The organism is Streptomyces sp. NPDC002845, from assembly GCF_053591955.1.
This window is the reverse complement of sequence record NZ_JBSFUU010000016.1, coordinates 1-115343: the sequence shown is the minus strand read 5'-3', so window position 1 is coordinate 115343 and position 115343 is coordinate 1. Positions and strand designations below refer to the sequence as shown.

70 protein-coding genes and 6 pseudogenes (1 of these 76 running past the window's edge) are annotated in these 115343 nt (G+C 71.8%); 57 read left to right on the top strand and 19 right to left on the bottom strand.

The window, feature by feature from the left end; all coding sequences use genetic code 11:
• Window positions 1–2185, bottom strand: partial view of a right-handed parallel beta-helix repeat-containing protein gene (locus ACWD3C_RS14375; protein ID WP_451143622.1) — the 5' portion only. The gene continues 515 nt to the left of window position 1, outside the view; only the first 2185 of its 2700 coding nucleotides appear in the window; the start codon lies at window positions 2183–2185; its stop codon lies off the left edge, out of view.
• Window positions 2182–13302 carry an actin cross-linking domain-containing toxin gene (locus ACWD3C_RS14370; protein ID WP_451143620.1) on the bottom strand — a complete coding sequence of 3707 codons (11121 nt, stop codon included), beginning with the start codon at window positions 13300–13302 and terminating at the stop codon, window positions 2182–2184. The genes ACWD3C_RS14375 and ACWD3C_RS14370 overlap by 4 nt, the downstream gene beginning before the upstream one ends.
• 398 nt (window positions 13303–13700) lie before the next feature.
• Between ACWD3C_RS14370 and ACWD3C_RS14365 the strand changes: the two genes are divergently transcribed.
• From ACWD3C_RS14365 to ACWD3C_RS14330, 8 genes are all read left to right on the top strand, one after another.
• Entirely contained in the window at window positions 13701–15941 is a 2241-nt protein-coding gene (locus tag ACWD3C_RS14365) for a hypothetical protein (protein WP_451143618.1), read from the top strand.
• A gap of 185 nt (window positions 15942–16126) precedes the next feature.
• Window positions 16127–16426, top strand: a complete 300-nt coding sequence (locus tag ACWD3C_RS14360; protein ID WP_451143616.1) for a hypothetical protein — start codon at window positions 16127–16129, stop codon at window positions 16424–16426.
• Between the two features lie 382 nt (window positions 16427–16808).
• A complete protein-coding gene (locus ACWD3C_RS14355; RefSeq protein WP_451143614.1) occupies window positions 16809–17384 on the top strand; it encodes a sigma-70 family RNA polymerase sigma factor in 576 nt (191 codons plus the stop codon).
• Window positions 17381–19141 carry a hypothetical protein gene (locus ACWD3C_RS14350; protein ID WP_451143612.1) on the top strand — a complete coding sequence of 587 codons (1761 nt, stop codon included), beginning with the start codon at window positions 17381–17383 and terminating at the stop codon, window positions 19139–19141. Before ACWD3C_RS14355 ends, ACWD3C_RS14350 begins: the two co-directional genes overlap by 4 nt.
• 281 nt (window positions 19142–19422) lie before the next feature.
• Window positions 19423–24093 (top strand): FtsK/SpoIIIE domain-containing protein, encoded by a 4671-nt coding sequence (locus tag ACWD3C_RS14345; RefSeq protein ID WP_451143610.1) that lies wholly within the window; start codon window positions 19423–19425, stop codon window positions 24091–24093.
• A 63-nt stretch (window positions 24094–24156) separates the two neighbouring features.
• Complete coding sequence (miaB, locus tag ACWD3C_RS14340; RefSeq protein ID WP_451143608.1) at window positions 24157–25680, top strand: tRNA (N6-isopentenyl adenosine(37)-C2)-methylthiotransferase MiaB; 1524 nt, start codon at window positions 24157–24159, stop codon at window positions 25678–25680.
• Between the two features lie 73 nt (window positions 25681–25753).
• Entirely contained in the window at window positions 25754–26149 is a 396-nt protein-coding gene (locus ACWD3C_RS14335) for a hypothetical protein (RefSeq protein WP_451143606.1), read from the top strand.
• 85 nt (window positions 26150–26234) lie between these two features.
• Entirely contained in the window at window positions 26235–26954 is a 720-nt protein-coding gene (locus ACWD3C_RS14330; RefSeq protein ID WP_451143604.1) for a class III extradiol dioxygenase subunit B-like domain-containing protein, read from the top strand.
• A 120-nt stretch (window positions 26955–27074) separates the two neighbouring features.
• On the opposite strand, the gene ACWD3C_RS14325 is transcribed toward ACWD3C_RS14330, so the two are convergent.
• The gene (locus ACWD3C_RS14325; protein WP_451143602.1) at window positions 27075–27320 is read right to left on the bottom strand and encodes an antitoxin; all 246 of its coding nucleotides are present in this window, start codon (window positions 27318–27320) and stop codon (window positions 27075–27077) included.
• Between the two features lie 24 nt (window positions 27321–27344).
• Window positions 27345–27641 carry a hypothetical protein gene (locus ACWD3C_RS14320; RefSeq protein ID WP_451143600.1) on the bottom strand — a complete coding sequence of 99 codons (297 nt, stop codon included), beginning with the start codon at window positions 27639–27641 and terminating at the stop codon, window positions 27345–27347.
• A 182-nt stretch (window positions 27642–27823) separates the two neighbouring features.
• Here ACWD3C_RS14320 and miaA point away from each other — a divergent pair, with 182 nt between their 5' ends.
• The 6 genes from miaA (at window position 27824) to hflX (ending at window position 36238) form a co-directional block, all read left to right on the top strand.
• Entirely contained in the window at window positions 27824–28762 is a 939-nt protein-coding gene (gene miaA / locus ACWD3C_RS14315) for a tRNA (adenosine(37)-N6)-dimethylallyltransferase MiaA (protein WP_451143598.1), read from the top strand.
• Between the two features lie 108 nt (window positions 28763–28870).
• Entirely contained in the window at window positions 28871–29398 is a 528-nt protein-coding gene (locus ACWD3C_RS14310; RefSeq protein WP_451143686.1) for a hypothetical protein, read from the top strand.
• Window positions 29399–29447: 49 nt separating this feature from the next.
• Window positions 29448–30341 (top strand): diaminopimelate epimerase, encoded by an 894-nt coding sequence (gene dapF / locus ACWD3C_RS14305; protein WP_451143596.1) that lies wholly within the window; start codon window positions 29448–29450, stop codon window positions 30339–30341.
• A gap of 405 nt (window positions 30342–30746) precedes the next feature.
• Window positions 30747–32891 carry a RelA/SpoT family protein gene (locus ACWD3C_RS14300; protein ID WP_451143594.1) on the top strand — a complete coding sequence of 715 codons (2145 nt, stop codon included), beginning with the start codon at window positions 30747–30749 and terminating at the stop codon, window positions 32889–32891.
• Window positions 32892–32990: 99 nt separating this feature from the next.
• Window positions 32991–34511, top strand: coding sequence for a M1 family metallopeptidase (locus ACWD3C_RS14295; protein ID WP_451143592.1), 1521 nt, complete (start codon window positions 32991–32993; stop codon window positions 34509–34511).
• Between the two features lie 230 nt (window positions 34512–34741).
• On the top strand, window positions 34742–36238 hold the full coding sequence (gene hflX, locus ACWD3C_RS14290; RefSeq protein WP_451143590.1) for a GTPase HflX: 1497 nt from the start codon (window positions 34742–34744) through the stop codon (window positions 36236–36238).
• Between the two features lie 72 nt (window positions 36239–36310).
• On the opposite strand, the gene ACWD3C_RS14285 is transcribed toward hflX, so the two are convergent.
• Both ACWD3C_RS14285 and ACWD3C_RS14280 read right to left on the bottom strand, forming a co-directional pair.
• A complete protein-coding gene (locus tag ACWD3C_RS14285) occupies window positions 36311–37537 on the bottom strand; it encodes a trypsin-like serine peptidase (protein ID WP_451143588.1) in 1227 nt (408 codons plus the stop codon).
• A gap of 297 nt (window positions 37538–37834) precedes the next feature.
• Window positions 37835–39046, bottom strand: a complete 1212-nt coding sequence (locus tag ACWD3C_RS14280) for a trypsin-like serine peptidase (RefSeq protein ID WP_451143586.1) — start codon at window positions 39044–39046, stop codon at window positions 37835–37837.
• A 365-nt stretch (window positions 39047–39411) separates the two neighbouring features.
• On the opposite strand from ACWD3C_RS14280, the gene ACWD3C_RS14275 reads away from it, so the two are divergent.
• The 5 genes from ACWD3C_RS14275 to ACWD3C_RS14255 all read left to right on the top strand — a co-directional run bounded on the left by ACWD3C_RS14275 (window position 39412) and on the right by ACWD3C_RS14255 (window position 48356).
• Window positions 39412–40941 (top strand): diaminobutyrate--2-oxoglutarate transaminase family protein, encoded by a 1530-nt coding sequence (locus ACWD3C_RS14275; protein ID WP_451143584.1) that lies wholly within the window; start codon window positions 39412–39414, stop codon window positions 40939–40941.
• Between the two features lie 336 nt (window positions 40942–41277).
• A complete protein-coding gene (locus ACWD3C_RS14270) occupies window positions 41278–43239 on the top strand; it encodes an IucA/IucC family protein (protein WP_451143582.1) in 1962 nt (653 codons plus the stop codon).
• An 84-nt stretch (window positions 43240–43323) separates the two neighbouring features.
• Window positions 43324–44199, top strand: a complete 876-nt coding sequence (locus ACWD3C_RS14265; RefSeq protein ID WP_451143581.1) for a GNAT family N-acetyltransferase — start codon at window positions 43324–43326, stop codon at window positions 44197–44199.
• Window positions 44200–44256: 57 nt separating this feature from the next.
• Window positions 44257–46383 carry an IucA/IucC family protein gene (locus ACWD3C_RS14260; protein ID WP_451143579.1) on the top strand — a complete coding sequence of 709 codons (2127 nt, stop codon included), beginning with the start codon at window positions 44257–44259 and terminating at the stop codon, window positions 46381–46383.
• The gene (locus ACWD3C_RS14255) at window positions 46380–48356 is read left to right on the top strand and encodes an ATP-dependent DNA helicase (protein WP_451143577.1); all 1977 of its coding nucleotides are present in this window, start codon (window positions 46380–46382) and stop codon (window positions 48354–48356) included. The genes ACWD3C_RS14260 and ACWD3C_RS14255 overlap by 4 nt, the downstream gene beginning before the upstream one ends.
• A gap of 128 nt (window positions 48357–48484) precedes the next feature.
• Here ACWD3C_RS14255 and lexA read toward each other — a convergent pair whose 3' ends face one another.
• The gene (gene lexA, locus ACWD3C_RS14250; protein WP_451143575.1) at window positions 48485–49261 is read right to left on the bottom strand and encodes a transcriptional repressor LexA; all 777 of its coding nucleotides are present in this window, start codon (window positions 49259–49261) and stop codon (window positions 48485–48487) included.
• Window positions 49262–49782: 521 nt separating this feature from the next.
• Here lexA and nrdR point away from each other — a divergent pair.
• The gene (nrdR, locus tag ACWD3C_RS14245; RefSeq protein WP_451143573.1) at window positions 49783–50349 is read left to right on the top strand and encodes a transcriptional regulator NrdR; all 567 of its coding nucleotides are present in this window, start codon (window positions 49783–49785) and stop codon (window positions 50347–50349) included.
• Between the two features lie 161 nt (window positions 50350–50510).
• Window positions 50511–53405, top strand: a complete 2895-nt coding sequence (locus tag ACWD3C_RS14240; RefSeq protein ID WP_451143571.1) for a vitamin B12-dependent ribonucleotide reductase — start codon at window positions 50511–50513, stop codon at window positions 53403–53405.
• Window positions 53406–53473: 68 nt separating this feature from the next.
• Here ACWD3C_RS14240 and ACWD3C_RS14235 read toward each other — a convergent pair whose 3' ends face one another.
• Window positions 53474–54007, bottom strand: coding sequence for a TerD family protein (locus ACWD3C_RS14235; protein ID WP_451143569.1), 534 nt, complete (start codon window positions 54005–54007; stop codon window positions 53474–53476).
• A 152-nt stretch (window positions 54008–54159) separates the two neighbouring features.
• Here ACWD3C_RS14235 and ACWD3C_RS14230 point away from each other — a divergent pair, with 152 nt between their 5' ends.
• The 4 genes from ACWD3C_RS14230 to ACWD3C_RS14215 all read left to right on the top strand — a co-directional run bounded on the left by ACWD3C_RS14230 (window position 54160) and on the right by ACWD3C_RS14215 (window position 58405).
• On the top strand, window positions 54160–54765 hold the full coding sequence (locus tag ACWD3C_RS14230; RefSeq protein WP_451143567.1) for a YdbC family protein: 606 nt from the start codon (window positions 54160–54162) through the stop codon (window positions 54763–54765).
• Window positions 54766–54938: 173 nt separating this feature from the next.
• Complete coding sequence (locus tag ACWD3C_RS14225; RefSeq protein ID WP_451143565.1) at window positions 54939–55598, top strand: histidine phosphatase family protein; 660 nt, start codon at window positions 54939–54941, stop codon at window positions 55596–55598.
• Between the two features lie 12 nt (window positions 55599–55610).
• Window positions 55611–56516, top strand: coding sequence for an ADP-ribosylglycohydrolase family protein (locus ACWD3C_RS14220; protein ID WP_451143563.1), 906 nt, complete (start codon window positions 55611–55613; stop codon window positions 56514–56516).
• Between the two features lie 206 nt (window positions 56517–56722).
• The gene (locus tag ACWD3C_RS14215) at window positions 56723–58405 is read left to right on the top strand and encodes a DUF4153 domain-containing protein (RefSeq protein WP_451143561.1); all 1683 of its coding nucleotides are present in this window, start codon (window positions 56723–56725) and stop codon (window positions 58403–58405) included.
• Between the two features lie 466 nt (window positions 58406–58871).
• Here the strand turns inward: ACWD3C_RS14215 and ACWD3C_RS14210 are convergent, their stop codons facing one another.
• Window positions 58872–60419, bottom strand: coding sequence for an MFS transporter (locus tag ACWD3C_RS14210; protein WP_451143559.1), 1548 nt, complete (start codon window positions 60417–60419; stop codon window positions 58872–58874).
• A 173-nt stretch (window positions 60420–60592) separates the two neighbouring features.
• Between ACWD3C_RS14210 and ACWD3C_RS14205 the strand changes: the two genes are divergently transcribed.
• The 3 genes from ACWD3C_RS14205 to ACWD3C_RS14195 all read left to right on the top strand — a co-directional run bounded on the left by ACWD3C_RS14205 (window position 60593) and on the right by ACWD3C_RS14195 (window position 62797).
• On the top strand, window positions 60593–61216 hold the full coding sequence (locus tag ACWD3C_RS14205) for a TetR/AcrR family transcriptional regulator (protein WP_451143684.1): 624 nt from the start codon (window positions 60593–60595) through the stop codon (window positions 61214–61216).
• A gap of 196 nt (window positions 61217–61412) precedes the next feature.
• Window positions 61413–62114: a ribonuclease HII gene (locus tag ACWD3C_RS14200; protein WP_451143557.1), complete on the top strand. Its 702-nt coding sequence runs from the start codon at window positions 61413–61415 to the stop codon at window positions 62112–62114.
• A 68-nt stretch (window positions 62115–62182) separates the two neighbouring features.
• On the top strand, window positions 62183–62797 hold the full coding sequence (locus tag ACWD3C_RS14195; RefSeq protein ID WP_451143555.1) for a hypothetical protein: 615 nt from the start codon (window positions 62183–62185) through the stop codon (window positions 62795–62797).
• Window positions 62798–63181: 384 nt separating this feature from the next.
• Here ACWD3C_RS14195 and ACWD3C_RS14190 read toward each other — a convergent pair whose 3' ends face one another.
• A complete protein-coding gene (locus tag ACWD3C_RS14190; protein ID WP_451143553.1) occupies window positions 63182–63817 on the bottom strand; it encodes a hypothetical protein in 636 nt (211 codons plus the stop codon).
• A 488-nt stretch (window positions 63818–64305) separates the two neighbouring features.
• Here ACWD3C_RS14190 and ACWD3C_RS14185 point away from each other — a divergent pair, with 488 nt between their 5' ends.
• Entirely contained in the window at window positions 64306–66465 is a 2160-nt protein-coding gene (locus ACWD3C_RS14185) for a RecQ family ATP-dependent DNA helicase (protein WP_451143551.1), read from the top strand.
• 599 nt (window positions 66466–67064) lie between these two features.
• Here ACWD3C_RS14185 and ACWD3C_RS14180 read toward each other — a convergent pair.
• Window positions 67065–67649, bottom strand: coding sequence for a TetR/AcrR family transcriptional regulator (locus tag ACWD3C_RS14180; RefSeq protein WP_451143549.1), 585 nt, complete (start codon window positions 67647–67649; stop codon window positions 67065–67067).
• Window positions 67650–67801: 152 nt separating this feature from the next.
• Here ACWD3C_RS14180 and ACWD3C_RS14175 point away from each other — a divergent pair, with 152 nt between their 5' ends.
• Window positions 67802–68644: an SDR family NAD(P)-dependent oxidoreductase gene (locus ACWD3C_RS14175; protein ID WP_451143547.1), complete on the top strand. Its 843-nt coding sequence runs from the start codon at window positions 67802–67804 to the stop codon at window positions 68642–68644.
• 49 nt (window positions 68645–68693) lie between these two features.
• On the opposite strand, the gene ACWD3C_RS14170 is transcribed toward ACWD3C_RS14175, so the two are convergent.
• Window positions 68694–69140, bottom strand: coding sequence for an FAD-dependent oxidoreductase (locus ACWD3C_RS14170; RefSeq protein WP_451143545.1), 447 nt, complete (start codon window positions 69138–69140; stop codon window positions 68694–68696).
• On the opposite strand from ACWD3C_RS14170, the gene ACWD3C_RS14165 reads away from it, so the two are divergent.
• Window positions 69105–71147 (top strand): beta-ketoacyl synthase N-terminal-like domain-containing protein, encoded by a 2043-nt coding sequence (locus ACWD3C_RS14165; protein WP_451143543.1) that lies wholly within the window; start codon window positions 69105–69107, stop codon window positions 71145–71147. The genes ACWD3C_RS14170 and ACWD3C_RS14165 overlap by 36 nt on opposite strands.
• Window positions 71042–72787, top strand: a pseudogene (locus tag ACWD3C_RS14160) (acyltransferase domain-containing protein); the annotation flags it as partial. The gene ACWD3C_RS14165 and the pseudogene ACWD3C_RS14160, both read left to right, overlap by 106 nt.
• A gap of 180 nt (window positions 72788–72967) precedes the next feature.
• Here ACWD3C_RS14160 and ACWD3C_RS14155 read toward each other — a convergent pair.
• Both ACWD3C_RS14155 and ACWD3C_RS14150 read right to left on the bottom strand, forming a co-directional pair.
• Window positions 72968–77584 (bottom strand): annotated as a pseudogene (locus ACWD3C_RS14155) (type I polyketide synthase); the annotation flags it as partial.
• An 80-nt stretch (window positions 77585–77664) separates the two neighbouring features.
• Entirely contained in the window at window positions 77665–78984 is a 1320-nt protein-coding gene (locus ACWD3C_RS14150; protein ID WP_451143541.1) for a phenylacetate--CoA ligase family protein, read from the bottom strand.
• Between the two features lie 1085 nt (window positions 78985–80069).
• On the opposite strand from ACWD3C_RS14150, the gene ACWD3C_RS14145 reads away from it, so the two are divergent.
• The 16 genes and pseudogenes from ACWD3C_RS14145 to ACWD3C_RS14070 all read left to right on the top strand — a co-directional run bounded on the left by ACWD3C_RS14145 (window position 80070) and on the right by ACWD3C_RS14070 (window position 100610).
• The gene (locus ACWD3C_RS14145; protein WP_451143539.1) at window positions 80070–80633 is read left to right on the top strand and encodes a 3-oxoacyl-[acyl-carrier-protein] synthase III C-terminal domain-containing protein; all 564 of its coding nucleotides are present in this window, start codon (window positions 80070–80072) and stop codon (window positions 80631–80633) included.
• A 14-nt stretch (window positions 80634–80647) separates the two neighbouring features.
• Window positions 80648–82261 (top strand): (2,3-dihydroxybenzoyl)adenylate synthase, encoded by a 1614-nt coding sequence (locus tag ACWD3C_RS14140; RefSeq protein WP_451143537.1) that lies wholly within the window; start codon window positions 80648–80650, stop codon window positions 82259–82261.
• A gap of 1 nt (window position 82262) precedes the next feature.
• A complete protein-coding gene (locus ACWD3C_RS14135; RefSeq protein ID WP_451143535.1) occupies window positions 82263–82532 on the top strand; it encodes a phosphopantetheine-binding protein in 270 nt (89 codons plus the stop codon).
• Window positions 82532–83032 (top strand): annotated as a pseudogene (locus ACWD3C_RS14130) (amidohydrolase family protein); the annotation flags it as partial. The gene ACWD3C_RS14135 and the pseudogene ACWD3C_RS14130, both read left to right, overlap by 1 nt.
• A gap of 190 nt (window positions 83033–83222) precedes the next feature.
• A complete protein-coding gene (locus tag ACWD3C_RS14125; protein WP_451143533.1) occupies window positions 83223–84017 on the top strand; it encodes an amidohydrolase family protein in 795 nt (264 codons plus the stop codon).
• Window positions 84014–84820 (top strand): 2,3-dihydro-2,3-dihydroxybenzoate dehydrogenase, encoded by an 807-nt coding sequence (locus tag ACWD3C_RS14120; RefSeq protein ID WP_451143682.1) that lies wholly within the window; start codon window positions 84014–84016, stop codon window positions 84818–84820. The genes ACWD3C_RS14125 and ACWD3C_RS14120 overlap by 4 nt, the downstream gene beginning before the upstream one ends.
• A 434-nt stretch (window positions 84821–85254) precedes the next feature.
• The gene (locus tag ACWD3C_RS14115; protein WP_451143531.1) at window positions 85255–85923 is read left to right on the top strand and encodes an isochorismatase family protein; all 669 of its coding nucleotides are present in this window, start codon (window positions 85255–85257) and stop codon (window positions 85921–85923) included.
• A 106-nt stretch (window positions 85924–86029) separates the two neighbouring features.
• A complete protein-coding gene (locus tag ACWD3C_RS14110; RefSeq protein WP_451143529.1) occupies window positions 86030–87799 on the top strand; it encodes an anthranilate synthase family protein in 1770 nt (589 codons plus the stop codon).
• Window positions 87796–89173 (top strand): annotated as a pseudogene (locus ACWD3C_RS14105) (3-deoxy-7-phosphoheptulonate synthase class II). Before ACWD3C_RS14110 ends, ACWD3C_RS14105 begins: the two are co-directional and overlap by 4 nt.
• A 436-nt stretch (window positions 89174–89609) precedes the next feature.
• Complete coding sequence (locus tag ACWD3C_RS14100; RefSeq protein ID WP_451143527.1) at window positions 89610–91304, top strand: DUF4192 family protein; 1695 nt, start codon at window positions 89610–89612, stop codon at window positions 91302–91304.
• Window positions 91305–91774: 470 nt separating this feature from the next.
• The gene (locus ACWD3C_RS14095) at window positions 91775–93715 is read left to right on the top strand and encodes a glycogen debranching N-terminal domain-containing protein (RefSeq protein ID WP_451143680.1); all 1941 of its coding nucleotides are present in this window, start codon (window positions 91775–91777) and stop codon (window positions 93713–93715) included.
• A 131-nt stretch (window positions 93716–93846) separates the two neighbouring features.
• Window positions 93847–94605 carry an NUDIX hydrolase gene (locus ACWD3C_RS14090; RefSeq protein WP_451143525.1) on the top strand — a complete coding sequence of 253 codons (759 nt, stop codon included), beginning with the start codon at window positions 93847–93849 and terminating at the stop codon, window positions 94603–94605.
• Window positions 94606–94749: 144 nt separating this feature from the next.
• A complete protein-coding gene (locus tag ACWD3C_RS14085; RefSeq protein WP_451143523.1) occupies window positions 94750–96615 on the top strand; it encodes an ABC transporter ATP-binding protein in 1866 nt (621 codons plus the stop codon).
• Window positions 96616–96787: 172 nt separating this feature from the next.
• Complete coding sequence (locus ACWD3C_RS14080) at window positions 96788–97675, top strand: FadR/GntR family transcriptional regulator (RefSeq protein WP_451143521.1); 888 nt, start codon at window positions 96788–96790, stop codon at window positions 97673–97675.
• Between the two features lie 446 nt (window positions 97676–98121).
• Complete coding sequence (locus ACWD3C_RS14075) at window positions 98122–99660, top strand: RNA polymerase sigma factor (protein ID WP_451143519.1); 1539 nt, start codon at window positions 98122–98124, stop codon at window positions 99658–99660.
• Window positions 99661–99800: 140 nt separating this feature from the next.
• Window positions 99801–100610: a S1 family serine peptidase gene (locus ACWD3C_RS14070; RefSeq protein WP_451143517.1), complete on the top strand. Its 810-nt coding sequence runs from the start codon at window positions 99801–99803 to the stop codon at window positions 100608–100610.
• Window positions 100611–100748: 138 nt separating this feature from the next.
• On the opposite strand, the gene ACWD3C_RS14065 is transcribed toward ACWD3C_RS14070, so the two are convergent.
• Complete coding sequence (locus ACWD3C_RS14065) at window positions 100749–100979, bottom strand: DUF7455 domain-containing protein (protein WP_451143515.1); 231 nt, start codon at window positions 100977–100979, stop codon at window positions 100749–100751.
• Between the two features lie 448 nt (window positions 100980–101427).
• Between ACWD3C_RS14065 and ACWD3C_RS14060 the strand changes: the two genes are divergently transcribed.
• From ACWD3C_RS14060 to ACWD3C_RS14050, 3 genes are all read left to right on the top strand, one after another.
• Window positions 101428–103551 (top strand): DNA gyrase/topoisomerase IV subunit B, encoded by a 2124-nt coding sequence (locus tag ACWD3C_RS14060; RefSeq protein WP_451143513.1) that lies wholly within the window; start codon window positions 101428–101430, stop codon window positions 103549–103551.
• 158 nt (window positions 103552–103709) lie between these two features.
• Window positions 103710–104219, top strand: a complete 510-nt coding sequence (locus tag ACWD3C_RS14055) for a DUF485 domain-containing protein (protein WP_451143511.1) — start codon at window positions 103710–103712, stop codon at window positions 104217–104219.
• Entirely contained in the window at window positions 104216–105808 is a 1593-nt protein-coding gene (locus tag ACWD3C_RS14050; protein WP_451143509.1) for a solute symporter family protein, read from the top strand. The genes ACWD3C_RS14055 and ACWD3C_RS14050 overlap by 4 nt, the downstream gene beginning before the upstream one ends.
• A gap of 17 nt (window positions 105809–105825) precedes the next feature.
• On the opposite strand, the gene ACWD3C_RS14045 is transcribed toward ACWD3C_RS14050, so the two are convergent.
• The 4 genes and pseudogenes from ACWD3C_RS14045 to ACWD3C_RS14030 form a co-directional block, all read right to left on the bottom strand.
• Window positions 105826–106506, bottom strand: coding sequence for a response regulator (locus ACWD3C_RS14045; RefSeq protein WP_451143507.1), 681 nt, complete (start codon window positions 106504–106506; stop codon window positions 105826–105828).
• Window positions 106503–108290: pseudogene (locus ACWD3C_RS14040) on the bottom strand (sensor histidine kinase). The gene ACWD3C_RS14045 and the pseudogene ACWD3C_RS14040 overlap by 4 nt, the downstream one beginning before the upstream one ends.
• A gap of 126 nt (window positions 108291–108416) precedes the next feature.
• Complete coding sequence (locus ACWD3C_RS14035) at window positions 108417–109355, bottom strand: sucrase ferredoxin (RefSeq protein WP_451143505.1); 939 nt, start codon at window positions 109353–109355, stop codon at window positions 108417–108419.
• 206 nt (window positions 109356–109561) lie between these two features.
• Window positions 109562–110803: a citrate synthase gene (locus tag ACWD3C_RS14030; protein WP_451143503.1), complete on the bottom strand. Its 1242-nt coding sequence runs from the start codon at window positions 110801–110803 to the stop codon at window positions 109562–109564.
• Window positions 110804–110901: 98 nt separating this feature from the next.
• Here ACWD3C_RS14030 and ACWD3C_RS14025 point away from each other — a divergent pair.
• From ACWD3C_RS14025 to ACWD3C_RS14000, 6 genes and pseudogenes are all read left to right on the top strand, one after another.
• Window positions 110902–111024: pseudogene (locus ACWD3C_RS14025) on the top strand (citrate synthase/methylcitrate synthase); the annotation flags it as partial.
• Between the two features lie 410 nt (window positions 111025–111434).
• The gene (locus ACWD3C_RS14020) at window positions 111435–112256 is read left to right on the top strand and encodes a hypothetical protein (protein ID WP_451143501.1); all 822 of its coding nucleotides are present in this window, start codon (window positions 111435–111437) and stop codon (window positions 112254–112256) included.
• The gene (locus ACWD3C_RS14015) at window positions 112253–112936 is read left to right on the top strand and encodes a helix-turn-helix domain-containing protein (RefSeq protein ID WP_451143499.1); all 684 of its coding nucleotides are present in this window, start codon (window positions 112253–112255) and stop codon (window positions 112934–112936) included. The genes ACWD3C_RS14020 and ACWD3C_RS14015 overlap by 4 nt, the downstream gene beginning before the upstream one ends.
• Window positions 112918–113496, top strand: a complete 579-nt coding sequence (locus ACWD3C_RS14010; protein WP_451143497.1) for a helix-turn-helix domain-containing protein — start codon at window positions 112918–112920, stop codon at window positions 113494–113496. The genes ACWD3C_RS14015 and ACWD3C_RS14010 overlap by 19 nt, the downstream gene beginning before the upstream one ends.
• Window positions 113497–113677: 181 nt before the next feature.
• A complete protein-coding gene (locus ACWD3C_RS14005; RefSeq protein ID WP_451143495.1) occupies window positions 113678–114394 on the top strand; it encodes a ParA family protein in 717 nt (238 codons plus the stop codon).
• A gap of 527 nt (window positions 114395–114921) precedes the next feature.
• The gene (locus ACWD3C_RS14000; protein ID WP_362660898.1) at window positions 114922–115179 is read left to right on the top strand and encodes a hypothetical protein; all 258 of its coding nucleotides are present in this window, start codon (window positions 114922–114924) and stop codon (window positions 115177–115179) included.
• Window positions 115180–115343 lie beyond the last annotated feature (164 nt).

The window sequence follows — 115343 nt, the reverse complement described above, 5'->3', positions numbered from 1 at the left end:
CGGTGTGGCCGACGTACTCGCCGACCAGCGCCGAGCGGTCGGCCTCCACCAGATGGCCGCGCTCCAGCAGGCCGACGGCGGCCAGGATGCGGCCGTAGAGCCGGGCGACGGTGGTCTTGCCGGTGCCCGGGTTGCCGGCGAAGACCAGGTGGCGGCTGAGCGGGGGAGGGGCGAGGCCCATCTCCTCGCGGCGGCGCACCATCTGCATGAGTTTCACCAGGGACGACACATCGTGCTTGACGCGGTCGAGACCGGCCAGTCCCTGGAGTTCGGCGAGCAGGTCGTCCAGGGTGTCCTCGGGCGGCGCCTCGGTCTCCCGCGCGGTGGTCCCGGTGCCCGCCGTGTCCGGGCCTCCGGCCGCCGACAGCGCCTGCTCGGCGCCGGTCGGCAGGGACGCGTTCTTCACGTCCCGGGACAGACAGTCGTCGAACACCGGCCGGGCGCCCTTCTCCAGGGCCACGTCCTCCTCGGTGTCGCGGACCAGGCAGCCGCGCAGCACGGGCGCGCCGCCGGCCGACACATGCAGCGCCGGGAACGCCGTACCGTCGCTGCCCGCCCCGGCGAAGACGCAGTCCTCGAAGGTGCCGCGGGCCTTCTCCCCGACGAACAGGCTGTTCTTCCCGGTGCGGGCCACCGTGACGGACCTGACCCGGGGCTCGGACTGCGGGCCCACGACCATGCCGGAGCCGGCCGCGTCCCGTACCGTGCAGCCCTCGACACTGGGGGTGGCGCGTTCGCCGATCACCAGGCCCGCCGTGCCGGTGCCGGTGATACGGCAGTCCCGCAGCACCGGCGCCGTCCCGGTCCCGCAGGAGATCCCGGACCGTTCGGCGTCCGCGACGTCGCACTCCTCCAGGACCACCGTCCCGGTCGACTCGGCGATGATCCCGGCCCGTCCGCGCACCACGGACAGACCGCGCATCCGCGCGTCCGCCTCGGTGTCGATCTGCACCCCGGACAGTCCGCAGTCCGTGATCCGGCCGCCCTCGACGGTGAGCCCGGCGCGGTCGGTGGCCCGGATGCCGTGCTCCGGCGTGGACCCGATACGGCACGAGGTGAGCGTCACCCGGGAGTCGTCGCAGGCGTGCACCGCGCTGAACGAGCACGACGTCAGGTCGCTCGTGCCCATGCGCACCTCGGAGCGGTCGCCCGCCAGCAGCCCGTTCGCGCCGCTGCCGGTCACCGACGTGCCCTCGGCGGACAGCCGGGCGGTGCCGCGGGCCACCAGACCCGAGCCGTGCGCCCGGTCCACCTGGCAGTCCACCAGCTCGGCCCGCCCGTCGCCCTCCGCGCTCACCCCGGGCCCCGAGCCGTCCCGCAGCCGGCAGTTCAGCAGCAGCACATCGCCCCCACCGGAGACGGCGACCCCGTCCGTGCCGGTGCGCAGCACCTCGCAGCCCGCGAGCAGCACCCCGCCGTCGGCGGTCTCCCGGCGCCGCGGCGCCCCCTCGGGACGCGGCGAGCTGCCTAGCACCCGTACACCCTCGGCGGCCGTCTCCTCCATCCGGCAGTCCAGCGCGGTCACCGCCGCGTCGTCCTCCACCAGCAGCCCGCTGCGGCCGGGGCCGGAGATCCGGCAGTCCCGCAGCACGGTCCGGGCCCTTCCACGGACGCGGACTCCGGACCCGGTGACCCGGCGCACCGTCAGTTCCGTGGCCTCCACGTCCGCCGAGGAGCCGACGACGACCCCCGTGCCGTCGACGTCCTCGACCACCACCCGCGTCAGCCGCGCCGAGCCCGTGGCGCCCGCGTGCACGGCGGCCAGCTCCGCCCCGGAGACCCGGCAGTCCGTCAGGCCGAGGGACGCGTCGCCGCCCGCCTCGACCCGGCCGCCGGAGACGTCACAGCCGTCCAGCTCCAGGCCGCCCCCGCTCACCAGCACGGCGGGCAGCCCCGGGTCCTGCCCGGTCAGGGCGAGGCCCTCGACCCGCACACCCGGCGCGGTGACCTCCAGTACGGGCCGTCCGGGGGACGCCGCCAGGAGCCGTACGGCATGCCGCGGCCCGTCCGGCCCGTTCCCGGGCAGCAGGCGCACCGTACGGTCGAGGGTGAGCAGCTCGACGTACTCGCCGGGGGCGATGTGGATCTCGTCGCCGTCGCGGGCGGCGCGCACGGCGGCGGCGATGCTGCGGTGGGCGCCGCGGCCCTTGGGGGCGACCCGGTGCACGGTGGCGGTGGGGATCACGGGAACTCCGATCCGTCGGTGAGCGACGAGAGTGACGAGGCGGCCGGGTCGGAAGCAGGCTGCTGCCCTGTTCCCGACTCCGTGGTGGGCGGGGGCGGGAACGAGCGGTTGGGCGTGGACAGGTCGTTGCCGCCCGCCTGGGCGATCCAGTAGTTGGTGTACCTGGCCAGGAAGGACTCGGTCCAGGTCATCCCCAGCTCGCCGAGGCCGCCCTTGTGGAAGACCCGGGCGCCGGTGGTGAGGTGGAAGGCGTTCCTGGCCAGACCGGTGGTGACACCGGAGAAGGCGTAGGAGCCGGCGCCCCACAGGCCGGCCAGGAGTGCGTCGGCGCCCTTGGTCTCGTGGCCGTTGACGCCGAAGACCGCCGCGCTGATGGCGTTGGCGACGAAGCCGTTCAGCGCGCTGGTGCCGATGCCCACGGTGTTGGCGTAGGTGGCGTTGCGCCAGCGGGTGGGCTTCTCCTGGGCGGCCCAGTCGGTGGCCCAGTCGTCGGTGTTGGAGTTCATGGACACCTTCGGGTGCGCGCCCCAGTCCCGCGCGCCCATGCTGTTCTTGAGGAAGCCCAGCGGGGTGCGGTTGTAGAGGACGTTGAGCCCGCCGTTGAAGGTGCCGCTGATCGTGCCGGTGAGCAGCGCCTTGTAGAAGTCCTCCAGCTTGACCTTGCCGTCGTTGGTGGCGGCGGTGACGGCCAGGCTGCTGGTGACGTCGGTGATGAAGCCGGTGCTGAACGTGGTGAGCGCGGCGCGCAGTTCGCGCTGCCACACCGGCATCTCGGCCGACACCCCCTCCCTGACCCCCTGGAACACCCCGTGCCAGGGGTCCTGGACCTCCCGCAGGAGACCCAGCGCCTCGATCTCGGCGCCGCGGAAGTCGGTCTCCCGGCCGATCAGCTTCCAGCCCCGGTCGCCCGCCAGGCCGACCTCGTCGCCCATCCTCGGCAGCGCCCCGGCCAGGTACTCGGGGAGCATCGCCGGACCCGAGGTGCTCCAGCGGCCGAAGGCGTCGGTCTTCCACACCCGCCCGGTGAAGGTGCGCTGCTCGACCAGGTGGCCGTCCTGGAACTCCCGCCACTGGCCCCACTGCTTGTCGACCTCGCGGTACCGGCCGGGGGTGCCGTCCACGGCGACCCGCTCGCGGAACACCTTGCCGAGGTCGTACTCCTTCCAGACCTCCGGGTTCACCCGGACCGTCGTGGGCGGCTCGAACTGGCGGGCCGCCTGGGCGAGCAGGTCGCGCAGGGAGCCGGTGGTGGTCAGGGCGGGGGCCCGCTCGGGGGTGACGATCTCGTAGTCGAACTCGCGGACCCGGCCGCCGCCCCGCTGCCTGACCGTCTGCCCGTCGACGAGGTCCCGCCAGCGCCCGCCCGCGAAGTCGTCGTAGACGCGGGTGCCCTCGGAGTGGACCGTGCCGTCGGCGGCGGTCTTCGTCCACTTCCAGCCGCCGTCGGGCTGCTTCACGGCGTCGACCCAGGAGCCCGCGACGTCGGTGGCGTTGCGTTCCCGGACCGGATTGCCGAGCCCGTCGAGGTCGACGAACGAGTCGTCCCAGGTCTTCGAGTAGAACGAGCCGCGGTTCTGCTTGCGGACGCCCTCGGCGACGACGGTGGCCGGGTCCTCGGTGGAGAAGGCCCGCCAGGTCCAGCTGGTGCGGTACGGGCTGCCGGACGACTCCACGACCTGGCCGCCGATCAGGTCCCGGCGGCCGGTGATGTGCTGCAGGGAGTTCCTGTCGACCCAGACGCCCGCGTTGTCGCGCACGGCCAGGTCCGCGGTGGAGGGAGCCTCGAAGAGGTACTCGCGGGTTCCCCGGCCCTCGCTGCGCAGCCGTACGCGGTCCACGCCCAGCTCGTCGGTGAAGACGTCCTTCCACTGCCCGGTGCCGTCGACGTGCCGGGTACCGGTGGTGCCGCTCGTCGTGTCCCGCCAGGACAGTTCGTACGAGCCGCCCTCCCGGTACTCCGGAAGAGGCGCCCACTGCTTCGGGTCCTCCAGGCTGCGCCCGACTTCGATGACGTTGCCGTTGTCCAGCTTGCGGGTCTCCCGCACGAAACGGCCGTACTGGTCGATGTCGACCCAGTTGGAGCCGGTCGGGTTGAGCCGGACGCCGGTCACCTGGGTGCCGTCGGCGGCGGTCTGGGTCCAGTGGCTGACCCGGTGCAGGGAGTCACCGGCGAACAGGTCGCGGAAGAAGCCGTCGAACGGGCTGCGGCCCGCGGCGCTCTTCCAGAGGAAGGCGGGCGGGCGCATGTCGGCGTACCGCTTGACGAGCAGGCTGCCGCCGTCGGCCAGCGTCTCCAGGCTCTCGATCTGGGCGTTGAACGCGCCGTACCCGGTGTAGGTGCCCGCGTCGGTCCGGCCCCCGGCGGGCGCGTGACCGGGCACCACCGCGTGCTCCTGGTACATCCGGGAGCCGTGCTCGCCGCCGAAGGGCCAGGTCCGGCCACGGCGCTGGGCCACCGTCTCCACGCCGGTGGCCGGGTCGAGGAAGGTGTCCCTGAAGCCGACGTGGTCCCAGCTCCAGTGCCGGGTGCCGGACAGCGACTCGGCGCCCACCTTGTCGAAGCGCTGCCAGGTCCAGTGGCCGTCCGCCCCCTTCTCGGCGCGGACCAGACCGCCGTCGATGCCCTTGGTGTACGTCCTGACGTCGCCGGAGTTGTTGATCGGGCGCCGCCAGGAACCGGTCGGCAGGTCGTGGAAGGTGCGCTGGTCCGGGTCCGCGATCCGCTCGCCGTGCCGGAAGGTGTTGCCGGGGCTGTCGAACTCGGTCCAGCGGGCGTGGCCGAAGCGGTCCCGGGAGAGGTGGAGGACGTTGCCGTTCCTGAACGTCTCGCGTTCGAAGAGGGTCACCTTGCCCGGCTGGGCGCCGGTCAGCCTGAACTGCCCGGTGGGGGACTTCTCCACGGCGGCGGTGTCGAAGCGGCCGGTGAGCGGGGTGCCGGAGACGTCGGTGCGGACGGCCGTGCCGGCGGCGTGGTCGATCTTCCAGTACTCGCCGGTGGGCACGCCGCCCTTGCCGCGGATGGCGACGGTCTCCTCCAGCAGGGTGCCGGACGGGTCGAACACCGTGCGCTCCAGCGGCTGGGCGCCCTTTCCGGTGGGGATCAGGGCGATCCGGCCGTCGTCCAGGAACTCCGTGCGCAGACCCGGGAGCGGATGGCCCGCCGAGTCCAGCACCTGCGGTACGCCGTCGGGGACGCCGGCGTCGAAGCGGAGGACGCCCCGGTCGCCGGGCAGTTGGACGTCCCGGAGGACCTGCACGCCCTCGGGGCCGTAGTGCCGGCTCGTGGTGCCCGCCGCGTCGGTGACGGTGAAGCCGCCGCGCAGTTCGTGCGGTGCGGTCGGGGCCAGGTCGGTGACGGTGAAGGTGCGTGTGCCGCCCACGAAGTCGAGCGAACTCGGCGTCCACGGCCCGCCGTCCACCGCACGGCCGGTCATCCCGAGCTTCAGCCCGTCCAGGTCGCTCGGGCCGCCCCGCAGGAACACCTCCTGGTAGAGCAGCTCGCGGTTCGGGCCGAAGCCCAGGGTCACGTCCGACGGGTTGTGGACGACGGTGTAGCGGCTGCCGCCGGGGCCGCCGTGCGGTGTCGGCGTGACGGTGAAGTCGCCGAGGACACGGCCTGCGCCGCCCTGGCCCACGGACTGGAGGTCGTCGAGGCGGGTCGCCAGCGGCAGGTTGAGGTAGTCGCCGAGGGTGGTGACGGCCTGTTGCCGCAGCGCCAGACGGGTCTCGCCGGTCAGGTTCCGCAGCTGGTCGTTGAGGTGCTCCGGGCGCAGGCCGAACCGGTTCAGGTCTGCGGCCGCGTCGTCGGCGAGCCGATGTACGGCGGGGACGTCCAGCGACTGGACGACGTGGGAGTCGGGCTCCAGGAAGTCCATGGCCCGCCCGATGTCCGACAGGTCGGCCGGCGTGCCCTCGGGGAGGGTGCGGAGGCCCGACGCCTCGTCGAGCGTACGGTCGAAGACGCGCGCCAGATCGATGCTGCCCAGGACGCCGTCCTCGGGGCCGGAGGTGAGGCGTTCGCCCGCCCTGATGCCGTCGTCGAGGTCGTCGAGGTCGTCGAGCCGGATCGGCGGGGTGTCGGGTGCGGCTCCCTCGGTGAAGCGCAGGAATCCGGAGCCGTCCTCGGCCGGCAGGTCGCGGAAGGCGAGGCGGCCGGTGTGGTCGAAGTGGAACCGGGAGCCGGTGACCGTGTCGGTGAGGGTGACGCCGCCGGGCAGCCGCGCGGCGAGGGTGCCGCCGGTCGGGGTGACCGTGATGGAGCGGGCGGCGCCGGCGGGGCCGAGCAGATCGACCGTGCGTCCCGTTCCGTCCGCTCCGGGACCGATCGTCACACGGAGCCGCAGTCCGGCCGGCAGCCCCTCGGCCACGAGGGCGGTCTCGCGCCCGAGGAAGCGGCCCTCCGGGCCGAACGTGAACCGGGTGGTGCCGGTCGGGTCGATGACGGCGAACCTGCCGCTGTCGCCGAGCAGTTCGACCGTGAAGTCCGACGCGCGCACCTGCCCGGCCCCGCCGGGGGTGCGGTCGACCAGTTCCAGCCGGTACGAGCCCTGCGGTGCCGCGTCGGCCGCGGGCAGGCGCGTCAGCCGCACGTCGAAGTCCGCCAGCTCGTCCACACCGGACAAGGGCAGGGGGTTCAGTTCGTCGAGGTGCAGAGGGGGTCCGTCCGGGCCCGGCCCGGTGAGGCCGGTCGGTTCGTCCGCGCGGGAGAGCGACCCGTCCAGTGCAGACAGGGGTTCATCGTCCATCCGTCTGAGGCGGTCGAGGCGTGCCTGGAGGTCCGCCAGGTCGAAGTCCGACGACATGTCGCTGAGTTCCGAGAGCGAGTCGGTGCGCGGCGAGTCCGGACCCATGAGGCGGTCCAGTTCGGCGGGGGACAGGGGCTCTCCCTCCGCGCCCAGCCTGGTCCAGAGTTCGTCGAAGCGCGCCCGGGCGTCCGCCGGACCGACGTCCGGCAGGCTGCCGAGTTCGTCGAGCCGGACCGGCGGGGTGCCGGGCGCGGCTCCCTCGGTGAAGCGGAGGAAACCGGAGCCGTCCGGTGCGGGCAGGTCCCGGACGGCGAGGCGGATGCCCGCGTCGAAGTGGAAGCGGCTGCCGGTGGCCGTGCTGAGGGTGAAACCGTTCGGCAGCCGCCCGGCCAGCGAGCTGTCCACCGAGGTGAGCCGGAAGGATCCGGTGAGGTGCGACGGGCCGGTCAGTTCGACCACCTTGGTCGTGGTCCCGCCCGCGCCCGGGGTGATCGTCACCTTGACGCCCAGGCCGGACGGGCCGTCGAGGCCCGGCAGGGTCAGCGGCAGCTCCTGCTGACGCAGCAGGCCGCCGGGTTCGAACCGCCACACCCCCGTGAGACCGTCCGTGCCCGGCATGGGCACCCGCACGGTCAGCTCGCTCAGCGCGCCGGTCGCGTCCCGGACCGGTGTCACGGAAGCACCCCGGAGGGGAACTCCGTCCCGGCCGACCACCTGCGGCATCGGACTGAGGGCGTCGTCGGTGAAGCGAAGAGCGAAGTCGGTGCCGGAGAGCGGCAGTTCCCGGTACTCCAGGTTCCCCAGGGCATCGAACTGCCAGCGCACACCGCCCTGCGGGCCGGTGGCGGTGAATCCGCCGCCCTCGCGGACGGTGACCGGGGCATCCGGCAGCCGCACGGGGCCGCCCGGGGCGGTGAAGTCCAGCACCTCGACCCGGACCGACGCCGGGGCGGCATCGGTCGCCGGAATCTCCGTGACCCGCAGCCGCAGCCCCGTCAGTTCGTCCAGCCCGGACAGCGGCACCTCCCGGACCGCGGAGACCGGGGAGGCAGGCGAGACCGGCGAGTCGAGGAGCTGCCTGAGGGCGGTGGCGCCGCTCAGGTCCACCATCGGAGCCTGCGTGATCCGCTGCAGAGGAGCCACCGGCACATCCGGGCCGCCGACGAGCGACACCGGCCGCCCCAGCTCGTCGGGCAGCGGCCCCGCGCCGACGTGGGGGGTCACGGGCGGAGCAGAGGAGACGGCGGAGGCGGGCGGCTCGACGAAGACGGGCCTCGCGGTGATCTCCTGCCAGGTCCGCGGGTGGTGCAGGCTGATCCACTCGGACTTGTGACGGGCCGCCGCCGTCCTGAGGATCCAGTCGGCGTCCCTGTTCTGATAAATCCGCGCCGCGTTCGGATCCTTGGGGAACTCCGCGCGGTACCAGTCCGCGAACGCGTCCTTGTTCTCCGGCCCGGAGACAAACTTGTTGATCTTCTGGACCGCGGCCGCCCTGTTGCTCCCCAGCTCCGCCAAGGGGTCACTCACCACGACGACCGGGGCCTTCTCCGTCGGTACGACGCCCTTCAGCTGGTCCGGGACGGACCGGAACTCGAACAGCAGAGCTCTTTCCCCGCCGATGGTGGCGTTGTTGATGCCGCGTCCAGCCACCTCGTTGCCGTTCAGGATGTACTGCTTGACCGCTTTCCAGATGGACTCGTCACCGATGGCGGGGGTCTCGCGGAGGAGCTTCAGCGTCATGGCGCGGTCGCCGGGCGACAGGGAGTCGAGGACCAGGCTCGGCCTGGTCCGGGGCAGCACACCCCACTCGTTCTTCACGACCGGATCGGTCAGCCCGCGGTACGGCGCCGCTCCGGCCCAGTCCTCGATGGCGATGCCGTGCCTGTTCACCAGGTCGGACGTGAAGTCGATGACGGACTTCACATAGGTGTACGCGTTCTCCACCCGCACGGGCGCGTCGAGCGTCTCCCTGGAGAGCGCAGTCCGCAGCGCGTCGTCGTTCCGGAAGGCGGGCTTGTACCAGTGGGCGTTGTCCGCCAGCACCTTCAACTCGTTCGTGACGCTGCTGCCGAAGTCCACGGCCCTGATGCCGATGGTCGCCTGCTGCCCGGTGGGCGGCATGGAGACGGAGGACAGCTCGTCGAGTTGCAGGCCGGTCCCGGCCGCGATGACGTGCCGGTCGTTCGTCACCCGCAACGCGAAGCGCCCGTCAGGGCTGATCATCGACTCGAGCGGCTTGTGATTGTGGACGCCGAGCCGGTCCTTGAAGACGTCGAGCAGGAACTGCGTGGCGTCGTTGCGGGTGCCGATCGCCACCTCGTCGCCCAACCGCGAAGGATAGGTGACCAGTTCCACGGTGTGCGTCTTCCAGTTGCCGCGCTGCGCCATCGTGAGCTGCGCGGGGTTCTGGTACCCACCCTTGCTCATGTCCTTCGTGACCAGGACCAGAGGTTCGTCCGTGCCGACCTTCGACACAAAGGCGAAGGTTCTGTCCGCGCTCTCCGGAAGAGCGACGACGAACCCGCTGAGTTCGCTCTCCGTACCGATGGAGGGAGCCGGGAAGGACGTCTCGAATCCCGGTGCCACGGCCCGCGCGGGCCGTGGCACCGGCGGTACGTCGGGCACGTGCAGCTGGGGAGCGGCGGGAACCGGCGGCGGGGCGACGCGGGGAGGGGCGGGAACGGGCGGCGGGGCGGGAGCCGGCGGCGGAGCGACCCGGGGTGGGGCCGGGACGGTCAGGCCCTCCACGGTCACGCGCTCGCCGGCCGAACCCAGTCCGGTGAGATCCGTGGCGGCGTCGTCCAGGACGGTGTTCCCGGGGACGGCGGTGAGCGGGAGGCGCTCGGACAGGGGGCCGCCGAGGGCGTCGAGGTTCGTCGGCGGGCCCACGGTCGTCTCCGGCGGCGTCCCCCCGGACGTGTCCAGCCGTATCGGCGGCGTCCCGTCCACCGGAAGCTCCACGAACCGGCCGCCCCTGTCGAAGACGAACCGGGCGCCGGTCGCCGTGTCCGTCACCGTGAACCCGCCGGGCAGCCGCTGGGCCAGGCTTCCCTCCAGCCGTCCGACGGAGAAGGCACCGTCGCCCAGCCCCGGCACGGTCAACCGGAACGACGGCAGCACCCCGCCGCCCGGCAGCTGCGTGAACGTCGTGGTCAGCCGCGCCCCGGCCGGCGGACCGTCGGTGAGGCCGGACAGCGCCACGTCCTCCGACAGCCGCGTACCGTCCAGGTCGAACCGGCCGACCCAGGAGCCGTCCGGCGTCTGTATCCGCGCACCGGTGACCACGCCCAGCGCGCCCGTCACCGGCTCGACCACCACCACACGGCCTGACAGCGGCAGCCCGTCCATGCCGACCACCCGGGGCATCGTGCCCGGAGCCGGGTTGGCGTCGAACCGGAGGAAGCTGTCCCCGAGCGGAGTCCGGATGTCGCGGAACTGAAGGACGTCGTCCGCGCTGAACACCAGGCGTACGTCCCCCGCCGGGTCGGCGAACGCGAATCCGCCGCCTTCCAGCGGCGTCCGTTCCCACTCCGTCCGTAGGCTCGGCACCCCGGTGAACTGCTGTGGATCCAGCCGCACCGTATCGATCCGGGGCGCGGGGGCGTCGAAGCGGTTCAGCCGGAGCAGGCCGTCGCCGAGCGCGGGCCTGCCGTCCGCGCCGAACCTGGCGACGACGCCGTCGGGCGCGGTGACGGTGAAGACGCCGTCGACCATCTCCACCTTGACGTCGGGGACGACCCCGGAGTCCGTCCTCAGGACCCAGTTGATGTTCTGCCCGGGCTCCATGGTGATCCACTGACCGGTGGGCCGCCCGAGGTCGTCCAGCAGCCGCAGTTCACCGGTGGGCAGAGTGGCCGCCGGACCGTCCACGCGGGCCGTCATCACCGTGATGTCCCGGCGGACCGTGTCCAGGTTCATCCCGAGCCGGTCGAACTCGATACGGGCCCTGTTGAAGTCCAGCTGCGCGGCGCTCAGGTCCAGCTCGGCCTTGGCACGGCCCAGCGGCGGTACGTCGGTCAGCTCGGTGACCTCGGTGAGCCTGCGGCCGGCGGTGTCCAGCTGGAACTGGGCGGACTGCGTACGGATCCAGGCCTGGAAGCGGTCAGTGGCGAGCTTGCCGGTCGCTCCGCCCGTGATGATGTCCCGCAGGGTCAGGGGGGTGAACGAGGGGTTCGTCGTGACCGGCGCCGCGACGAGGTCCGTCCGGCCCGGACCCAGACCGATCAGTTCGCGTGCGGTGCGCGAGCCGTCGGTGGTGTCGGGGATCAGGCGGGTGAGGTCGTCGAGTCTGATGCCGAGGTCCTCCAGGCGGCCGGGGCCCGTCGTCGAGCTCAGGGTGGGGACCCGGGTGTCGGCCGGGCCGAGGACGTCGACCCTCACCCCGTCCTTCATCTGGACCCGCACGTCCACCGGGTCGGTCTTCCCGACGCGCAGGACCACCCCGTCCGGGGTGACGTTCACCAGGTCGATCTCGCCGTCGAGGACCTGGCGCAGCTGGAACTCGTTCAGGCCTCCGAGCCTGCCGTCGATGCTCAGGTCCGCCAGGTCCGTCAGGTCGTCGAGCGGCTTGAGCAGCCCGGTCGGGGTGCGCTCCAGGCCCGTCAGGGTGTCCAGGTCCCGCAGTTGGTCGACCGCGTTCCGCGGCGGCAGGGTGACGGGCGCCCCGGGGGCGATCGGCGCGCCGAACTCGTCGAACTGGTTGAACGGGTCGAACGTGGTGAGCGTGGTGCGCAGCCGCGAGGACATGAGCTCGTCGCCCAGTCGGCCGTTCACGGTGTTCAGTACGCTGAGCCGCTGTCCGCCGGGGGCTGTGCCGACCGGCAGCCCCACCGTGTCGAGGGGGTCCAGGTTGGTCAGCCTGCTCCCCAGATCGTCGAGACGGCCCGAGAACTGGATGGGCCTCGCGCCGGTCAGGGAGCTGAATCCCCGCGTACCGGGTGCCGTGACCGGCGTCACCGTGATGTCGGCCAGCTCGTCGAGGGTGTTGTTGAACTCCGGAGTCCCGGGAACGGCGAATTTGTCGGCGTCCCTGTCACCCACCGGCCGCAGGTTTCCGCTCGGGTTGCGGCCCTTGCCGGTCAGCCCCGCGAGGTCGCCGCCGAGGGTGCCCGCCCTGGTGACCGTGCTGCCCCGCGAGCCCCAGTGCAGGCCGCGCTCCAGGAAGCCCATGCGGAAGGCACCCCTGTAGCCGAACCGGGCGATCTCCGAGTACCTCATAGGCAGGAGCGCGGACACCGTGAGCCGGCCCATGCTCATGATCGTGAAGACGCCCACACGCAGGGCCATGTTGCCGCCGACGAACGCGGTGGACTGATAGAAGTCGCGGATCAGCGCGGACCGGCCCTGCTGCCAGCTGCTCCGGACGAATCCGCCCATGTACCTCAGGGTGGACGCCACCATCCCGGGTGCCTTGGAGATGACCCGGGGCAGACTCGACAGCCCGCTGACGGTCCGGCTGCCGAACCCCCCGGCGAACCTGACCAGGCCCTGGCCGGTCACGCTGAGGAGTCTGCCGGGCGAGGACAACAGTCTGCCGCCGCTCCGGAGCAGCAGGCGCCCGCTCGCGCCCATGGCGCCCCGCAGGGCCTTCCCTCCCGACGTGAGCAGCCGGGCCAGCCCGCCGACGGTGGTGAGGCCCTTGGTCGACGGGAACAGGATGCCCAGGAAAGCCAGGCCCAGGCTGAGGGCGTTGCCGTTGCCCGAGGCGTAGTCGACCAGGGCCTTGATGAAGAGCACCACGCCCAGTCCGAAGGCCACCAGCCCCAGCGGGCCCGTAAAGACGATCGCGAGGAGGGTGAGCACCAGCGTGACGATCTCCAGGACCTTGAAGAAGGTCGAGACGAACCTCTTCCAGAAGCTCTTCTTCACCTTCTTGATGGGCCGCGACACCAGGCGGGCCGCCTCGTACAGCGTGTCCTCGAGGATCTTCGCCTCGGCTCGGGCGGAGCCGACCTCGGCGTCCACGTCACCCCGCGCTCTGGTCAGCTCCGGATCGTCCGCGGCCAGTGGCTCCCCACCAATCCGCTCCAGTGCAGCGACCGTGTCCGCGGCGTTCTCCGCCCCGTCCTGCGCTTCCCCGAGGGCCCACGCGTACCGGGCCGTGGCCGTGGCCGCCATGTCGAAGGAACGGTTGACATTGGCCATGAACGTCTTGAGTTCGTTCTTGACGTACTTGCGCAGAGCGTCGGCGGTCTGCCCTTCGAAGCCTCCGTCCTCGGCCTTCGCCAGCAGGGAGTCGAGGCCGCGGCTGACCCGGCCGGCCAGATCACTGAGCTCGCGCAGCTCTTTGGCGATGCCGTCGACGACGCCCGGGTTTCCCGTCACCGGATTTCCGGAGTGTCCGACTCTGCTCCACTCGTCGGAGGTGGCCAAGGAATCCTCCACGGGGTCCAGGACTTGAGGTCGCACGGATGTGTCAGCGTCCTGGTGACGTAGTCCGGAGGACCGGCAGTTCACTGGCGTGACGTACGCCACAGTGGGTGCGGCGCGGTGCGGCGCGGTGCGGTGCGGCGGCCCATCCCGGTTTCAGCGCGCGAGAGGGAGTGCCGCGGTACGCAAGGCAGACGTACCGGGACGGACCGAGAGTTCACAAGAGTGACGCACGCCACAGTCTTTGCTGGTCGGTGCGCCGCGGTCGAAAATCTCTTTGAACCATCCGGACCCGCGTCTTCGTCTACAGGGCGACCCGACACCGACGGCCTCGGCGCAGCACAGACCGCTCCGCAACGGCTTCCCGAGGAAACGGCTTCCCGAAGAAAGGGCGGAACAAAATGGTTCGTATTTCCTACGACTACGACCTGATGACCGTCCTCGCGCGCCATCTGTGGCACCTCCGCGATGAGCTGGACGTCACCTCGCAGACGGACAAGACGTTCGCCGCGGGGGACATCGGCCCCCGCCGGGAGACGGCCGAGGCGCTGGAGGACTTCTACGGCGCCTGGCAGAAGTCGTTCCGTGACGCGTGGCAGGTCATGACGGACCTCGGGGATCTCCTCGACCGGGCGGGCAAGGCCTTCTACGACCAGGACGCGTCCCTCGCCGCCGGCGCGGCTCAGCAGATCACCGACTCGGTCCGGGGGGATGCCCGCCGGCAGAACGAGACGTACAACCAGCGGTTGAACGATCTGCGGCGCGGGGAGAAGATCAGGACCCTGGAGGGCCACTACAAGGTCGAGCAGGCACGCCTGAAGAAGGAACGGGACGCACTGCAGGTCAAGCAGCGGAAGATCGACGAACGGCTGGGGGACCAGCAGAAGCGGCAGGAAGCCCTCGACAAGGAGCACGAGGAGCTGAGCAAGAAGCAGGAGCCCCTGCTGAAGGTGCAGGAGGAGCTCCAGCTCAAGCAGCAGCGGCTCCAGCAGGAGGAGAAGGATCTCCTGGCGGAGCGGGAGGCAGAGCTCCAGGCGAAGCGGGCGGAGCTGCAGAAGGAGTACGACGCCCTGCGCGAGGGCGCGGAGCCCCTGGCGAAGGAGCAGGAGGAGATCCTGCGGAAGCAGCAGGAGATCTGGCGGGACGAGAAGGCCCTCCGTGAGGAACTGGACGCGGCCTTCCAGAAGAAGGCCGATGCCCTGGAGCTGGATCAGCAGGCCTACGACACCAAGCAGGGCGCCCTGGATGACAGACAGGATGCCTTGTGGCGGGAGCGGGACGCCCTGCTGAGCAGGGGGAACGTCACCCGGGCGGAGATCGACGCCTGGCAGGGCAGACAGGACGCCCTGCAGAAGGAACGGGACGACCTGTGGGAGACGGAGGGCAAGGGGCTGGAGCAGCGGTGGGACGCCTTGGAGCAGGAACAGAAGGACCAGCAGAAGGCGTTCGATCCGTTCCGTGAGCGGCAGCGGGAGCTGGACGAGGAGCGCAAGGCTCTGGTCGGCAGACAGGAGCCTCTGACCGAGAGACAGGCCGAACTGCTGAAGAAGCAGGAGGACCTGCGGGCCCTGGAACTGTCCACGCAGCAGGAAGTCGAAGACACCGTGCGGAAGGCCCGGGAGGATCTGGACGCGCAACGGGAGGACCTGCAGAAACAGCAGGCTCCCCTGGACAAGGAGTGGAAGGACCTCCGGACCCGGCAGGAGGACCTGTGGCAGGACCAGGTGGAGGCCGAGGAAGACCAGGCAGCGCTGCGCAAAGAGGAGGAGCCCCTGCAGAAGAGGCAGGAGCACCTCCAGAAGTACGTCGGCGAGAAGTACGACGAACTGCGCGACTACAAGTGGGACCCGGAGAGCGGCGAGGGCGACCCGCTGCTGAGAAGGCGCGATGGGCCGGACGATCTGGGAGGTCCGGCCTATGTGCCGAACGGCCACACGATCGAGGACGACAACAGCACCACGACGGTCTCGTACGAGCTCGACGAGAACTATGAGATCAAGCTCGACAAGAACGGCGAGCCCGTCGAGACGACGACCACCGTCACCAACAAGAACACGGGGCTGACCTACTCCGAGACGTACCGTCGGCTGCCGTCGGGCGACGACGACTCCGTGACGACGATCCGGAACTCGGACGGTTCCGTCACCAAGATCTATACGGATGGGCCGGTGCGCTGGGTCACCGACGAGACCGGCAAGGACACCCTCCAGATCTGGGTCCAGCGGGACGGCGAGTGGGTGCTCACCATGGACAAGGAGACCTACTTCAACTCGCCGGCCGGCAAGGAGGATGCCCAGCAGCAGCTGGACAGGCCTCCCGCGTATCTCGCGGTGGAGAACCCGCTCGTCGGCCCGGACGGCCGCCCGGCCGGCTCCTACTCCGAGGGAGAGACGACCCAGTTGCAGGACGGCGTCACCCGGACCAACTACACGGACTCCGACGGTTCCGTCCTGAAGGTCGTCACGATCTATAGCGAGAACGAGTTTGGACGGCGCCTCGTCGTCGGCGCGAACAACGAGATCGAGGAGATCTGGCTCAGGCGCGAGGACGGGACCTGGTACCTGAAGGATTCCACCGCCCAGCACGAGCGCTACAGCAACCTGGGTCCTACTTTTGGGTACCTCCACGAGCCCTGGCGCTGACCCCACGTGGGGCGGCGGCCCGTCCCGCGCCTCCCCACCCCCCAAAGCTCCCTGCGCGCATCTCTTCCGGCGCCGCCGGGTCTGTCGCGTACCGAACCGACCGGTGCGCGGCCAGCAGTACCACCATCACCCTGTGCTCCGGCCGGTCGTGACCGGACGCACGGCAACAGAAAACGAGGTGCACCATGCCCAAGAACGTCATCGACGATGAGGAAATCGAGAGCACTGCCAAGAAGCTCGACTCCGCCGTCAGCGACACGCTGGTCCCCCAGCTGACCTCCCTGCAGGGTGAGGTCGAGAACCTTCTTCAGGGCGGCATGCTGCTGACCGCGACCAGCCCGAAGATGCAGGCGTCCTACGCCAACTTCAACAAGTCGTTGACCGAAGCCGTCAACAACATCACCCAGTTCTCCAAGCAGTTCCGGGACATCGCCAACGCCGTCAACAACCTGGACAGCCAGATCGCCGGCGGCATCCCCAGCTGATCCCGGTCCACCCCGAGCAGGGGCGCCGGCCGGATTCCCCCCTCCGGCCGACCCCTGACCCGCAGGGGCGCCGGCCCATCACTCCCCCCAGGGCCGGCGCCCCTGCCTTGTGCTTTCCCACAAGCCGAGCTGTCGTTCAGCTGTCATTTGTCTCAGAGGACGCTCAGCCGGATCTCGTTCTCATCAGTAACCTCAGGTTCCCCTCAGGAACCCTTGAAACTTCCAGAACCCCTCATAGACTCCCACCTCAAGTGAACCTCCCCTTCCACTCGTGAAGCGTGAGGGCACCTCGGGTACCCGTGCTCAGCCCTGCCCAGCTCACGCCGCATACGCGGCGCCCGACCCGGACCGGCTCAAGTCGCTGCCGGTCCTGGGGGAACCTATGAGAACGACCACGCCAAGCCCCGCTCCGGCCGCGAGCCCTCCCGACGCCGACAGAGCCACGCCCCCCGGCGACGGATCCATCCGCAGGCTCTACGAAGAACATCGCGGTCCGCTGCTGCGCTATGTGTCCGGTCTGCTGCGCGGCGACCGGCAGCGTGCCGAGGACTTCGTCCAGGAGACGCTGGTACGCGCCTGGCTGAGCACGACGGACCAGCCGCCGGACTGGACGCCCTCCCGGGCCTGGCTCATGAGGGTGGCGCACAACCTGGTGATCGACTGGTCCCGGCGCGAGCGGCCACACGCCGAGATCCAGCACGAACACACACTGGAGAAACACGTCGACCCCGTGGACCCGATGCGCCAGGCCGTCCAGCGCCGCTTCCTGGTCCACGCCCTCTCCCGGCTCTCGCACCCCCACCGCGAAGTGCTCTTCTACGTCTACGTCCTCGGCTGCACCGGTTCCGACGCCGCGAGCGCCCTGGGCATACCGCCGGGAACGGTGAAGTCCCGGACCCATCACGCGATACGGGAGCTGCGCCGCCGGCACCCACAGCACGTACGGACGGCGGCATGACCACGACAGCCACGACGGGCCCCGACGGCCCGGCTGCGCCCGACCTGACCGCACCCGACCTCGCGACTCCCGGCACGCCGATGCGGGGCACGACACGCTCCGACCTCGCGCCTCCCGGCACGCCGGGATCGGGTCCGACGGCCTCTGCCTTCGCTGCTCCCGGACTGAACGGCTCAGGCCCCACCACCGCCGACCTGACCGGTCTCGACCTCGCCGCCACCGGCACGACCAGCCCCGCCCCCACGACCCCTGCCACGCCGGGATCGGGCCCGGCGGCCCCCGACTTCGCCCCTCCCGAGCTGAACGGCTCAGGCCCCACCACCGCCGACCTGACCTCTCCCGGCGCTCCCGGCACTCCCGGCGTGATCAGCCCGTACGCGGTGCATGGATCGGCCCTCTCTGTCATCGCGCTGGGGAAGCCCAACGACTCGCTGCTCACGGTCATCATCGTGGCCGTGGTGGTCCTGCTGCTGCTCTTTCTGCTGCTGAGGCATGTGATCCGCAAGCGGGGCGGCTGGCGGCGCTTCCGGCGGCGCGTCGGTCGTGAGCTGACCCTGACCCGGAGGGCGTTCGGCGAGCCGCTGCGGGCCTATCGGCGCCATCGCCGCGGCGTGCGCGCCCTGGCCCGTCAGCTGGCCGCCCCCCGTAACGGCCTGCTCGTCCGACGGCTGCTGGACGCCGCCGGAGGGGCCCTGGCCGACGCACCCGGGGCCGTGCCCTACGCCGTACGGACGGAACCCGGCCGCGCCGCCGTGCAGATCGCCGCACGCCGGCTGCCCGAGCCGCCCGCTCCCTGGGAGACCTCCGACGAGACAGGCCCGCAGCGCTGGGAGCTTCCCTTGGCGGAGGAGGACACGCTGCCGGAGGCCAGGCCCCGGTCCGGTACGCACGCCCGTCCGCTGCCGGTCGCCGTCGGCATGGCGGACCACGCCTGTGTCCACCTCGACCTGGCCGCCGGCCCCCGGCTGATCACCGTCGAGGGTGACCTCGGGGCCCGGACCCGGCTGCTCCAGGCGCTGGCCGCCCAGCTGGACCGGCCCGGCAGCGGAGCCTCGGTCATCGTCGCGGACGGGGTCCATCCGCAGCACCGGGGGCAGCGGCTCGACACGGCGCTGCGGGAGTTGGAGGCGGCCGCCTCGGAACCCGAGGGGATCGCCGAGGCCCGAGAGCCCGGAGAGCCCGGAGAGATCGGGCAGGCCCGAGGAACCGGCGAGAGCGGCGGGATCGGGGAATCCGGCCGCGCCGCCACGACCGTGGTCGTCTGCGCCGCCCCGAGCCCGGAGCAGGCACGGCGGCTGAGTGCCCTCGCCGCCTCGGGTGCCGTCGTCTGCCTGGCCGACGGCCGGGTGGCGGGGCACAGCTGGGCCCTCCGGGTCGACGCACGCGGCCGGGTGGTGGCGCCGGAGCTGGGGCTGGACGCGGACTCCGCGCCGCTGGGCATAGCCGTCGCGGCCGCGGTCCGGGCGGACCGCCGCCGGTTGCGCCGTGAGGCGAGCCCGCGCCGGGGTACGGCGACACCGCGACGGCCGCGCTCTCAGGGACCGGGCTCCCCGGAACGTCGGGCGCGGGAACTCCAGGAGTCCCGGTCGCGCCAGGAAGCCGACGACCTCCAGGAGACCCGCCAGGAACCCACCCCCCGGACCACCGCCACCGCGACGGCCCCGCCCCGGACCACCACCGGCCCCGACCTGCTCGCCGAACCGGACGCCGCCCGAGAACGCACCACCGCGGCCTCCTCCGGCAGGCGCGAGGACTGAGCGACCCCGGGGAAGTCCAGGCACGCCCCCACGCCGCCCGGTGCGTGCTCTCGCCGCACCGAGAGCACGTACCCGCGCTTCCCCGGACCCGCTTGGACGGCGTCACAGCGTCACAGCGTCACGGCGTCACGGCGTCGGAGGGCCGCCCCGCATCCCGCATCTCGAACCCTCGAAGCGCCCGACGGCCCTCCACCACGCACCGCAAGCACCCCCGCACCACAAGCACCGCACAAGCACCGCCCCGAACCACCCACCCCGCCGAACCACCCCCAAGGGGAGAAGTGAAACTCCTCATCACCACCGTCGCCGACGGCGACGCCACCGGCCGCCAGGACGTCCTGCTCAGCGCGTCCGCCGGCACCCCCGTCGAGGACGTCGCCGCGCACCTGGCTCAACTGCGCACCGGCGACACCGACAAGACCGGGGCCCCGCCGCCCACAGCGGGACCGGCCCCGGCCTGCTACCTGGGCGACGAGCCCCTCGCCCCCGGCACCCCGCTGGCCGGCACCGCCCTCATGGACGGCAGCGTCGTCGCCCTCGGCGCCCCGCAGCCACCGGCCGCCACCGCCTACGGCCCCGAGCGCGCCGCCATGCCGCAGCCGCACCGGGTGGACCACTCACCGGTGGTCGAACTCCAGGTGGTGGGCGGCCCGGACGCCGGCCGGGTGCACCCGCTCGGCCTCGGCACCCACGGCATCGGCCCGCTGGAGGACGCTGCCGTACCCCTCGAAGGCCGCGGCATGCCGAGCGAGGGCATCCGGGTCACCGTGCGCCCGGACGGATCAACCATCGTGGAGCTCCCCGAAGGCGGCCCGGCCAAGCTGTCCGTACCGGAGCCGCCGGAGCACCGGGGCAGGCCCAACACTCCGCTGCTGCCCCTCGCGGAGCAGGACGAGGAAGACGCCGAGGCCGACGCGCCGGAGGACGCCGCTGTCGACAGCGCGGAACTCCCCGACGGCTGGGCGCTCTGGTCTGTCGACGCGGAGCTGTCCGTCGGCGCGTACCTGCTGCGGCTGGCCGAACCGACCCCCCGGGACGCGGCGGTGGTGCCGTCCGAGGGCGGGGGCGGCCTGGACTACAACCGGCCGCCGCGCATCCTGCCGCACCTGGCCCCCGAGCGCTTCCGGCTGCCCGGACCGCCCGATCCCCCCGGGCGCAGGCCGATTCCGCTGCTGGTGGCCCTCGCCCCGATGGTGATGGGCGTCGGCATGATGCTCTTCTGGAACTCGTACTTCTACCTGATGTTCATGTTCCTGTCGCCGGTGCTGGTGGCCGCGAACTACATCACCGGGCGACGGCAGGCACGCAAGGACTACGAGGAGAAGTCCCGCGTCTACCGGCAGCGCCGCGCCTCGCTGGAGGAGGACGTCCGGCAGAAGGTCGCCACCGAGCGGCGGCTGCGCACCGAGAGCGCGCCCGACCCGGCGGTGGCCGGACTGTGGGCGGTCGGCCCCGGCCGCCGGCTGTGGGAACGGCGCCGCGGCGACCCCGACCACCTGGCCCTGCGCATCGGCACCGCCCCGCAGCCGTCCCTGCTCGGCATCGACGACACCGCCCGCGAGGACAACCACACCGCCGTGCACTGGACGATCCCGGACGCCCCGGTCAGCGTCGACCTGGTCGACTGCGGTGTGGTCGGCCTGGCCGGTGCGGCGGGACCGGTCCAGGCCCTGGCCCGCTGGATGACGGCCCAGGCCGCGGTCCTGCACACCCCGCGCGACCTGCGGATCGTCGTCCTCACCGACAAGGCCTCGCAGGATTCCTGGCACTGGGCCCGCTGGCTCCCGCACTCCCGGGACGGCCTGCCCGGCACCCGCGTCGGCGCCGTCACCCTGATCGGCAACGACCCGGAGACGGTGGCCAACCGCGTGGCCGAACTGGTCTCCACCCTGCGCACCCGCCAGCGGGCCGCCGAGTCCACCATGAGCAAGGCGCTGCTGAGCGAACCGGACGTGTTGGTGGTGATGGACGGGGCGCGGCGCCTGCGCGACGTACCCGGCGTGGTCCCGATCCTCAAGGAGGGCCCCGCGGTCCGGATCTTCCCGCTCTGCCTGGACCAGGAGGAACGGCTCCTGCCCGAGGAATGCACCGCCGTGGTCCGCCACGAGGACCACCGGCTGATCCTGCGCCGTACCGGACAGCCCGACATCCCCGGCATCCGGCCGGACCTGGTCGAGCCCGACTGGTGCGAACGCGTGGCCCGGGGCGTCGCCCCGATCCGCGACGTCACCCCGGACGCCTCCGAGGGCCTGCCCACCAAGGTGGGACTCCTCGACCTGCTGGGGCTGCCGCAGCCGAGCGCCGAGCTGGTCGCCGCACGCTGGACACAGCGGCCCGCGTCCACCGGCGTCCTGCTGGGCGCCGGCTACGACGGTCCGGCCTCCTTCGACCTCGTGAAGGACGGTCCGCACGGCCTGGTGGCGGGGACCACCGGATCAGGCAAGTCCGAACTGCTGCAGACCTTCGTGGCCGCGCTCGCCGCGGTCAACCGGCCGGACGAACTCACCTTCGTCCTGGTCGACTACAAGGGCGGCAGCGCCTTCAAGGACTGCGTGGACCTGCCGCACACCCTCGGCATGGTCACCGACCTCGACAGCCACCTGGTGCAGCGCGCGCTGACCTCGCTCGGGGCCGAACTGACCCGCCGCGAGCACGTCCTGGCCGAGGCCGGCGCCAAGGACCTGCCCGAGTACCAGGGCATGCGCCGCCGCAACCCCGGGCTGCTGCCCGTGCCCCGGCTGGTGATCGTCATCGACGAGTTCGCCACCCTCTACCGGGAGATCCCGGACTTCATCCCCGGCCTGGTGAGCATCGCCCAGCGCGGCCGTTCCCTGGGCATCCATCTGATCCTGGCCACTCAGCGCCCGGCCGGAGTGGTCAACTCCGACATCCGGGCCAACACCAATCTGCGGATCGCGCTGCGCGTCACCGATGCCTCGGAGAGCCAGGACGTCATCGACAGCAAGGACGCCGTCAGCATCTCCGCGGCCACCCCCGGCCGCGCCCTCGCCCGCCTCGGCCACGGCACGGTCGTCCCCTTCCAGACCGCCTTCGCCGGAACACCCCGGCCCGGCGTGAAGCCGCCCACGGAGGCCCCGGGGGCCGTGGAGGCGAACGCGCCCCAGGAACAGCGGCCCGCCGAGGAACCCCGGATCTGGGGGACCGAACTCCACTGGCAGCGCCTCGGCCGCGCCGTCGGCCCGCCCGGCACGGCCGAGGGGGAGCCGGACGGCGACACGGCCGAGGGCACGGCGGACGACGAGGTTCCCACCGACCTCAACGCGCTGGTGGAGGCGCTGTCCGAGGCGGCGGAACTCGCCGGGTGCGCCCCGCAGCCCAGCCCCTGGCTGCCGGCCCTCGGGCAGAACGTCCTGATCGACGACCTGCCGCAGCCCGAGGAACCCGGCGGCGCCCGCCTGGCCCCCGTCTCCTGGGGCATGTCGGACCTGCCCGAAGCACAGGCACAGCTCCCCGTCCGCCTGGACTTCGCCGAGTTCGGACACCTGTACGTCATCGGCATCCCGCGCTCCGGCCGCTCCCAGGTGCTGCGCACCATGGCCGGAGCACTGGCCCAAGGCCATCCCAGCGCCGATGTCCACCTCTACGGCATCGACTTCGCCGGCGGCGCGCTGTCGGCCCTGGGGGTGCTGCCCAACTGCGGCGCGGTCGTCCCGCGCGGTGACATCGAGCGGCTGGAGCGGCTGCTCGCCCGACTCGACGCGGAGGTGGAACGGCGCCAGGAACTCCTCACGGAGCAGCACGCCAGCAACCTCACCGAGCTGCGCGGGATGGTGGATGCCGGTGCCCGCCCGGCGCACATCATGCTGTTCATCGACGGCTGGGACGCGTTGATCGAGGCCGTCGCCGACCACAACGGCGGCCGCCTGGTGGAGCAGCTCAACCGGCTGCTGAGAGAGGGCGCCGCCATGGGCCTGCATGTCGTCGCCACCTCCGAACGCGCACTGCTGTCCGGACGGGCCACCGCGCTCAACGACAACAAGCTGCTGCTGCGCCTGAACGACCGGACCGACTACCACGTCGTCGGCAAGCGCTCGCGTGACATGCCCGACATCATCCAGCCCGGCCGGGGCTGGACCTCCGACGGCGGCACCGAGATCCAGGTGGCACTTCTCGCCCCCGGCGCCGGCGGCCAGGAGCAGGCCGAGGCCCTGCGCCGGATCGGCGCCGAGGCGACCCGCCGCGACGCCGGACTCCCCGCGGAACGCAGGCCCGCCCGCATCGGCACGCTGCCGGTGAAGGTGACCTTCACCGACGCCTACGAGAAGGTGGCCGACGCATTCCGCCGACCGATGTGGGGCCTGCTGGGCCTCGGCGGCGACGAGGTGTCCCCGGTGGGCGTGGACTTCGGGGACACCTCACCGACCTTCTCGGTCGTCGGCCCTCCCGGCTCCGGCCGGAGCACCACCCTGGCGTCACTGGCGGTCACGCTGCTCGCCTCCGGCACCCGGCTGGTGATCCTCGCCCCCCGGGAGTCGCCGCTGCGTGCCCTCGAAAACCATCCGGGAGTACGGCTGATCACCGCCACGGAGCCCACGGTCGAGGAGTTCACCGAGGCACTGGAGTCCGGCAGCGGCCCCCGGGTGGTCGTCGTGGACGACGCCGATCTGTTCGTCCTGCCGGACATCGACCAGAACCTGCGCTCCCTGGCCCAGTCCGGCAGGGACCGCGGCATCGGCATCGTCATCGCCGCCACCGCCGAGACCATGACGGGGGCCATGGGCTGGCTCAGCGCACTGAAACGGCACCGCAAGGGCGTCCTCCTCGGCCCGCAGAGCGTCCTGGAGGGCGACTTCATCGGCGCCCGCCTGGCCCACGCCCACCTGCGCGGCCGCAAGCCCGGCCGGGCCCTCACCGTCGACCCGCGCTCCGGGGAACTGATCAACGTACAGATCCCGGAGACCGTGCTCGACGCCGTGGACGGCCAGGACTGACGGGCCCCTGCCGCTCCGCACACCGCCGACCGGTGCGGAGCGGCGCTGCCTTAAGCTTTCAGAATGACCAGCAGCAGCGACCGGAGCCAGGCAGTGGGCGTCAAGACATACGAAGTACGCACTTATGGATGTCAGATGAACGTCCACGACTCCGAGCGCTTGTCCGGTCTCCTGGAGGACGCCGGTTATGTACGCGCCCCCGAGGGCACCGGCGAGGGCGAGGCCGACGTCGTCGTCTTCAACACCTGCGCCGTACGCGAGAACGCGGACAACCGGCTCTACGGCAACCTCGGCCGCCTCGCCCCGATGAAGGCCAAGCGGCCCGGCATGCAGATCGCGGTCGGCGGCTGCCTGGCGCAGAAGGACCGCGACACGATCGTCAAGAAGGCCCCCTGGGTCGACGTCGTGTTCGGCACGCACAACATCGGCAAGCTGCCGGTGCTGCTGGAACGCGCGCGCGTGCAGGAAGAGGCGCAGGTGGAGATCGCCGAGTCGCTCGAAGCCTTCCCGTCGACGCTGCCGACCCGGCGCGAGAGCGCGTACGCCGCCTGGGTCTCCATCTCCGTCGGCTGCAACAACACCTGCACCTTCTGCATCGTCCCGGCACTGCGCGGCAAGGAGAAGGACCGCCGCCCCGGCGACATCCTCGCCGAGGTCGAGGCCCTGGTCGCCGAGGGCGTCTGTGAGATCACGCTGCTCGGCCAGAACGTCAACGCCTACGGCAGCGACATCGGCGACCGCGAGGCCTTCAGCAAGCTGCTGCGGGCCTGCGGAAAGATCGACGGCCTGGAGCGCGTGCGCTTCACCTCCCCGCACCCGCGCGACTTCACCGACGACGTCATCGCGGCCATGGCCGAGACGCCGAACGTGATGCCGCAGCTGCACATGCCGCTGCAGTCAGGCTCGGACACGGTCCTGAAGGCGATGCGCCGCTCGTACCGCCAGGAGCGCTACCTCGGGATCATCGAGAAGGTCCGCGCCGCCATCCCGCACGCCGCGATCACCACCGACATCATCGTGGGCTTCCCCGGCGAGACCGAGGAGGACTTCGAGCAGACCCTCCACGTCGTCCGCGAGGCCCGCTTCGCGCAGGCGTTCACCTTCCAGTACTCCAAGCGCCCCGGCACTCCGGCGGCGACCATGGACGGGCAGATCCCCAAGGAGGTCGTCCAGGCGCGGTACGAGCGTCTCGTCGCCCTCCAGGAGGAGATCTCCTGGGAGGAGAACAAGAAGCAGGTCGGCCGCACCCTGGAGCTGATGGTCGCCGAGGGCGAGGGCCGCAAGGACGGCGCCACCCACCGCCTCTCCGGCCGCGCCCCCGACAACCGCCTCGTCCACTTCACCAAGCCGGACGAGGAAGTCCGCCCCGGCGACGTGGTCACGGTCGAGATCACCTACGCCGCCCCGCACCACCTCCTCGCCGAGGGCACCGTCCTCGACGTCCGCCGCACGCGCGCGGGCGACGCCTGGGAGAAGCGGAACGCGGCGCAGACCGCCAAGCCGGCGGGCGTGATGCTGGGCCTCCCGAAGATCGGCGCCCCCGAGCCGCTTCCGGTGGCGGCGGCACCGGGCTGCGGCTGCGACTGAGGCAGCGCTCGGCGGGACCTCGGCAAGGACAGTCGTACGGCAAGGGCAGTCGTACAGCGGGGTGGGGGAAAGCGTGTCCGAAAAGCGCTGGGGGCTGATCGTCGAGGAGACCGACGGGACCGGCGAGCGCAAGGCGTACTCGGCGACGGTCCTGGAGCACCTCACCGGCACCAGGGAACAGGCCGTGGCCCGGCTGGAGAAGCGCGCCCGCTCCTACGGCCCGCAGCATCCGCTGAACCCGATCAGCACCCGCCTCTACCGGACCGCCGAGGGCTTCCTGCTGGTCAACGAGGGCTCGATGCGGTCGTACGGCTGCCGGTTCACGGTCGCCGAGCTGCTGTACGACAGCGAGGAGGAACTCAAACGGGCCGAGGCCGCCCGCGAGGCGCAACGCCGGGCGGAGGCCGAACGCAAGGCCGCCGAGAAGGCAGCCAAGCGCGCCGCACGCCGAGCCCGCTGGGGGCGCTGAGCGGGCTCACCAGCCTGTCCGGACAGGCTGGTGACGCGATTGGCCGGGATGTGGCGACAGAGCCTCGCGGCGTACGCTGCCGATCATGCTCGTAGCCGCCGCAGTCTGCCCCTGCCCGCCCCTCCTCGTGCCCGAGGTCGCCGCGGGTGCCGCGCCCGAGCTGGACGCCGCGCGGGCCGCGTGCACGGATGCGCTGGGGGTGCTCGCCGCCGCCCGTCCGCACCGCCTCGTCGTGGTCGGGCCCGCCGAGAAGAGCGGGCGCGGACCGTACCCGGAGGGCGCGAGGGGCTCGTTCTGCGGCTTCGGCGTGGACCTCGACGTACGGCTCGGCAGCGACAAGGCGGACCCGGCGGCAGCGGACCGTGAGCTTCCGCCGTCGCTCGCGGTCGCCGCGTGGCTGCTGGAGCGGACGGGCTGGTCCGACGCCCCTGTCGAGGGGCTCGGCGTGGGAGAGCCTCTTGAGGCCGAGCGCTGCGTCGAGGCCGGAAGGGACGTCGCCGCGCAGGCCGAGAGGGTGGCCCTGCTGGTCATGGGCGACGGCAGCGCGTGCCGCACGCTCAAGGCGCCCGGGTACCTGGACGAGCGCGCGGCCGGTTTCGACGAGCGGATCGCCCGCGCGCTGGCCTCGGCCGATGTCGCGGCCCTGAAAGCACTGGACACCGGGTTGGCTCACGAGCTCAAGGCCTCCGGCCGCGCCCCCTGGCAGGTCCTCGCGGGCGCTGCCGAGGGCGCGGGCCTGGGAGGCTCCCTGCTGTACGAGGACGCGCCGTACGGGGTGGGGTATCTGGTGGCGGCCTGGTCCTGAGGGCTTCCGACGGCTCTTGAAGCCGCCGCCTCCCGACCGCCCCCGACACGGCGGACGGCCGGGAGCCGGATGTGCTCCGCGGCCGTCCGCCGAGGTGATGCCGCGCCGGTGCGAGGGCGCTCAGGAAACCGGAGGCGGTGGCGTGGTGTCGCCGTCGTCCTTGTGCGCGAGCCGGTCCATGGCGCCCTTGGCCTTGCCCGTACCCGAGTGGATCTTGTCGCTGTACTTGCCCTTGGTCTTCTTGTCGACCGCGTTCGCGGCCTTGTCGAGACCACGCTCGATCTTGCCCCCGTGCTGTTGCGCGAGGTCCGAGACCTTGCCCTTGGCCGGGGCGAGTTTGGACTTCAAATTACCCAGGAGACCCATGGTTCACCTTCCCGCGCGGGTCGGTCACTTCGGACTGGTACGGGCGCCCTCGCCGGCTTCGCTGTCGGCGGCCTTGTCGGCGGTCTGCTGCTTGGGGATCTCCACGTCGTCCGCGGCCCCGGTCTCCTCCGCCACGGTCTCCTCCGCCACGGCCTCGCCCGCCGTGGCCTCGGGCTCCGCCGCGGCGGCCTCGGGCGATCCCTTCGGCTCCTGTGACCCCTCCGCCTCGGTCTCGGCCGCCTGCGTGTCGGCCTCTGCCTCGGCGGTTGACGTCTCCTCCGTGGCCTTGGAACCCCGGAAGAGTCGTGCAAAAACTCCCATATCCACTCCATACGTTACTCGTGCGGGCGAAATCCCGCGTCGCCCGGTGCGTCCGATTGCGTCGCCCGGGTCACCGGCACTCGAAACCGGCGGTCCGAACCTCGCAACAGGCAACGAAGCCGAACCCGTCACGTCACGTAACTCGTTCGAGGAGAGGCCTTGAGGTTTGCGAGACTGGGTCGGTGAGCACCGCACTCCCCGCCCCCCGTGTCATCGCCGTCGTCGGACCGACCGCGGCAGGAAAGTCCGATCTGGGCGTCCATCTCGCCCAGCGCCTCGGCGGTGAGATCGTCAACGCCGACTCGATGCAGCTCTACCGGGGGATGGACATCGGCACCGCCAAGCTGACGCCCGGGGAGCGCGGCGGCATCCCGCACCACCTGCTCGACATCTGGGACGTGACGGTGACCGCGAGCGTCGCCGAGTACCAGCGGCTCGCCCGCGCGCGGATCGACGCCCTGCTCGCCGAGGGCCGCTGGCCCATCCTGGTAGGCGGCTCCGGGCTGTATGTCCGCGGAGCCGTCGACAACCTGGAGTTCCCCGGCACCGACCCCGAGGTCCGGGCCCGCCTGGAGGAGGAACTCACCCTGCGCGGCTCGGGTGCCCTGCACGCCCGCCTGGCCGCCGCCGACCCCGAGGCCGCCCACGCGATCCTGCCCAGCAACGGCCGCCGTATCGTCCGCGCCCTCGAAGTGATCGAGATCACCGGCAAGCCGTTCACCGCCAACCTCCCCGGCCACGACTCGATCTACGACACCGTGCAGATCGGCGTCGACGTCGCCCGCCCCGAGCTCGACGAGCGCATCGCCTGCCGGGTCGACCGCATGTGGGAGGCCGGGCTCGTCGACGAGGTGGGCACGCTGCAGGCGCAGGGGCTGCGCGAGGGGCGCACGGCGTCACGCGCGCTCGGCTACCAGCAGGTCCTGGCCGCGCTCGCCGGGGAGTGCACCGAGGGCGAGGCGCGCGCCGAGACCGTCCGTGCCACCAAGCGCTTCGCGCGCCGCCAGGATTCGTGGTTCAGGCGCGATCCGCGGGTGCATTGGCTCAAGGGAGGTGCGGCGGATCTCACACAACTTCCGCAGCTCGCCCTGTCATTGGTCGAACGACCGGTTACAGCCTGATCACGTCATGGCATCGGGACGCTCCGGCCGTCATCCGGGCGTCCGGCACCATGCCATCATCAAGCTTCGATCGACCAAGTGGAGTCCGAGTTGGGAGGGCGCGTGGCGATGGAGGCCGGCCCTCGTGACACCGCACAGGGCGCGGAGCAGGACACCGCGCAGGCCGGGGACCAGCTGGTCCCCGAGGGGTACCGAGTGGACCCCGACGGGGACCCCTTGAGCTCCGACGGACCCGACGACCAGCCGCCGGGCGGCGTGACCGCCGACGGACCGGAACCGGACGAGATGTCCCCGGGTCCCGAGGTCGAGGTCGAGCTGCGCCCCCAGCGCCGGATGCGGATCTGGCAGCTCGCGCCCATCGTGACCCTGGCCGGGGTCGGCTCCCTGATGTTCGCCTTCCCGCTCGCCTTCGAGTTCGGCGACGGCGGCGCCGTGGTCGCCATGCTCGGCCTGCTGATCTGCTCCTGCGCGGCCGGCTGGGGCATGATGGCCGCCCGGCGCGTCGGCCACACATGGCCCGGTCTGCCCCAGCGCGGCTCCGGCCGCCGCCCCGACTGGCGCGTGGTGCTGATGTACGCCGTGGTGGTCGCCGCGGTCGTCGTGCTCGCCGTGTGGCGCGTGGCCCGGCTGCGCTGACGCCGCCCGCCGGGCCGGGGCTGTCGTACCCACGCCGTACGATCGAGGCATGAGCACGCGGATCGCCTTCCTCAAGGGCCACGGGACCGAGAACGACTTCGTGATCGTCCCCGACCCCGAGAACGCCATCGACCTGCCCCCGGCCGCCGTCGCCGCCCTGTGCGACCGGCGCGCGGGCATCGGCGGGGACGGCCTGCTGCATGTCGTACGGTCCGCAGCGCACCCCGAGGCCGAGGCGATGGCGGCCGAGGCGGAGTGGTTCATGGACTACCGCAACGGCGACGGCTCGATCGCCGAGATGTGCGGCAACGGGGCGCGGGTCTTCGCCCGCTACCTCCAGCGCGCCGGTCACGTGACCGAGGGCGACCTGGCCGTCGCCACGCGCGGGGGAGTGAAGACCGTCCATATCGCCAAGACCGTGTCCGACAGCGGCTCCGCCGCGGGCGACATCACGGTCGGCATGGGCAGGGCACGCCTCCCCGAAGGGGACGTCACCGTGAGCGTCGGCGAGCGCAGCTGGCCCGCGCGGAACGTGAACATGGGCAACCCGCACGCGGTCGCCTTCGTCGACGACCTCGCCCACGCCGGCGACCTGTTCCGGCCACCGCCCTTCAGCCCGGCCGCCGCCTACCCGGACGGTGTGAACGTCGAGTTCGTCGTCGACCGGGGCCCGCGCCATGTTGCCCTGCGGGTGCACGAGCGCGGCGCCGGCGAGACCCGCTCGTGCGGCACGGGCGCGTGTGCCGTGGCCGTGGCGACGGCCCGCCGTGACGGTGCCGACCCGGCGGTGACGGGCGCCCCGGCGACGTACACGGTCGACGTGCCCGGCGGAACGCTGGTGATCACCGAGCGCCCGGACGGCGAGATCGAGATGACCGGGCCCGCGGTCATCGTGGCGGAGGGCGAGATCGACGCGGAGTGGCTGGAAGTCGCGGTGCGCTGAGGCGCCGGGCGGCTCGCCGGCGCGGCTCCGGAGGGCCCCGCGCCTCCGGTGGCCGTGATGATCGTCACCAAGACCGGCTCCGAGTGGCTGGAAAGTGCGGTGTGGCCGGGTGTCCGGCGGCTCGGCTTCGTAGTTCCAGGGGCCTCAGACGCTCGGAACCGCAGCCAGGGAAGCCCGGGGCGGTTCGAATGCACGGACGGCTCCTGTTCCCATGACTCGAAACCATAAACCCCTGAACCTTCGCTCTAATGGGTGATCCGTTTCACGCTCGGCGAGAGGCGGTCGGTCGAGCGTGATGGGCTCGGTAGCATCAAGCACCGGCCCGGACGGGGGAACGACGCGAGCCCCTGAGCCGCCGTACGCCATGGGGCACCCGTCCGCCGGTCCACGCAGCCGGAGGTGCCCATGAGCGCGGAGGCCACGAACCCCGCCGTAACGCCCGCCCCTGCGGCGCCGACAGCGCAGCGCAGGAAGAGCCGCCCCCGCCTCGATCTGCGCCGCCTCGGCCGGGCCGCGCTGCTCGGCACGGCGGCCCGCGACCGGCTGCCCGACGCGATCGGCCACGTCGTCGACGCCCACCGCGCCCACCACCCCGAAGCCGACCTGGAACCGCTGCGCCGGGCGTACGTCCTCGCCGAGTCCTCGCACCGCGGCCAGATGCGCAAGAGCGGCGAGCCGTACATCACACACCCGCTCGCCGTCACCCTGATCCTCGCCGAACTCGGCGCCGAGACAACGACCCTGACGGCCTCTCTGCTCCACGACACCGTCGAGGACACGGACGTGACGCTGGAACAGGTGCGGGCGGAGTTCGGCGAGGAGGTCTGCTATCTCGTCGACGGTGTCACGAAGTTGGAGAAGGTCGACTACGGAGCCGCCGCCGAGCCCGAGACCTTCCGCAAGATGCTCGTCGCCACCGGCAACGACGTCCGCGTGATGTCGATCAAACTCGCCGACCGGCTGCACAACATGCGCACCCTGGGCGTCATGCGCCCCGAGAAACAGGAACGTATCGCCAAGGTGACGAGGGACGTCCTCATCCCCCTCGCCGAACGGCTCGGCGTCCAGGCGCTCAAGACCGAGCTGGAAGACCTCGTGTTCGCGATCCTGCACCCCGAGGAGTACGAGCACACCAGACAGCTCATCGTCGACAACGCGGCCCGTGCCGGCGACCCGCTCGCGGAGACCGCCGAAGACGTGCGCGGAGTGCTGCGCGAGGCCGGCATCCAGGCCGAAGTCCTCATCCGGCCACGGCACTTCGTCTCCGTCCACCGCACCTCACGCAAACGCGGACAGCTGCGCGGCGCCGACTTCGGCCGCCTCCTCGTCCTCGTCAACGAGGACGCCGACTGCTACGCGGTCCTCGGCGAGCTCCACACCTGCATGACGCCCGTGGTCTCGGAGTTCAAGGACTTCATCGCCGTACCGAAGTTCAACCTGTACCAGTCGCTGCACACAGCCGTCGCCCGCGAGGACGGCGAGGTCGCCGAAGTCCTCATCCGCACCCACCAGATGCACAAGGTCGCCGAGGCCGGTGTCGTCGCGCTCGGCAATCCCTACGCTCCTCCTTCGGAAGAGCAGGCCGAACGCGACGGCGAGCGCGCCGACCCCACCCGCCCCGGCTGGCTCTCCCGGCTCCTCGACTGGCAGGAAGCGGCGCCGGACACCGACACGTTCTGGTCCACCCTGCGCGAGGACCTCGCCCAGGACCGCGAGATCACCGTCTTCCGGCCCGACGGCGGCACGTTGGGGCTCCCCGAGGGCGCCAGCTGCGTGGACGCCGCCTACGCGCAGTACGGCGAGGACGCGCACGCCTGCATCGGCGCGCGCCTGAACGGCCGCCTGGCGACGCTGAGTACGGTCCTGAAGGACGGCGACACCGTCCAGCTCCTCATGGGCCAGGACCCGGCCTCGGAGCCCTCCAAGGAGTGGCTGGAGCACGCGCACACGCCCGCCGCGCGGATCGCCATCCAGCGCTGGCTGGCCACGCACCCCGCGCCGGGCGAGGAGCCCGCCGAGGCGACCGCACCCGGTACGTCCGGTGGTCCCGCCGGGCGCCCCGTCCCCGACGGCCCGCCCGCCGCCCGCCCGGCCGCCGCGAACGCCGTCGTCGACCAGCCCGGCGCGACCGTACGCCTCGCCGGCTGCTGTACGCCCGTACCGCCCGACGAGATCACCGGCTTCGCCGTACGCGGGGGAGCGGTCACCGTTCACCGGGTCGAGTGCGCCGGAGCGGAGCGCATGAAGAGCGCGGGGCGCGCGGAGGTCGGCGTGAGCTGGGGCGAGACCGCGGAGTGCCGTGTCACGCTCGTCGCCGAGTCCTTCCAGCGCCCGCACCTCCTCGCCGACCTCACCGAGGCCATCGCCCTGGAGGGCGTCGCCATCGTCTCGGCCACCGTCGAGCCCCCGACCCAGCAGCGCGTCCGCCACACCTACACGCTCCAACTCCCCGACGCCGCCCACCTCCCCGGCCTCATGCGGGCCATGCGGAACGTGGCGGGCGTGTACGACGTGGGGCGCGCACAGCACCAGGCGGCGGCCGCACAGTAAGCCCGGGGAGCCCGAGGGGTCGGGGGAGGACGACCCCGTTCGAGTGGGCCCGTCGCGCGTCGCCGCCGTGGAGCGGACGGGCGCTGGTAGCCGTGGTCCATGCTGCTCACCCCCCGTCAAGGGATCCCCCACCCGAGAACCTCGCGCCCCAGGATCCGGCGCGCCAAGGCCGCGCTGCTCGCCTTCGCCGTCTCCGTCTGCCTGATCGCCGCCGGCGCCCCGGCCACGCCCCTCGGCGTCGGCGACCGGCTCTTCCCGCACCTCGGCAACCCGGGATACGACGTGGAGTCGTACGACCTCGCCTTCACCTATTCCGGCACGAACAACAAGCCGCTGGAGGCCGTCACCACCATCGAGGCGTACGCGACCTCCGCCCTGGACCGCGTCAACCTCGACTTCTCGCACGGCACCGTGCGCTCGGCCGAGGTCAACGGCGCGCCCGCCGACTTCACCAGCGCGGGTGAGGACCTCGTCCTCACCCCAGGGGCACCGCTGGCCGAGGGCAGCCCACTGCGGATCACCGTGCGGCACACCAGTGACCCCGTGTACGGCGAGGGCAAGGAGGGCGGCTGGATCCGGACCGGCGACGGGCTCGCGATGGCCAACCAGGCCGACGCCGCCCACCTGGTGTTCCCGTGCAACGACCACCCCTCCGACAAGGCCATGTTCACCATCCGGGTCACCGCGCCCCAGGGCTACACCGCCGTCGCCAACGGGCTGCCCGCCGGGGAGGACCGCGCCCCCGGGGCCACCACCTGGACGTATCGCACCCAGCACCCCATGGCCACCGAACTGGCCCAGGTCTCCATCGGCCGCTCCACCGTGCTGCGCCGCGGTGGACCGCACGGCCTGCTCGTACGCGACGTCGTCCCCACGAAGGACCGCGAGGCGCTGGAACCGTGGCTCAGGAAGACCCCCGGCCAGATCGCGTGGATGGAGGAGAAGGTCGGCCGGTACCCGCTGGAGGCGTACGGGCTCCTGATCGCCGACGCGCGGACGGGCTTCGAACTGGAGACACAGACACTCTCTCTCTTCGAGAGAGAGCTCTTCACCCGCCCCGAGTACCCGGAGTGGTACGTCGACTCGATCATGGTGCACGAGCTGGCCCACCAGTGGTTCGGCAACAGCGTCAGCCCGCGCACCTGGTCCGACCTGTGGCTCAACGAGGGCCACGCCACCTGGTACGAGGCCCTCTACGCGGAGGAGAAGGCCGGCAAGCCCATGGAGGCCCGCATGAAGGCCGCCTACGGCGCCTCCGACCGCTGGCGGGCCGCCGGAGGACCGCCGGCGGCACCCAAGGCGCCCAAGCCCGGCCAGAAGATCGGCATCTTCAGGGCGAACGTCTACGACGGGGCCGCGCTCTTCCTCTACGCCCTGCGCGAGGAGATCGGCCGCCCCGCCTTCGAGCGGCTGCAGCGGGCCTGGGTGAGCGTCCACCGCGACTCGGTGGCCTCGACGTCCGACTTCCGGGACCTCGCCTCCGCCATCGCCGGGCGCGACCTGGGCGATTTCTTCCACGCCTGGCTGTACGAGGAGAAGACCCCGCCGATGCCCGGTCACCCGGACTGGAAGTCGTCGCAGGCGGCGGACCAGGGCCTGTCCGCCGGACAGCACGCTTAGCCCCGCAATAACCTGGATGACGAGACGGGCCGTGCCGTGCGACCATCGTCGGGTCGACGGCGCGGCTCGGCCCCCGCAGGTGCCCCCTAGGGGGCGGCTCCGGGTTGGCCGGGGCCGGTTCCGGGAATTCCACAGGTGCCCCACACGTTGTCGCAAGTGACGGACCGAGGACCGACCAGGACCGGCGAAGTCCGTCGACCCATCGGTATCCCCATCGACGTAAGGACCCAATGACCTCCTCTTCATTCTCTTCCCAGGCCGCGCAGCACGCGTTCGCGCAGAACAACCCCGAAGGTCTTCGGGCCGATGCCCTGATGGAAGAGGACGTCGCCTGGAGCTTCGAGATCGACGGCGAGCGGGACGGCGACCAGTTCGACCGCTCCGAGCGCGCGGCCCTGCGCCGCGTCGCGGGCCTCTCCACCGAGCTCGAGGACGTCACCGAGGTCGAGTACCGCCAGCTCCGCCTGGAGCGGGTCGTTCTCGTCGGGGTGTGGACCTCGGGGACCGCGCAGGACGCGGACAACTCCCTCGCGGAGCTGGCCGCCCTCGCGGAGACCGCGGGCGCGCTCGTGCTCGACGGCGTCATCCAGCGCCGCGACAAGCCCGACGCGGCCACCTACATCGGCTCCGGCAAGGCGACCGAGCTGCGGGACATCGTCCTGGAGACCGGCGCCGACACCGTCATCTGCGACGGTGAACTCAGCCCGGGCCAGCTGATCCACCTCGAAGACGTCGTCAAGGTCAAGGTCATCGACCGTACGGCCCTGATCCTCGACATCTTCGCCCAGCACGCCAAGTCCCGCGAGGGCAAGGCACAGGTCGCGCTCGCGCAGATGCAGTACATGCTGCCGAGGCTGCGCGGCTGGGGTCAGTCGCTGTCCCGGCAGATGGGCGGCGGCAAGGGCGGCGGCCTCGCCACCCGTGGTCCCGGTGAGACCAAGATCGAGACGGACCGGCGACGGATCCGCGAGAAGATGGCGAAGATGCGCCGGGAGATCGCGGACATGAAGACCGGCCGCGAGATCAAGCGCCAGGAGCGACGGCGCAACAAGGTGCCGTCGGTCGCCATCGTCGGCTACACCAACGCGGGCAAGTCCTCCCTGCTCAACCGCCTCACCGGCGCGGGCGTCCTGGTCGAGAACGCCCTGTTCGCGACCCTCGACCCGACCGTGCGCCGGGCCGAGACCCCGAGCGGGCGGCTGTACACGCTGGCGGACACCGTCGGATTTGTCCGGCACCTGCCGCACCACCTCGTCGAGGCGTTCCGCTCCACGATGGAGGAGGTCGGGGACTCCGACCTGATCGTGCACGTCGTGGACGGTTCGCACCCGGCGCCGGAGGAGCAGCTGGCCGCCGTACGTGAGGTGATCCGGGACGTCGGCGCCACCGGCGTACCCGAGATCGTCGTGATCAACAAGGCCGACGCGGCCGACCCGCTGGTGCTCCAGCGGCTGCTGCGGATCGAGAAACGCTCCATCGCGGTCTCGGCCCGCACCGGCCAGGGTATCGAGGAACTGCTCGGGCTGATCGACAACGAACTGCCCCGCCCCTCGGTCGAGATCGAGGCGCTCGTGCCGTACACGCTCGGCAAGCTCGTCGCCCGCGCCCACACCGAGGGCGAGGTGATCTCCGAGGAGCACACCCCGGAGGGCACGCTGCTCAACGTGCGGGTGCACGAGGAACTGGCGGCGGAGCTGGCGCCGTACGTTCCGGCACCGGCGGTCTGACCTGCCATAGGCACTGCGTACGAACCCCCGCCCCCTCGCGCAGAGGGCGGGGGTTCGTTGTCACCGGGTCCGCTACCGGCCGCCGTACTCCCTGCTCATCGTCCGGTACAGCTGCTCGGCCCCAGCCCCGAGCCGGGGCCCCGCGAGCCAGGTGTTGTCGGCCGGGCCGATCGACGTGTTCGAGACGAGCCGGGTCGCCCCGTCGACGACGCGGAACCAGCCGCCGCCCGAGGAACCGCCGGTCATGGTGCAGCCGATGCGGTACAACGTCGGCAGAGCGGAGCCGAGCGAGAGACGTCCGGGACGGTCCACGCACTTGAACATCCGCAGACCGCTGTACGGCGGCGCCGCCGGGTAGCCCCAGGCGCCCATCGCGTCGACCTCGGAGGCGGACGGCGTGGAGAAGTCCATGTCCAGGGCCGCGCCGACCGTTTCCTCCAGGGACCGGGCCCCGGATTCGGGCCGCACATGCAGGACCGCGTAGTCGTACGCGGCGCCCGCCCCGCCCGTGTCCGCCCCGCCCGCGATCCACTCGTCGGAGGTCGCGGCCCAGTCCGCCCACCACTGGCCGTACGGGGCGATCTCCTGCTCGGTGGCGCCGGCCAGCTCGGACGCGGACTTGCCGAGGTCGTTGTAGGCCGGGACGAAGGCGATGTTGCGGAACCAGCCGCCGCTGCCGCCCGCGTGCACGCAGTGGCCCGCGGTCCACACGAGGTTGGACTCGCCAGGGTGGTTCACGTCCTTGACGACCGTGCCCGAACAGACCATCGCGCCCGCGGGGGAGTCGAAGAACACCTTGCCGACCGGGGCGGCGTACACGTGGTACGGCGTCCGCTCGGGCGTGGCCTCGACCGGGGCCGGAACGGGATCGCTGATGCCCTCGTCGGCGTAGGCGTCCTGCGTCGAGACCGTCTTGTTCGCCTCCTCGGCGGACCGCATCCGCTCCGGGCCCCACAGACCCTCGATGACCGGGTTGACGAAGTCCTCGGCCTCATTGAGCCACTTGTCCCGGTCCCAGTCCTTCCAGCCGCCGTCCGCCCAGTCGTCGACGTCGATGCCGTGCTCCCTGAGCCTGTCGGGGAGGGCGTCGGCGAGGCTGCCGCCGGAATCCGCGTCCGCGTCCATGTCCGTTTTCGTGTCCGTTTTCGTGGTCCGGGCCGGGGTCGGGCCGGCGTCCGGCTTGCCGTTCGCGCCGCTGCCGTCGTCGGTGCAGGCGGTCGCCGCGACCGCCAGGGCCGCGAGGAGTGCGGTGGCGGCGAGAACGCGGTGCCGCGCTCGCCGCCGAGGTGAGGAACACATGATGCTGACCCCCGGAATCTTCCGTACGGCACGCCCCTATTGACGGGGCTCTGGGAGAGACGAAAGGCGGTTGGGCGCGGTGTCTCCACCCCACCCAACCGCCTTTCACCCATGACCGGTTACGGCCCCGGCGTCACAGCCCTCGCCAAGCGGCCTCGGCGAAGTCCGCGGCGGTACCGCGCTCCGTAAGGGGCGCAGGGCTGTATCGATGGCTGGTATCGATATGCGGCTCCGCCGCGTGGGCGCGACCAGCCCCCACCGGCCCGCAGGTTCATCACCCTGCTCCCAGCGGAGCGCTCAGCCGGCGAACTTCTCGCTCACCGCGTTGTACACGCCCTCGGCGTCCTTGCCCAGCCGGGGGCCCGCCAGCCAGCCCGAGGTCACCGGGCCGATCGAGGTGTTGGACACCAGCGTGGGCTGCCCGTCCGAGCCGGCCGCCACCCAGCCGCCGCCGGACGAACCGGCGGTCATGGTGCAGCCGATGCGGTACATCGTCGGGTCCGACTTCGCCAGCGACAGCCGTCCGGGCCTGTCCGTGCACTGGTACATGGTCTCGCCGTCGAACGGAGCCGCCGCCGGGTAGCCGGTCGCGGTGATGCTCTCCACCTGCGGCACGGCCGGCGCGTCGAAGTCCACCGGAAGCGCCGAACCGACCATCTCCTCCAGAGACTTGCCGCCGCTGCCCTCCTCCGGCGTCACATGGATGACCGCGAAGTCGTACGACGCGCCGTCACCGCCCGTCGCACCGCCCTGCTCGATCCACTGGTCCGAGGTCTGCGCCCAGTCACCCCACCAGACGCCGTACGGAGCGACCTCCTCCTTGGTGGCCGACGCCAACTCCTCCGTCGTCATACCGTCGTTGTTGTACGAGGGTACGAAGACGATGTTGCGGTACCAGCCGCCCGACTTGCCGGCGTGCACACAGTGACCCGCGGTCCACACCATGTTCGACTTGCCGGGGTTCGCCGGGTCCTTCACCACGGTCGCCGAGCAGACCATCGTGCCCGCGGGGGAGTCGAAGAACACCTTGCCCGCCTCGGGCACGTTGTCGTGGTACGTCACCGGCACCGCCTCGGCCTCCACCGCCCTCGGGGTCGGGTCGGTGACACCCTGGTCACCGGTGAGGTCGTTCTCGTCGACCTCCTTCTCCGGCTCCTCGGCCTCGCGCATCCGGTCCGGGTCCCACAGGTTCTCGATGATCGGGTTGACGAAGTCCTCGGCCTCGCGCAGCCAGTCGTCCTTGTCCCAGTCCTTCCAGGCGCCGTTCTTCCACCGGTCGAGATCGATCCCGTGATCCTTGAGCTTTTCCTTGAGGTCGTCCGGGATCTGGATCTTGCCGTCGCTGCCCTGGGAGGCGGCGACGTCGGCGGCCGTGTCGTCGCCCGACTTGCACGCGGTGGCGGTCAGCGCGAGCGCGGTGGCGAGGCCGACGGCGGCCAGCACGGGGGAGGTTCTGCGGCGCGCGCCCCTCCCACGATGAGCGGCGAAGGGCGGGCGTATGGGTCGCATGGGCTGAACTCCCCCTGGTATGAGCGAACTCTGTGCTGCCGGAGCGGTCACGCACATCGCCGCGGTCGTGTCGTACGTCGTCGGCCCGGCGTACGACCTTGCCGTACGTCTTCTTCTTCGTACGCGTTCGTCCACGCATGCGGCTTGGTGCGGATCCGCCGAACCGTGTTCTTTCGGAACGGCATCACACACTATGCGGTCGCTGTGGGGGACATCCGATGGAACGGCAACGGTTCCGTCACGGCAAGGATCTTCGACTTACCCGCTTCCCCTCGCGGAGCGCGTCGTTGGTACGGATGGGGAACCCGCCGGTGCTCGGTGCCCCCTTGCCAACTCGCCGGTGAACAGCGGGAGGAACTGTCGTCGTGGCTGCGACCGAGTCTGCGGTGGCGTCTGTGGGGAGCGGGCCCGAGGGGGCGCTCCCGGAGCGTGAGGACGAGGGAGCGCACGCCCGGCGCGAGGCCGGACCGGCGCGCGCGGCGCACGAGGGGATTCTGCGGCGGCAGGCGGCGCGCGAATCGGCGGCACGCACCTATGCGCGCGCCCTGCCGATCGTGCCCGTGCGGGCACGCGGACTGACGATCGAGGGCGCCGACGGGCGCCGTTACCTCGACTGTCTCTCCGGCGCGGGCACCCTGGCCCTCGGCCACAACCACCCTGTGGTGCTGGAGGCGATCCGCAAGGTGCTCGACTCGGGAGCGCCGTTGCACGTCCTCGACTTGGCCACCCCCGCCAAGGACGCCTTCACCACGGAACTGTTCCGCACGCTGCCGCCCGGGCTCGCCGACCGCGCGCGCGTGCAGTTCTGCGGGCCCGCCGGGACGGACGCGGTGGAGGCCGCGTTCAAGCTGGTGCGCGCCGCGACCGGACGCACCGGGCTGCTCGCCTTCACCGGCGCCTACCACGGGATGACCGCGGGAGCGCTCGACGCGTCCGGGGGAGCGCCCGATGTACGGGTCGCACGCCTGCCGTACCCCCAGGAGTACCGTTGCCCCTTCGGTATCGGCGGCGAACGCGGCGCCGAACTCGCCGCCCGCTGGACCGAGTCCGTCCTCGACGACGTCAAGTCCGGCGTTCCGCTGCCCGCCGGGATGATCCTCGAACCGGTCCAGGGCGAGGGCGGTGTCATCCCGGCGCCGGACGACTGGATGCGCCGCATGCGCGAGATCACCGCCGCGCGCTCCATCCCGCTCATCGCCGACGAGGTCCAGACGGGGGTGGGCCGCACGGGCCGCTTCTGGGCGGTCGAGCACAGCGGTGTCGTCCCCGACGTGATGGTCCTCTCCAAGGCCATCGGCGGCAGCCTCCCGCTGGCCGTCGTGGTCTACCGCGACGACCTCGACGCCTGGCAACCCGGCGACCACGCGGGCACGTTCCGCGGCAACCAACTCGCCATGGCCGCAGGCACGGCCACCCTCGCCTATGTACGCGAGCACGGCCTCGCCGACCGCGCCGCCACCCTGGGCGCCCGGATGCTCGCCCAGCTCCGGGGCCTGGAAGCGGAGTTCGCCTGCGTCGGTGACGTACGGGGGCGGGGCCTGATGATCGGTATCGAACTGGTCGACCCGGAAGCAGCCTCGCCGGACCCCACCGGCGGCCCTCGCCCTGCCTCTCCCGAACTCGCCGCCGCTGTACAGCGCGAGTGCCTGCGACGCGGGCTGATCGTCGAACTGGGCGGCCGCCACGCCGGCGTCGTACGCCTCCTCCCACCCCTGACCATCACGGACGAACAGGCCAACGCCGTCCTCGACCGGCTCGCCGACGCGGTGGGCGCCGTGGCCCGGGCGCCACGAGGCACCGGGGAGACCAAACACAGCGGGTGGAGCCCACCGGACGAACCGGCCGCCGATGCCGCCCCCGGTGACCGGTGCCACCCCACCCGGCGGACCGGATAGCCGTACGGCACTGGGCCACCGCCGGGCGCGGCGACCAGCCCCCAGCCGGTGCCCTGAGGGACAGGACCGCCCCCACCGGAACCAGAGCCGAACCCACCGGATCGACTCCTGGACCGACCGAGCAGTCCGATCATCAGTGACCGCCTACCAAAGCCGCCCGCCCCCTCTCCGCCCGGCCCCCCGAACCGAACCCCACGCCCCATCACCTCGACCTGAACCTCCACTCCCGTCGACGACGCACCCCACTGCTCCACCGCACACCAGAGGTCCACCGCACGCCGGCACCGCCCCGGTTCGCCGGCCGCACGAACCTGAACCACCTCACGAGGAACTCTCTTGAACGCGACCCCCGCACCCGACGGCCGCACCCACACCCCCGAGCGAGGAGTCGGCGACGCGCAGGCCCCTCTCCCACCGGGCGCCGAACTGGTCCCCCGGCAGAAGGACGGGGCCCGGGAGGCCGAGCGGCTGCGCGGCGTTCCCGGCGACCTCCTGGAACACCCCGATCCGGCCGCCGCGGCTCAGGCGGCGGCCGTCGAGAACCTGCTGCGCTGCTGGGTACGCGAGAACAACCTCACCGCCCCCACCGACGGCACCCTCCGCATTCCCCTCCCTTCCACCGGTACGGCCCTCCTCGTCCCGGTCCGCTACTGGTCGCCCACGGGCTGGCACCGCTTCGGCCTCCCGTACCCGGCCGACGCCCCGGACTGGGCGCCCCCGGCCGACGCGGTGACCGTGGCAGCCCTGCTGGCCAGGGAAACCACTGCCTCCGGCGCCGAACCGCAGGCACCGCGCAGCCCCGTCGAGGAGGGCACCGACCTGGTCGGCCGGGTCGCCGACTCCGTCCGACGGACAACCGTGTTCATCGGCGAGCGCCGCCAACACCCCGCCGACAAAGCCGACCTGTTCCTCAGCGCCGAACAGGCGCTGCTGCTCGGGCACCCCCTGCATCCCACTCCCAAGAGCCGCGAGGGCCTTTCCGAGGCCGAAGCACCGTTCTACTCACCGGAGTTGTGCGGCTCCTTCCCCTTGCAGTGGCTGGCGGTCGCCCCGACCACGCTGGCCACCGACTCGGCGTGGACGGAACGCGGCCGCCTCGTACCCGCCGCACAGCTGACCGCACGCCTGGCCGGCGTCGGACTGCCGCTGCCCGACGGATACACCGCCCTGCCCGTGCACCCCTGGCAGCTCCGCGAGCTCCGGCACCACCCGGACACCGCGGCCCTGCTGGACGCCGGGTTGCTCCAGGACCTCGGCCCGCACGGCTCCCCGTGGCACCCCACCTCCTCCGTCCGCACCGTCTACCGCTCCGGCGCCCCCGCGATGCTGAAGCTGTCGCTCGGGCTGCGCATCACCAACTCCCGCCGGGAGAACCTCCACAAGGAGCTCCACCGCGGTGTCGAGGTCCACCGCCTCCTCCGCAGCGGCCTGGCCGAGCTGTGGCAGGCCGCCCATCCCGGCTTCGACATCGTGCGCGACCCGGCCTGGCTCGCGGTCACCGACCCGGACGGCGCCCCCGTGCCCGGCCTGGACGTGATGATCCGGCACAACCCGTTCAGCCCGGCGGACGACGTGTCGTGCGTCGCGGGGTTCGTCGCACTCCGCCCGCACGGCACTGCCCACACACACGACACTGCCGACACGCACAGAACTGCCCACACGCAGACGAGCCTCACCATGCGGTCCCGGCTCACGGACGTCGTCACCCGCCTCGCCGGCCGCACCGGCCGCCCCCGCGGCGCCGTCGCCACCGAGTGGTTCCTGCGCTACCTGGAGCAGGTCGTACGTCCGGTGCTGTGGCTGGACAGCGAAGCCGGGATCGCCCTGGAGGCCCACCACCAGAACACCCTGCTTCTGCTGGACCCCGATGGCTGGCCCGCCGGCGGCCGCTACCGCGACAACCAGGGCTACTACTTCCGCGAGTCCCACCGCACGGAACTCGACACCCGGTTGCCCGGCATCGGCGCACACAGCGACACGTTCGTCTCCGACGAGGTCACCGACGAACGGTTCGCCTACTACCTCGCCATCAACAACGTGTTCGGCCTCATCGGCGCCTTCGGTTCCCAACACCTCGCCGACGAACGCCTGTTGCTCGCCGCCTTCCGCCGCTTCCTCACCGACGCGGCCACCGGACCCGCCCGTCTGCGCACACCCATGCCGGCCCACCTGCTCGACTCACCCGTCCTGCGCTGCAAGGCCAACCTGCTGACCCGACTGCACGGCCTCGACGAACTCGTCGGCCCGGTCGACACCCAGTCCGTCTACGTCACCATCGCCAACCCCCTGCACTCCTGACAACCATTCCCGACGTCTGACATCCGTCCCTGACCGACAGCTCTGAGGACATGCCCCACCCCGTCTCCTGAGAGGAGCGTCGCCGTGCCTCCCACCGATGCGAGCACCGACGCCGACGCCGACACCGCCCCAGCCACGGACACCGGCACGACCCGGGCCATCGACTCCACCGAGGCTCCTCCCGACGGCTCCGGAACCGCCCCCGGCGCCGACATCGGCCTGGACGCGGAACCCGGACCCACCCAGGACTGCGAGGACACGCTGGACCTGCGTCTGCCCGACGAGTTCCTCGCGCTCCTGGCCGTCGAGGAAGCCGGAGAAGCGGGAGGAGCCGGGGAAGACAAGGGAGCGGAGTCGTACGGTGAGGGGCATCGCTGGGAGACCGGCGGTGACCTGCTCGACAGCCTGGCCGACTGGGGGCCGAACGCCACCCCCGTGGGCGTTCTGCACCTGGTCCCCGTGCGTATCGAGCGGGACCTCCCGCTCATCACCCGGTGGATGAACGACCCCGCCGTGGCCGCCTTCTGGGAGCTTGCCGGACCCCAGTCCGTGACCGAGGACCATCTGCGTCCCCAACTCGACGGTGACGGACGCAGCGTCCCCTGCCTCGGCATGCTCGACGGCACCCCGATGAGCTACTGGGAGATCTACCGCGCGGATCTCGATCCCCTGGCTCGCCACCACCCCGCCCGCCCGCACGACACCGGAATCCACCTCCTCATCGGCGGTGTCGCCGACCGCGGGAGAGGCCTTGGCTCAGCCCTGCTGCGAGCCGTCGCCGACCTCGTACTCGACAAGCGCCCCTCGTGCGCACGCGTCATCGCGGAACCCGACCTTCGCAACACCCCTTCCATCGCTTCGTTTCTCCGCGCCGGCTTCCGGTTCTCCGCCGAGGTCGACCTGCCCGACAAGCGAGCCGCCCTCATGGTCCGAGACCGGGTCCTGCGCGATCTGCTGTAGCGCGCTCATTCCTGGTACACCGCTCGGCCCGATCCGGTTCCCATCCGAGGAGAATTTGTGCCCAATCCGTCCGCCGCCGCGGCCGCCGGAGCCCCGACCCCGCTGCTGTACGACCCACCTGAGCTGCGAAAAGACCGCTGGAACCGAGCCGGACGCCACCTGCTCGCCAAGATGATCGGCGAGTTCGCACACGAGGAGATCGTCCTGCCGGTGCCGGTGCCGGTGCCGGTGCCGGTGCCGGTCGAGGAGAGATCGGGAGCAGGAGCACCCGGCGGGAAAACGGACGGTTCCTCGGCCGGGGGAGAGGGAGCCATGCCGAGGCCGATCGGAGGAAGGAGCGTCGCGTCGGGGCAGAGCGGGGAACAGGACCCGACGGTCGAGTCGGCCGGAAAAGCAGGAAAAGCAGAGACTCACGCCCATGCGGCGCCCAACGGCATCCACCCCTACACCCTCCGCCTCGACGCCGGAGGCACCCTCACCTTCCGAGCCCGTCGCACCGCGTACGGCAGCTGGCGCGTCGACCCCGACTCGCTCACCCTCACCGAACGCGGTGCGGGCCCGCGCCCCTGCACGGATCCGCTCGGCTTTCTCACGAGGGCCCGCGGCACGCTGGGCCTCGACGGCGCGACGCTCGGCCATGTCATCCGTGAACTGACCACGACGCTCGCGGCGGACGTGCGGCTGGAGCACACGGCGTTGACGGCGGACCAACTCGCCGACCTCGGGTACGCGGAGCTGGAGGGCCACCAGACAGGCCACCCCTGGATCGTGCTGAACAAGGGCCGCCTGGGCTTCTCCGCCACGGACGTCGCCGCGTGGGCGCCCGAGGCCCGCAGAGCGGCGCCCCTGCCCTGGATCGCGGTGCACACCTCGCTCGCCACCTACCGAGGCGTCCCCGGCCTCGACACCGCCGACCAGCTCTATGCCCGCGAACTGGACCCGGCCGTACGGGAGACCTTCACAACGGCACTCCACACGCGCGGGGTGACGTCTGAGTCGTACCTCTTCCTGCCCGTGCACCCTTGGCAGTGGGACGACGTCGTCCTGCCCCTGTTCGCGCCCTCGGTGGCCGCAGAAGCGATTGTTCCGCTGCCCACGGACGGTGATCTGCGCCTGCCTCAGCAGTCGGTCCGTACGTTCCTCAACACCACGCGCCCGGACCGGCACACCGTGAAGCTGCCGCTGTCCGTCCTCAACACCCTGGTGTGGCGGGGCCTGCAGACGGAACGCACGCGCGCGGCACCCGCCGTGACCGCCTGGATGCACGCCCTGCGCGACGCCGACCCCTTCCTCGGCGACACCGGTGTCATCCTGCTCGGCGAGGTCGCCTCGGTGACCGTGGAGCACCCCGTGTACGACACGCTCCCGGAAGTGCCGTACCAGTACAAGGAGTTGCTCGGCGCGATCTGGCGCGAGCCCCTCCCGCACCACCTGGCGCCCGGCGAACGCGCGCGCACCCTGGCCGCGCTCCTGCACACCGACCCGGAGGGCCGTGCCTTCACCGCCGAGTTGGTCGCACGCTCGGGGCTGCCGCCGAGCACCTGGCTGCGTCGCCTCTTCGGCGCGCTGCTGCCGCCGCTGCTCCGGTTCCTCTATCGGTACGGCACGGTGTTCAGCCCTCACGGGGAGAACGTCATCGTTGTTTTCGACAACGATGACGTTCCCGTAAGGCTCGCGGTGAAGGACTTCGTGGATGATGTCAATGGCAGCGCCGAGCCGCTGCCCGAGCAGGCCTCCATGCCGGACGAGGTGCGCGATGTCCTGCTGGCCGAGCCACCCGCGTTCCTCACCCAGTTCATCCATTCCGGGCTGTTCGTCGGCGTGTTCCGCTACCTCGCGCCGCTGTGCGAGGAACAACTGGACGTACCGGAGGACGAGTTCTGGTCCCTTGTACGGGCCGAGATCCTCCGCCACCAGAGGCTGTTCCCGGAGCTCAAGGAGCGTTACGAAACGTTCGACCTGCTCACTCCGCGTATCGAGCACCTGTCTCTCAACCGTAACCGGCTGCACTTGGACGGCTACCGTGACCGCCCCGACCGCCCGCACGCCGCCGTGCACGGCACGGTCCCGAACCCCCCTGAACGCATCGTGATCACCACGGTCGTACGCGTCTTGATCACGTCCCTCGTTCCGGGCTTGATCGCTCCATTGTCGGTGGCGGGCCGTAGGGTGGTCGCGCTATGACAGAGCCCTCACTTCCCGAACTCCTGCATGCTGCCGTCACTGCCGTCGGCGGCACGGAGCGCCCTGGCCAGGTGACCATGGCCGAAGCCGTCGCGGAGGCGGTCGACAACGGCTCCCACCTGCTCGTCCAGGCGGGCACCGGCACCGGAAAGTCGCTGGGCTACCTGGTGCCCGCGCTCGCGCAGGGGGAGCGTGTCGTCGTGGCGACGGCGACCCTGGCGCTGCAGCGACAGCTCGTGGAGCGGGACCTGCCGAGGACGGTCGACGCGCTGCACCCCCTGCTGCGCCGCCGCCCCGAGTTCGCCATGCTCAAGGGCAGGTCGAACTACCTGTGCCTGCACCGCCTGAACGAGGGCGTGCCGCAGGAAGAGGAGGAGGGTCTCTTCGACCAGTTCGAGGCGGCAGCCCCCACCAGCAAGCTCGGCCAGGACCTGCTCCGGCTGCGGGACTGGTCGCAGGAGACCGAGAACGGCGACCGCGACGACCTCACCCCCGGCGTGTCCGACCGAGCCTGGGCCCAGATCTCCGTGTCCTCCCGCGAATGCCTGGGCGCCTCGAAGTGCACGTACGGCGCCGAGTGCTTCGCCGAGATGGCCCGCGAGCGTGCCAAGCTCTCGGAGGTCGTCGTCACCAACCACGCGCTGCTCGCGATCGACGCCATCGAGGGCGCGCCGGTGCTCCCTCAGCACGAAGTGCTGATCGTCGACGAGGCCCATGAACTGGTCTCCAGGGTCACCGGCGTCGCGACCGGCGAACTCACTCCCGGGCAGGTCAACCGCGCCGTACGCCGCGCCGCGAAGCTGGTCAACGAGAAGGCCGCCGACCAGCTCCAGACCGCCGCCGAGGGCTTCGAGCGGCTCATGGAGCTCGCCCTGCCGGGACGCCTGGAGGAGATCCCGGAGGACCTCGGCTATGCCCTGATGGCGCTGCGCGACGCCGCCCGTACGGTGATCTCGGCGCTCGGCAGCACGCGCGACAAGTCCGTCCAGGACGAGGACGCGGTCCGCAAACAGGCGCTGGCGTCCGTGGAGAGCGTGCACGACGTGGCGGAGCGCATCAGCAACGGCTCCGAGTGGGACGTCGTCTGGTACGAGCGGCACGACCGCTTCGGCGCTTCCTTGCGCGTTGCCCCCATGTCCGTGTCGGGCCTCCTCAGGGAGAAGCTGTTCGCGGACCGTTCTGTCGTCCTGACCTCGGCGACGCTCAAGCTGGGCGGCGACTTCAACGGCGTAGGAGCCTCCCTGGGGCTGGCGCCCGAGGGCACGGAGGGCGAGGACCTGCCGCAGTGGAAGGGCGTCGACGTCGGCTCACCGTTCGACTACCCGAAGCAGGGCATCCTGTACGTCGCCAAGCATCTGTCGCGCCCCGCGCGGGACGGCGACCGGAAGGACATGCTGGACGAGCTCACCGAGCTGATCCAGGCGGCGGGCGGCCGGACACTCGGCCTGTTCTCGTCGATGCGGGCCGCCCAGCTGGCGGCGGAGGAGCTGCGCGTCCGGATCCCCGAGTTCCCCATCCTCCTGCAGGGCGAGGAGACCCTCGGAGAGCTGATCAAGAACTTCGCGGCCGACGCGAAGACCTGCCTCTTCGGCACGCTCTCCCTCTGGCAGGGCGTCGACGTTCCGGGTCCCAGCTGCCAGCTGGTCGTCATGGACAAGATCCCGTTCCCGCGCCCCGACGACCCCTTGATGAGCGCCCGCCAGAAGGCCGTGGAGGACGCGGGCGGCAACGGCTTCATGTCCGTCGCCGCTACCCATGCGGCCCTGCTCATGGCCCAGGGTGCCGGCCGCCTCGTAAGGGCGTCGGGGGACCGCGGTGTGGTCGCCGTACTGGACCAGCGGCTGGCCACGGCCCGATACGGGAGCTACCTCAAGGCGTCACTGCCCGACTTCTGGTACACGACGGACCGTAACCAGGTACGGAAGTCGCTGGCGGTGATCGACGCGGCGGCGAAGCAGGCGGAAGCCGAGTAACCCACTGCGTCGGCCCGCAGCCACGGCTGCGGGCCGACGCACTTCCGGACAGCCCAGGGCCCCGGAACCGGCGCAGGGGTCCCGGGGCCCGGATTAGAGGCGGGTGCGGCCCGCCCGTCGTGGGGGCGTCACACCCGGCGGAGAACCGCTACCACCTTGCCGAGGATGGTCGCGTCGTCGCCGGGGATCGGCTCGTACGACGCGTTGTGCGGCAGCAGCCAGACGTGGCCGTTCTCGCGCTTGAAGCGCTTGACCGTGGCCTCGCCCTCCAGCATCGCGGCCACGATGTCGCCGTTCTCGGCGACCGGCTGACGGCGGACCGTGACCCAGTCGCCGTCGCAGATGGCGGCCTCGATCATCGAGTCACCGACGACCTTCAGCACGAACAGCTCGCCGTCACCGACCAGCTGCCGCGGCAGCGGGAACACGTCCTCGACCGACTCCTCGGCGAGGATCGGTCCACCGGCGGCGATCCGGCCGACGAGCGGCACGTACGACGCGGCCGGCTTGCCCGCGGTGTCCGTGGGCTGCGCCGAGGACTGATCGGAGCCCCGGACCTCGTATGCGCGCGGGCGGTGCGGGTCACGCCGCAGGAAGCCCTTTCGCTCCAGGGCCATCAGCTGGTGCGCCACTGAGGACGTGCTGGAGAGGCCGACCGCCTGGCCGATCTCCCGCATCGACGGCGGGTACCCGCGCCGCTGCACTGAGTCCCTGATGACCTCGATCACGCGGCGTTGCCGGTCCGTGAGTCCGGAGCTGTCCGCCCGGATGCCTGGAGGTCGGCCCGGCAGGGACCGCTTGGGTCCCTCGGGATTCGTGGCTTCGTTCATCGCATGCACCGGCTCGAATCGGTCCTGGGAGCGGTCCTGGGCAGTGATGGTGGCACTGTCTGCGGTGGTGGTCACGTCGGCCCCTCTCGATGGTCTCCCGTGCTGGACAACGGTAGTTGCTTTCGAAAGGTTGCGCCAAACACACGTTCGAGTGAAAAATTGTGGATTACCTGACGTGATCAAGCGCCTGGGTGTATGGCTAGCGCCGCGCCGGGCGGACAAATGCAGTCATTGCTGTACTCTTCACCGCCGGGGCGATGGCCTTGTGGGCCGGTCCCGCTTCGTGGCTCAGTCTGCCACTCGGTGTCCCGTCAATCGGGCATCGTTCCTCTTCCGTGCGGCGCCCACGCTATCCCTGTCCGGCCTGTGACGGAACGGTCGCGCGGCACATGCCCATACGTGTGCGACACGCGCGTCGTGGGTGGATTTATGAGCCAAGCACCACATCTAGTGGTTGGATTGCAACAGCAGCCCAGAAGTTGTGGTCCCCCGGGTCTTCGGGGCCTTGGTCATCGCCTATGCTGGGAGCTGCTTCGAGGGGCCCAAGTGGCGTTTCGAGGCTATTGAGTCTGCTGTGAAGGAAGGTTGGGAGTTCCATGCACTGCCCCTTCTGCAGGCACCCCGACAGCCGGGTCGTCGACTCCCGCACGACCGACGACGGTACGTCGATCCGCAGGCGCCGCCAGTGCCCCGACTGCTCCCGCCGTTTCACGACGGTGGAGACGTGTTCGCTGATGGTGGTCAAGCGGTCCGGCGTCACCGAGCCCTTCAGTCGTACCAAGGTCATCAATGGTGTGCGCAAGGCATGCCAGGGGCGGCCCGTCACCGAGGACGCCCTCGCCCAGCTCGGCCAGCGGGTCGAGGAGGCGGTGCGCGCCACCGGAAGCGCCGAACTGACCACCCACGACGTGGGGCTGGCCATACTCGGCCCGTTGCAGGAGCTCGACCTCGTCGCCTACTTGCGGTTCGCGTCCGTGTACCGGGCGTTCGACTCGCCGGAGGACTTCGAGGCGGCGATCGCGGAACTCAGGGAAGAGCAGCGGGAGCGCCCCGGCGGCGACGGAGACGCGGACGACGAGGGCGTCGCCGCGGAGCGCCAGGAGAAGGACCGCGGGTCCGGAGGGACTGGTCAAGTCCCCGTGCCCGCCCACGCCGCCGACTGACCGGCGGACCGCCCGGACGGATCCCCGGACCGGACGATCGGCGGCGACTACGGACCTGTTGCGGACGGCTGCGTCAGCGGTGCCGCGACACAAGACAGAACACCGTGTCACGGGAACAAAGTGGCACTTCAGGGCGTTTTTGCCCGATACAGGGAGGCGGCATGACAGAGACGGCGAGCGGTCCGGCACGGAGTTCCCGGGCGAAGGGGACCAAGGCGAACAAGGGCCTGCGCATCGAGCGGATCCACACGACTCCGGGGGTGCACCCTTACGACGAGGTCGAGTGGGCGAGCCGTGACGTCGTCATGACCAACTGGCGCGACGGCTCGGTCAACTTCGAGCAGCGCGGCGTCGAGTTCCCCGAGTTCTGGTCGGTGAACGCGGTCAACATCGTCACCAGCAAGTACTTCCGCGGTGCCGTCGGCACCGCGCAGCGCGAGGTGAGCCTCAAGCAGCTCATCGACCGCATTGTGAAGACGTATCGGAAGGCCGGTGAGGACCACAAGTACTTCGCCTCGCCCGCCGACGCCGAAATCTTCGAGCACGAACTGGCGTACGCCCTCCTGCACCAGATCTTCAGCTTCAACAGCCCTGTCTGGTTCAACGTCGGCACTCCGCAGCCCCAGCAGGTCTCCGCCTGCTTCATCCTGGCCGTCGACGACTCCATGGAGTCGATCCTCGACTGGTACAAGGAAGAGGGCATGATCTTCAAGGGCGGCTCCGGCGCCGGCCTGAACCTCTCCCGCATCCGCTCCTCCAAGGAGCTCCTCTCCTCCGGCGGCAACGCCTCCGGGCCGGTCTCCTTCATGCGCGGCGCCGACGCCTCCGCAGGAACGATCAAGTCCGGTGGCGCCACCCGCCGCGCCGCCAAGATGGTCATCCTGGACGTCGACCACCCCGACGTCGAGGACTTCATCGAGACCAAGGTCAAGGAGGAGGAGAAGATCCGCGCCCTGCGTGACGCGGGCTTCGACATGGACCTGGGTGGCGACGACATCACCTCCGTCCAGTACCAGAACGCCAACAACTCGGTCCGTGTGAACGACGAGTTCATGAAGTCGGTCGAGGACGGCGGCAAGTTCGGCCTCCGCTCGCGCATGACCGGTGAGGTCATCGAGGAGGTCGACGCCAAGTCCCTCTTCCGCAAGATGGCCGAGGCGGCCTGGGCCTGCGCCGACCCGGGCATCCAGTACGACGATGTCATCAACCACTGGCACACGTGCCCGGAGTCCGGCCGTATCAACGGCTCGAACCCGTGCAGCGAGTACATGCACCTGGACAACACGTCCTGCAACCTCGCCTCGCTGAACCTGATGAAGTTCCTGAAGGACAACAACAAGGGCGACCAGTCCTTCGACGTCGAGCGCTTCTCCAGGGTCGTCGAGCTGGTCATCACCGCGATGGACATCTCCATCTGCTTCGCGGACTTCCCGACCCGGAAGATCGCCGAGAACACCCGCGCCTTCCGTCAGCTCGGCATCGGCTACGCCAACCTCGGCGCCCTGCTGATGGCGACCGGTCACGCGTACGACTCCGACGGCGGCCGTGCCCTCGCCGGCGCCATCACCTCGCTGATGACCGGTACGGCGTACAAGCGCTCCGCCGAACTCGCCGCGGTCGTCGGCCCGTACGACGGCTACGCCCGCAACGAGCAGCCGCACCTGCGCGTCATGAAGCAGCACGCCGACGCCAACGCCAAGGCCGTCCGCATGGACGACCTGGACACCCCGGTCTGGGCCGCCGCCACGGAGGCCTGGCAGGACGTGGTCCGCCTCGGTGCGAAGAACGGCTTCCGCAACTCGCAGGCGTCCGTCCTCGCGCCGACCGGGACCATCGGCCTCGCGATGTCCTGCGACACCACCGGTGTCGAGCCGGACCTGGCGCTGGTCAAGTTCAAGAAGCTGGTCGGCGGCGGCTCGATGCAGATCGTCAACGGCACGGTCCCGCAGGCCCTGCGCCGCCTGGGTTACCAGGAGGAGCAGATCGAGGCGGTCGTCGCCCACATCGCCGACCACGGCAATGTGATCGACGCGCCGGGCCTCAAGCCGGAGCACTACGAGGTCTTCGACTGCGCCATGGGCGAGCGCGCCATCTCCCCGATGGGCCACGTCCGCATGATGGCCGCGATCCAGCCGTGGATCTCCGGCGCCATCTCCAAGACGGTCAACATGCCGGAGTCGGCGACCGTCGAGGAGGTCGAGGAGATCTACTTCGAGGCCTGGAAGCTGGGCGTCAAGGCGCTCGCGATCTACCGCGACAACTGCAAGGTCGGCCAGCCCCTCTCCGCCAAGAAGAAGGAGGAGGAGAAGGCCGAGGTCACCGCGGAGTCCGAGGCGACGATCCGTGAGGCCGTCGAGAAGGTCGTCGAGTACCGTCCGGTCCGCAAGCGCCTCCCCAAGGGCCGCCCCGGCATCACCACGTCCTTCACCGTCGGCGGCGCCGAGGGCTACATGACCGCCAACTCCTACCCGGACGACGGTCTCGGCGAGGTCTTCCTGAAGATGTCCAAGCAGGGTTCGACCCTCGCGGGCATGATGGACGCCTTCTCCATCGCGGTCTCCGTCGGCCTCCAGTACGGCGTGCCCCTGGAGACGTACGTCTCGAAGTTCACGAACATGCGCTTCGAGCCGGCCGGTATGACGGACGACCCGGACGTGCGGATGGCGCAGTCGATCGTCGACTACATCTTCCGCCGCCTGGCGCTCGACTTCCTGCCGTTCGAGACGCGCTCCGCGCTCGGCATCCACTCCGCCGAGGAGCGCCAGCGCCACCTGGAGACCGGCTCGTACGAGCCGTCCGAGGACGAGGTGGACGTCGAGGGCCTGGCCCAGTCCGCGCCCCGCGCACAGGAGTTGAAGGCCGTCGCCACCCCGAGGACCGAGGTCGGCGCCGCCATGCCCGCTCCGCAGCAGGCCCACACCAGCGCCGAGCTGGTGGAGATGCAACTGGGCATCCAGGCGGACGCCCCGCTGTGCTTCTCCTGCGGCACGAAGATGCAGCGGGCCGGCTCCTGCTACATCTGCGAAGGGTGCGGCTCGACCAGCGGGTGCAGCTGACCCTGAAGCACTGAAGGGCGGTACGGCCGTTGACCGTGCCGCCCTTCGGCGTTGTGGAGGTCCTGGGATCAGGACGCGCGGGGGCTGCCCATGACGCGGATGAAGGAGGCCGGGTCCGCGTCGTAGCCGTGGACGCCGGGCTGGAAGGACCACACGCCGGACTCGTCACGCAGGAACTCGGCGACGACCGCGGCCGTCGAGTCCGGTACGCCGCCGAAGTCGTCCTCGGCCAGGTCGGTGTAGCCCTCGCGGATGCGCAGGGCAGGATTGCGGACGTTGGCGAAGGTCTTCTCGCCGGTGCGCTGCTGGATGGCGACACCGACCACCACGCGCGCGTAGCGGCTGTCGAGGCGGTTCAGCTCCAGGATCATGATCTCGTCCCAGCCGAAGCCCTGGCCGGTCGTGCTGTCACGGCTGAGATGGATGGTGCCGTCGGGGGAGCGGCTGTCGTGGTGCACCACGTAGGCGGGCTTTCCGTGTGACTCGGCTGCCAGATAGGGCGCCGCGATGATGTCGAGATCCGTGGGTGGTTGCCCGATGGGTTCGTCGTCCCACTTGATCGCCACTTCGACCTTGCTGATGCCCTTGTTGAGGCCGTTCACCAGATCTCCTCTCCCCGTTCACAGGCTTGCGGCTCGAACTGTCATGGAGCTCAGGCCAGTTGTCCATTCTCCCACGCGCGCTGGGGCGCTCGCCCGGGTGCTGTCCGCCGGAGCGTGACCGGGGCCACGCTCTGTGGCCTTACCATGGCGCGGTGCTGGTCAAGTGGATTCGCTGCACCGTGGTGGACCGCCGCGGTTTCGAGCGGGGGCAGCGAAAGTGGGCGGGGCTTCTGGGGGAGCCGGGGTTCCGTGGGCAGGGTGGGGGCTGGAGCCGGGGCAGGCCCGGTGTGGTCCACATCTTCTCCTTCTGGGAGAGCCGTGCCTTCTACGACTCCTTCATGGCGCGTTCCCACGACCGGCTCGCCGCCTCGCAGTCGGGCACCTTCAAGGACGCACAGGTCAAACTGTTCGACTACCGCTTCGACGTGAAGACCGGCTTCGAGCCGCGTTTCACGGACGCCGACCTGGTGCGGGTGGCGCACTGCCGTGTCCACGAGGAGCGGGCCGAGCACTTCGCGCTGATGCAGGAGAAGGTCTGGAACCCCGCCATGGCCGGCTCGCCCGGCATGGTGCGCGGTCTGTTCGGCGAGGCACCGGGCCACGAGTTCATGATCCTCTCCATGTGGCAGTCGGCCGCCGAGCACGGCAAGTACCGCACCGAGCGTGTCGAGCGGCTCGCTCTGCGTGCCCAGATCGAGGCGGACGTCGCGGCCCTCGCAGGTGACATCGTGGAGCTGGAACCGGCCTGGACGGTGTGAGATCCGGACGGCTCGGCCGGAGATCCGGACGCGCCGAACCGGAGCCCAGGGGTACTCGGTCCAAGAAACGGACGCTCGTATCGTGCGGCGTGGTGTGCGAGACCTGTGTGACCTACGCCGTATGAGGACCGTACGGGTGCTCGACGGGCCGTCACTCGATCTAGGGTTCTGACATGGCACGTCCACGGCGCATCGTCCTTGTCCGGCACGGCGAATCAACGGGCAATGTTGATGACACCGTGTACGAACGCGTGCCCGATCACGCTCTCGCCCTCACCGAGCGGGGCCGGCGGCAGGCAGAGGAGACGGGCAAGCGATTGCGCGAAGTGTTCGGCCAGGAGCGCGTCAGCGTGTACGTCTCCCCGTACCGCCGTACGCACGAGACGTTCCGGGCCTTCCACCTCGACCCCGGGCTGGTGCGCGTACGCGAGGAGCCGCGCCTCCGCGAGCAGGACTGGGGCAACTGGCAGGACTGCGAGGACGTACGCCTCCAGAAGACGTACCGGGACGCGTACGGGCACTTCTTCTACCGCTTCGCCCAGGGGGAGTCCGGCGCCGACGTGTACGACCGGGTCGGCGGCTTCCTGGAGAGCCTGTTCCGCAGCTTCGAGCAGCCCGACCACCCCTCGAACGTCCTCCTGGTCACGCACGGACTGGCCATGCGCCTGTTCTGCATGCGCTGGTTCCACTGGACGGTCGCGGAATTCGAGTCGCTGTCCAATCCCGGGAACGGGGAGATGCGGATGCTCGTTCTCGGAGACGACGGCAAGTACACGCTTGACCGGCCCTTCGAACGCTGGCGTGATCCGGAACCGTACGGAGTCACCGGTTAGAGTGGCAGGGCGATGACCGCTGACTCCTCTCCCCACGGGCGCCTGGACCGCGCCCTGACCAGCCTGCGCGGACTCGCGGTGGGGGACGCGCTGGGCTCGCAGTACTTCGTGCCCGAGAACTATCCGCTGCTCAAGCGCCGCGAGACGCCGTCCGGCCCCTGGCAATGGACCGACGACACGGAAATGGCCTGCTCCGTAGTGGCCGTTCTGGCGGCCCACCACCGGATCGACCAGGACGTGCTGGCGCGCTCCTTCGCCGAGCACCACGACTTCGACCGGGGCTACGGGCCTGCCGTCAACCGGCTGCTGAGGCTGGTCCGGGAGGGCGGCGACTGGCGCGAGCTAGCCGCCGCGCTCTTCAACGGACAGGGGTCGTGGGGCAACGGCGCGGCGATGCGGATCGCCCCCTTGGGGGCCTGGTACGCGAACGACCCGGAGCAGGCGACACATCAGGCGGAGATCTCGGCCTACCCCACGCATCAGCACCGCGAGGCCGTAGTCGGCGCCATGGCCGTCGCCGCGGCCGCCGCCTTGGCAGCCGATCCCGCGGGCCCGCCGAGAGCCGAGGCGCTGCTCGACGGCGTCATCGCACTCGTACCGAAGAGCGCCGTCGGCGCGGGCCTGCGCCGTGCCCGGGACATGCTCGACTACGGGGACGCGGCCACCGTTGCCGCCGTCCTCGGCTGCGGGCGGCGTACGACGGCGCACGACACGGTGCCGTTCGCGCTCTGGTCGGCCGCGCGCGCCCTCGGCAACTACGAGCGGGCCTTCTGGACGACGGCCCAGGTGGGCGGCGACGTGGACACGACCTGCGCCATTGTCGGCGGAGTGGTCGCCTCCGGTAAGGCGGGGACGCCCCCGGAGGCGTGGGTGGAGCAGACGGAGGGACTGCCCGGCTGGGCACCCGTCGCGAAATAGCGGGCCGCCGCGAACACCCGACTGTCACAGGCATGCCACAGTGTGTCCTCATCCCGCTGTGCGTGCTCTCCCGCGTCCTAGCCTGGCTGCTCACGCGCCTGTTGACCATGCCGGGCGTGCGCCGATGAGACACCGGTTCACGGGCGTCTGCCGCAGCGGTGTGCTGCGTACGAGGGGCTGAGCGGGACCGGTCGGGAGGGGGGCCCGTGCCAGAAACAACACCAGCCACGTCCGAGCCGAGCGAACCGACGGCCGGAGAACGGGCACTGCGGGCCGACGAGCCCGAGGACGCCGTACCGGGACCCCGGCCGGCCGCCCCGAAGCCCCAGCCAGCCGCTCCGAAGCCCTGGCCGACCGCTTCGACGCCCTGGGCCGCACCGAAGCCGGTGTCCGAACGGAACACCCCGGCTTTCTGGCCGACCGAACTGCACGCCGCGGAACCCGCGCCGGTACGGACCGCGACGCTGTGGGCCGCCCTGGCCACCGGTGTCCTCAGCATGCTGCTGCTCGGCGACGGGCTGGCCGTCAACCTGCTCATCGTCGTGATCCCGGCCGCGCTCGCCGCGTACTTCGCCGCCCAGGCGGCAGGCCGCCGTCCGCGCGCGTGGACGCTCGTCTGGGGCGTCGGCGGGCCGGTCCTGCTGATCGTCCCCGCGCTGCGCGACGCGGTGTGGCCGTCGTTCCTCGCCGTCGTCGCCGCGCTGGGGGTCGGCTCGCTCGCGCTGCACGGCGGTCGCCGGTGGCCGGCGGTACTGCTCGGCCCGATCGGCGTGTTCAACGCGGTGGTCATCGGCCCGATGTGGGCCTGGCAAGGGGTGCGCGAGCGCTCCGGCGAGGCCCGTGGCCGGGTGACCCCGGTGCTGCGGGCGCTCGCCGCAGCCGCGGTGCTGCTACTGGTGTTCGGGGCGCTGTTCGCCGGGGCGGACGCCGCCTTCGCGGACCTGCTCGGCGCCCTGATCCCGGACGCCTCCGTGTCCGACGGGCCCTGGCGGCTCCTGCTCCTCGCGCTGGGCCTCGTCGGGGCGCTCGCGGCGGCGCGCACGGCCGCCGCGCCCGTCCAGTGGGACCGGGTCGAGGTGCCCGAGGGGCGTGCCCGGGGCCGCGTCGAGTGGGCGCTGCCGCTGATCGTGCTCGTCGTGCTCTTCGCGGCCTTCAACGCCGTCCAGCTCGCCGTGCTGTTCGGCGGGTACGACGCCGTACTGGAGAAGACCGGCCAGACGTACGCCGAGTACGCGCGGCAGGGCTTCTGGCAGCTGCTCCTGGTCACGCTGCTCACCCTGCTCGTCATCGTCCTCGCCCTGCGCTGGGCGCCCCGCACCCGATCGGGTGACAGGAGGCTCGTGCGCGCCGTGCTCGGAACTCTCTGCGCGCTGGCCCTCGTTGTCGTGGCATCCGCTGTGCGACGTATGGACATGTACGTGGAGGCTTATGGACTGACGCGACTGAGGATCTCGGTGCTGGCCGTGGAGCTGTGGCTCGGCCTGGTCATCGTTCTCGTCATGGCGGCCGGTGTGTGGGGCGCGCGCTGGCTGCCGCGTGCCGTCGCGGCCAGTGCGGCCGCCGGGGTGCTGGTGTTCGGGCTCGTGTCCCCGGACGGGCTGGTCGCCGAGCGCAACGTTCAGCGGTACGAGGACACCGGCCGGTTCGACCTCGCCTACGCCCGCGGGCTGTCCGCCGACGCCGTACCGGCTCTCGACCGGCTGGAGGAGCCGATGCGCTCCTGCGCGCTGCGGGCCGTCGCGGCCGACCTGGGCGAGCGGGACCGGCCCTGGTACGCGACGAGTTGGGGAGAGGCGGAGGCACGGCGGATCCTCGACGAGCGGCCGGTGGCAAAGGACCTGAGCGTGCTGAACTGCGCGCGGCTGGGGGACGAGGCCGCGTACCGCTGAGAGAGGTCGCCGTACCGCTGAGGGTGGTTGCCGAGGCGTGCGGGTGCGGACGGCTGGGCGGGGCCAGGCTTCGGTTCGGTACCGGGCGCGTGCCGCAGCTCCGCGGCGCGGGTCGTGCTTCCGGGCAGGGCGCGCTGGGCCGCCGCGCGGGGTGCGTTTCCGTACGGCCCACTGCTGTTTATGTATGGGGCGCGTCTTCGTACGGTCCGCTGCTGTGTTTCTGTGCGGGACACGTCTTCGTACGGTCCGCTGTGGTTCCGTGCGGGACGCGTCGTCGCGCGGGGCGTACCGCGGGTCGTGCTTCGGTTGCAGGGCGCGCTTCCGTACGGGGCGTGCCGTGCCTTCGTGCGTGCCGTGCGTGCCTCCGTACTGGCCCGGCCCGGCTGCTGCGTGCGGTGGGGTTGGGCCGGACCCCGCCCTCGCCGTCGGTCCCCCGGGCGTGGTCCGGCCGTCCTCGGTTCCCTCGTCAGCCTGCGCCGGGTCCCGCCGTGCCGGCGAGGGCGTCGAGGTCGCTCTTGCGGACCCGGATGACCAACGCGGCGGTGGTCAGGGCGATGACGGCCATCGCGACGGCCGGGATGAAGGCCGTGGCGATGCCCTGGGCGAGCACCTCGTGGCCCCAGGGAGCCGGCAACTGCTGGGTCTGGGCGAACTCGGCCTTCTGTTCGGCCGAGCCCTCCGCCATGAACTTCGCCAGCTGCTTCTCGGCCTCGTCCCGGCTGGCCGTGCCGAAGACGGTGGTCAGGATGGAGAGACCGAGCGAACCGCCCACCTGCTGCGTGACGTTGAGCAGTCCGGACGCCGCGCCCGCCTCGTGCTGGGCGACCCCGGAGACTGCGGTCAGGGTCAGCGTCACAAAATTCAGGCCCATGCCGAAGCCGAACAGGAGCATCGGGCCGAGCACCCCGCTGACGTACGAGCTGTCGGGGTTTACGAACGTCTGCCAGCCGAGGCCGAGCACGACGAGCACCGAGCCGACCAGCATGAACGGCTTGGGCCCGAGGACCGGCAGGAACCGCTGCGACAGACCCGCGCCCACGACGATCGCTCCGGTGATGGGCAGGAACGCGAGGCCGGCCTCGATCGGGGAGTACTGCAGCACGTTCTGCACGAAGATCACGATGAAGAAGAACATGCCGAACATCGCGGCGGCCAGGCTGAGCATGATCACGTAGGTGCCCGAGCGGTTGCGGTCGGCGAACATCCTCAGTGGCGTGATCGGCTCCTTGGCCCGCGTCTCGATGAACGCGAAGGCCAGCAGCAGGACCACCGCGGCACCGAAGGAACCGATGGTCAGGCTGTCCCGCCAGCCCTCCTCCGAGGCGCGGATGAAGCCGTACACCAGGGAGGCCATACCGGCCGTCGAGGTGAGCGCGCCCGAGATGTCGAAGCGTCCCGGGTGCCGTTCGGACTCGCTGATGTACATCGGCGTGACCACGGCGATCAGCAGACCGATGGGTACGTTGACGAAGAGCACCCACCGCCAGTCGAGCCACTCCGTGAGCATGCCGCCCGCGAGGAGGCCGACGGCGCCGCCACCGGCCGAGACCGCGGCGAAGACTCCGAGGGCCCGGTTCCGCTCCGGGCCTTCGGGGAAAGTGGTCGTGATCAGCGCCAGCGAGGTGGGCGAGGCGATCGCGCCGCCGACGCCCTGGAGCGCCCGCGCGGCCAGCAGCTGCCAGGGTTCCTGGGCGAGTCCACCCAGCAGTGAGGCGAGCGTGAAGAGCAGGATGCCGGTCATGAAGACCCGCCGCCGGCCGAGGATGTCACCGGCCCGTCCGCCGAGGAGCAGCAGACCGCCGAAGGTCAGGGTGTAGGCGCTGACCACCCATGTCAGGTCGGTGGTGCTGAACCGGAGCGCGTCTTGAATATGCGGGAGCGCGATGTTCACAATCGTCGCATCGAGGACCACCATGAGCTGGCAGGCCGCGATGATGGTGAGCGCGATGCCGGGACGCCCCTCCCGGCGTGCCGCTCCCGGCTTTTGATCCTGAATCAACTGAGAGGTTGTCACTATGGGTCCCCCACGAGAACGTTAGTGAACGCTCGCGTTCACTGTCGCGTCAACGGTAGTGAGTCCCCCTTAGTGAACGCAAGCGTTCACTGAAGTCGCTGCCGTATTGCGCCACATGACCGCTCGCCCCTCCCCGGAATCCCCGCTTGCCCACGCTCAACGGAGACACTCAGATGGCTACTTCGCGTTGGTCGGCCGCCCCCGCTCAGGCGGCATCCCCTCGCCGTCGCGGCGCCGTGCTCGAACGCGCGATCCTCGATGCCGCGCTGGAGCAGCTCAGCACGGTCGGCTGGAACGGCCTCACCATGGAGGGCGTCGCCGCGGGCGCCCAGACCGGCAAGGCCGCGGTCTACCGCCGCTGGCCGTCCAAGGAGGACCTCGTCGCGGACGCGCTCCAGGCCGGACTGCCGCGACTCGACGAGGTGCCCGACACCGGGAACGTGCGCCAGGATCTGCTGGAACTGTGCCGGCGGGCGCGGGAGGCGATGTTCTCGCGCCCCGGCTTCGCGCTGCGTGCGGTGATTCACGAATGCGACACCGCCCAGGCCGATCGCTTCCACGGCGTGATCTTCGAAGGGGTCGTGGAGCCGACCGTCAAGCTGCTCGCCGAAGTGATTCAACGTGGAGTCGAGCGGCGGGACGTGCGGCCCGACGCGGCCAACAGCTATGTCTTCGACGCCATTCCGGCGATGATGATGTACCGCTCCAAGGTGTGCGCGAGCGAATGGAACGAGCGGGAAATCGAGGAAATGGTCGACCAATTGATGCTTCCGCTGCTGCGGCCGACCGGCGCCTGACCGGAGTCGCGGCGGGCACCTGGCCGGAGCCGCAGAAGGCGCCTGACCGAAGCGGCGGCGGGCATTTGACGGAGGCGACGGCAGGTGCCCGAGCCATACCTGTGCGCCCGCTGGGCCTCCGCCCGAGAAGACCGCGAGGCCGCCCGGGGGGACCGGGTGTCGCATGGGGTTCCGGGCGGCATAAGCTGAGGGTGTCATGCCGTACGAACCACCCACCCACGCCGTCGAACGCTCCCTTCGCGCCACGACCGGAGCGAAGATCATTGCCGGTGTCGACGAGGTGGGGCGCGGTGCGTGGGCCGGCCCCGTCACCGTCTGCGCGGCGGTCACCGGACTGCGCCGACCGCCCGAAGGCCTCACCGACTCGAAGCTCCTCGCGGTGAAGAAGCGCGAGGCGCTCGCCCTGGAGCTGGAGAAGTGGGTGACGTCGTACGCCCTCGGTCACGCCTCCCCGGAGGAGATCGACGACCTGGGCATGACGGCCTCGCTGCGGCTCGCCGCCGTACGAGCCCTGGACGCTCTGCCGATACGGCCCGACGCGGTCATTCTCGACGGGAAGCACGACTACCTCGGAGCGCCCTGGCGGGTCCGTACGGTGATCAAGGGCGACCAGTCGTGCGTGGCGGTCGCGGCGGCCTCGGTGATCGCCAAGGTTCAGCGCGACAAAATGATGGCCGAATTGGGTATCGACCATGCAGACTTCGGTTTTGCGGCCAACGCCGGGTATCCGTCACCCGTGCACAAGGCCGCGCTGGAGGAGCGGGGCCCCACCCCGTACCACCGCTTGTCGTGGGCGTATCTTGATGCGCTGCCCCAGTGGCGGCACCTCAAGAAGGTCCGCGGCTGGGCGGACGGAAGCGTTCCGGAGATCGAGGGTCAGCTCGGCTTCGACTTCTGACCGTTCCGTTCGCACTCATGTGCCACCCGCCGAGGCGTGCCGCACCGGCGTTTGATAAACATCAACTCATGCCTCTCATTCCCGAGGAGCCTCAGATTCACGAGAGTGCCCAGGGTCCCCGCGCCACTCCGGCCAGTGGCCGCGTCGCGCCGACCCCCCGCCCCGTACCCGGCCCCCGTCCCGCGGCCCCGCCGCGTCCCGGTCGCCCGGGTCCCCGGCCGACGCCGGCCCAACGCACACCGCACGCTCCGGCCGCGGCCAAGCCCGAGCCGCCCGCTCCGGCTGCCTCCGACGCCCCGCAGATCCAGCTGATCCCCGCCTCGGTGGAGGGCGCGCTCGACGCCGCCGAGGAGGCCGTCGACCTGCTCCTGGAGTCGGGCCGCGCTCCCGGTGAGGTGCTGGTGATCACCACTGGCGATCCTCATCCGTGGGCCGCGCACGAGCTGTCCTTCGGCGAGGACGCGTACTGGGCGCAACACGACGCCGGCGACGACGTGTTCTACGCCGACGCCGAGGTCGCCGGGCGTGCCAAGCCCCGTCCCGTGGTCGTGGTCGCCGTCAACGGCGGTCCCGACTCCGCTGCCGCGCAGGCGCTGCCGCTGGCCCTCGCCCGGGCCGGTGCGCTGCTGATCGTCTGCGGTGACCCACAGAGGATCAACTCGGTGCTGGGCGCGGGCGTCTGAGCGGATCCGGGCTCCGTCCGGGGACGTTCGCGCCGGTCCGGTTCCGGGTTCGGTTGCGGTTCCGGCTTCGGTTTCGGTTGTGGTTTCGCCCGGGGAACGACGTGGTTCGTTCAGCGGGCGAGGGGACGCCGTCGCGGCATCTGCACGGAGGTCATGTCGGCGCGCGGTCGTAGCCGTGCGCCGGTACGGGGCCTTCCGGGGCGGCACGTGGTCGCTGTGCGGTCTGCCGCGCGGCCCGCGTTGCCGTCGCGCGCGGCCGGGGTTCGTCAGCGCCGTAGAGCCGTACGGTCCGCAGGCGGCGTACCGCTGTGGCGACGGCGCCCGCGCGCGTGGGGCGGGCATCCCAGCAGTGCCGTCCCGTACCGGTGGCGGTGGCCCGTCGGCTCAGCGAGCGGCCGCGCGGCGCAGCATGTCGGAGGAAGGACCCCCGGTACGCGGCAGTGGTGGCGGAGCCTCGGCCATGCCGAAGGGTTCCGCGGGTGAGTCCGCGTTGGGACGGCGTCCGCCCCGGCCCTCGCCGAGAACCTGCCAGCCGTCATGCGTCAGGGTGATGTACGCCCCGCAGCGCAGCCCGTGCAGCGTGCAGGCGTCCCGCAGCCCCCACATCCACGCTCCGTCCTCCTCCGTCCAGCGTGCGTCGCCCTCACGGCAGTAGAGCAGCACGGCCGTGCGCACCGGAGTGCGGCGCCGCAGATCGTGCGGGATGACCCGGCGCAGCTGCGCGAGCAGCGCGTTGCGGAACATCCAGCCGTCGGCCGGGGCCGGACGCCGGGTGAACGAGGCGCTCGCCCGCAGCCGTTCGTCCGGATCCAGAACGGCCACCACCGCCGTCGAGGGCCGGGGCCGGTGCCGTGCGTGCAGGCCGCTGACGACCTCCCGGGGATTGCGCAGCAGCGGAATCCCGGCGTCGGCCCACTCCGCGGGTTCGAGCATCCGGGCAAGCGGGGTGGTGGAAGCGGCGGACAGGTCGGTGGACGTCGACATGTTGGCCGCCGAGGACGGAGCGAATCCGAAGGTCACGGTCCTCCCTTCGGCTACGCGCCCACACTGCGGGCGGGGTCGGACTTGGGGGGCGCACACCGCAGCAGAGCCCTACCGAATCACGGGTTGTGGGCCGTGCGGGGAGCGGACCTCAATTCTTCCTGTCGAACTTGGTTGCGGCAACGAGCAATCGGGGCTGCCGACCGTTATCCGATGATGCGTCGGTTATATCCCTGCCCAGTGTGTTCCGCGGCGACGCCCGGGTCCCCTGCAATGCCCGTGGCACCGCGCCGCGGCATCCGCCGGTCACGCCTGTACGGCGAGGACCAGGCAACACCCCCTGCGCGCCGGACCGTCGCAGCAGGCGCGCCGCCACCGCGAGAGTCCAGCCGGTCTCGGTCCAGTCGTCGATGAGCAGGACAGGCCCGCCGGACTCCCTCGGGCCGGTCGCCGCCGCACTGATTGTGAGTTGATTGTCACGTTGGGTGAAGTGGCTGGCGGCCTTCGGAATCGGGTTGCATGGGGGCATGAACAACCTGGAGCTCCGTACCGAAGCCGATGCCGTCCTTGCTGAGCTTGTCGGTGCCCCGGAGGGTTCGGCGCGGTTGCGGGAAGACCAGTGGCAGGCGGTGGCGGCTCTGGTGGAGGAGCGTCGGCGCGCTCTGGTGGTGCAGCGCACCGGCTGGGGCAAGTCGGCGGTGTACTTCGTTGCCACCGCGCTGCTGCGTCGGCGTGGATCGGGCCCCACGGTGATCGTCTCGCCACTGCTGGCATTGATGCGCAACCAGGTCGAGTCGGCGGCGCGGGCCGGTATCCGGGCGCGCACCATCAACTCGGCCAATCCGGAGGAGTGGGACGCCATCCACGAGGAGGTCGAACGCGGCGGGACCGACGTTCTCCTCGTAAGTCCGGAACGCCTCAACTCGGTGGATTTCCGTGAGCAGATGCTGCCCAGGCTCGCGGCCACGACCGGTCTGCTGGTGGTCGACGAGGCGCACTGCATCTCCGACTGGGGACACGACTTCCGCCCCGACTACCGCCGGCTGCGGGCGATGCTTGCCGAGCTGGCCCCCGGCGTTCCGGTGCTGGCCACCACCGCGACCGCCAACGCGCGGGTGACGGCGGATGTGGCCGAGCAGTTGGGCACCGGCGTCGGCGAGGCCCTGGTGCTGCGCGGCGCGCTGGAGAGGGAAAGCCTGCGGCTGGGTGTGGTGCAGCTGCCGGATGCCGCGCACCGCCTGGCCTGGCTCGCCGAGCACCTGGACGAGCTGCCGGGCTCGGGGATCATCTACACGCTGACGGTGGCCGCGGCCGAGGAGGCCACCGCCTTTCTGCGGCAGCGCGGCTTCCGGGTGGCCTCGTACACGGGGCGCACGGAGAACGCCGACCGGCTGCAGGCCGAGGTCGACCTGCTGGAGAACCGGGTCAAGGCGCTGGTCGCGACTTCGGCGCTGGGCATGGGCTTCGACAAGCCGGACCTGGGATTCGTGGCGCATCTCGGCTCGCCGTCCTCGCCGATCGCCTACTACCAGCAGGTGGGGCGTGCGGGGCGCGGGGTGGCCCACGCCGATGTGCTGCTGCTGCCGGGCAAGGAGGACGAGGCCATCTGGCGCTACTTCGCCGACACCGCCTTCCCGCCCGAGGCGCAGGTCCGCCAGACCCTCTCGGCGCTCGCCGATGCGGGACGGCCGCTGTCCGTGCCGGCCCTGGAGGCCCTGGTCGACCTCCGCCGCACCCGTCTGGAGACCATGCTCAAGGTGCTCGACGTGGACGGGGCGGTCAAACGGGTGAAGGGCGGCTGGATCTCCACCGGCGAGCAGTGGGTCTACGACTCCGAGCGGTACGCCTGGGTGGCGCGGCAGCGCGCGGCCGAGCAGCAGGCCATGCGCGATTACGTGAGCACGTCGCAGTGTCGGATGGAGTTCCTGCGCCGGCAGCTGGACGACGAGGGGGCGATTCCGTGCGGCCGTTGCGACAACTGCGCGGGAGCCTGGGCTGATTCCTCTGTTTCGGCGGAGACATTGACGGGGGCGGCGAAGGAACTGGATCGCCCGGGGGTGGAGGTCGAGCCGCGTCGGATGTGGCCGACGGGGATGCCCGCACTGGGCATCGACCTCAAGGGGCGTATCCCGGCCAAAGAGCAGTGCTCCACCGGGCGCGCCCTGGGACGGCTCTCGGACATCGGCTGGGGCAACCGACTGCGCCCGCTGCTGGCCGAGAACGCGCCCGACGGTCCGGTCCCCGAGGACGTCCTGCGGGCCGCGGTGGCGGTCCTCGCCGACTGGGCGCGCTCACCGGGCGGCTGGGCGCCGAACGTGCCGGATGCCGCTGCCCGGCCGGTAGGAGTCGTCGCCGTACCGTCCCTGACCCGCCCGCAACTGGTCGGTTCCCTCGCCCAGGGGATCGCGACCATCGGCCGCCTCCCCTTCCTGGGCACCCTGACGTACACCGGGCCGAGCGGCGCGCACGCGGCACGCCGCAGCAACTCCGCCCAACGCCTCAGGGCACTGTCCGGCGCCTTCACCGTCTCCGAGGAGCTGGCCGGCGCCCTGGCGCGCTCTCCGGGCCCTGTCCTGCTCGTGGACGACCGCACCGACTCCGGGTGGACCCTCGCGGTCGTCGCCCGCCTGCTCCGCAAGGCGGGCAGCGAACAGGTTCTTCCGTTGGTCCTCGCTGCGGCAGGCTGAGAGCCTGTGTCATATCTCCGGCCGGATCAGCGCACGTCGTCATGGGGGTCTCCCCGCTCGAGCGCAGCCGAGAGTGGGGGAGCGTGCGATCGCAAGGCGCCGGAAGGTCCTCGATGGGGGTGTCCCCGCGCGAGCCGAGCGAAGCCGGTTCGAGCGTGGGGGAGGAGCCACGTGGGCGTTTCGGCAACGCGGCTGGGGGTCCCCCCCACGCCCTTAAGGCAGTGGGGGAGTGCGTGCCAGGCGGCGGGCGCCCGGCCGGGGATATGACACAGGCTCTGAGCCGGGCACGTCCGCTTGTCCGCCGGTTCGGCCGGGTGCGGCTGCACGTCTCGCCCTTGGCGACACCGGGCGTCGAACAGCTCGTGCCGCACCATCGGTGCGGACGAGCGGCGGACTCCCGGTCGCGTCGGCGTCGCCCTCATCGCCTGTTCCGCCCATGCGCGCACGGGAGTTGTGCGAGGCGGGCGCCGACCGTGGTGACACTGGGCCAGGGCCTCATGTTCGTGGTGCCGGTTCTTGCGGCGGCGCGGCGGCGCGGCGGCTCCTCCCCGTCCGGCGCCAACAGGTCACGGCGACGGGGTCGGGATTTCACGCTGACGTCAGTCGGTGTCAGGACGCGGGCGCGGGCCCGTGCCCCTGAGTAGCGTTTCGACCACCAGCGCGGCCGGCGCATCCGGGTCCCGTTCGGCGGAGGACATGTCGTGGTGGAGAGCCTCGCCGATGAGGGCGTAGTAGACACGGCGGACCCAGTCGAGGTCGGCCGAGGCGTCGAAGACGCCCTCCTGCTGGGCGCGGGCGAAGAGTTCAAGGCAGCGCGCGTCGATCCCGGACCGGGTCGCCGCCGCGGCCGGCCCCTCCGCCGAGGGGGTGCCGAGCGCATAGCGCCACGCGCTCTTGACCCGCAGCACGTTCGCCGTCGCCCGGTGCAGCGCGACCAGTGGCGGCGCGGTGTCGGGGTGCGCGTCCTCGATCGCCTCGGCGAGCTGTCGCATCGCGGACGCGCCGAGTGCCTCGATGAGCGCGCCCCGGCCGGCGAACCGCCGGTGCACGGTGGTCCGGGCGACACCCGCGGCCTGGGCGATCTGCTCCAGAGACGCCCCGGGATCGGCGGCGAGCACCTGCTCGGCCGCTTCGAGGATCACACGCACACTGCGCTCGGCGTCGGCCCGGAGCGGTCGTCCCATGAGTGCCTCCCGATCCTCCTGATCGCACTGTCCCGCTCAGACGATACGCCTGAGCTGCAGTTCTCCTTTTAATTGCGTCAGTAGTGTTGCAGATAATTAGATAACAGCTACTCTCGTGTTGCGGTTAGTTGTCATGCTGAAGGGGAGCAGACATGAACAAGATCACCACCGTCCCGTCCACCGCCCTTGTCACCGGCGCGTCCTCCGGCCTCGGCGCCGAGTTCGCCACCCAACTCGCCGCCCGCGGGCACGACCTCGTCCTGGTGGCCCGCTCCCGCGACCGTCTGGAGGAGGTCGCGGAGCGGCTGCGCACGGCTCACGGCGTCAAGACGCACGTTCTGGCGCAGGATCTCGCGCAGCCCGACGCGGGCCGCCGCATAGCCCGCGAACTCGCCGACCGCGGTCTGCACATCGACCTGCTGGTGAACAACGCCGGCTTCGGCACTGTCGGCCGCTTCGAGGAGATCGACCCGGAGCGGGACCACGACCAGCTGATGGTGAACGTCGTCGCACTCGTCGACCTCCCCCACGCCCTGCTGCCCGGCATGCTGGAGCGCGGCTCGGGCGCCGTCCTCAACATCGGCTCCACGGCCGGGTACCAGCCCAGCCCGTACTTCACGGTCTACAGCGCCGCCAAGACCTTCGTCCTCAACTTCTCGCTCGCACTGCGCCAGGAGTACCGGGGCCGCGGCATCCGCGTCACCACGCTGTGCCCGGGGCCGGTCGAGACGCGGTTCTTCGAGGTGATCGGCACTCGGAACGCCGCGGTCACCGGCCGGTTCAGCATGCCCGAGCCGGTCGTCCGGGCCGCGCTGAAGGCCCTCGACCGGGACCGGGCGTACGTCACGCCGGGACTCGGCAACGCCCTCATGGCGCACCTGACGCCACGTCGCCCGCGCACGCTGGTCGCCCGGGTCGGCGAGCGGATCTGCCGCAAGGCCCTGGAGCCGGAGGGCGACCGGGCCGTTCCCGCGGCCGAGGGCGCCGCGGCCTGAACGGCCGCCGGAGGAACCGGCCCGCCCTCCACCTCGGGTGAGGCAGACCTCAGTCGAACCGGTCGGGGGAGAGGAAGTCCAGCGGCATCTTCGCCGGCTCGCCCTGTACGAGGTCCGCGAGGGCCTCGCCGATGGCGGACGCGTGGGCGAAGCCGTGCGCGTTGTCGCCGGCCGCGACGACCACGCGGGCGTCGTCCCCGGGGAGTCCGATCACGAACTGCCCGTCCGGGGTACGGGTCCGCATGCCCACCGCGACCCGAGCGGGCAGGGACTCCAGGCCGGGCACCTTGGCGGGCAGCAGGTGGGCCAGGTCCTGCCAGTCGTCGGGCGTCACCGAGCGGTCGCCGTCCTCGGGGTCGACCGGCTTGGCGGCGACCCCGCGGTCCTCCAGCCCGAGCTTGACGTCGTAGCCGCCCTCCCGGCCGCTGCCCCACAGCACCCGGCCGTCGTCCAGTTCGACGTGCCCGCCGATCACTGGGACGTCGCCGAGCACCACGACCCGGACCCCACCGTCCCGGACAAGACATACTCCACACGCGGCGGTTTCATCCCCGACGTGCCCTTCAACCCGCTGGAGTTCGGCCTCCCGCCGAACACCCTCGAAGTCACGGACGTCCTCCAGCTGCTCAGCCTGGTCGTCGCCCGCGACCTGCTGAAGGACGCCGGAGCCGAACAGCCCTGGTACGACAAGTCCCGCACCGGTGTCGTCCTCGGCATCACCGGCGCCAACCAGCTCACGCAGCCGCTCACCGCCCGGCTGCAGAGCGGCGTCCTGAAGGAGGTCGTCCGAAGCTGCGGACTGACCGACCGGGACGCCGAGGAGATCGTCGCCAAGTTCCGCCTGGCGTACGCCCCGTGGGAGGAGAACTCCTTCCCCGGCATGCTCGGCAACGTGGTCGCCGGCCGCATCGCCAACCGGTTCGACCTCGGCGGCATCAACATGACGATCGACGCCGCCTGCGCCAGCTCGCTCGGTGCCGTGCGCACCGCCGCCAGCGAGCTGCTGGAGCGCCGCGCCGACACCATGCTGGTGGGTGGCTGCGACGCCGAGAACACCATCTTCATGTACCTGTGCTTCAGCAAGACGCCCGCGCTGTCCAAGTCCGGCCGAATCCGCCCGTTCGACAAGGACGCCGACGGCACGCTGATCGGCGAGGGCATCGGCATGCTCGCCCTGCGCCGCCTGTCCGACGCCGAGCGCGACGGCAACCGTGTCTACGCGGTCCTGCGCGGCATCGGAACCTCCAGCGACGGCCGCTTCAAGTCCATCTACGCCCCGCGCAAGGAGGGCCAGATGGTCGCCCTGCGCCGCGCGTACGAGGACGCCGACTGCTCGCCCGCGAGCATCGAGCTCTTCGAGGCGCACGGCACCGGCACCGCCGTCGGCGACGCGACCGAGCTCAGCGCCCTGTCCGCGGTGCTCTCCGAGACGGCCGACAGCACCCGGTGCGCGGCCGTCGGCAGCGTCAAGTCGCAGATCGGGCACACCAAGGCGGCGGCGGGCGCGGCCGGCATGATCAAGCTGGCGCTCGCGCTGCACCACAAGGTGCTGCCGCCCACCATCAACGTCGACGAGCCCAACCCCACCATCGACTTCGCCTCGGGCCCGTTCTACGTCAACACCGAGGCCCGGCCCTGGATCCGCACCCCGGAGCGCCCCAAGCGCCGTGCGGCCATCTCCTCGTTCGGCTTCGGCGGCACCAACTTCCACATGGTGCTGGAGGAGCACGGCGATGGCGACGACGTAGGCGTGACGCACCCCGTGGCCACGGTGTACCTCTGGCACGCGCCCGACACCGCCGCGCTGACCGAGGACCTCGCCTCCGGCGCACCCGCGACCGGCGGCCCCGCCCCCGAGGGCCACGCACGCATCGCGTTCGTCGCCCGCACCGACGAGGAGCTGGCCGCCCTGCGCGAGCTCGCGCTCGGCGAGCTGCGCGCCCGGCCCGACGCGGAGGCCTGGTCGCATCCCAAGGGCGTCCACTTCCGCCGCCGCGCCGCCCGACTCGGCAAGGTCGCCGCGCTGTTCGCCGGGCAGGGCAGCCAGTACGTCAACCTCGGCCGGGCCGCCGTCATGGCGCTGCCGCCGCTGCGGGCCGCCTTCGACGCCGCCAACCGGCACTTCCAGGGCGCCGAGCCGTTGTCGCGGGTCGCCTTCCCGCCGCCCGCGTTCAGCGACGCCGCGCGGGCCGAACAGGAGACCGCGCTGCGCGCCACCGCCTACGCCCAGCCCGCCATCGGCGCGCTGTCGGCGGGGCAGTTCCGCTACCTGACCGAACTCGGCTTCACCGCCGAGGGGTTTCTCGGCCACAGCTTCGGCGAGCTGACCGCCCTGTGGGCCGCCGGCGCTCTCGACGACGAGGCGTACTTCGCGCTGGCCCGCGCCGCGGCAGGGCGATGGCCCCGCCGCGCGAGTCCGGGTTCGACGCCGGCGCGATGGCCGCAGTCTTCGCCCCCGAGGAACGCGTGGCCGAACTCCTCGCCGTGGACAAGGACTTGGTGATCTGCAACCGCAACGCCCCCGACCAGATCGTGGTCGGCGGCGCCACCGAGGCGGTCGACTGCCTGGTGGAGCGGGCCACGCAGGCCGGACTGCGGGCGAGTCGGCTGCCCGTGTCGGCCGCGTTCCACACCCCGTACGTCGGCCATGCCGTGGAGGCGTTCCGCGCCGACGTCGAGCGGGTCGAGGTGGGGCGGCCGAACGGCACCGTCTTCGCCAACACCCGCGGCGCGGCCTACGGCGACGACATCGTCGCCAACCGCACCGTCCTCGCCGAACAGCTCATCAACCCGGTGGACTTCGCCACCCGCGTGGAGGAGATGTACGCCGCCGGGTACCGGGTGTTCGTCGAGTTCGGGCCCAAGCCGGTGCTCACCCAGCTCGTCCGCCGCGTCCTCGGCGACCGCGAGCACACGGTCCTCGCCCTGGACGCCGGGCCCGGAAAGGACGCGGACGCCGCCCTGAAGCAGGGCGTCGCCCAGCTCGCCGCCCTGGGCCTTCCGCTCGCCACCGCCGACCGTTACGTCGCCCCGCCGGTCGCGGACGAGCCCACCAAGGGCATGTCGATCCTGCTGAACGGCATCAACTACGTCTCGCCCGAACGACGGGCCGCCTACCGGGACGCGATCGAGAACGGCTATCGGATCGCGGTGCCGACGGCGCCGGGTGCGACGGCCGGGAGTACGGCCGGACACTCGTCCGACGGTACGGCCGGACCCGCGTTCGGCGGCGCGGGCGGGGGAGCCTCCGCGGCCCCGAGCCCGGCCGCGCCGGCCGCCGCGTCCACCGCTCGTCCGTCGGCGAACGGTTCCGGTCCGGTTCCGGCCGTGCGACCGGCGCCGCCGGCCCCCTTCGCTCCGGTCGCCCCGCTCGCTCCGGCCGCCTCCGCCGAGCACGCGCCCGGCGCGGGCGGCACAGCGGTCGCGTCCGTGCCGCCCGCTCCTTCTCCTTCCCCTTCTCCCGCCCCCGTTCCCACCGCCATGGAGACAACTCACGTGGACAGTGACCGCCTGGCCGGTCTGGTGGCCGACCACCTCGCCCTGCACGACGACTACCTGAACAGCCAGCTGCAGATCGCCGAGCGCCTCACCGGTCTGCTGGAGCGCGCCGCCGAGCAGGGCCGAATCGGTCAGGTGCTCGCCGGAGTCAACGCCGTGAAGGAACACGGCCTGGACATCGGGCGCAGCCACCTGCGGGCCAACGAGATCCTGTGCGACCTGGCTGCCCTGGAACTGGGTTCGGCTGCTCCGGCACCGACCCGCTCCACCACCACCGCGACGGTGCCGACCCCACTCCAGCCGACCCCGCAGCCCGCGCTCCCGGCTCCGGCGGCCACCGCCCCGGCGCCTCCGACCCCGGCCGCACTGGCCCCGGCTCCCGCACCGGCCCTCGCCCCCACACCCGCTCCCGCCCCGGTCCTCGCCGCCTCCGCGGTGAGCGTCGCCGACCCGCTTCCCGCCGCTGAGCCGACCGGCCCGGACGCGTCCGGCGTCGAGGCGGTGCTGTTGGAGGTGGTGGGGGAGAAGACGGGTTATCCGGCGGAGATGCTGGATCTGGATCTGGACATTGAGGCGGATCTGGGGATCGATTCGATCAAGCGGGTTGAGGTTATGGGGGTGATGCAGGAGCGGTTCGGTGGTGGTGTTGCGGCGGGTCCGGAGGAGTTGGCGGAGTTGCGTACGTTGCGTCACATCGTCGACTTCATGGCGTCGGCTGCTCCTGCTGCTCCTGTGTCTGCTGCTGTTGTTCCTGCCGTTGATGCGGCGGGAGTGGAGGCGGTGCATCAAGGCGCTGTGCACCGTGCCCGCGGCGTGCACGACGCCCCGCACCGGCGGCAGGTCGAGCGCGTCGAGCGCCGCCCGCACCGTCTCCGCGTCCGTGATGTCGGCGGCCACAGTGCGGACGGTGACCCCGGCCGCCTCCAGGCGCCGCAGCGCCTCGACACGCGGATCGCCGTCGGACCACTGGGCACGCGGCGGCACCGGCGTACGGCCGAGCAGCACGATCCGGCGGGCGCCGCGCGCGGCGAGGTGACCGGCCAGCTCCAGACCGAGCACGCCGAGTCCGCCGGTGACGAGGTACGTGCTGTCCGGACGGCAGGTGAACTGCTCGCCGTCCGGGGCGGCTTCGGCCGGTAAGAGCCGCGGAGCGTGCACCTCGCCGTCGGCCACGGCGAGCACCGGCTCGGCGGGCCGCAGGTGCAGCAGGTGGAACAGCGGTCGCGCGGGCAGCTCCTCCGCCGGCCCCAGGGGCAGGTCGACGACGCCGCCCCAGAACTCGGGGTGCTCGCTCGCCGTGACCCGGCCCATGCCCCACAGCGGGGCCCCGCCGAGGTCCCCGGCCTCCGCCGCGTCGCGCACTCCTCGGGTCAGGCACCACAGCAGCGGCTTGCGGTCCGGCAGCGCGGCGATCTCGGCCACCAGGCGGGCGAACTCCACGGCGACGTCGGCAGGTTCGGCGACGCCGGGCGAGAACAACACGTGGTCGGCGTCGGCGAGCCCGGCCGGGTCGACGCTCACCGTGGCTCCGTGCACGGCGGCCTCCGGTACCAGCGCCCGCGCCAGCTCGGTCGGGCCCAGCACCAGGACGGTACGGCCCACCAGGCCGGCCTGCGCCGCGCCGTCCACCGGGAACGGCCGCCAGGCCACCTCGAACCGGCCGCCGGCGCTCTGCTCCTCACCGGACAGCTCGCCGTCGAGCTCGCCGTAGTGCAGCCCGCGCAGCGTCAACACCGACTCCGTGCCGCCCGTGCTGCCGGTGCCGTCCGTGCCGTCCGTGCCGCCGGTGCTGCCGGTGCTGCCGGTGCTGCCGGTGCTGCCGGTGCTGCCGGTGCTGCCGGTGCTGCCGGTGCCGTCCGTGCTGCCGGTGCTGCCGGTGCTGCCGGTGCCGTCCGTGCTGCCGGTGCTGCCGGTGCTGCCGGTGCTGCCGGTGCCGCCCGTGCCGTCCGAGCCGCCCGTGCCGCCGGTGCCGCCGGTGCTGTCTGTGCCGTCCGAGCCGCCAGTGCCGCCCACGCTGTCCGCCACTCCGCGGACATCGACGTGCACGGTGGTCGGCCGGTCCTCGTCGAGCCGGACCGAGAGGACGGCTCGGCGAGGTGGCGGGCCGCTTCGGGTGACCCGGTCGATGTGCGCAGGCATCCGCAGTACCCCGGGGCCGGGGAAGATCACCGACGCCATGGACAGCGCGGCGTCCAGGATCGCCGCCCAGCTGCGGTCCAGGTCCGCGCTCGCGACGGCCGTCAACGTGCCCTCGCCGCACCGGAGTTCCTCGATCGTCCACGGATACCCCATGTCTGCGACGCCGAGTTCCGCGAGCCGCTCGACGACGTACCCGGGGTCGAGCGCCTCGGACGCGTCCGTGACGACTACCGGGGCGGTGGGCTCGGCGGCCTCCCCGACCGTGGCGAGCGTGTGCGTCGCCCACGCCGCGTCGGGCGCGCCGAGCCGCCGCGAGACCAGGCGCAGCCCGCCCTCGTCGCACACGATCTGCACCTCGCGCGTCTCCTGCTGCGGGACGACCACCGGCTGTCGCAGCTGTACGTCGGTCAGGACATCCGTACGGCCCGCGGTAAGGAAGGTGTTGACGAGGACGGCGGCCGGGACGATCTCGGTGCCGAGAACGGGATGCCGCCTCGGATACGGCCGGGTGCGCAGGTCGAGCGTGGTCTGCCAGACCCGGGTGCGCGAACCGTGCACCGTGGTCTCGGCGCCGAGCAGCGTGTCGGCCGGCGGCTCGGTGCCGCCGCGCGCGTCGACCCAGTGCCGCTCGTGCTGCCAGGCGGTGGTCGGCAGATCGGTGCGGCGGCCGGCGGGCTGCAGGACCGACCAGTCGACCGTCACGCCCCGGCAGTGCAGCGCGGCCAGCGAGGTCAGCAGCGTGGCCTTCTCGGGCCGGTTGCGGCGCAGGCTGGGCACGACCAGCGCGTCCCCGGCTCCGGCCAGGGTCTCGGTGATCGAGTGGCTGACCACCGGGTGCGCGGAGACCTCCAGGAACACCCGGTGCCCGTCCTCGATCGCCGCCTGCACCGCCTGGTGGAAGCGGACGGGGTTGCGCAGGTTGCCGGCCCAGTAGTGCGCGTCCTGCCGTCGGCCGCTGCGCGGGTCGTCGACCGCGGTCAGGTAGAGCGGCACCCGGGCCGGGCGGGGCTCCAGGTCGGCGAGGGCGAGGGCGAGGTCGCCGCTGATCTCGTCCATGTGAGTGCTGTGGAAGGCGACGTCGGAGTCGACCCGGCGGATCGTCCAGCGGATACCGGCCCACCGCTCGGCGGCCTCGTCGACGGCCGCGATGTCGCCCGCGACGACGGTGGAGGAAGGGGCGGCGGCGATGGCCGCGCACAGGTCGTCCCGCGCGACGCCGATGCGGTCGCGCACCTCGTCGAAGGGCCGGTCCACCATGATCATGGCGCCCTTGCCGGCGACCTTGCGCAGCAGGGCGGAGCGGCGGCAGATGAGCCGGGCGCCGTCCTCCTCGGTCAGCACGCCGGCGGTGACCGCCGCGGCGATCTCGCCCACGGAGTGCCCGATGACCGCGCCCGGTGCCAGGCCGTGACGGCGCCACACCTCGGCGAGGCCGATCTGCATGGCGAACAGCATCGACTGGATGACGTCCACCGAATCCAGGTCGTCGCCGGTGAGCACCTCGCGCGGGGTGATGCCGAGTTCCTCGGCGTAGATGGGACCGAGCCGGTCGACGGCCGCGGCGAACACCGGCTCCTCGGCGAGCAGTTCCCGGCCCATGCCCACCCACTGGGCGCCGTGGCCGGAGAACACCCACACCGGGTTCCGCGGCCGGCCCGCGGGCTCGCCGGTCACGACGGCGGGGTCCGGCCGGCCCTCGGCCAACGCGCGCAGCCCCTCGGCGAGTTCGTCCCGGCCGGCGGCGAGGACGACCGCGCGGGCGGCGAGGTGCGCCCTGCGGTGGGCGAGCGTGTGGCCGACATCGGCGAGTTCCTGCGCGTCGAGCGCCCCGGCCAGGCGGGCGGCCTGCGCGGCGAGGCCCGGCACGGTCGCCGACGACACCGGGTACAGGGCGGGCCGGGCAGTCTCCGCGGCCTCGCCGCAGCGGTTCTCCCCGGCCTCGCCGGCGCCGGGCTCCTCGACAGCCCCGACGGGCTCGACGGCCTGTGGGGCCTGCTCCAGGACGGCGTGCGCGATCGTGCCGCCGTATCCGTAGCTGGCCACGCCCGCCAGCCGCGGACGGCCGGTCCCGGGCCACGGCGTCGGCTCGGTGACCAGGCTCAGGCCCGAGGCCGCCCAGGGGATGTCCCGGCGCGGCCCGGCCACGGACAGGGTGGGCGGGATGACGCCGTGCTCCGTGGCGAGCGCCGTCTTGATGAGCCCGGCGATGCCCGCCGCGGCCTCGCAGTGGCCGATGTTGGTCTTCACGGAGCCGATGAGACACGGCCCGCCGCCCTCCGCCCGGGCCCCCACGACCTCGGCGAGCGCGGACGCCTCGATGGGGTCGCCGACCCTGGTGCCGGTGCCGTGCGCCTCCACGTAGTCGACCTCGTGCGGGGCGACGCCGGCCGCCTCGTACTCCTTGCGCATCAGGTGCGCCTGGGCGGTGGCGCTGGGCGTCATGATGCCGTCTGTGCGGCCGTCCTGGTGGACGGCGGTACCGCGGATCAGCGCGATGATCCGGTCGCCGTCGCGGCGGGCGTCGGCGAGGCGCTTGAGTACGACGATGCCGCAGCCCTCGCCGCGGCCATAGCCGTCGGCGGCCTCGTCGATGGCCTTGGAGCGGCCGTCCGGCGAGATGGCGCCCGCGAGGTCGAGCACCGTGGTCAGGCCCGGGCCCGCCATCAGCATGACACCGCCCGCGAGGGCGACCGGTACCTCGCCGCCGCGCAGGCTCGCGCACGCCTGGTGCACGGCCACGAGCGAGGAGGAGCACGCGGTGTCGACGGCGAGGGACGGGCCGCGCAGGTCGAGGGTGTACGAGATGCGGTTGGGCACGCCGCACAGCGAGGAGCCGATGCCGGTCCAGGCCTCCACGCCGGGCAGGTCCTCCAGCAGCCGTCGTCCGTAGTCGTCGGTTCCGACGCCGATGAACACGCCCGCGTCGGTGCCCGCGAGGTCGGAGGCCGGGATGCCCGCGTGCTCCAGTGCCTCCCACGCGACCTCCAGCGCGATCCGCTGCTGCGGGTCGAGCTGGCGGGCCTCGGTGGCCGAGATGCCGAAGAACGACGCGTCGAAGCCGGAGATGTCGTCGAGGAACGCGCCGTTCGCCGTCACGCGGGACAGCACGGCCGCGTTCTCGCGCGACTGCGCCCGCTGCGGCGCCCACCGCTCCTCGGGTATCGGACCGGACGCGTCCACCGCGTCCATCAGCAACTCCCACAGCGCCTGCGGCGAATCGGCGCCACCGGGGAAGCGGCAGCCGATGCCCACGACCGCGATCGGGTCCTCGGGGCTCGACGGGAGGTGGGACAGCTCACTCATGGGGTCACCGCTCACGGTCGGCGTCGTCCGCGGCGGACGACGGGAAGGGGAAGGGAGGTCGAGGGAGTCGGCCGAGGGGCTCATGCGAACGTGACCCCCTTGCTCCACGCGTCCCAGTCCTCGCCCTCCGCGAAGAGGTAGCGGGCCTTGAGGATCTCCCGCCGGGCGGTGAGGGCCTCGAAGGGGACGAGCGTGCCGAGGGGCAGGCCGGTGACGCGGTGCGGGACGCCGAGCTCGCGGTCGATGGCCTCGCCCAGCTCCTTGACGGCCCGGTCGCGGACCGCGTCCGGCGCCTCGAACTCGACGCGCAGCATGTCGTGGTGGGCCATGGCCCGCCAGAACAGCACCCCGTAGTCCGCCGGGAGGCCGAACACCAGCTCCTCCAGGCGTTCCTGGGTGACCGAGGAGGAGCCCACCGGGTACGCCGTGCCCGCACGGCCGAGCACCCGCACCGTCGGCAGCTGCCATCCGCAGGCGCACGGATCACTCGACGCCTCGACCTCGTCGGCGAGGTTGTAGCGCAGCAGCGGCATCGCGTCGCGGTACAGCGGCGTCACCACCATCTGGCCGCGGCCGGAGTCGGACAGCTCGCCCGTGCGGGGGTCGTACACCTCGAAGATCGCGCGGTCCGCCCACAGGTGCAGCGCCCCGTCCGGGCACTGTCCCGCGATCGTGCCGGTCTCGGTCGACCCGTACTCCTCGACGATCGGGATGCCGCCCCACAACTCGCTGAGCCGCTGCCGGCGCGCCGGAGTCAGCGGTTCGGCCGCGGTGAACATCGCCCGCAGGGACGGGAAGTCCTCCGCCGGGCGCAGACCGGCCGCCCTGGCCGCGGCGGCCAGCAGCGCGATCTCGGTCGGATTGCACCAGGTGAGCGTCACGTCGAGGGACTTCAGGACGCGCACCATCCGGGACAGCGGGGTGGCGAGCGACCGCGCGTCCCCCGGTACGACGGTGGCGCCGCACAGCCGCCCGGCGGCCTGCGCGAGATGTCCGGTGATCACCAGACCGTAGGGGGTGCGCACCAGGAACGTGTCGGACGGGTTGATCCCGACCCACTTGCGCGCGTACCGCTCGGCGAGGTCGGTCCAGTCCTCGTCGGTGTAGTACGAGGCGGTCGGCTCGCCCGCCGTACCGCTGGACTCGTGGTAGGTCGCGAGCCGTTCCCGCTCCACCGCGAGCATCCCGAACGGGTACTGGTCGCGCAGGTCCTGTTTGGTGGTCGGCTCGATGCCGGTGAAGTCCTTCGCGGTGCGCGGGACGCTACGGCCCTCGTAGCGGGCCGCGTAGAACGGCGAGCGCAGCGCCTGGGCGAGGACCCTCGGCAGCTGTGCCCGCTGCAGCTCGGCGAGTTCGGCGGCATTCGACCAGTCGCCCGGTTCCGGACGCGACCTCGACATGAGTTCTCCCTCGTGACCTCGTGAGTGCTGGGCCCCAGCAGCACAGCAGCGCGGCCCGCACACCGGCGCGAGTAGTCGGTACTCAAATCGGCCACCGGGCGCGCCGTCCCGGCGCCTGCCGGCGGATCATGCCGACTGCGGGAAGCGGCGGCTGATCAGCGCCGGTGAGCGGGGGCATGGGGGTGCCCCCGCGCGAGCCGGGCGAAGCCGGTTCGAGCGGGGAGAGCGTGCGGCCGCAAGGTGGAGGAGGGCGTCGACGCGACGGCGGTCCTTCCGCTTGAGCGCAGTCGGGAGCGGGGGAGCCGGCAACCGGCGGCAACGCGGCCGGGGGCACCCCCTCCGGGGGAGTGAGTGCCGGCCCCCGCCTCCCCGGCACGGTCCGCCGGACAGGCCCCGGGCCCCGAGCCCGACCTGCGCGATCCACCCCGGCCGGGGGTGAGTGGGCCCGGCCGGTTGAGTACCGCCTACTCATGAGCCCCGCACGCCACCGGTGTTGTGCTTGCGGCCGACGCACCCCCCTTGCTCTCGGCCCGGTCCGGGCGGCAGGGGAGACCCACCGCCCACTTGCGCGATCCGTCCACGAAGGAAACAACCCCACGAAGGAGTCGGCTCGATGAGGACTGCGAACCTGTATCTCGCCGGGATCGGCAGCCACCTGCCGCCCCTGTTCCCGGCCGAGCGCGCGGTCGCGGAAGGCCTGTACGATGAGGGGGCCCGTAAGGCCTCGGGCATGCGGTCGGCGGCAGTCAGCGAGTCGACTCCCGCCCCGCAGCTGGCGATCGACGCGGCGCGGGCCGCGCTGGCCGGCTCCGGGCACGGTCCCGACGACATCGGCATCCTGCTGCACAGCTACACGCACCACCAGGGCCCCGACGGCTGGTCCGCGGTGCACTACATCCTCAACAACACCGTCGACCGCCCGGTTCCGGCCGTCGAGGTCAAGCAGGGCTGCCTCGGCATGCTGGCCTCCGTGGAGATCGCCGCGGGCCGGCTGATCGCGAACCCCACGCGACGCGGCGCTGATCACCACCGGCGACAACTACTCGACGCCCGGTGTCGAGCGCTGGCGTGCCTCAGGGCTGTTCGTGCTCGCCGACGCGGGCTCGGCCGTGGTCCTCTCGCGCCGTTCCGGCTTCGCCGAGCTGCGCGCGGTCGGCTCGCTGTCCGACTCCTCGATGGAGATCCTGCACCGCGCGGGCGAGGAGCTCTTCCCGCCGGGCGTCACCCGCGGCCGGGGCCTGAACTTCGCCGAGCGCGCCGAGAAGGTCCGCGAGCAGTGGGCGGAGGGCCAGGCCCCGCCCATCAAGAACTTCGGCGACCGGGTCGCCGAGATCACCGAACGCACCCTGAAGGAAGCCGATCTGACGTTCGATCAGATCACCCGGGTGTGCCACGTCGGCTTCGGCCGGCCCGCCCTGGAGGCCATGTTCCTGCTGCCGCTGGACGTGCCCGAGGAGAAGACGGTCTGGGAGTACGCCAGCACGATCGGGCACACCGGTGCGGCCGACCTCTTCCTCGGCCTGGAGCACATCTGGCGCACCGGGCAGGTGGGGCCCGGCGACAACGTGCTGCTCATCGGCGCGAGCACCGGCATGGAGGCCGGCGCCGCCGTGGTCCGCATCACCGAAGCCGCCCCGGAAGCCGCATAGGAGCCCGACGATGCTTGACGGATGCACCCCCTGGCCCGAGGACGTCGCCCGCCGATACCGCGAGCAGGGGCATCTGGCGCGGTGACACGCTCGGCACGGTGCTGCGTGACTGCGCGCGGCGCCACGGCGATAAGACCGCCCTCGTACACGGCGAACGCCGTATCGGTTACGCCGAACTCGACCGCTGGGCCGACCGGTTGGCGGCCGGATTCGCCGCGCACGGCGTGCGCCCGGGCGACCGGGTCGTCGTCCAGCTGCCCAACGTGCCGGAGTTCGTGGCGATCGCGTTCGGCCTGATGCGGCTCGGCGCCAAGCTGGTCTTCTCGCTCCCCGCGCACCGCGCCGGCGAGATCACCCACCTCGTCGAGCTGAGCGGAGCGGTCGGGTACGTGGTGCCCGAGACGCACCGCGGCTTCGACCACTGCGAACTGGCCCGGCAGGTCCAGGCCGCGACCGGCACCCTCGAATCCCTGTTCGTGCTGGGCGACAAGGCCGAGGGCTTCGTGTCGGTGGCCGAGCTGGAGGCGGCGGCCGGCGAGGCGCGGCCACGGCCCGAGCCCGACCCCACGGACGTGGCGTTCTTCCTGCTGTCGGGCGGTACGACGGCCCTGCCGAAGCTGATCCCGCGGACCCATGACGACTACGTCCACATGTCCGAGCGCGCCGCCCGGGTGTGCGAGCTGACCGAGGACGACGTCTACCTCGCGGTGCTGCCCATCGAGTTCAACTTCGCCTTCGGCTGTCCCGGCGTGGTCGGCACCTTCCAGACCGGCGGCACCGTGGTCCTCGCCGACACGCCCAACCCGGCGGACTGCTTCCCGCTGATCGAACGGCACCGGGCCACCGTCACCGCGATGGTCCCCTCGATCATGGCGCTGTGGCTGCACGACGCCGAGTGGACCGACGCCGACCTGTCCAGCCTGCGCCTGGTGCAGGTCGGCGGGGCGCGGATGCTCCGCGAGTTCACCGAACGCATCCAGCCCACCCTGGGCGCCCGGCTCCAGCAGGTGTTCGGCATGGCCGAGGGCCTGCTCACCTTCAGCCGGCCGGACGACCCGGCCGAGTCGGTGCTCACCACGCAGGGCAAGCCGGTCTCCGAGGCTGACGAGATCCGCATCGTCGGCGAGATGGGCGGGGAGCTGCCCGTCGGCGAGGTCGGCGAGCTCCTCACCCGCGGCCCGTACACGCTGCGCGGCTACTACCGGGTGCCCGAGTACAACAAACGGGCGTTCACCGAGGACGGCTTCTACCGCACGGGTGACCTCGCCCGGCTCACCACGGACGGTGACCTGGTCATCGAGGGCCGCATCAAGGAGATGATCATCCGCGGCGGTGACAAGGTCTCCGCCGGCGAGGTGGAGGACCTGCTGCTCGCGGACCCGGCCGTCGCGGCGGCGGTGATCGGCATACCCGACGAGTTCCTCGGCGAGCGGATCTGCGCCTACCTCGTCGCCGACGGAGCCGAGGTGCCGCTCGCCGAACTCAAGCGCTCCGTGCACGCGCGGGGCGTCGCCGACTACAAGCTGCCCGACGTGGTGCGGTACCTGCCCGAACTCCCCCTGACCCCCCTCGGCAAAGTCGACAAGAAGGCGCTGGCCGCACACGCCGCGTCCGAGCAGGAAGGCTGACGTGGACACCTCTTCCATACCCACCGAACAGGAGCTGCGCGCGATCCTGGCTCCCGTGCTCGGGGTCACGCCCGGCGCCATCGAGCCGGACGCGAACCTCGTCGTCATGGGCCTGAGTTCGCTGGAGATCATGCGGCTGGTCAGCCGCTGGCGCAAGCAGCGGATCCCGGTCGACTTCGAGGCGCTGGTGGGCGAGCCCACGCTGCCCGGGTGGCTCGCGCACTTCGAGTCCCTCGCCCGGCCCGTACCGACCGAGCCCGGAGTCGCGTGATGAGCGTCCAGCTGATCTCCGGCGGCACCGTCTACACCGCCGACGCCCAGGAGTCCGTGCACGCGCGCGGCGCCGTACTGATCGTGGACGACAGGATCGCCGCGGTCGGTCCCGCCGCCGAGGTCGACGAGGCGGTCGCCGCCCTCGACCCCGCCCGACGGGCCGGGCTGCGCAGTGTCGACGCGCGCCGGATGATGGTCCTGCCCGGCTTCGTGAACGCGCACTGGCACGAGATGTTCGCGATGCGCCTGCCGATGCGCGGCGCGCTCCGGCCCGTCTCGGACCGCGACGACCAGGTCGCGTTCATGGGCGGCGGCGGTGACATGCACCAGATCTCCGCCACGTTCGACCGGTTCGACGACCTGATCGAGGGCATGACGCCGGACGAGGCGCAGGCCATCGCCGAGTACTCGATGTGGACGCAGCTGCGCGGCGGCGTCACCACCCTCGGCGACATGGGCTCGCTCAACCGCCCGGCGTCCATGGTCGCCGCGGCCCGGCGGCTCGGCATCCGCTTCTCGGCCAGCACCTGGGCGAGCGACGCGGTCTGCCCGTCCGGGCAGTCCCGGTTCGTGCGCACCCGGGACGCCGAGCAGGTCCTGGCCGGCTTCGAGGAACTGCTCGGCCTGGTCTCCGCCGACGCCTCGGGCCGCGTCCGGTGCCGGCCGAGCATCGGCGTACGTCACCAACATGACGGACGAACTGGCCCGGGGCATGGCCGAGTTGGTCGCCCGCCACGACCTGCCCTTCGCCACGCACGTGGGCGCGCTGCGCAACGAGGCCCACCTGATGCGCACCTACTACGGCGATACCGGGCTGCGGCGGCTGGCCGAATTCGGCCTGGTGGACGACCGGTTGATGGCGGGCCACGCCGGCTTCCTCGACGAGCACGAGCAGAAGCTGATGCTCACGGCCCGGGCCCACATCAGCCACTCGCCCGGCAAGTACGGCCCGTCCGGCGAGTCCTCGCTGACCGAGACCGGCGTCGTACCGGCACTGCGCCGCGCCGGACTCGACGTGTCGCTGTCCACCGACGGTTCGTCGATGCCCAGCGCCGGCATCGCCGAGACGATGCGCGCCGCCTGGCAGATGTGCAACGAGATGAGTGCCGACCAGACCGACGTGCTGCCCACCGACGCGCTGGCGATGGGCACCCGGATCGCCGCCAAGGGGCTGCGCTGGGACGACGCCGTCGGCAGCCTGGAGCCCGGCAAGCAGGCCGACCTGCTGCTGATCCCGGCCGAGGACTGGCGCTACCTGCTCAACCCGCGGCCGCTGGAGAGCTTCCTGTGGCTGGCCGGGTCCGCGGACGTGGACACGGTGATCGTCGGCGGCCGCACCCTGCTGCGCGGCGGCAAGGGCGTGGAGGTCGACGAGGCGGCGCTGCAGGAGCGCTATCTGGAGGCGCTGCGCGGCTTCACGACGCGCACGCTGCGGATACCCGACGAGGTCGTCGGCCGCGTCCTCGGGCAGGTGACCCGATGACCGCCCCGGATGTACGTACGCCGATGGCGACGCCCCCCGCCGAGCTGTCCGGGGTGGCCGTGGTGACCGGGGCGGCGGGTGGCATCGGCGCCGAGATCGTACGGGCGCTCGCGGCCACCGGCATCCCGGTGGCGCTGCTCGACCGGGACATCACAGCGCTGTGGCAGCTGGCGGCCGCCCTGGAGGAGCGGAGCGATCGCGTACTCGCGGTCGCCGCGGACGTCACGGACAGCGCGGACGTGGACGCCGCGATCGCCAAGGTGGAGGCCGAACTCGGACCCGTGACGCACCTGGTGAACGCGGCGGGCGTGCTGCGCAGCGGACCGGCCAGCGAACTCACCGACGAGGAGTGGGACGTCACGTTCGCCGTCAACGTGGGCGGGGTGTTCCACGTCAGCCGGTCGGTTGCCCGCCGCATGGCACCGCGCGGCCGGGGCTCGATCGTGACGGTCGCGTCGGCGTTCACGCCCCGGGTGTCGATGTCCGCGTACGCCGCGTCCAAGGCGGCCTCCGCCATGTTCACCAAGTGCCTGGGCCTGGAACTGGCCGGCCACGGCATCCGCTGCAACGTGGTCGCCCCCGGTTCCACCCGCACCCCGATGCTGACGGCCCTCCAGGGCGACGCGGCCGAACGCGCCTCCGTCGCGGGGGTCCCGGACGCCTACCGCGTGGGCATCCCCCTCGGCCGTGTCGCCGAGCCCGCGCACATCGCCGACGCGGTTCTGTTCCTGCTGTCGGACCGCGCCGCCCACATCACGATGCACGAACTGACCGTGGACGGCGGAGCGGCGCTGGGGGTCTGAACCGCGGGCCCGGCACGCACCGCCGACGGCACTCGGCCGAACGGCCCGCAACCCCCCTTCCGCCGCACGCCGACCGCCGCCGCCCCCACTGACCGCCGCACGCCGCACGCTGCCCCACCGACCGCTGCCCCACCGGTGGCTGTTCCTGCTCCGCCCCCTACTCCGACCGCTGCCCCACCGGCGGCCGCCCCCACTCGGCCTGTACGTCCCCCGCTGTTCCGTCGGTGGCGCTCCTTGCTCTGCCCCTACTCCGACCGCTGCCCCACCGGTGGCTGTTCCTGCTCCGCCCCCTACTCCGACCGCTGCCCCACCGGCGGCAGTTCCCGCCCCGTCCCTGGGACGGCTCCTCCGACGACCGCCGCCCCACACGGCGACCGTCACCGCCCGCGCCCGCACGGCGCCGACTGTCCCCGACCCGTGAAAGGAATCATGACGTGGCGATCGCACCGATCGACCCGTACCAGATGCCTCACCCCGCCGAGCTGCCGGTGAACACCGCCGCCTGGACCGTCGACCCGCGCCGGGCCGTGCTGCTGGTGCACGACATGCAGCACTACTTCCTGGCCCCGTTCGCCGGGGCCGCCCAGCCGCGTACCGACCTGCTGGGCAACGTCACCGCGCTGCGCGAGCGGTGCGCCGCACTCGGCGTCCCCGTCGTGTACACGGCGCAGCCCGGCGGCATGACACCCGAGCAGCGTGGGCTCCTCAAGGACTTCTGGGGCGCCGGCATGTCCGCGGCCCCGGCGGACCGCGGCATCCCCGAGGCGATCGCGCCCGGCGAGCACGACACCGTCCTGACCAAGTGGCGGGCCAGCGCCTTCCACCGCACCGGCCTGCTCGACCTGCTCCGCGAGCGGGGCCGCGACCAGCTGGTGATCTGCGGGGTCTACGCCCATGTGGGGATCCTGCTCACCGCGTGCGACGCGTTCGCGCACGACGTCCAGCCCTTCGTCGTGGCCGACGCGGTCGCCGACTTCACCCCCGAGTACCACCGGATGGCCCTCCAGTACGCCGCGACTCGGTGCGCCATGACCCCGCCGACCGCCACAGTGCTCCAGGCGCTCTCGGCGGCGGCCCTCGCGCCCGCAGGAGACCCCTCATGACCGGACTGGAGGAACTGGCCGACTCCGGACGCCCGTTCGCGGTGCTCCACCGCCCGAGAGCGGCACCCCCGGCCATGTCGACCTGCTGACCGGCGACTTCACCGAGGTGGCCGGCACCGCCGAGCTACCTGTCCCCGACCTGGGCGAGGCCGGCACCCACGAGGTGCTCGCCCTGTTGCCGTACCGGGTGATCGGCGAGCGCGGCTACGACCACCACGACGACGGGGAGCCCGTCCTCGCCATGTCCGTGCGCGAACAGGCGCTGCTGCCCGTCGACGACGTGCTCGACCTGGTGCTGCGCTGGCCCGTCGAGACCGACGAGGGCGGCTTCGACCTGGACGACGAGGCGTACGGCGACCTCGTGCGCCGGGTCCTCGCCGAGGAGATCGGGCACGGCTCCGGAGCCAACTTCGTCCTCAAGCGCACGTACGTCACCGAGGTCCCCGCCTGGTCGGTGCGCACGGCACTGGCGCTGTGGGGCCGGCTGCTGCGTGGCGAACCCGGGGCGTACTGGACGTTCCTCATCCACACGGGAGAGCGCACCTTCATCGGCGCGAGCCCGGAGCGGCACGTCAGCCTCGACGACGGCATCGCGGTGATGAATCCGATCAGCGGCACCTACCGCTACCCGGCGGACGGCCCGACCCCGTCGAAGGTGCTGGAGTTCCTCGCCGACGGAAAGGAGACCAACGAGCTGTACATGGTGCTCGACGAGGAGCTGAAGATGATGAGCCGCGTGTGCGACGACGCGCACGTGGTCGGGCCGCACCTGAAGGAGATGGCCCACCTCGCCCACACCGAGTACCGCATCGTCGGGCACAGCCACCGCGATGTGCGGGAGATCCTGAGCGAGACGCTGCTCGCCCCCACGGTCACCGGCAGCCCGGTGCAGAGCGCCTGCCGGGTCATCGCCAGGTTCGAGCCTGCGGGCCGCGGTTACTACTCCGGCGTGGCCGCGCTGATCGGCCGCGACGCCATGAACCGCCGGCGCATGGACTCGGCCATCATGATCAGGACGGCGGACGTGGACGCGGCGGGCCGGATGCGGATCGGCGTCGGCGCCACCCTCGTACGCGACTCCGACCCGGAAGGCGAGGCCGCCGAGACGCGGGCGAAGGCGGCCGGGCTGCTCGACGCCTTGCACCGGGTGGCACAGAAACGGCGCCCGGCGGGACTCGACGGGCATCCGCGGATCCGGGCCGCGCTGACCCGGCGCAACGCCCCGCTGTCGGACTTCGGGCTCGCCCCCGCCCCCGTACGGCCGGGAGCGCGCGGCAAGCTGCTGATCGTCGACGCCGAGGACACGTTCACCGCGATGAGCGCGCTGCAACTGCGCAGCCTCGGCTACGACGTGACCGTCCGCCGCTTCGACGAGCCGTACCGGATCAGCGGATACGACCTGGTCGTGCTCGGCCCGGGGCCCGGCGACCCGCGCGACGACGACCACCCCAAGATCGCGCATCTGCGCGCGGTCACGGGCAGCCTGCTCAACCTGCGCATCCCGTTCGTGTCCGTGTGCCTGAGCCACCAGGTCCTCAGCTCGCTGCTCGGCCTTCCGCTGCGCCGACTGGACTTCCCCAACCAGGGCGTGCGGCGGACGATCGACCTGTTCGGCACCCCGGAGCCGGTCTACTCCTACAACACGTTCACCGCCCACTCCGACAGCGCGCTGCTGGCCAGTCCGTTGTGCCCGGGCCTGGTGGAGGTGGCGCACGACCCGGCCACCGGCGAGGTGCACGCGCTGCGCGGCCCCGGCTTCACCTCCGCGCAGTTCCACCCCGAGTCCGTGATGACCCGGCACGGCTCGGCGATCCTCGACGGCCTGGTCACCGGCGCGCTCGCGCCGGTGCTGCACGGAGCGGAGCTCACGGCGTGACCCCCTTGACGGACCCCCTGACGGAAGTACGGGCCGCGCACGCCGCGGCGAGATGGCGCTCGCTGCCGGCCGGGCAGCAGCCCCAGTGGCCGGACCCGGTCGCACTGGAGGAGGCGGTCGCCGCGCTGACGGCGAGCCTGCCGCTGGTGGTGCCGCGCGAGTGCGACCGGCTCGCCGGCCGGCTGGCCGCGGTCGCGCGCGGCGAGGCGTTCCTCGTCCAGGGCGGCGACTGCGCCGAGTCCCTGGACGCGGTCGACGCCGCGTCCATCGGCCGCACCGCGAGCCTGCTGCAGCAACTCGCCACGGTCTTCGGCTACGCGATGTCGCTGCCGACGATCACGGTCGCGCGCATGGCCGGACAGTACGCCAAGCCGCGCTCGGCCCCGACCGAGGTCCGCGACGGCGTGGAGCTGCCGGTCTACCGGGGCGACGCGGTCAACGGCCACGCGTTCACGGCGGCCGACCGTACCCCCGACCCGCACCGGATGCTCCGCGTCTACCACGCGTCCGCCGCCACCCTGAACCTCGTCAGGGCGTACGGCGGCGGGGAGCAGGCCGACCCCTCGTACGCCCTGGAGCGGGTCCTGCGGTTCGCGACCGCCTCGCCGGAACGGGCGCGCCACGCGGTGCTCGCCAAGGAGATCGAAACGCGCGGGCGGCTTCACCGGGGCCGACGGCTGGTACACACCCGGCGAGCTGTTCATGTCGCACGAAGGGCTGCTGCTGGACTACGAGTCGGCGCTGACCCGCGTCGACCCGGCCACCGGCCGCGCGTACGCCACGTCGGGCCACCTGCTGTGGATCGGCGAACGCACACGGCAGCTCGACGGCGCGCACGTGGAGTACTTCGCCGGGATCAGCAACCCGATCGCGGTGAAGGTGGGACCGGCCATCACCGGGGACGAACTACTGCGCCTGATCGACCGTTTGTCCCCCGAGGGCGAGCCGGGCCGGCTCACGCTGGTGGTGCGCATGGGCGCGGACCGCGTCCTGACCGCGCTGCCCGGCCTGGTCGAGCGGATCACGGCCGAGGGCCGCCCCGTGGCGTGGATCTCCGACCCGATGCACGGCAACACGATCACCGCGCCCTCCGGCCACAAGACCCGCCGCTTCGACGACGTCCTGGCCGAGCTCACCGCCTTCTTCGAGATCCTCCGCGCCCTGGGCGCCCACCCCGGCGGTGTCCACCTGGAACTGACGGGTGACGACGTGACGGAGTGCGTCGGCACGGACACCGGCTTCGACGACCTCCCCACCCGCTATCACTCGGTCTGCGACCCCCGCCTGAACCCCGCCCAGTCTCTGGACCTGGCTTTCCACCTCACCGAACTCCTGACCACGGCAGGACGGGCACCGGACGCCGTACACCCCTGACCTCCTCGGCGGCGCGTTCACATACGCCGTCCGCCCGCCCCGGTCCGGGCGGGCGGACGGGGTATGTGCGGCGCCGGCCGAGGCCGGTGATGTCGTACGGCCCGGCAGCCACGGCCCGCCTGCGCGCGTCCGGCTGCTGGGAGAACACGATGCAGGCCCTCGCGGCTGCCCCTCGACGGCGCGCCACTGTTCCTCTCGCAGCCGGGTCCCGGCCGCCCGGGCACCGGCGAGTCGGGCGAGCACGGCATCGGCGGCGGTGCGCAGGTCTTGGTCGGCCGGAGTGGGCAGGTCGTCGTTGGTCATGGCCCCATGCAACGCGATGCCGCTGACATCGCGCGAACGAGCCGGTCGAACTGTGGACAACGTCTGACGCGGCCATGGTCGGACTTATCCACAGGTCGAAGCGGAATCTGGGAATCCGCGGGATGGTCACGGCATGACGAATCACAGCGAAGCGGCCGGGACCTCCGGCAACGGCGACATCAACGAGCAGAGCGGGCACGGCGGCCGGACGGACCACGGGTGGCCCGAAGACCACGGGCTCGGGCAGGGCGGCCGCGAGGGCCGCGAGTGGTCCGGAGAAGCGGCGCCAGGGCAGAGCGCGGAGGGGGCGGAGCACGGATGGGAGCCAGAGCCCGCCGACGACCAGCACTCCTCCACGTGGGCGGGACACGGCGAAGCCGAGGCATACGCGGGGCACGGCATGCCCGGCGACCCCCGCAGTGAGCACCAGGTCACGCTGCGCACGCCGTCGGAACTGGCCGACGCCCTGCCGTACCTGCTCGGGTACCGCCCCGAGGACAGCATCGTGCTCGTCGCGCTGCACGACCGCGATGGACGCGGACGGTTCGGCGGGCGTGCGCGGCTGGGCATCCCGGCCGGCCCGGAGGACTGGCCCGCCGTGGCCGAGCAGTTGACGTACGGGCTGGTGACCGGGATCCAGCGACGGGGAGCCAAGCCCGAGAGCATGGTCGCATTCCTCTGCCAGGACCCGGCGAGCGGTGAGACGGCGCGGGACACCATGGAGCGTCTGCGGCCGCTCGCACAACTGCTGCGCACGGCCTGCGGCAGGCTCGACGTCCCCGTGATCGAGGCCCTGTGCATCTCCGACAACCGCTTCTGGTCCTACTGCTGTCCCGACACCGGGTGCTGCTCACCCGACGGTGAGCCGATGGGCCTGTCCGGCACCTCCGTGCTGGCCGCGGCCGCCACCTACGCGGGCATTCAAGTGCGCGGAACGCTACGAGAGCTGAGGGCACGGCTCATGCCGTGGGAGACCGCCGCCGTGCTTCAGCAGGAGGCGGCGCTCGACACCGCGAACAAGGCCATCGTCCCCCGAATCCTCGACGCCGACAGCCGTGCGGACGTGGCCGAGGAGGCCCTGGGGCTGGCCCACCGCCTCATGGACCGCTTCGCGGCCGCACCACCCGTGTCCGACACCTTGCAGGCGGACCTGCGCGACGACGAACTCCTCGGGCACGAAGACGCCGCCACCCTGATCCTCGCCCTGCAGGACCGCACGACCCGCGACCGCGCGGCCGAGTGGATGGAGGGCGACGAGGCAGGCCGGGCGCTCCGGCTCTGGCGCGCCCTGGCCCGCCGATGTGTCGGCCCGTACGGTGAGCACGCCGCGGCCCCGCTCACCCTCGCCGGGTGGGTCGCCTGGTCCACCGGCGACGAACTGGAGGCCCGCGAGGCCCTGGCCATGGCCCTCGCCGCCGATCCCGACTACCTCTTCGCCCGCCTCCTGCACCAGGCCTGCAACGAGGGCCTCGACCCCGAGTCCGTCCGTCGGTGCCTCCGGGCGGAACGCGACGGTCGTGCCCGGGCGGCGGTCGGTGGCGCTGAGGGCTCGTGTGCTGCGAGGCCGGCCGTCGATGCGCCCGGCACGGCGTCGGCCGGTGCTTCGGGTGCGTCGGGCAGGGCCGTCTCCCGCCGTCGGCGCCGGGCGCGTCCCGAGGGGAGCCCGGGCGCTCGCACCGCTCGGCGGGGGACGGGGGCGACCGGAGCCCGTCGGCCGAGGTCCCTCGACGGTTCCGCCACCGCCGGTGAGGGGCCGGGGCGTGGGGACGGCGGCGCCGGCGGTCGGGCGCGGGTTCGCCGAGGTGGGCGTGGGGAGGGGGACGCATGAGGGGAAGTCGCCAGTTCGGTACCGGAGGCCTCCACCGCCATTCGGTCGGCTTCCCGGGACCGGGGCGTGACCCAGAGCAGGCCCGTTCCGTTCACCTGAGTGGCGGATCCCGTGGCCGGGCCGCACCGCCGCATCGCCCACGTCCGTCCGGAGCCCCTCACCAGCCGCCGAGTACACCACAGGCGCGCCGAGCGCAGAAGAAGCCGCCCATGCCCCTGCCCACCCCGTCCTCCGTCCCCGACGGCGACCGCCCACCGTTCCGCAGGCCCGCACAGCCCTTCACCCCTGGAGACAACCCGACGGCTCGTCTCACGAGAGCTTTCACGAGAACAGGGAGCCCCAGGGGCGACTCGGGCACGGGCAGACCGGTGTCCCCCCTCGCGGGTACCGGCAGCTCAGCCCCGCGACCGGGCTCCCTTGCCGCGGCAGCCCCGCAGGGTCCCTCTGCCGCGCCCCGTCGCCCCGTCGACCTGCCCCCCGCCCACACCACCCTGGTCTGCGTCGCCCTCCCGGGGCTGGCGATCTCCACGGACCAGGGCCAACTGACCGGCCGGGGACTGGAAGGCTTCTACCGCGCGGGTCGGCGCCTGCTGTCCCGCTGCCAGGTGCGGGTGGCGGGCCGGGAGCCGCTGGCCGTGCAGGCGCGGATGGTGGCGGCGGACCGGGCACGGTTCATGGGGACGCTGCGCGTGTCCGCCGACGCCGGACCGGACCCGGACGTCGTCGTGGAACGCACGCGGCACGCGGACGGCACCGAGCGGATCACCCTGCACAGCGCCGTGCGCCGCCCGCTGCGCCTGCCTGTAGAGGTGGCGCTCGGCACGGATCTCGCGGAACTCGGAGCGGTCGCCTCGGGGCGCACGGGACCCGAACTGCCCGCCAGCGTCCACGACTCCGGCCTGCGCTGGTCCTCCGCCACGGGGCGCTCGGCCGTCACCGCCGAGCCGCCGCCCGCCGACGCGCTGGCCTCCGCGGGACTGCTGCGCTGGGAGGTGGAGCTGCCACCCGGGGGGACCCGCAGCGTGGAGCTGTGCGTACGGCCGGACGGGGCCGGACCCATCAGAGCGGCGGGCCGTGCCGCGACGAGCCCGCTCGCCCAGGCCACGGCCGAGGGCGACGACCCCCGGGTGCGGACACTCCTGCACACCTGCGTCGAGGACCTCCAGGCCCTGCTGCTGCGAGACCCGGTGAACCCGGCGGACACCCACCTCGCGGCGGGGGCGCCCTGGCGCTGCGGCCTGGCACCGGCCGACGCGCTGGTCGCGGCCCGGATGGCGCTCCCTCTCGGCACCAGGCTCGCCGCGGGCACACTGCGGACCCTGGCCCGCACCCAAGTCATGGGTCCAGGAGCGCAGCTCGGCATGATCCCGGGGCCACGGCGGGACGCGGGACCGCATCTGCCGCCGGGGTGCACGGGCACCGAGGCCACCTTGCTGTTCCCCGTGCTCCTCGCGGAGGCCAGGCGCTGGGGACTCCCGGAGCGGGAGACCGAGGAACTGCTGCCCACCGCCGAGCGTTGCCTGCGATGGCTCCGCGTCACCGTCGAGGACGGCGCGTACCTGCCCGACCCACAGCCCGGCGGGCCCCTGCGCTGCGAGACGCAGGCCCATGCCCATCGGGCCGCGCTGCTGGGCGCCGACCTCCTCGACGCGTACGGCAGACCCGGCGGCACCGCACTGCGGGAGTGGGCCCAAGAGCTACGGCACTCGTTCCGGCACGACTTCTGGGTCGAGGACCGCAGCGGCGGCCGCCCGGCGGCCGCCCTCACCCCGGACCGCCGCCCCGTGCCCGTCCTCGGCGCGGGCACGGCCCATCTGCTCGACACCGGCCTGCTCGGCTCCGGCGCTCTGGCCCCGGCCCTGCTCGACAAGGTGCAGACCGAGCAGCTCGCGCGGCTGCTCGGCGGCCCGGCGATGGACTCGGGGTGGGGGCTGCGAAGCCTGGGCGCGAAGGAAGCCGCGTACAACCCCTTCGGCCATCGTGGCGGAGCCGTGCGGGTGCAGGAGACGGCGGTGGCGGTCGCGGGTCTGGCCGCCGCCGACTACGAGAAGGAGGCGAGTTCCTTGCTGAGGGGCCTCATAGCGGCGGCGGAGGCCTTCGGGCAGCGGCTGCCCGAGATGTACGCGGGGGAGCAGCGTACGGCGGGCAGCGCGCCTCTGCCCCATCCCGCGTCCTGTCGGCCGGCCGCCACGGCCGCGGCCTCCGGGGTGCTGCTGCTCACCGCCCTCGCCGGTATCCGCCCCGACGCACCGGCCGGGACGGTGACACTGCGCCCGATGCGCAGTGCGCCGCTGGGGGAGACAGGGCTGACGGGACTGCGAGTCGCCGGCGCACCCTTTTCCGTACGCGTCAGCAGACTCGGTCTGGCGATGGTCGAGGAGGCGGCCGATGGGCTGCAGCTGGGAGTGTGACCTCGGGTGATGAGGGATCGGACGATCACCGGAGGCGGCGTGTGAGGGCCGTACCGGACAGAAGTGGATCGGACGGGGAAGCGGTCGGCGAAGGGAGTGTTTATCGTCAGGCAGACGACTATGATCGCGGCATGCCCTACGACCCGTCAGCCTTTCCGCCCTTTGCTGTCACCGTGGACCTGGTCGTGCTGACCGTGCGCCGTCATGCACTCTGTGCGCTGGCGGTACGGCGGGGCGAGCAGCCGTTCCAGGGGCGATGGGCGCTGCCCGGCGGCTTCGTACGGCCCGACGAGGACCTGGCCCAGGCCGCGGCGCGTGAGCTCGTCGAGGAGACCGGGCTGTGCGCCCACGACCCGGCCGCTCCCGCGCAGGACAACGGCGCGCACCTGGAGCAGCTCGCGACCTACGGCGACCCCAAGCGCGACCCGCGGATGAGGGTCGTCAGCGTCGCCCACCTCGCGCTCGCCCCCGACCTGCCCGCACCCACGGCGGGCGGCGACGCCAACAGCGCGCGCTGGGCCCCCGTGGACGAACTGCTGCAGCGGGGCGGGTACGGCCGTGACGGCGAACCGGTGGCGCCGCTGGCGTTCGACCACGCGCAGATCCTGGCGGACGGAGTCGAGCGCGCCCGCTCCAAGATCGAGTACTCCTCGCTGGCGACCGCCTTCTGCCCGCCGGAGTTCACGGTCGGCGAGCTGCGCCGCGTGTACGAGGCCGTCTGGGGCGTGGCCCTCGACCCGCGCAACTTCCACCGCAAGGTGACGGGTACGCCGGGCTTCCTCGTGCCCACCGGCGGTACGACCACGCGTCAGGGCGGCCGCCCTGCCCAGCTCTTCCGCGCGGGCGGCGCCACGCTTCTCAACCCGCCCATGCTGCGCCCCGAGGTCTGATCCGGCCGGGCCGAGGCGACATGGGAGCACCACCCGGGCTGCACTCGGGCTGCGCCCGAGCCGGTCCCGACGGCCGCGAAGCCGGTCCCGAGGCAGGCCTCAAGGTGCCCGGAAAAACGGACATACCGCGCTATCTTGCTTTGGGTGATCCAGGCCATCGGACTGACCAGCAACCCCCGCCGCAAGGAGCTTCCGCCCGCCGTCGACGACGTCTCCTTCGAGGCACGCTCCGGCCGTGTCACCGCGCTCCTCGGAGCTCCGGGCGCGGGCAAGACGACGGCCCTGAGGCTCATGCTCGATCTCCAGCAGGGCCGCGGAATCACCTATTTCAGAGGCCGGCCGCTGCATCGCATCGCCCACCCCTCGCGCGAGGTCGGTGTTCTTCTCGGCGAGGTCCCCGGCCACCCCGCCCGCACGGTCCGCGGCCACCTCCGCATGCTGTGCGCCGCCGCGGCCGTGCCCGTACGCCGGGCCGACGACGTCCTCGAAGTGGTGGGCCTCGTCAGCCTGCGCGACGAACGTCTGGGCACGCTCTCGCACGGAATGGACCGCAGACTCGGCCTGGCCTGTGTGCTCCTGGCCGACCCCCACACGCTCGTGCTCGATCATCCCGCCGACGGGCTCCCGGTCCGCGAAAGCCGCTGGCTGCACGGGATCCTGCGCGCCCACGCCACCCAGGGCGGCGCCGTGCTGTTCACCACGACCGACCCCAAGGAGGCCGCGCAGACCGCCGACCGGGTCGTGACGCTCGACAAGGGCAGGCTCGTCGCCGACCAGGAGGCCGCCGACTTCGCGCGCACCCGCCTCCGTTCGCGCGTCGCCGTCCGCAGCCCCTACGCCGCCCGCCTCGGCGCCCTGCTCGCCAAGGAGGCCCGGACCGAGCGCCGTTCCGTGGAGGTCGTCCGTGAGGACGGCAACCGCCTCTCCGTGTACGGCACTACATGCGCCGAGGTCGGCGAGACGGCGTTCCGGCACGGCATCCTCGTCCACCAACTCGCCGACGAGACCGGGGACATGGGGCCCGCGTCCACTCAACCGCCCGCCGCGGAAGCCGAAACGGCCCGGGAGGGTGCCCAGGACGCCCGGGCGACGGTAGATCCGTCCCCGTCCCCAAACCCGTCAAACCCGTCCCCAACCCTGGCCCCGCCCCCGCCCCCGTCCTTGTCTCCGTCCCGTGCCGTCCCGGCGACCGCCGCGGACCCTCTGCCCCCGCTCCCGCCCCGCATCAGCGTCAGGCCCGCTCGCAGCCCGCTGCGTCCGGTGCGCTACGAACTGCGCCGTGCCGCCGGAGTCGGCACCGGCTACCTCACCGCGGCCGCCGTCCTCGTCACCTCCGCCCTCACCTCCGTCCTCCTCGCCCGCGTCGGACACACCCCGCAGCCGCGCCTGCTGGCCGCGTGGCCGCAGCAGCTGCCCCTGCCGCCCGCCGCGCTGGGCGCGGGGCTGCTCGGCGCGATCGCCTTCGGCGACGAGTTCCGCCACCCCGCCCTGGCCGCGGACCGCGGCACCGTCCCCCGCCGCCTGGGACTGCTCGCCGCGAAACTCCTCGTCGCCGCGGCCACCGCGCTGGTGCTGGCCGTCCTCACCGTGGGCTGCGACCTCGAAGTGCTCTACCTCGTCTACGGCCGGGAGCTCACCGGAGTTCCCGCCGACTGGCTGTCGCTGAGCGCGAGTTGGATCGGCCTCGTCGTGGGGTGTGCCTGGGCCGGAGTGCTGGCCGCGGGCATCTTCCGCTCCACGACCGCCGGGCTCGCCGCGGTGCTCGCCGTGCCCGTCGCCGTCGTACCCCTCGTGCAGAAGTTCCTGGAGGGTCCGTCCGTGCGGACCGCGGCCGGGCTTCCCGCGCGGCTGCGCGAGCTCCCGCTGACGCAGTGGCCGTTCGGTGGGGAGCGCTATCTGGCCGGGGTGGCGCGGATGATCGCCCAACCCGTGGGTGGGGCGCTGCTGTTGTCGCTGGCCACGCTGCTGTGCGCGTATCTCTGCACGACCCTGCGGAGCAGGGTCCGGTGACAACCGTCCGCTACCGTCAGCGGTCCTTTGTTCCCACCGTGCGCACAACTCCTCGAAGAACGCCCATTTCTTTCCGATAAGGCGTCAATTGCGACGTGGTGAGCGATCACCCTTTCGTGTGCTTTTCACCAAAGACCTCAAGGGAGTTGAGGACGGCGCCGACAAAGGATGCGTGAGTACCCTTGCGCACACCATGATGACCGCCGCCCGCTCCGCCGACTCCGGCCTCGCAGGACCGGGCGAACTCGACCGCTACCCGTACACCGAGGCCCACGGTGCCGACCGCGTCGGCGCCCCCGCGTGGGACGGCGCGGACCCCGAACTGGGGCGCGTGGGCCGACGCGCCGCGGGCAGCCGCGGACGCGGACTGCACGGCCAACTCGTCCAGCAGCTCGGCCAGATGATCGTCTCCGGCGACCTCGGCGCGGACCGCCCGCTGGTGCCCGAGGAGATCGGCCAGCGGTTCGAGGTCTCCCGCACCGTCGTCCGCGAGTCGCTCCGCGTCCTGGAGGCGAAGGGACTGGTCAGCGCCCGCCCCAACGTCGGCACGCGCGTGCGCCCCGTCAGCGACTGGAACCTGCTCGACCCGGACATCATCGAGTGGCGGGCCTTCGGGCCGCAGCGCGACGACCAGCGGCGCGAGCTGAGCGAGCTGCGCTGGACAATCGAGCCGCTCGCCGCCCGCCTCGCCGCCGGGCACGGGCGCGAGGAGGTGCAGCAGCGGCTCGGCGACATGGTCGAGATCATGGGTCATGCCATGGCACAGGGCGACTCGCTGACCTTCTCCCGCGCGGACGCCGAGTTCCACGCGCTGCTCATCCAGGTCGCCGGCAACCGCATGCTGGAGCACCTCTCCGGGATCGTCTCGGCCGCCCTCCAGGTCTCCGGCGGCCCGGTCACCGGCTGCGACCGGCCGAACGAGAGCTCCCTCGCGCACCACGCCCGCATCGTCGAGGCGCTCGCCGCGGGCGACGGCGCGGCGGCCGAGGCCGCGATGCGGCAACTGCTCACCGTCCACCCCGAGGTGGAGCGCGTGGTCCCCGCCCCGCGCGAGCACTGACCGCGCACCGAGGGCGGCACGGTCGGGGCCCGAGCCTTCCGTCGGCAACGCCCGTCCGGCGAACCGTGTGCCGCCGGACCCCATCGGCTCCTCCCGGGAGCGGACTCCTCCCGGGAGCCGACGGGGTCCAGCGGCGCGACGGAGCGATGAGTGTCGCCGATTCGGCACGGTTCATGGCCACGACCGAACACCTCTGACCGTATCTGGATGCTTTTGAGTGCTTACGGGGTGTGACTCGGGCCACGCAGATTGGGCGTAACGCTCGGGCGGACAGCGCGATGACTTAAGAGGTGACAGCCGAGGAGGGAATACGGACGCCGTTTACGGCGCTGTGCATCTTCCCGGCCCCCGCCCGCACCGTCGGCCCAATCCCCAAGCCGGTGGTCGGCTCCTGTCCGCCGTGGACGGGGCCGGAAGCCGTTTTCCAACGTTCCGAGAGGTTGTTCGTGTCGGCCAGCACATCCCGTACGCTCCCGCCGGAGATCGCCGAGTCCGTCTCTGTCATGGCTCTCATTGAGCGGGGAAAGGCTGAGGGGCAGATCGCCGGCGACGACGTGCGTCGGGCCTTCGAAGCTGACCAGATTCCGGCCACTCAGTGGAAGAACGTACTGCGCAGCCTCAACCAGATCCTCGAGGAAGAGGGTGTGACGCTGATGGTCAGTGCCGCGGAGCCCAAGCGCACCCGAAAGAGCGTCGCAGCGAAGAGTCCGGCCAAGCGCACCGCCACCAAGACGGTCGCGGCGAAGACGGTGACCGCGAAGAAGGCCACCGCCACCGCCGCTCCCGCGGTGCCCACGGCCGACGCCTCCGCCGAGGACGCCGCGCCCGCCAAGAAGGCCGCTGCCAAGAAGGCGACCGCCACCAAGAAGGCGGCCGCGAAGAAGACCGTCGCCAAGAAGACGGTCGCCAAGAAGACCACCGCCAAGAAGGACGCCGCCGAACTCGTCGAGGAAGAGGTCCTCGAGGAGACCCCCGGCAAGACCGGCGACGAGCCCGAGGGCACCGAGAACGCGGGCTTCGTGCTGTCCGACGAGGACGAGGACGACGCGCCCGCGCAGCAGGTCGCCGCGGCCGGTGCCACCGCCGACCCCGTCAAGGACTACCTCAAGCAGATCGGCAAGGTCCCCCTCCTCAACGCCGAGCAGGAGGTCGAGCTCGCCAAGCGCATCGAGGCGGGTCTGTTCGCCGAGGACAAGCTGGCCAACGCCGACAAGCTCGCCCCCAAGCTCAAGCGCGAGCTGGAGATCATCGCCGAGGACGGCCGCCGCGCCAAGAACCACCTCCTGGAGGCCAACCTCCGTCTGGTGGTCTCCCTGGCCAAGCGCTACACCGGCCGCGGCATGCTCTTCCTGGACCTCATCCAGGAGGGCAACCTCGGTCTGATCCGCGCGGTCGAGAAGTTCGACTACACCAAGGGCTACAAGTTCTCCACGTACGCCACCTGGTGGATCCGTCAGGCGATCACCCGCGCGATGGCCGACCAGGCCCGCACCATCCGTATCCCGGTGCACATGGTCGAGGTCATCAACAAGCTCGCGCGCGTGCAGCGCCAGATGCTCCAGGACCTGGGCCGCGAGCCCACCCCGGAGGAGCTGGCCAAGGAACTCGACATGACCCCGGAGAAGGTCATCGAGGTCCAGAAGTACGGCCGTGAGCCCATCTCGCTGCACACCCCGCTGGGCGAGGACGGCGACAGCGAGTTCGGTGACCTCATCGAGGACTCCGAGGCCGTCGTCCCGGCCGACGCGGTCAGCTTCACGCTCCTCCAGGAGCAGTTGCACTCCGTCCTCGACACCCTGTCCGAGCGCGAGGCGGGCGTCGTCTCGATGCGCTTCGGTCTCACCGACGGTCAGCCGAAGACCCTCGACGAGATCGGCAAGGTGTACGGCGTGACCCGTGAGCGCATCCGCCAGATCGAGTCCAAGACGATGTCGAAGCTGCGCCACCCCTCGCGCTCCCAGGTGCTGCGGGACTACCTCGACTAGGTCTTCCTCGCTCGTACGACCCGAAAGGCCCGGCTCCCCGCGAGGGAAGCCGGGCCTTCGGCGTGTGTACGTGGCATGCGGGCACTCGTCCGGTGGATCACTCTGGGTGTGCCATCAACATCCCAGAGTGAGGAACGCGTATGCGTCGACCCTTCGTCCGAGCGCTGGCCCTCGCGGCCACGGTGGCCGCGATACCGCTGGCGTCACCCGCACCCGCGACGGCCGACGTCATCATCGGCGGCTATCCGGTGGAGATCTCCCAGGCCCCGTGGACGGTGGCCCTGTCCAGCCGTGACCGGTTCGGGGGTACGCGGGCGGGGCAGTTCTGCGGCGGTGTGGTGATCGGCCCCACAGCCGTGCTGACAGCGGCCCACTGTCTGAGCGAGGAGGTGCTGGGGACGCCGTCGGCACGTGATCTGAAGGTCATCGCGGGCCGCGGGGACCTGCTCTCGGGAGACGGCCAGGAGATCCCCGTGCGCGACGTCTGGGTCAATCCGGGCTACGACGGCTATACGAACACCGGAGACTTCGGGGTACTCACGCTCGCCTCGCCGCTGCCCGAGAGCTGGGCCATTCCCATGGCGCCGGCCGGCGACCCGGCGTACCGGCCGGACACGAGTGCCGTGGTCTACGGCTGGGGCGACACCACGGGTGCAGGGGACTACGCCCGGAGTCTGCGGGCCGCACGCGTGCGGGTGCTGCCCGACGCCGTCTGCGAGGAGGCGTATCCGGGGAACGTGGACGGGATGTATCTCGCGGATTCGATGGTGTGTGCCGGGGAGCCCGCCGGCGGCCGGGACGCCTGCCAGGCGGACAGCGGGGGGCCGCTGGTGGCCCAGGGGAAGCTGATCGGCCTGGTGTCGTGGGGCAGCGGCTGCGGGCTGGCAGGGAGCCCCGGGGTCTATGCCCGGATCTCGGAGATCGTCCGAGTACTGGACGGGGGACGCTGAGCCGTACGCCGCCGATGCGCCGACTCGGCCGACAATTGCTGTACGAAGGTGGGCGGCCACTCCCTGTGGGGGAAGCGGCCGCCCGCTCACCGGCCTGGCGCCGGCACTGGCTCGTCGTGGACGCGAGGTTGTCAGCTGTCAGCGTTCGTCTTCGCTCGCGTTTCCCGGAACGGCCGTCAGCCGCTCCGTCTCGTCCTGTATCTCAGCGGCGATCTTCTTGAGTTCCGGCTCGAACTTGCGACCGTGGTGGGCGCAGAAGAGCAGCTCTCCACCGCTGGACAGGACGACGCGCAGATAGGCCTGGGCGCCGCAACGGTCGCACCGGTCAGCGGCCGTCAGCGGGGTCGCGGGGGTCAGAACAGTAGTCACGTCGCCTCTTCTCTAGCTCGACGAGCTGTCGTACCAGGGTCAACATCCAACCAGGCCGAAAACGTTCCCGCTCGCGGCTCTTCCTCGAAAAAATCTTTCCGGGCCGGCTGTCTGCTGCCGGGTTGGCGGCGAATGAGCCGTATTGCGTTTCTCGCGTGTCTCTACGGGTTTCGCGCTGTCTGTCAGGTGTCTTGGTCCTCCCGGCTCCGTTGCCGGTTGTTCATGAGGACGTGCCCGGAGCCTAAATGGTTCATGCCCCGAAGGGAACGTGATATGTACTTCACCCCATCGAGGGATCGAACAGGCATGCGACGCTGGACTAGTCTGAGTTTCGCACGAGGGTGGCGTTACAACGGCTCTACCAGGCCTCGGTACCCTCGGACCGGCAACCCGAGCCGGCCCCTTACCCCAAAGGGTCCCACCTGAAATTCAGCGAGGAGCGAACCGCGTGACCGCCGAGACGTCCGTGCCGTCCACAGCGTTGCTGACCGGAGCAGACCGGGACGGTTCCAACTACACCGCGCGGCACCTCCTCGTCCTCGAGGGACTCGAGGCCGTGCGCAAGCGCCCCGGTATGTACATCGGCTCGACAGACAGTCGTGGCCTGATGCACTGCCTCTGGGAGATCATCGACAACTCCGTGGACGAGGCCCTCGGGGGCTACTGCGACCACATCGAGGTGATCCTCCACGACGACGCCTCCGTGGAGGTGCGGGACAACGGCCGCGGCATCCCCGTGGACGTGGAGCCCAAGACCGGCCTCTCCGGCATCGAGGTCGTCATGACCAAGCTGCACGCCGGCGGCAAGTTCGGCGGCGGCTCGTACGCGGCCTCCGGCGGCCTGCACGGCGTGGGCGCCTCCGTGGTGAACGCGCTCTCCGCCCGCCTGGACGTCGAGGTGGACCGTGGCGGCCACACCCACGCCATCAGCTTCCGGCGCGGCGTGCCCGGGGCCTTCGCGGCGAGCGGCCCGGACGCCAGGTTCGAGGCGAAGAGCGGCCCGCGCAAGGCCAAGAAGATCCCCAAGACCCGCACCGGCACGCGCGTGCGGTACTGGGCCGACCGCCAGATCTTCCTCAAGGACGCCAAGCTCTCCCTGGAGAACCTGCACCAGAGGGCCCGCCAGACGGCCTTCCTGGTGCCCGGCCTCACCATCGTCGTCCGCGACGAGTACGGCCTCGGCGAGGGCGGCGGCAAGGGCGAGGAGTCCTTCCGCTTCGACGGCGGCATCAGCGAGTTCTGTGAGTACCTGGCCACCGACAAGCCGGTCTGCGACATCCTCCGCTTCTCCGGACAGGGCATCTTCAAGGAGACCGTCCCCGTCCTGGACGATCACGGCCAGATGACGCCCACCGAGGTCACCCGGGAACTCGGCGTCGACGTCGCGCTGCGCTGGGGCACCGGCTACGACACGACCTTCCGGTCGTTCGTGAACATCATCGCCACCCCCAAGGGCGGCACCCATGTCGCGGGCTTCGAACAGGCCGTCACCAAGACGGTCAACGAGGTGCTGCGCACCAAGAAGCTGCTGCGCGTGGCCGAGGACGACATCGTCAAGGACGACGCCCTGGAGGGCCTCACCGCCGTCGTCACGGTGCGCCTTGCCGAGCCCCAGTTCGAGGGCCAGACCAAGGAGGTCCTCGGTACCTCGGCGGCCCGGCGCATCGTGCTGAACGTGGTCTCCAAGGAACTCAAGGCATTCCTGACCTCCACCAAGCGGGACGCCGCCGCCCAGGCCCGCGTCGTCCTGGAGAAGGCCGTCTCCGCCGCCCGTACGCGCATCGCGGCCCGTCAGCACAAGGACGCACAGCGCCGCAAGACGGCCCTGGAGACCTCGTCGCTGCCCGCCAAGCTCGCCGACTGCCGCAGCGACGACGTGGAGCGCAGCGAGCTGTTCATCGTCGAGGGCGACTCCGCGCTCGGCACGGCCAAGCTCGCCCGCAACTCCGAGTTCCAGGCGCTGCTGCCGATCCGCGGCAAGATCCTCAACGTTCAGAAGGCGTCCGTCACGGACATGCTCAAGAACGCCGAGTGCGGCGCGATCATCCAGGTCATAGGAGCCGGATCCGGCCGGACCTTCGACATCGACGCGGCCCGGTACGGGAAGATCATCCTGCTCGTCGACGCCGATGTCGACGGCGCCCACATCCGCATCCTGCTCCTGACCCTCTTCCAGCGCTATATGCGGCCCATGGTCGAGGCCGGCCGGGTCTTCGCGGCGGTGCCGCCGCTGCACCGCATCGAGCTCACCCAGCCGAAGAAGGGCCAGGACAAGTACGTCTACACGTACTCGGACCGCGAACTGCGCGACAAGCTGATGGAGTTCCAGAGCAAGGGGATCCGCTACAAGGACACCATCCAGCGCTACAAGGGCCTCGGCGAGATGGACGCCGACCAGCTGGCCGAGACCACGATGGACCCGCGCCACCGCACCCTGCGCCGCATCAACATCACCGACCTGGAGGCCTCCGAGCAGGTCTTCGACCTGCTGATGGGCAACGACGTGGCCCCGCGCAAGGAGTTCATCTCCAGCTCGGCGGCCACGTTGGACCGGTCGCGGATCGACGCGTAGGGCGCGTAGGGGCTGCGCCGGCCGGGGGCGCCCGCCGCGGGTCGGGCGGCCGGCGCTTTCGCTGGCCGTCGCAGCCACGCGCCCGACAAGTCACCTGATGGGGTGAAGAAGACCGGAGAGAAGAGTCAGGGATCTTCCCGGTCTGTCCATCCTTGGGCATGCAATCAAGCAACGGTCGCCCACGCGCGCGCGTGGGCGGTCCTGAGAGCTCGATCGAGTTCGACGACCCCTGGTACGACGCGCTCGCCTCCGGCTGGGGCGAGTTGGACGGTACGGGCGCGCCGGCTCCCGCCGTGCCGCCCGTGGAGCGGGAGCACGAGGGCCGCACCGGGGGCACGGCCGATGTCTACCTGGAGGTGCAGCGCAGCGCCGCCTTCCAGGAAGTCCGCAGCCGGTACCGGAGGTTCGTGATCCCCGGCGTCGCCGTCTTCTTCACCTGGTACGTGGGCTACGTGGTGACCGCCACCACCGCACCCGACCTGATGGCACAGCCCGTCGTGGGCGCGGTGAACGTGGCGATGCTGGCGGGCCTCGGCCAGTTCCTGACCACGTTCCTGTTCACCTGGGCGTACGCCCGCCACGCACGGCTGCGCCGCGACCGGGCCGCGCTCGACCTGCGCTGGGACACCCAGGAGCTGACGCGCGGCGTCAGAGGGGGAGAACGGTGACCGGCAACCACCAGGCGCTCGCCCTGCTGCTGTTCAGCGCGTTCATCGCGGTCACGCTGGGGATCACGACCTGGGTGAGCCGCAACAGGCATGGCTCGGCGGAGGAGTTCTACGCGGGCGGCCGGCTCTTCTCACCCATGGAGAATGGTTTTGCCATCGCGGGCGACTACATGTCCGCCGCGTCCTTCCTCGGCATCTCCGGCCTCATCGCCCTCTTCGGGTACGACGGACTGCTGTACTCGGTGGGCTTCCTGGTCGCCTGGCTCGTGGTGCTGTTCCTGGTCGCCGAACTGGTGCGCAACTGCGGCCGGTTCACCCTCGCCGACGTCGTCGCGGCCCGGATGAGCGAGCGCCCGGTGCGCATCGCGGCGGGAACTTCCTCGGTGACGGTGTCCGTTCTGTATCTGGTCGCGCAGATGGTGGGAGCGGGCACCCTGGTCGCGCTGCTGCTGGGCGGCAAGGGCGAGGCGGCACAGGCCTGGACGGTCATCGGCGTCGGCGCGCTCATGGTCATCTATGTGTCGTTGGGAGGGATGCGGGCCACCACATGGATTCAGATCGTGAAGGCGGTCCTGCTGATGGGCGGCGCGATCGCGCTGACCGTACTCGTCCTGGTCCGGTTCCACGGAGACTTCGACCAGTTGCTGCGTACGGCGGCCGAGCGCAGCGGGCACGGTGACGCGTTCCTCGCACCCGGACTGAAGTACGGCGACGCCTGGACCGCGCGCTTCGACTTCGTCAGCCTGGGCCTCGCCCTGGTGCTGGGCACGGCCGGGCTGCCGCACATCCTGTCGCGCTTCTACACCGTGCCGACCGCGCGGGCCGCGCGCCGCTCGGTCGTCTGGTCGATCGGGCTCATCGGCGGCTTCTACCTGATGACGATCGTCCTCGGCTTCGGCGCGGCCGCGATTGTCGGCCCCGACGCCGTACGCGGGTCGAACGCGGCCGGGAACACGGCGGTTCCGCTGCTGGCACTCGATCTGGGAGGCGGCGCGGATTCCACCGGAGGAACGGTTCTGTTCGCGGTCGTCGCCGCCATCGCCTTCGCCACCATCCTCGCGGTCGTCGCCGGTATCACGCTCGCCTCGTCGGCGTCCGTCGCCCACGACCTGTACGCGTCCCTGCGGCGCCGCCGGGCCGAGCCGCGCAGCGAGGTGGCTGTCGCGCGTGCCGCCGCGGTCGGGATCGGCGTGGTCGCGATCGCGCTGGGCCTGCTCGCCCGGGACCTCAACGTGGCCTTCCTCGTGGGCCTCGCCTTCGCGGTCGCCGCCTCCGCCAACCTGCCCGTGCTGCTCTACTCCCTGTTCTGGCGCGGCTTCACGACACGGGGCGCGGTATGGGCCGTGTACGGGGGACTCGTGCCCGCCCTGGTGCTCGTACTGCTGTCGCCGGTGGTGTCGGGCAGCCCCGCCTCGCTGTTCCCCGGCGTCGACTTCCAGTACTTCCCCCTGGAGAACCCCGGACTCGTCTCCATCCCGCTCGGCTTCCTCGCGGGCTGGCTCGGCACGGTCACCTCGGCGGAGCCTCCGGACGAGGCGAAGCACGCGGAGACCGAGGTGAGGTCGCTCACGGGCGCCGGGGCGGTCTGACGACCCTGGAGGGTCCTTCAGGGACGGGTCGCCCACTCGTAACGGTGCTCCGGGCGGCCCGCGTCACCGTACTTGAGCGTCAGCCTGGCCCGTCCCGTGCGCTCCAGGAGCTTCAGATAGCGCTGGGCGGTCTGGCGGCTCAACCCCGTCCGATCGGCGATCTCCTGGGCCGACAGCGGGCCCACGGCGGTCATCAGGGCCCGGCGTACGACCTCCGTGGTCGTGGCGGAGTGCCCCTTGGGCAGTTCTGGCTCCCCGCCCGCCGAGAGGGCGCCGAAGATCCGGTCCACCTCCGGCTGTTCGGCCTCGCCGCCTCCGTCGAGCGTGCGGCGCAGCTCCGCGTACGCCTCCAGCTTGGCGCGCAGGCCCGCGAACGCGAACGGCTTGACCAGGTACTGGAGCGCTCCCTGCCGCATCGCCGCCTGGACGGTCGTGACGTCACGGGCCGCCGTCACCATGATCACGTCGGTGTGGAGTCCGCGTCGCCGCATCTCCTGGACCACCGCCAGACCCGTCTGGTCCGGCAGGTAGTGGTCCATGAGAACCAGGTCCAGTTGCGGCAGTGTCTCCAACTGGTGCAGCGCCTCCGCCGCGCTGTGCGCCTCGCCCGCGACGCGGAAGCCGGCCACCTTCTCCACGTAGGCGGCGTTGACCCGTGCGACCCGGGTGTCGTCGTCCACGACGAGGACCTCGATCATCGCGACTTCTCCTTGGTGGTAGTGGCGCCGGCTTCGGGGTCGGGTGAGAAGGCGGGTTCTGGCTCGCCGTCAGGCACCGTAAACGCTTGCGTAAACGTTTGCGGCACCGGCCCCGGCACCGGCACCGGCACCGGCACCGGCCCAGCGTCCGCCTCCGGGAACGTTTCTGCCGTGGGGTCAGGATCCGCCCTGGCCTCCGCCCCCGCCCCTACGTCCGCCAACGCCTCGGGCAGGACCACCGTGAACTCCGCGCCGCCGCCGTCCGCCTCCGCGACCCGGGCGCCGCCCCCCTGCCGTTCGGCGAGGCGGCGCACCATCGAGAGCCCGAGGCCGCGCCTGCCGTGCGAGGGGGGCTTCTTCGTGGACCACCCCTCCGAGAAGACCAGCTCCCGCTTCTCCGCCGGGATTCCGGGACCGGTGTCGCGGACCCTGAGGACCGCCGTACGCCCCTCGGCACGCAATTCCACCTCCACGCGTGCGTGCGGTGTGCCGGCGACGGCGTCCAGGGCGTTGTCGACGAGGTTGCCGACGATGGTGACCAGCCCCCTGGGGTCGATCACCCGGTCGGGCAGCAAGGTCCGGTCCGAGAGCGACAGGGCCACGCCGCGCTCGGCCGCGACGGTCGCCTTGCCGACCAGCAGCGCGGCGAGGAGCGGATCGTGGATCTGCCCGGTGACCTGTTCGGCCGTCGCCCGTGGTCGCCGACCACCTCTCCGACGAACTCCACGGCCTCCCCGTACATCTCCAGTCCGAGCAGCCCGAGGAGGGTGTGCATGCGGTTGGCGTGTTCGTGGTCCTGGGCGCGCAGGGCGTCGATCAGGCCGCGGGTGGAGTCGAGTTCGCGGCCGAGCTGTTCCAGCTCGGTGCGGTCGCGCAGGGTGGCGACGGCGCCCCCGTCGTCGGTGGGCATGCGGTTGGCGACCAGGACGCGCTGGCCGCGGACGGTGAGCAGATCGGTGCCCGTGACGCGGCCGGCCAGGACGTCGGTCGTACGGCCCGCTCCGAGCGCGTCGTCGAGCGGCCGGCCCACCGCCTCCTCGCCGATGCCGAGCAAACGCTGTGCCTCGTCGTTCAGGAGCCGTACGCGGCCGTCGCGGTCCAGGGCGACCACACCCTCGCGGATGCCGTGCAACATCGCCTCGCGCTCCGCGAGCAGCGCCGAGATGTCCGAGAAGGCCAGGTCACGGGGCTGTCGCTGGACCCTCCGGGAGATGAGATACGCGGCCAGCGCCCCCACCGCCAACGCCCCACCCGCGTACGCGAGGAGCCCCGGGATCGCGTGGATCAGCCGGGACCGCACGCTGCTCGCCGGGGAGTGCGCACGAGGTCGAGTTAGCTCGATCGTGTGATGGTCCGCTCGCATGCTTGCGGCGCCCTGGGCCGTTCGGGCTACGGTGATCGTGCGATCTGGGACGCCGGGCACGGCGCCAGCGTGCGGGGCCCCCGCTCTACCAGAGAGATGGTTCGGGGCCTCCCCGTCGCCTCTGGCCGTACCCACCTGGCCAGGTCGTGCAGGGAACTGGCCTCCCGGGATCGGACCACGCACGGGATGCGTGTCGCCGCCCCGGGGTTGAGTACGCCGGGGACCAGTGCGCCCAAGACCGTTCGGGGCGTGCGGCTGATCGGGCTCACTCCTGCTCAGTCCAAAGGAACGGTGCGAGGAACAGCCCGGTCGCCAGCATGGCGACCCCGGCGGCGATGGCCACCTGCATCAGCAGCACCTGCGAGAACACTCGCCGCGGCAGACCGAGACGCAGGCGGCGTGCGGGGGGAGTGGGGCTCATACCCATGACGGTACGTGGCGGGTGAGCGGGGCCGAAGAGGTGTGGCGTGGATCTCTCGGTGGGCGGGGAGGACGGGTGGCCGCCTTCTCCGTACGCCTGTGGGGCGGCCGTCAGGCCATCAGGCCATCAGCCGGTCGGCGCCGCTGGGGACAGCTCCTGTACAGCCACGACGTCCATCCGGGCCGGGGAGCCCAGCGGTGAGCCGCAGGTCTCCGGGCGGGGCGGCAGCGAGGCTCCCTGGGCGACGGTGACGTGCCAACGGCGGCCGTCGGTGTGGGTGACGGTCACCTCCCAGGGCGGAGCCGTGCCGTCCGTGCGGGCGACGGTGAGCGCGCCGGCCGTGTTCACGCCCGCGGCGGTACGGACCGCCAGTTCCGCCGCCTGTCCGGGCCGGTCCCAGGCGGAGTTCCCGCGGCACCCCTCCGTGACCACACGGTCCTCCCGTACGCCCTGGAGGACCTCCTTGACGTGGTGGGCCTCGGCGCGGCCGTACGCGTACCCGGACGGCAGGACGAGCAGCGTGGGCGAGAAGCGGTGACCGCCCAGATGGGTGACCTCCCAGGTGCCCTCGACCCCGGAGGCGGCCAGTTCGGCGGCGAGCGGCCGTCCGAGGAGGGCGCAGCAGCGGTCGCGCTTGCCGTTCGTGCAGACGAGCGCGAGCGGGTCGCCGGTGTGGGGCCGTCCCCGGAGGCGTGCGTCGAAGGTACGGGGGTCACCCGCGCCGAGTGCGGTGAGGTCGAGGCCGAGCAGCTGCCCGGGGTCGGCCGTCGTGGCGCTGTGCAGCCATACGTTGCCGGCGACGGTGTGCGCCGCGTACACCTGCCGCTCGCCGATCTCGTGGCAGTCCGCGTGGCGGCCGGGTCGGCGGATGAGCGCGATGCGTACGCCGGTGCCCTCCGCGGCGGCTTCGAGCGCGCGGCCGAGCGCGGGGTCCAGGTGGCTCGAAGTGAGCGCCTTGGCACCCCAGGGGCCCGGTTGTTCCAGCAGCAGCCATGTCCGGGCGGTGGGGGCCGTCCCGGCGAGAGGCTCGTCGAGGCGCCGGGACGCGGATGTGCACGTACTCACAGAGGTGAGCCTAACCTGACTTGCCCCCGGGCGACTTCCGGCCGCGCCGAAAGGGGCGCGTTGGGGGCGTATGAGCGGTGCGCGCGGGGCGCGAAGACCTCACTCGGGGCGCGGATGCGATGCTTGCGCCCTTCGGTGGCGGCGAACGGGTCGCTGCGACTGCCGCAGGTGGTGAACGGCTCGATGTGGCCGCCGCGGCAAGCCGCTCACTGCGGCAGCGGTCGAGGGGGTCGCGCCCCCACGTACTGACCGCTCGGGCGCATCCGCAGCGGCCGCTCCCCGTACTCCTCCAGGGCGTGGGCGATCCAGCCCGCGGTGCGGGCCACGGCGAACACCGTCTCGCCCGCGGAGGCGGGCATTCCGGAGGAGACCGTGAGCACGGCGAGAGCCAGGTCGACATTGGCGTGCAGGGACGTGTGGCGGGCGGTGGTGGCCACGATGTCGCGGGCCGCCGCGAGCGCGGGGGCGGCCCGGGGAACGTCCTCCAGGAGCGCGAACAAGGCACGGGCGCGTGGATCCTCGCCCGGGTAGAGGCGGTGGCCGAGCCCCGGGACACGGCGGCCGGCGCGCAGTTCGTCCGCGATCACGGGGACCGCGGTTCCCCGGTCCAGTACGTCGAGGAGCAGGTGGTGCGCGTGCTCGCCGGCCGCTCCGTGCAGGGGGCCTTCGAGGACGCCGAGCCCGGCGGACACGGCGGCGTACGCGTGAGCGCGGGCCGACGCGGCGACGCGGACCGCGAGGGTCGACGCGGCCAGGTCGTGGTCGACCAGCAGGCCGAGTGCCGTGTCCAGAACGCGCAGTGACGCCTCGTCGGGTGTACGGCCGGAGAGGCGTGCCCAGAGGCGGTGGGCCAGCGGGCCCGAGTCGCGGTGGGTGTGCGGGACGGGCGGGAGACCGGCGACCAGCGTGGGGATGAGGGTGCGTGCGGTGCCGAGGACGGCCTCCTCGGACAGATCGAAGCGCAGCGGGTCGGTGGCCGCCGCCGCGATCGTCACGACCCGCAACCGGTCGACCGGACTGCTGTGTTCGGGCAGGGCGCCGACGGCACGGCGAGCGGCGGCGACGGACGTCTTCGGGGCGCTGAAGGTGACGCCGGGCCGCAGTTCCCCGGTCCACAGCCACTCGGACACCTCCTCGAAGGAGTGGCGCGCGGCGAGCTCGGCCGCGTCGACGCCGCGGAAGTAGTAGCGGTCCTTGTCGATGAGGGTGAGGCGGGTCCGGACGGAGAGGTCTCCGCCGACGGGCGAACTCCCGCTTGCCTCACGCCTGTTGCGCCGGGCGAGCGCCGCCACCTCCTTGGCGTCGAAGGTGCTGCCCCGCCCTCCGGGGTCGCGCCGGCTGGTGAGCTGGCCGCGGCTCACGTACGCGTACACCGTCTCGGGCTTCACGCCGAGGAGCTCGGCGGTCTCCTTGGTGCTGAGCCGCTGTGCCGCTTCGTCTTCCCTCATGGACGCCACCGTATCTGTAAAGCCATTGCATTGATTCAATCAATATTGACAGAGATTGAGTCAAGCGTCGAGAGTCAAATCAAGTTCAAGGAGGAAACATGCCGATCAACCGGGCCGCGTCCACCTCCGTCGACGTACCGCGAGGACTCGCGGGCGTCGTCGTCACCGACACCGAACTGGGTGACGTCAGGGGGACGGAGGGCTTCTACCACTACCGCCAGTAAATCTGCCGCACCCTTTCTGACCTGGGCTTATGAGGGTTAAAGCGGCTGTGACCTGCTAGGACGGGTTGCAGAGGCGATCGGAGGCAGTCAGAGGAAAACGCTCTGATTCGACCCCGGTACGACCCGGGTCGCTCGGAGGCAGTCAGAGGCAGTGCCTCTGCAAGCTGCTTCTGGGAGACCCGAGTTGACCGGACGGATCAGGAGCGGTGGCCTCGACGGCTCTCTGTTCCTGCCTTGGTCGAGTTGCGATGGGGACGCCTGCCTCCAGAGCGGGGCCAGGCATACGAATGCCTCCAGGACGGCAATCCTGGAGGCATCGCTGGCACCGATTGGAGGTCGGTTCCGGGTACCACCCGTGGTTTTAGCGGGCCTGGGTGGCGCCCTTGTCTTTGCGAGACGACCTCACCGTGCCACACCATAGTCATCAGGCAGAACCACAGCGGCAGATCCCTCACTCGTTCGGCCGACTGGGCCTTCACCACCTTCGTCCGGCTGCGGCCGAACTGGTACTGCTCGGGGATCTCACCGGCCGGTACGCGACGGGCAGTTACAGTCGGCTCGGCTCCGACGGCCGCACCGTGGCCGTGCGCCAGGACCGGCAGGGCGCGGCCGAGCACGGGCACCGCGTCACAGCGGCGATCGCCTGCCATGTCGCTCGGGCCGGCGGCACCGTCGACGAGCTGACCCGGTTGCTGCTGCACCCCGACCACGAGGGTGGCCGGCATGCCCGCCACATCGCAGTGCGCTCGGGGCAGGCGCGTGCCTTGGACTACATCCGCCAGGTGTGGGCCAGCGCCTCGGCGGTGGTCGCCGGAACGCGTGTGCTGGACTCACGTCACGACGTGTACGAGGTTCTCGCCGCGCTGCGGGACCGCATCGAGACCACGCCCTGGCGCGGCGAGCGGGGACGGACCGCGCTGCGGGTGCTGCGGGCCCATCTGAACTTCGCCGAGACCGCCGGTGGCCCGCTGCACCACGCCAGCGAGCGGCAGACCGCGGAGGAGGCAGGGGTCTCGCGGACGACGCTGCGCGTGGTCTACGAGACCGTCCTCAAGCCTGGGGGCTGGCTGCGCCGGCTGCGGGTGGGGCACGGCCGGGAGGGCTCCACCTGGTACCTCGACCACGGCAGCACCGGTGGCCGTGCCCGCGCTTCGCTGTCTCGTTTCTGGACCACTCAGTACCCCCCCGACCTGGCACTGAGGAGTGGACCAGCCCTGAGACAGGCGTGACGGCCGACATCGATTCCACCGTCATCGCCCGCCTGATGGGCCACGACGCCTTCGCCCACAGAGGCCTCGGCAGCTCCGCCCTCATGATCATCGGGGCGCTGCATGTCCGGCCTGCTCAGACGGTCAGCGATCTTGTCGGTACGGCTTCCGTGTCCCGTGCCACTGCCTACCGGACTTTGCGGCGCCTGGCCGACCACGGTCTCGTGCACCACGACGGTGAGACCTGGACCCTCGCTCCCCGCGCCGTGGAGGGCTTCGGCAACGGCTCTCAGGATGCCGCCACGGAACCGGGCACACGGCCGGCACAGGGCTGGTACGGCATCGCCCAGTTCTACGCCACGGCGGGCGTTGCGGTCCGGCGCAGGACTCTGCACGCGGTCGAGCGGGCGGCATACCAAAAGGCGCTGGACCGGTTCGCGGAGCACCGCAGCAAGGCCACGGTGATCGTCCGCGACGGGCGCCAGGTCCTGGTCCCGGCACCCCGGCCCGATGAGATCCCGTCCGCGTGGCAGACCCCGGGCGGCAGCGTCCTCGACCCGGTCACCGGTCGGCCTGCCGCCGATTGGCGCCTCGCCACCGACGGCCGACTGATCCTCATCACCCCTGCTGACCAGCGCAGTTACGACGAGCTGGCCGCTGCCCATGCTGAAGCCCTCAGGGAATGGAACTCCGTCGCGTGACTCCACAACCTCCATCTGCCGATGCCCAATCTGTCACTTCTCAGAGCCTGCGCGAGCAGTACGAGTCCGGCGCCACGGTCGCCGAACTCGTCGCCGCGAGCGGGCTGTCGTACGGCACGGTCCTCAACCGTCTGCGCGAGGCCGGGACCGTGATGCGCACCTCGTGGCAGACGCGCAGAATGCGCGACGGGCAAACCCGCCGCAATCTCGCGGCCCGTCTGCGTCGCCTCTACGAGCAGCAAGGCGCCACGCTCACGGAGTTGGCCACGGCAGCGTCCGTGACGCGACGTGCCGCCCGGCGGCTACTGATCGAGGCTGGGGGCACGCCCCGCACCGCCGAGCAGACGCTCCGTATTCGTTCTGCGGCCACTTCCGCACGGCGAATGAAGCTCGCGTTGTCCCTGCGCGCACGGTATGAGGCCGGCGCCACCGTGCCGGACCTGGCCGAGGAGTGCAGCTACTCCGTCGGCACCGTCTATCGGCTCCTGCACCAAGCAGGCACCCGGATGCGGCCCAAGCACAACCACGGCCCGGCCCGCACCCCGAGGAAGCGCTCATGAGTGCCCTCGACGGTGGTCCCGTCTGCGCCCGGCAGATCAAGGGCCCGACGGCGAGCCATCCCGGATCCAGCACTGCAGCAAGGGCCCCTCCATCGTCCGCACTCAGCCGCCTCCGACGCCGGCCTTCTCGCCGACGCACCCAAGTCAACACGCCTTTCCAGATACAGGAGATCAAGCACACGTGAGTGAGAACACCCGACTCAAGACCCTGGCCGCGGCCACGGCGAGCGCCTGGGACGCCTTCGTCATCGTCGTCGGCATGCTCAAGGGCGGCACCGGCAAGACCACCTCCGCCTGGTTCATCGCCCTCTACTACGCCGTCGTCCTCGACCTGCCGACGCTGCTGCTGGACGCGGACGCGACCAGCCAGTCCGCCTACGACTGGTTCAAGGTCACCCAGGCCGCCGGCTTCGAGATCCCCGCCAACCTGGTCGTCGAGCGGTACCCGTTTGACGACATCGCCGAGTACATCCGCACCAAGCGGGCTGAGTTCGGCGCGATCGTGGTCGACGCCGGCGGCGGAAGCGCCCGCATCTTTCACGAGGCTGTCACCGAGGCGAACCTGCTGCTCGTACCGGTCGCCCCCACCAAGATCGAGCGCCGCAAGCTCGTGGCCACCTTCGACGAGGCCGAGCGCGCCGCCGCCCGTAACGAGCACGGCGTCACCGCCCACGTGGTCATGGTCAAGGCCGACGACCGCACCAGCCTGCCCAGCCGGGCGAAGGAGCAGCTGCTGGAGCCCGCCGAGGGCGAGGGCATCGGCCCGGACCGTGACGAGCCGTTCCCGCTGGCCGAGACCACTATCCACTCCTGGGTGCACTACATGGAGGCCTTCGGCGAGGTCCCGACCGAACTGAGCGAGTACGCCAACCTGATGAAGGAGCTGACCGAGGCATGAGCGAGAAGAACGAGAGGCCGAAGCCGCCGGCCCGCCGCACCGGCGGGCGCGCCCTGGGCGGGGCCAAGAAGACGACCCCGCCGCCCCCTCCGCCGGCCGCCGAGCTCACGCCTGAGCAGTTCGCTGCTGAACAGGCCGGTCGCCAGGGCGAAGACGGTCGGACCACTGGCGAGCAGGAGGTTCAGACCGTCCCTTCCAACGTTCCCACCGAGGGGTCAGCGGACGGCCGGGCCGAGGCAGCACCCGAAGTGGCGCAGCCTGCCGCACAGCTGACCGTTGAGGTCGCCCCGAGCGATCCCCGGCAGGAGCCGCCTGCAGTCCTGGCGCCCGAGCTCGCAGTACCCGCGATCCAGCCCATACAGTCGGCCGAACCTGTGGCGCAGCACGATCCGTCCCACTCCACGGTCGTGGCTTCTGATGCGGACCCGACGACCGAGGTTGCGGTTCGCCCGGAAGTTCCTCCGATGGCAGGCGGTACGGCATTCCCGGTGAGGACCGGTGTCCCGGGGCCTCACCGGGAACAGGCCGTGCGAGCGCAGGAGTCGCCGAGTGAGGGAACGCCGTACGCTCACGGTCCCGGTCGGCCCAAGGACGTTCCCGATGCCGCCGTCGTTCTCAACCAGCGCATCATCGCGCGCGAGAGTCTCGACTCGTCGGTCCCCGCCGCGCTGAGGCTGAAGAAGCGGATCAAGCGGTTCGCGCTGGACAACGAACTCGACCACCTGCCGATCGGCGACATCGTCTCGGTCGCGCTGGACGAGTGGCTCACCACCCGCGGCTTCTAACGCGCCCGTCCCCTGGGTGGCCGCGAGCGCTCAGCTCGTTCGCGGCCGCCCGTCCTCACGACTATTCCACTAGCCTCGATCTTTCGTGATTGGCCGTCAGCTCTTGGTGGCGGCCAATCTGCGTTCGGTGGTGGTTTTCGGGTGTGACGGCGGCCCGACTGTCG

What these genes read in the sequence shown, in the direction of transcription:
- ACWD3C_RS14365 (WP_451143618.1), top strand. Translation starts at nt 13,701, where the DNA reads ATGGTTCGTATTTCCTACGACTACGACCTGATGACCGTCCTCGCGCGC.
- ACWD3C_RS14360 (WP_451143616.1), top strand. Translation starts at nt 16,127, where the DNA reads ATGCCCAAGAACGTCATCGACGATGAGGAAATCGAGAGCACTGCCAAG.
- ACWD3C_RS14355 (WP_451143614.1), top strand. Translation starts at nt 16,809, where the DNA reads ATGAGAACGACCACGCCAAGCCCCGCTCCGGCCGCGAGCCCTCCCGAC.
- ACWD3C_RS14350 (WP_451143612.1), top strand. Translation starts at nt 17,381, where the DNA reads ATGACCACGACAGCCACGACGGGCCCCGACGGCCCGGCTGCGCCCGAC.
- miaB (WP_451143608.1), top strand. Translation starts at nt 24,157, where the DNA reads ATGACCAGCAGCAGCGACCGGAGCCAGGCAGTGGGCGTCAAGACATAC.
- ACWD3C_RS14330 (WP_451143604.1), top strand. Translation starts at nt 26,235, where the DNA reads ATGCTCGTAGCCGCCGCAGTCTGCCCCTGCCCGCCCCTCCTCGTGCCC.
- ACWD3C_RS14325 (WP_451143602.1), bottom strand. Translation starts at nt 27,320, where the DNA reads ATGGGTCTCCTGGGTAATTTGAAGTCCAAACTCGCCCCGGCCAAGGGC.
- ACWD3C_RS14320 (WP_451143600.1), bottom strand. Translation starts at nt 27,641, where the DNA reads ATGGGAGTTTTTGCACGACTCTTCCGGGGTTCCAAGGCCACGGAGGAG.
- ACWD3C_RS14310 (WP_451143686.1), top strand. Translation starts at nt 28,871, where the DNA reads ATGGAGGCCGGCCCTCGTGACACCGCACAGGGCGCGGAGCAGGACACC.
- dapF (WP_451143596.1), top strand. Translation starts at nt 29,448, where the DNA reads ATGAGCACGCGGATCGCCTTCCTCAAGGGCCACGGGACCGAGAACGAC.
- ACWD3C_RS14300 (WP_451143594.1), top strand. Translation starts at nt 30,747, where the DNA reads ATGAGCGCGGAGGCCACGAACCCCGCCGTAACGCCCGCCCCTGCGGCG.
- ACWD3C_RS14295 (WP_451143592.1), top strand. Translation starts at nt 32,991, where the DNA reads ATGCTGCTCACCCCCCGTCAAGGGATCCCCCACCCGAGAACCTCGCGC.
- hflX (WP_451143590.1), top strand. Translation starts at nt 34,742, where the DNA reads ATGACCTCCTCTTCATTCTCTTCCCAGGCCGCGCAGCACGCGTTCGCG.
- ACWD3C_RS14285 (WP_451143588.1), bottom strand. Translation starts at nt 37,537, where the DNA reads ATGTGTTCCTCACCTCGGCGGCGAGCGCGGCACCGCGTTCTCGCCGCC.
- ACWD3C_RS14280 (WP_451143586.1), bottom strand. Translation starts at nt 39,046, where the DNA reads ATGCGACCCATACGCCCGCCCTTCGCCGCTCATCGTGGGAGGGGCGCG.
- ACWD3C_RS14255 (WP_451143577.1), top strand. Translation starts at nt 46,380, where the DNA reads ATGACAGAGCCCTCACTTCCCGAACTCCTGCATGCTGCCGTCACTGCC.
- nrdR (WP_451143573.1), top strand. Translation starts at nt 49,783, where the DNA reads ATGCACTGCCCCTTCTGCAGGCACCCCGACAGCCGGGTCGTCGACTCC.
- ACWD3C_RS14240 (WP_451143571.1), top strand. Translation starts at nt 50,511, where the DNA reads ATGACAGAGACGGCGAGCGGTCCGGCACGGAGTTCCCGGGCGAAGGGG.
- ACWD3C_RS14225 (WP_451143565.1), top strand. Translation starts at nt 54,939, where the DNA reads ATGGCACGTCCACGGCGCATCGTCCTTGTCCGGCACGGCGAATCAACG.
- ACWD3C_RS14220 (WP_451143563.1), top strand. Translation starts at nt 55,611, where the DNA reads ATGACCGCTGACTCCTCTCCCCACGGGCGCCTGGACCGCGCCCTGACC.
- ACWD3C_RS14205 (WP_451143684.1), top strand. Translation starts at nt 60,593, where the DNA reads ATGGCTACTTCGCGTTGGTCGGCCGCCCCCGCTCAGGCGGCATCCCCT.
- ACWD3C_RS14200 (WP_451143557.1), top strand. Translation starts at nt 61,413, where the DNA reads ATGCCGTACGAACCACCCACCCACGCCGTCGAACGCTCCCTTCGCGCC.
- ACWD3C_RS14195 (WP_451143555.1), top strand. Translation starts at nt 62,183, where the DNA reads ATGCCTCTCATTCCCGAGGAGCCTCAGATTCACGAGAGTGCCCAGGGT.
- ACWD3C_RS14185 (WP_451143551.1), top strand. Translation starts at nt 64,306, where the DNA reads ATGAACAACCTGGAGCTCCGTACCGAAGCCGATGCCGTCCTTGCTGAG.
- ACWD3C_RS14180 (WP_451143549.1), bottom strand. Translation starts at nt 67,649, where the DNA reads ATGGGACGACCGCTCCGGGCCGACGCCGAGCGCAGTGTGCGTGTGATC.
- ACWD3C_RS14175 (WP_451143547.1), top strand. Translation starts at nt 67,802, where the DNA reads ATGAACAAGATCACCACCGTCCCGTCCACCGCCCTTGTCACCGGCGCG.
- ACWD3C_RS14150 (WP_451143541.1), bottom strand. Translation starts at nt 78,984, where the DNA reads ATGTCGAGGTCGCGTCCGGAACCGGGCGACTGGTCGAATGCCGCCGAA.
- ACWD3C_RS14125 (WP_451143533.1), top strand. Translation starts at nt 83,223, where the DNA reads ATGACGGACGAACTGGCCCGGGGCATGGCCGAGTTGGTCGCCCGCCAC.
- ACWD3C_RS14120 (WP_451143682.1), top strand. Translation starts at nt 84,014, where the DNA reads ATGACCGCCCCGGATGTACGTACGCCGATGGCGACGCCCCCCGCCGAG.
- ACWD3C_RS14100 (WP_451143527.1), top strand. Translation starts at nt 89,610, where the DNA reads ATGACGAATCACAGCGAAGCGGCCGGGACCTCCGGCAACGGCGACATC.
- ACWD3C_RS14090 (WP_451143525.1), top strand. Translation starts at nt 93,847, where the DNA reads ATGCCCTACGACCCGTCAGCCTTTCCGCCCTTTGCTGTCACCGTGGAC.
- ACWD3C_RS14070 (WP_451143517.1), top strand. Translation starts at nt 99,801, where the DNA reads ATGCGTCGACCCTTCGTCCGAGCGCTGGCCCTCGCGGCCACGGTGGCC.
- ACWD3C_RS14055 (WP_451143511.1), top strand. Translation starts at nt 103,710, where the DNA reads ATGCAATCAAGCAACGGTCGCCCACGCGCGCGCGTGGGCGGTCCTGAG.
- ACWD3C_RS14045 (WP_451143507.1), bottom strand. Translation starts at nt 106,506, where the DNA reads ATGATCGAGGTCCTCGTCGTGGACGACGACACCCGGGTCGCACGGGTC.
- ACWD3C_RS14030 (WP_451143503.1), bottom strand. Translation starts at nt 110,803, where the DNA reads ATGAGGGAAGACGAAGCGGCACAGCGGCTCAGCACCAAGGAGACCGCC.
- ACWD3C_RS14010 (WP_451143497.1), top strand. Translation starts at nt 112,918, where the DNA reads ATGGAACTCCGTCGCGTGACTCCACAACCTCCATCTGCCGATGCCCAA.